This window comes from Pseudochryseolinea flava (genome assembly GCF_003286915.1).
Classification (GTDB): Bacteria; Bacteroidota; Bacteroidia; order Cytophagales; family Cyclobacteriaceae; genus Ohtaekwangia; species Ohtaekwangia flava.
The window spans coordinates 57672-173014 of record NZ_QMFY01000005.1 but is presented as its reverse complement, the minus strand read 5'-3'; the positions used below and the strand labels follow the sequence as shown (position 1 = coordinate 173014).

Genomic DNA, 115343 nt, shown 5'->3' with positions numbered 1-115343 from the left:
ATAGCCGTACGTGTTAATAGCCAACAGCACTTCGTACGTCAACGCGAATAAAATCATTGACCAGCTGATTAAATTCCGCTGGCTGTTCCACCATCGGCACGTGCCCGCAATGCTTGATAAATTTCAGCGACGCATGTGATAAAATGTCATAACTATGAAGCGCATGTTCTGGTGGCGTGAGTTTATCATCAAGCCCCCACACTAATAACGTTGGTGTTCTGTTATGTTGTAGCTGATTCGACAAATCGATGCGCTGCGATGCCCGTAAAAGTGCACCAACAGCAAGCCGTCGCGGAATATTCTGCAGCGTATTGTAAACGCTGTCCACCAACGCCATGGGTACCTGGCGAGGATCAAAGAAAGCTTCCTTTACTAGGCTAGAGACATGTCGCTTGTCGGCAAGCTCAAGGAATGATGGCTCTGGTCGCGGCGCTGCTTTTGCAGCACTATTCATTCCGGAAAGAACAAGTCGACGAACATTTAACGGATTGAAATGATTATACAGCAGGGCAACTTGGGCACCAACACCGTGCGCAACAATGGTTACGTCGGTAAGCCCTCGCCAATAAATAAAATCATGCAGTATTTTCGAGAAGTACTTCAAGCTTAAGTACTCAAACGGCACGTCGTAATATGGCATCAAGGGAATAATAACACGGTGCTCTACCTTTAGAAAATCGATGGAAGATTTCCAAAAATCAGCATGTGTAAAGATGCCGCCAACGAGCACTACTGTCGAACCATTTCCTTCATCAACAAAACGATGTCCGTTGAAATTCTGCGTTGTCATAGCACGGATATTTCTGTAAGTGACCTCACATCATGTGATTTTTTTTCCGAGTAAGAATCTACAATTCGTGCTTGCAGATACCTGACTTTGTCTTGAAGTTTTCCATTGTACGTTCGCGATGCTTCTAGATCTCGTTTTAGTCTTTGAAAAGAAGCTTCTTTTCGTTCGAGTTTATGGCGCAATGTGTTGATCAGATAAATCAAATCGTCATTATTCCATTGCTTGAGATCCGACTGTGATAATTCTAATTGATTGATCGACATAATTATTGAGTTACGATTGTTTTAATAAATGCAAGTACATGATGATTCCCGTCGGGCGTTACGGAACACCCGCGGGAATCGATCTCACTTTTACAGGTTGAGATTGAAAGGGCTTTTTTGAATTCAGAAAGTTTTTGAATACTAGCAGAGATAATCTGCAAGATGAGGCGGCAAGGCTTTTAGCATGATCTATATTTTTAGGTTAATGAGTTTTCAACACAACTGGTGGGCCCATGCTGACGATGCAAACATAGCGATAAAATTTACATTAGCAATAAATCCTATAGATTTAGTATAGTTTAAATTATTTAGGCTGATTATCAGTTCGTTTAAATGAAAAAGCCGATCTCATCGGACCGGCTTTCGTGTTTTTTTTGAGGGTAATTATATACCAAGTTCTACCTGGAAAATTCCAGACCAAAAATCCCATACATAGTCATCTGTTCTGATATCGGTACGATTACTATAGATAACATTTGCTTGGATTTTGAGGCGGTGACCATTCAAGTATTTGGTTACGCCGAACTCACTTTGTTCTACGATTACGTTGGTATCGCGTGAGCCGTAAGCAGAATTGAACGGTGTAGTCTTCGACCAACGTGCTGCAACTTCCCAATTATTTTTAAAGAGATAGCTGCCCTGCGTTAGATATCCTCTGCCCACATATACAAATCGATTTCGTCCTGTCGCATCGGTGGTAATGGGTGTATCGTCGTGTTGAATTCCACGCATCATGTATTCGCCATAAAATGCCCAGCCATTGTATTTGAACAAGATATCGGTTTCGAAAGATTTAAGATTAACAGGCCCGTAAGTGTCGTTTCCCAACGTACCGGCTACACGTTCAGCACGATCGTTTAAGTGATAGGTGGCTGCGATGGATAATTTTGGTTTTGGTTCACGTTCCAGATCTCCTTCCTGGTAGTCATTCGTGCCTGTAAATTTTCCAAAGGGTAAAATTTCAACACGTCCCGAATAGGCGAGTCCATTATAATTACTTCTGTTTGAATTGCGTCCTTCACCCGAAGTAACAGCGCCAAGCAAGTTAAAGTGGCTCGCCGCATACCGTGCAAAAAAACCAAAATCACGATCGATGTTCAGCGTTGCATTCACGATGGATCTATCAGCAAATTGTTGATCTCCGGAAGACACAACGCGTTGCCGGTTACCAGGTAACTTTGTTTGGCCTAATCCGAAACGCCAGTGCTTCGTTGGGCTGTAGTAGACAATTGCATCGCGTACAATGTTGGGACTATTGTTGATCGCCGCGTTGTCTGTTCCCGACCAGTCCATGTCACCACGCGACATCGACAACTGTATGTAGTAGGTCAGTTTCGGATTGTAAACGAAGCCTTCAAATTTGAAACGAAGTCGGCGAACACGCATTTCAAACGTAGAGTCCGACAAGTCCGTACCTGATTTCGAAACAAATGCTGCGCGATTTTGCATTCGAAATTGGAAGTTAAGCGAGAATGTGCTGTCTGCTGTAACAAAGCCGACGCCTTTACCTTTCTTGACAAAGGTTGTAATCGCTGGTTTTTTTTCTTGAGCTGTTGCCGAGAGTGTAATCAGCGCTAATACTGTCGACAAGAAATAAAAACGTAGTGTGTTATTCATAGTGTTCAGGTGTAGTCCGTTCCTTTAATTTCGGCAAAAGAAGTAATAAAATCTTAACGTTAACGTAACGTTTAGTTAACTTAACATAAACATAATAAGTTAACACAAACTTAACACTGGGTGTCTGTTAGAGCAGCATAGGGCCTGCTACCTTTGCAGAAATTTTTGAAACACCCAATAGCAATGAAACTACATTTCAGGTCCTATTTACTTATCGCCTTTACGCTGTTTTTATTGAATTCATGCGGTTCTAAGCAGGCTTCAGAGCAAACCGCAACGTCAGCAATCGCTGGCGAAATTAAAATTGATGGTTCTAGCACAGTATATCCTATCACCGAAGCAGTAGCAGAGGAATTTAGAACAGAGCAACCGAATGTAAAAGTAACGGTTGGAATTTCTGGCACAGGTGGCGGTTTTAAAAAATTTGGCCGTGGCGAAATCGACATCAATGATGCTTCGCGTCCTATCAAGGAAAAAGAAGATTCCGTATGCGCAGCAAACAATATCAAACACATTCAATTGAAAGTTGCGTTCGATGGTCTTGTGGTTGTCGTCAATAAAGAGAATTCTTTTATCGATCACTTCACCGTTGAAGAATTAAAAAAAATCTGGGAACCCGGTGCACAAGGAAAAATCACTAAATGGAATCAAATTCGTTCGTCATGGCCAAATGAAGAATTCCATCTTTACGGACCTGGCACTGCTTCTGGAACATATGATTACTTCACTGAAGCCATCGTTGGAAAAAGTGGCTCAAGTCGCAGTGACTACACAGCCAGTGAAGACGACAACGTGTTGGTGCAAGGTATAACCGGCGATAAAAATGGTATTGGCTTCTTTGGTCTCGCCTATTACGAAGAAAATAAAGACAAACTAAAACTCGTCGGTGTCGATAATGGCAAAGGCTCAGTGATGCCTTCCATCGAAACGGTAAAGAACGGAACATACGCTCCACTTGCACGCCCTGTATTTATTTATGTCTCCGATGCTGCTGTTAAAAAATCCGGTGTCAGCGAGTTTATCGCATTCTATTTAAACAACGCAACAACGCTTGTTCCAGAAGTAGGATACATTCCGTTGAATAACGAAGAATACCAAAACGAGCTTGCTAAGTTTAAAAGCTTTACAACGCCACAATAAACAACGTATTCCTGTCTTTCAACTTCGCCATACATTATAAACACTTTCATGCTTTGAAAAGATCAGGAGAAGTTATCATTGAAAAAGTATTAGCGCTGAGTGGGATCATCACCATTCTCACGACGCTCGGAATTATCTGGGTTTTGATTTCAGAATCTGCCGGATTTTTTGCCGACATCCCACTCACCGACTTTCTCTTCGACACGGAATGGACTCCCCTCTTCGCAGAAAAACATTATGGGATTCTTCCACTATTGTCGGGAACATTCCTCACGACATTGATTGCCATCTCCACCGCGCTTCCCATGGGAATTATTATCGCGGTGTACTTGAGTGAATATGCTGATAAGCGCTTTCGCAGAACGGTAAAACCCATGCTGGAGATCTTGGCTGCCGTTCCAACAGTCGTTTATGGTTTCTTTGCGTTGACTGTCGTTACACCGTTTCTTCAACAATTCATTCCTTCATTGGGGAGCTTCAACGCACTGTCTGCTGGATTGGTGATGGGTATCATGATCATTCCGGTGATTTCGTCACTGAGTGAAGATGCGCTCTACGCCGTACCAAAATCGCTTCGCGAAGCCTCTTATGGTATGGGCGCCACGAAATTTCAGACGTCGTTTAAAGTTGTTGTACCGGCTGCATCGTCTGGAATTTTGGTGTCGGTCATTCTCGGTATTGCGCGTGCCATTGGTGAAACCATGGTCGTTGCAATCGCCGCAGGTCAACAACCTAATTTGACATTAGATCCACGTCAGACGGTTGAAACAATCACGGCTTACATTGTACAAGTAAGCTTGGGCGACGTGCAACACGGATCACTTGAATACAAAACTGTATTCGCTGCCGGAATCACTTTGTTTGTCTTCACCTTCCTATTGAACAACGTAAGTTTCTGGATCAAGAAAAAATATCAAGAGAAGTATGAATAAGATTCAGCGTAATCGATTAGTTGATAGTGGATTTAAGTACGTCGGAATTTTCTGTACTTTCTTCGGTATCGTGATGCTGCTGATTTTCATCGGTAACATTCTTGCCGATGGGTTATCGCGCATTGATTGGGACTTCCTAACGAATTTGCCGTCTCGACGCGCGGCGAAAGCGGGTATACTTACCGCTTGGACGGGGACCGCATGGATACTTGGACTCACGGCCATAATTTCAATACCCCTCGGCGTTGCTGCAGGAATTTATCTTCAAGAGTATGGCAAGAAAAACAGGCTGGCCTACATCATTGAATTAAATATTGCAAACCTAGCGGGTGTCCCCTCAATCATCTACGGATTGCTTGGCTTGGAAATATTTGTTCGTGTACTTCACTTTGGTGGAAGTTTATTGGCTGGCGCATTCACGCTTGCGTTGTTGATTCTGCCCATCATTATTGTTGCTACACGAGAAGCATTAAAGGCCGTTCCGAATTCATTGCGTGAGGCATCGTATGGAATGGGTGCTACAAAATGGCAAACGATATGGGATCAAATTCTACCCGCAGCATCGGGAGGAATTCTTACGGGTATTATTCTTGCCTTATCACGTGCTGTTGGAGAAACAGCGCCGCTCATTGTTATCGGTGCATTGGCTTATGTTCCCTTTGTGCCTACAACACCAATGGATGAATTTACGGTTCTTCCTATTCAAATTTTTAATTGGGTATCACGACCGCAAGCCGATTTCCTGGTGAACGGTGCCGCTGCCATTATTATCCTGCTGATTTTAACCTTTATCATGAATGGTGTCGCTGTATACCTTCGTAACAAATGGCAAAAGAAAATCAGCTGGTAGTATTAAACCAAGTTTATGAAACACATAGAGGCGAAAAATGTAAATGTCTATTATGGTGAGAACCATGTATTGAAAGACATTGACCTCACGATAAAAGAGAATACAGTAACAGCATTTATCGGACCTTCGGGCTGTGGAAAATCTACTTTCCTCAGAACGTTGAACCGCATGAATGACTATATCGACACTTTCCGTAAGAAGGGAAAGATTTTTATCGAGGGGAAAGACATCTACGACAAGAAAGTTCGCGTTGAAGAACTTCGACGTAAAGTGGGGATGGTATTTCAGAAACCTAATCCTTTTCCAAAATCCATTTTCGAAAATGTCGCGTACGGACTAAAGATCCACGGCATCAGCAACAAGATGGAGATCAACGAAACTGTCGAAAAATCCTTGAAGCAAGCTGCGCTGTGGAATGAAGTTAAAGATAAGCTCGACAAGCCCGCACTTTCATTGTCAGGAGGACAGCAACAAAGGCTTTGTATTGCGCGTACGCTAGCTGTAAAACCTTCCATTATTTTGATGGATGAACCGGCTTCTGCGCTCGACCCTATCTCTACGGCTAAAATCGAAGAACTTATTCAAGAGTTAAAAGAAAAATATACGATTGTAATCGTTACACACAACATGCAACAAGCGGCGCGCATCAGCGATCGTACTGCATTCTTCTACATGGGAGAGCTTGTGGAATATGATAAGACATCTGTCTTATTCACGAACCCGAGTAATAAACAAACTGAAAACTACATCACCGGGCGATTCGGTTGATAACCTTAAAACGAAATTGTATGCCAGCAATAGAACCAGAATTACAAGCGCTAAAAGATAATCTTCTCGACATGTTGTCATTGGTAAGAAACCAGATGATAAAATGTAAAGAAGCTATTCGCGACAACGACACTTCGCTCGCAGAAGAAGTAATTGAAGATGAGCGTCGCGTCAATATTCAAGAGCTCGCCATCGATCGCGATTGCGAAAATATCCTCGCGCTCTTCACACCCGTTGCCACTGACTTAAGGCTCGTGCTTGCAACCCTTAAAATCACAAACGATCTTGAACGCATTGGTGACAACGCCAAAAGCCTCGCTAAATTTCTCGTGAACAACAACGACGAAATCGAACGTCAATGGTTGAAGGCTTATCATCTGGAAGACATGCTTGACATTGTGGTCGAGATGTTGAAAGACATGGGTGAAGCACTTCGTACAGAAGACACCAAGCTTGCTAAGAAGACCACCAAGAAAGACGAACAGCTAAACGAGTTCAATAAGAAAGCATTTAAGACCGCTGCTGAACTGATCAAACAATATCCTGATCACTCAAAAAATCTCTTGACGTTATTTTTAGTGGCACGTAATCTCGAACGCGCTGGTGACCTCACAAAAAACATTGCCGAAGAACTTGTGTTTCACATTGAAGCAAAAGTTGTAAAGCACAAGAAGGATCAGAAATAGAAAAAGCGATGAAATATTTCGCAGTGATAACGGATAACAGTTAACAGATAACAGATGACAGTTAACCGATAACAGATAACCACGACGAGTTACCCTTGTTCCGCGACCATCTTCATCCACTTTTTACGCTGGCGTGAGTGGAAGGTATTCCAGATTTGATTGCTACGTTCTTCAAGAAATTCATCCACCTTGAGTTTCATCGCAGTATGATTGGCCGTTGCTTTTTGTTGTGCTACGTCCATGAGCTTTTGATAGTAGGCGTAGTTGATCTCACGAATCTTCACGTACTGATCGTCGCTCAATTTTAGTTGGTCCTTCCAGAAAAGGGGATCGTACTTAATGATAATCTTCTCGTCATTCAGTTGTGCGTACCCTGACAAAGATACCATACACATGAGCACGACAAAATAGAAAGACTTCAAACTCATAGAGACACCATTTGATAGTTAAAACGCAGCAATGACTAAAAAATTTTCCAAAGATAGCGAATCACGACAAACTTACTAAATCATAACGACCAGTCCCTCAATTATGTAGACCATCGTGCACCGTGGATCGCAGCCTAATGACTGTTAATCGATCGTAAAAAATTGGGCCTAATTTTGTTATCGACAGAATAGAAATAACTTTCGCACGAAGAAAAATGCATTACCGTATGAATAAATCGATTGTTCTCATTTTCTGTATGACGATTATCGTCACCTTTTCGCAGGCACAAATCAGTCTTAAAAAGCTAAAGAAAGCTGTAACGGGGGAATCTGTTTCCACAGAAGAAGTAGCCGCTGGCTTGAAAGAAGCGTTGACAAACGGCGTTTCGAAAGGATCGGACCTGGTATCAGCCCTCGACGGATACTACAAAAACCCAGAGATAAAAATCCCTTTTCCGCCAGAAGTAAAACAAGTGGAAACGAAGCTTCGACAAGTTGGTATGGGCAGCGAAGTTGATAAGTTTATCTTGGCACTTAACCGAGGTGCAGAAGACGCGGCGAAAGAGGCCAAGCCGATCTTTGTTTCAGCCATTAAGCAAATGACTATTCAAGACGCGTGGTCGATACTTCGTGGTGAGAAAGATGCCGCAACGCAGTACCTCAAAAAGACAACGACAGCACAACTGACCGAAAAATTTAAACCAATCATCAAACAATCACTCGAAAAAACGAACGCCACAAAATATTACAGCGATTTGGTTAATGCCTATAACAAGCTTCCTTTCGTTCAAAAAGTAAATCCGAATCTCGATGACTATGCTACGCAGAAGGGAATTGACGGACTATTTGTGATGATCGCAAAAGAAGAAAAAGTTATTCGCGAAGATCCCGCCGCCAGAACATCAGATCTTCTGAAGAAAGTATTCTCTCAAAAATAAACACACTTGTATGTCGTGGCCGATGGTTGTGTTGGCCACGACAGCCACAAGGCTCCCCGCGTAACGCTCCTCTCCCTTATCTCAATAGGTACATTAGCGGCTAATTCATAGGACGTGTAATTGATACACTGTGCTAAAATTGCGTGTAAAAAAATTCCTCAATCTGCTGGCATTTCTTTTGGACAATCGATTGAGATGAATGTACTTTTGATCAAACCAAAGACCCGACCATGAAAATGCTCTCCCTCTCAGTGGCATTGTTATCGTGCTGCGCCATTGCACATGCCCAAAAAATCAACGAAGCTGACGTTCCAAAAAATGTTCGTATAGCTTTTTCTAAGTCCTATCCATACGAAAAGAATGTCGTCTGGGAAAAAGATAACGGTTTATATGAAGCAAGCTTCGGACGAAATCGCGCACAATCTGTCGTTCTTCGCTATGATGGATCAATTGAAGAGGTCGCGACCAACATCGACCAACACGAGCTTCCGAAAGCCGTACGCGATGTTCTATCAAAGGGTTATACGGGGTACACCGTCGTTGAAGCGAACAAGATTCAAACTAACGGAAATACATCATACGAAGCTGCCGTTTCTAAGGGGCAAGCTAGTTACGATCTAATTTTTGATAGTACAGGAAAGCTTCTCAAGAAAGTGGATAAGCGCGCGCACCACAACGACGATTATTAGTCGTGTGTGATTCGCAACAGCGCGTCAATCACTTTTTGTAAGTCATCTTTCAATGACAATTCTTTAAGTTGGCCATCACGGTCGAATTTCGATCGTATAAAAGGTACCAAGAGCATGGCATCATCTGAAAGCCTGGCATTGATAGCCGTCAAAATCAATTTCATTGCAGCATGACAATGTTCTCCTTGCGAGGAAGCTGTTATCAAAGCCACTGGCTTCTGTACAAATTCGCCGGAGGAAACCGTCCAATCCAACGCGTTCTTTAACGAGCCCGGTACACCAAATGCGTATTCCGGTGTGCATATTACGATGGCGTCTGCTCCTCTCAGTAACACTCTAAAGTCATCCACTTCTTTATAGTCATTGTCATTGTCGTCGAAGTGCGGTAGGTATCCGACACGATTATAAATTTGAAAGTCGACGTCACCAGGTAGTAACGTCGAAAAAATCTCCAACAATTTATAACTTGACGATGTTGACCGCAGACTTCCTGGAATCGCCACAATTTTTAAATGCTTCTGCTTACTCATGTTGATCTGCAAACGTTGTTTTAATGATAAAGGTTAGGCGCTCCAGTATTTGTTAATCAAACTCGTAACGAGTTGTACTTTCAAAAAAAGGGCACGTTCCGTTAAACGAAGACGTTATTGGAATATGATTTTCGACATTATTTTTACGCCTTAGTTTTTTATTTGATATGATACGACTTCACGTTTTAGCGCTCTCCCTTTTTGTTTCTATTTCGGCTGCAGGCCAAGTGATTACACAAATCGAAAATTATACGGCCAGAAATTACGCTTCACTAGCATCGCTTTATCAAAAGCTACATCAATTTCCCGAGCTGTCGTTGCAAGAAAAAAAGACATCGGCAATCATGGCGCAAGAGCTGAAGCAACTTGGCTTTGAAGTAATCGAAAACATCGGCGGTTATAGCCTTGCTGGTGTGTTCGTGAATGGCGATGGTCCTACCGTGCTCATAAGAACAGATATGGATGCACTCCCGCTAAAAGAAACAACGGGGTTGCCATACGCAAGCCAAGAACATGGTATAAATGCCGCCGGACAAGATGTTTCGATCATGCATGCTTGTGGTCACGACATTCACATGACGGTCTTTATAGGAACAGCCAGAGCACTGGTGGCACATAAAAAAAATTGGCACGGTACGCTGGTGATGGTTGCGCAAGCCTCCGAGGAAAATGGGATGGGCGCTGCACAAATGTTCAAGGGTGGATTGTATGAAAAAATTCCAACACCCGATTATGCACTCGCGCTTCATGACAATGCTACATTGGCTGCTGGAAAAATTGGCTATAACACTGGCGCATTTATGGCAAGTGTGGATATGATGGACATAACGGTTTTTGGTAAAGGTGGACACGGCGCGGCACCACATACCACCGTAGATCCTATTGTACTGAGCGCTCAAATGATCATGGCATTTCAAACCATTGTCAGTCGCGAGATTAATCCACTAGAACCTGCTGTGATTACGGTAGGTTCAATACATGGTGGGACTGTTCATAACATCATCCCTGATCAAGTAAAAATGCAACTTACATTACGGTCGTACTCATCTGCCGTTCGCGAACAAATTCTGACGGCGATCAAGAAAAAATCACATCACTTGGCTGCACTTGCAGGTGTACCCGAAGATAAAATGCCTGCCATCTCCATTGTAGAGCCCACCATTCCCGCCACCATAAACGACAAGGCGCTCACAACCTCGATCGTGAATGTTTTTCAGCAGACTTTTGGAACGGAACTAGTCGAAGAAATTTCGTCAAGCATGGTAGGTGAAGATTTCAGTCGCTTTGCATTACAAGGAAAAGATGTTCCTATCTGTATGTTTTGGCTTGGGGCAGCAGACCCCGAAGAAGTAAAGAGATCAAAAGAAAATGGAACTATACTTCCACAGCTTCACACCGCTAATTTTAAACCGCTTGTCGAGCCAACAATTAAAACTGGTGTAAAAGCGATGTGTGCGGCTGTGCTTCACATTTTCAAAGAAGATCCAAAAGAAAAACATAAATAAAAAAACCAGGATCGCTCCTGGTTTTTCCCAAACTTCCCTTGTTACACTACAATGGGTGATGTTCGTAATAATCATTTTTTAATAATCCTAAACACATGATGGTGTGTTGTACCTTTCAAACGAACAAGATGTAGTCCTGATGAAACACCATTCATGTCTAGTGTGATGTCTTTCTTGTCAAGCATCGACTCCACCTGCAGACTTCTTCCCATACCATCAATCACCTCAACAAGTTCATAGGAACCATCTGTCTTGATGTGAAGTTTATCCGTCACTTCATTCGGATAATATTCTACAGTCTGCGCTTCGGCTACTTCACCCAACGACTCAATACGCATGCGTGCATTCGATCCACTCAACACCAAGCTTCCAAATCCCGCCGTGCTCGCATAGTTGTTAACGCTGCCATTCCATACCGCCTGATGTTCACGCGAACCTCCATTGTCATCATCATCATAACCAATATCAAAGCCTATCGTCGTGCCCGCAGCTGGGGAAGAGATGCCCAGCTGAGACCAAGGAATCGCCATCTCGATACTGTAGCCTCCGGCGATTGATGACCACGCATGTTGTAAACCTGAGATACCAACCTTAGTGAACACCGTGCTCTTGTTATAATTCTTGATGATCTGATTGTCTTGACCATCATAGCTACCTAGCTTATTATTGTTCGCATCGATGTAAATCTCTACTGCGTCATCTTCCCAAGGATCCGATGAGTCACTAAATAAATTCGCATCCAGTACGCGAGCGCCAATGTAAAGATTCGTGTTGTCCCAAAGCACGCCAAAGCTTGCCGTATTGTTCGGTGAGCCTACGGTTGCTTTCGAAAAAACTTTGGTAACATCCCAGCCTGTCTCGTTCAAATTTCCATTCACCGTAACAGATCCTGGTGAGCGATAACATGTGATCGTGCCATTCGGATCGCTGCCCCCTGCTGTGATTGTTATCTTGTTAACATTGAAGTTCGCGTTATCAAAATACAAACGCATAACTTGTGTCCCCGTACTTAGTTGAACACCTGTCTTGATAACACTCGACCATGTCTGCCAAGAGCCAGTCGCGCTCGTTGTCAGCAACCCCGTTTTATCAACACCGTTGAACTCTATATGAAAACTTCCGCCTGACAATGTCGAAGCTGTACGAACATCAATCGTATACGTCCCACTCGTCGCTACACTAACTGTATACTCAAGCCATTCGCCAGTGCTTGTCCAACCAACGTTAAGACCTCCTTCTGAACATGTTTCTGTATCGACACCAAGTGTTGTTCTTCCTTGATTACCACTATTGGTTACATCGCTGTCGTTAAACGCTACACCTTGGCCGCCGTTGTCAAAGTTCTCTGCTTCGATCGTTCCAGGAATACCCCATGCTGTCGGACCTGGATAAGGAGTTTGTGGCGATGGTGAGCTCGTTATTGTGACCGAAGATGTCGCGGTCTTATTGCCATCTTGTGTCGTTACCGTAATCACCGACGTACCTGCTGCATTCGCAGTGACTAGACCACTCGCGTTGACCGTCGCGTTGGCATTACTCGAAGACCATGAAACTGTTTTGTTTGTTGCATTCGACGGAGAAACCGTAGCCGTGAACTGAACAGTTTGACCAACGGTAAGGCTAGACGTTGTCGGCGTTACACTGACACTCGATACTGGCACACTCACTGCTGTCACCGTGATATTACTTGTCGAAGTTTTGCCACCATCTTGCGTAGTGACCGTGATCACTGCGGAGCCATTCGAAACCCCGCTTACTACACCCGTATTGCTCACAGATGCCACTGACGAATTACTTGAACTCCAAGAAACGGTTTGGTTCGTCGCATTTGACGGAGAGACCGTCGCTGTAAGTTGCAATGTGCTGCCTACTCCAACACTTCCTGTCGATGGCGTAACGGTTACGCCCGTCACAAGGACCGGCGGTTGACTTGAACATGTAGTCAAGTAAACACTGCCAAACAAACTTGGATCTGACCAACCCATACTGGTTGATGCGAATGACGCTACTTGTGAATCGCGCGTACCACCATTGTCGTCATCATCAACGGAGATGTCAAAACCGATCTGCTTACCTACTGCTGCGGTCACTCCGATCGTGGACCAAGGAATACGCGCTTCAAGATTATAACCTCCCGTTACGTTCTGCATCGCGAACACTATGCCCGTTGTATTTGTCACTGAGTTTCCCCCAACGCTTACACTGGTGCTATTGTAACGGAAGCCTAATTGAAAATCATTGACATGATCATAGCTTGTTCCTTTACTATTATCGCCGTCGATAAAAACTTCGACCACATCGTCTTCCCACCAAGATGTTCCCGAGTCGTTGAACTTGTTATTGTCTTTTACTTCTACTAGTACATACAAGTTGGTTGCATCGTACATTGCACGCCAACGACTTCCCGAAAAATCTGAGGGCATAGAACCTAACGTGACTTTACTCAGTGTGCCCGCCGGTACATTGTTCCAAACAGCATCTATCGTTTGATCTATCGACGGTGCACTTGATGTAAACCCAATCGCTGGTGAGGTACAAGGTGGGTTCTCGTTGTCGGATATTGATATCGTTGCTGATGTGTTGCCGCCTAAGCTATAACCTGTACCGGCCTGAATTGTTAATATCACAGACTCGGGCCCTTCGAAAGCGCTGTCATCTACAGGCGTGATGGTGACTGTTGCAGAAGGTGCTGATGGTGTCAACGTTACTGATCCGCTGAGCGCCGGACCGTAGTCACCGGAAGATGCTGTGCCACTTAATGTGTAAGGGACAGTGATGTTCGATGACGTCGCGGAGGTACTGATGACGAACGTGCCGACGTTTCCACCTTCGCCAGCAGTAGCGTCCGTTGCCGTGATGTTCACAGCAGGTGTAACTGACACTGAACACGTTCTCGTAAAATTACCATCCGCAGATGTCGCTGTAATCGTAGCTGTTCCCACAGCAACGCCTGTTATGGTTGCCAATCCTGTTCCCGTTCCCGCCACTGTTGCAACACTGCTATTCGACGAAGTCCAGTTGATAGTTTTGTTTGATGCATTACTAGGCGTATATGCAATTGTAAGTTGTGCTGTTTTCCCTTCCGCTATGTTCACCGTTGTTGGCGAAAGCGTAATGCCAGTGAGACCTACGTTTCCCGGAATGATATTCACAATGTAAGACTGATTGTGTTTTTTCAATTCACCAGACTCAAGACGATTGAAACTGATGCCCGTGAAAGTAACGTCACCGTTGGCTTGTGTCAAAATTCCAAAACCGCCCCAATCATCCATGTTGGGTTGATCCGTGTAATAGTCAACGCCAGTGCCATCAATTTTCGTATTGTTAAATGTTAAGTTCGTTGTCGATCCATAAATTTGCACCGCATGCCGTTGCGAGTTAATGATTTGTGTGTTGTTGAACTCCATATCAAAAACGCCTTGCGGTGTAAAGAATTCAATTGCACCACGTTTTTGATCCCACAGATCTTTCGATGTACCACAGCTCACGATGTAGTTATCCGTAAGAACAATTTTTGGTTTACCCGCTTCGAACTTATAGCCTGAAAAATCATTTGTAAAACGAATTGCAGATCCTCCGACACCATCGCGAATTATGTTACGATAGACTTGGTGTCCCCATCCACCAAAGATGGCGATACCACCGGCCCTCCAAGTATTCTCAATGGTATTGTATCTGAAAATGTTATTTGTTTCAACCGGCGCGTTCAAGGCATTGTTCGGCCACATGGCTAAACCATCATCTCCGCTGTTACGAATGCTGCTGTACTCCACGACAGAATTGTTTGTTCCTTGACAGAAGTTCACACCGTCGGCATAGTTGTTTCTAATGCGAGCACGTGTAATAATCAAATCTGTTGTTACATCGATCGGATATGGAGGATCATATCCTGCAATCCAAAATCCGCATTCAAAATGTTCTATCCATACATCGTGAATTCGTGAACCGGTTCCATAAGTACCCATAAATCCTTTATAGATTTTGTAGGGCTCGCCATGTACGTTTGAATATTTTGGATTTGTTTCGCCATAGTGAAAACGATCGTTGTTAGCGGTGTTCAAAGAAAAATCTGAGATCTCCACATTGGAAGCACGTGCAAGAATACCCCCCGTAAATTGAAGATCTGTCGAAAAGAAAATTTCAGTATGCCAAATGCCTGCACCTTGAAACTTTAAATTGTTGTAGTTGAAATCTAACCGATCGCTGAGTAGAAATCTTCCCGCAGGAATGTATACATTTTTGCCTTGCGCTTTTGCTGCATTGAGACAGCTATAAAAAGCGGCAAGGTCATCATTATTATCACTACCATTTGCGCCATAGTCCACCACGGAAAGTGAGTTTGGCGGTGCGCCCAACGGAGTGGGTACTGGTTCAAGTTCAAGAAAGTCTACACCATACGTAAACGCATCGCCATTATCTTTCACCACACGAACTGTTTTTCCTGCCGGCACGGCATTATCTAATTTAAAGTGAACCTCATCGAAACGCATGAAAGTTTTTCCACCGGGTGTTTGAATAGGTTCGTGTTGTCCTGACGGAAAGTATTGATACGCCCAGCGCGAGGTCAGGTTGATCGTTTTTACTTTCACGCCATCAACGAAAAGTGAAAGAGATCCTGTGTTACCAGTACCCGTTGCGTTGTCGGGCATGGTGAAGCGTAAGTTCACACCTTGAAACGATGCCGTTGCAGTCCACTCAACATAAGCTCCGTTTGAACCGAGGCTAACATATTTTTGATTTGTTGCTTCCGATGCAATCAATTCTTGATCGTATGTTGGTGCTGATTGCAATGACGCACCACCACCTGCCGTGCCATTCTCGGATTCATATCGCGTGTATGGCAATTGTGCCCCGCGAGGAATACCATCGGTTTGTCCGAATAGTAATGATTGGTTGATCATCACGACGAGCAGTGTGAGCAAACATGCCCGGGCTCGTGTCAGGAGATCTTGCTCCCGAAAAAAATCAATAAGTAAAGTTGCGCTTTTCATAAGCATCTGGGTTTGGGTTTAGGATTTGATCGCAGAAAAGAAAAAGCTAACGGGACAGCTAGGCGCTAACGATTGCGAATACGGTAACAAAAGAATTACACGCCTACCATCAACCCAATTTGTATAGTCTGAATAAAGGGCAAAACCTGTTTGATAAAAGTTATATCGTTGATAACGATTGCTTTAGAAATCGTTTGCAGAATGAAAATATAGATTTTATAAAGCGGTTTTCTTGACTACATCAAACAGCAATGACACCGGATTTTTCCAGTTTTTTTAGCTCAAAATACCAAGCGTAACAAACTAAAAATATTTCCGCAGCACACTTATGGAATCGATTACATGCGCGCATCCTTCGTGCAAACCTGACCGCCTATGAGAGCATTTTTTACGACACTATTATTATGGATCACCCTCATCACAACGATGGATGCACAGGCGGTGGCTGAACGTATTGTTACAGGAAGACTTGTGGACGACGCAGGGTTGCCATTACCTGGCGTTAACATCGTAATCAAAGGAACGACTATTGGAACAACAACAGATCTTGATGGCAACTATTCAATCACTGCGCCCATCGGATCTACGCTTGTTTTTTCTTTCATCGGAATGACATCACGCGAAGTTGCTGTAACCGCGACAAACTTAAAATCAACACCACCGACGAAAGAGAAAAAGCGCATCGCCAACACGAATCTCCCACGCTGGTCGCCACTACTAATGCAGGACACCATCGCGAAGCCAGAAGAAGGCGTTGCTATACTCTCCGACGAAACACCAGTCTTCTTCTTTGATGAAAAGAATTTTGACCCATCACGCATCGCGCGCATTTCGTCGATCAGCAAAAAACAAACCGCTCGCAAAATAGGAAAGTCAATTCCCACGCATGGATACACGATCAAGATGCGCGACAACGAATACATTGAAAAATCACATCTCACCTACACCATTAACGTAGGAATCGATCGCGCAAATAAACTTCCTTCACTGCAGAACACGTATGCACAAGGGCGCTCAATAGACGGCACGCTCCGTTGGCAAGGCGCATCACAACACGAAATATTTAGTTGGGGTCCATCGATTGCTTCATTGGAATATGATGGAAGCAACTACCCTTTCGACAAAAATGGACAACTTGTAAAAGCAGGTGAAGGCAACGGTATTGCCGCGAAAACAACGGACCCGCTAACATTTTTTAAAACCGGCTATCACAGCGAACATTTCTTAACCTTTTCAACAGGCGGGTTCTTATCGAGTCTTATCACAGCCGAGCTTGGCCGAAATACGACAGCGGGAATCATCGAAAGCAGTCGATATACCCGCACAAACATGTCGCTGCAGGTCAAAAAAATATCTTTCTCTAAAACACTCGACGCAGACTTCAACACAAGTTTTTACAACGCAGATGGAAACTTGATGAATCGCGGTGCCAACCTTACCTCGATTGTCGCTGCAGTCTACAGAACTCCTCCTTCATTCAATAACACCAACAACCTTTCCGTTCGACAAGCATATCACGACGCCGATGCGTATCGACTTGACGGCACCACCACCCGCGCTCATGCCGTGAATATTGTCGACAACCCATTTGCGTTGAATGATGAGTTACCTGATAAAGATGATTCTCGGCGATTTCACAGCGGCGTCACGCTACGGTTTACACCTAATCGCGTGTTCAACATCAAAACAAGCGGCCACTTCGAAAAGCAGTGGAATGAAAATGTATTCGGATTATTGCCTGGACACGCAGGCTACAACGATGGGCGGTTAACTACAAGAGGAGATAAACAAACGGTTTTTTCAGGCATGATCATGCCTACATTCCATCGCTTCAACATTGAACACCTTCAGCTCGACTTTGTTTACCAATTTCGTCATGAAAACCGTGAATTGAAACGACTTGATGCTTTCAACTTGAACACAGCAGACCCTCGGAATCTAACGCTTGCAGAAAATCTCTTTCCGCTCCATACAAATGTTAATCGCAGCACGCATGAACTTCTATTCAACGCCAAATATGAAACCAATGCGTTCACTGCGAAAGTTGGAAATAACGCTTACTTCTCGGGTAGCGCGATTCGCTCCAAGTATCTGAACTTCTTCCCTTCTCTTGGAATTTTATTTATACCAACAGAAATATATGGTGTATACGTAGACCCGATCGATCAAATAAAAATATTCAGCTCGTGGGCACGCACAATTCATGAAGCCTCTTTAGTCGCTACACAGCAAGCTTTTCGTTCCACTAATGTAGATGCGATGGATTACCACCGCTACTACGAGTCAAACGAAGTCTTCTTTCGCGCTGGGCTTGCGCCAGAAATTGAATCAAAGTTTGAGGTCGGGTTTAACGTGAGTGCTTACCCTCTTGATTTAAATGTCACACTGTATCGAAACACAACTAACGACTTCATAGCACCCGTTCTGTCGGGCAATAATTTCACGCTCACGAACGCGTCAAAGATCGTAAATCGTGGAACAAATATTACGCTATCTTATACAACAGATAACTATCGCGAAGTTCGCTTCAACGGAACATTAACATTCTGCAAGTACAACTCGCAGGTAAAAGAAATCTATTCTGAAGCGCCATACATGCCGATTGCAGGCTTCAAACAAATTGCCGGCGTAATTGCAGAAGGACAACCGCTGGGTGCACTTTATGGATCTACTTATTTGAGGAATGAAGACGGAAAACAAATCATAGGTGCAGACGGGTTTCCGCTGGTGGATTGGTCAATGAAAAAAATTGGCAATCCTATTCCCGACTACACGCTTTCGTTACGCCCAGAAGTTAGCTACAAAGATTTCAAGCTCTCGTTATTGTTAGAATATCAGCGCGGCGGCGACCGATGGAATGGTACACAAGCAGCGCTTGACTTTCTCGGACGTTCGAAAACGTCGGCGGATCTGCGCAATACAATTGACTACATTTTTGAAGGGGTGACACTCGATGGTCAACACAACACCACTCCTGTATCATTTTACAATGCCAGTCACACCTTCGAAGAAAACAAATGGGTTCGGTATGGCTTTACAGGCGTCGGCGAAGAATATATTGAAGATGCATCAGCTTTACGCATGACAGAGGTATCGCTCTCTTACCTCGCCGTCAACAAAACAAGCAACCACTTTATCAAACAAGTAACATTAAAGATCGGCGTCCGAAACCTTTTCGTTGCAACACCATACAGCGGCGTCGACCCTTCAACTACCTTATTCGGTTACACAGCAGCCAATGGACTTGACTTATTCAACGTACCGGCTACACGTAGTTTCAACTTTGTCGTAAACGTTAAAATTTAATCGCGATGAAAAAATATTACACCTTCATTCTTGCCATTGGCATAATCGTGATCGCACTCATGAGCTTTAATGTATCGGAAGATCCGATTTTACAAAACCTTAAAAATTCATGGAAGCAATACGCAAATACCTATCCCGAGGAGAAGGTATATCTACAAACCGACAAGCCGTTCTTTAAGCCGGGTGAAACAATTTGGTTTAACACCTTCCTTGTCAACAGTAACACCAATAAACCGTCAACCATTAGCGATGTCGTTTATGTTACATTAAAGGATCCGAAAGGAAATGTGTATGCAACACACGAGCTGTTTGTACAAGACGGAACTTCGCGCGGAGACTTCACGCTGGATACAGGTGCGCCCGGCGGAATCTACACCATCACTGCATACACGCGTTGGATGCAGAACTTTGGAGAAGAAAATTTCTTCAAGAAAAAGGTACAAGTACAACAGGTCATTACGCCACGGCTATTGCTTACGCTAGATTTTGAAAAAGAAGCTTATGGTCGCGGCGACGAAGTGATAGCAGAGCTGAAAACGAGAGATCTACAAAATCGACATACCAAAGACGCATCGATTCACGCAACTGTAAAAATTAATGGACAAGAAATTAACGATATCAGGCTCGTAGTAGGAGACGAAGAAAAAACGAAAATCAAATTCACACTGCCTTCGAACCTTCAAAGCTCAGATGGATTATTACAAGTGTTGGTCGACTACAATGGCCAACAAGAATCCATATCGCGTTCTATCCCAATCGTATTAAATAAAATTTCGCTTTCATTCTATCCGGAAGGTGGCGACGCGGTGGTGGGTACGCTTTCGAAAATTGCCTTTATCGCACGCAATGAATTCAAAAAAGGAGCCGACGTATATGGTGAAATCATTGACGAACAAGGTCTGTCTATTGTCGACTTCCATAGCTTTCACATGGGCATGGGCGCATTTACCTTTACACCTAAACCTGGCAAACGTTATTTCGCGCATGTCTTAAAACCTTCTGGTAACGAGAACGAAAAATTCGAACTTCCTTCGATTAAAACGAATACCTTCTCGTTATCCATCATCAAACGTAAAACAGGCATCACGTGCTCAATCAATTCGCCAAATGAAACCGTTGCTTTCGTTGTTGGAAAAACACACAATGAAATTTACCATGCCGAAAAGATTAGTCTAACAAAAGGACTAAATGAACATGTTATCAATGTCGATAAATTTCCGGCAGGTATTGCAACGTTCACCCTCTTTAACGGTGAAGGATTGGAAGAAGCAGAACGACTTGTGTTTTTGAATTCTCAAAAGACGCTGAACGTTACGATCATGACTGATAAAAAAGACTACATGCCTTCCGAAAAAATCAATTTAAAAGTGAAGACTACAGACGAGCATGGCAAGGGTGTAGCGTCAAAATTATCGCTATCTGTTGTCGACGATCAGCTCATTTCTTTTGCTGACGACAAGCAGGACAACATACTTTCATGGCTTTTGCTTTCATCGGAGCTAAAGGGAGAGATACAAGAACCATCATTTTATTTTAATAGAGAGGAAACAAAAGCCGAAGATGCCCTTGATCTTCTTCTCCTCACACACGGCTGGAGAAGATACAACTGGAAAGATGTCTTAAAAAATGATCGTGCTATTCTTTACGTTCCTGAAAACAATAGCAGCATTTCCGGGACAATTAAAAATGGAGACAAGGCCGGTAGTCAACAAGAAGTTGTCCTCATGGAACTGGGCAATAGGAGGCGGCTTGCAAAAGTTAAAACGACTACAAACGGCCAGTTCTCTTTCAAGAACATTGATGCGTCCACACCGGTTGTGCTACTTACCAAGAAGCCGCAAACCATCCAAGTACTCTCGCGTGGAATTACGGTTCAGCAAGACATGTCGCCCGTGGTTGCAGCAAATGACGATCCGTTAAAGATGAAAGAAATTCGCATCGCCATGAAAGATGATGTTGCAAAACCAGTAATCGAAGATGACGCACAAGAAGCCGGATTCGATCTAAAAATGGACGCAGATGTCGCGTCTTTGAATGAAGTCGTGGTAGTGGGATATGGCATGCAAAACAAAAAAGATCTAACGGGTAGCATTGCCTATATTGAGCGCGAGGAAATTTCACCATTACCGAATTTACAAAACGCGTTGCAAGGACGTGTAGCTGGCGTGGTCGTCACACCAAATGGAACACCTGGACAAGCTGCAAACGTTCGTATACGTGGCTTTAGTTCAGTGAGCGCTTCCGCGCAACCACTATACGTTATTGATAATTACCCAATATCATCAAGCATCAACAGCAACGACAATCCGCTGAACATGATCAATCCCGACGACATTGAGTCCATTTTTGTTCTGCATTCACCGGAAGGCAGCGCACTTTATGGAAGCGCGGGTGCGAATGGTGTGATCGTAATCACGACAAAATCAAGAAGTGCATTTAGTCAAATGAAAAAGCGAAAAGCGATTTACAACAGCATCACACTTGAGCCTCGTAAGTTTACAACCACCCGTGATTTTTTTGTTCCCATAACAACAACGTCGCCGGGAGAACGTAAAAATTTTAACACGACTGTCTATTGGAATAGCGCCATTACAACAGACGTTAACGGAGAAGCCAATGTATCGTTCAACACGAACGAAGCTGCTTCCGCATTTCGCATAACGGCCGAAGGTATCAGCGGAATGGGTTTAATCGGGCGCGCCGAGGAAGTTTATACAACACAGCTCCCCTTTTCTATCGACGTAAAAATTCCGAACTACTTAAGTTTTGAAGACACGCTTCGTCTACCTGTGATGATCAAAAACATTACCACAAAGAATATAGATGGTACGATTAATATCGAAATTCCAAATGAGCTTCGATCGCTTCATGGTAAGACTACATCGTTTAATATCAGCGCCAACCAAACCAAAACAATCTATTTTCCTATTGTAACCACGTCAACAAAAGGACAATTCCCAATCAACATAACGTTGGCGAGCAAAGATTACCACGATAATATCAGCCATACCATCGACGTGCAGCCAAACGGTTTTCCGATGATGGTGAGTTACTCAGGAAAAGACCTGAAGCGAAAACTTCGTTTTGACATCGGCGACATCGAAAAAGGTTCGTTACAAGGAAGCATCAATGTATACACCGACGTGCTAAGCGATCTCTTCTCTGGCGCAGAAGGAATACTCAGAGAACCCCATGGATGCTTTGAGCAAACTTCTGCTAGTACCTATCCCAATATCTTGGCGCTTCAATACATGAAAGAAAGTGGACAGGTAAAACCCGACATCGAACGTAAGGCAATAAAATATATTGGCGACGGCTATAAAAGATTGACGAGTTTCGAGGTAGCTGGCGGCGGCTTTGAGTGGTTCGGAAGTCCACCTGCACACGAAGGACTTACCGCTTATGGACTTATGGAATTCCATGAAATGAAGAAAGTGTTTCCTGATGTGGATGACGATTTGATTCTACGCACAAAAAAATGGTTACTCGACAGGCGTAAGGGTGACGGCACCTTCAAGCAATCCGAAGGGAAGTATGATGAATTCGGCGACGGTGTAGAAGTTATTACGAACGCGTACATCTGCTTTGCACTTTCCGAAACTGGCGTAAACGACATCGCAGCAGAATACAGCCGCAGCTTATCCGAGTGTGTTAAATCAAAAGACCTGTATCGCATGGCGCTTATGGCGAACACAGCATACAATCTTGGTAAGAAAGAAGACTATCAAATGTTAACCGATTACTATTCCAACGCAGTGGCTACGGGCTTTGACAAAATGAATGTTACGAGATCTGTTGTGCGTGGCTATGGTGAATCTTTAAAGATTGAGACCGTCGCATTGTGGTCCATCGCGCTGATGAAGTCCATTCGCTCGAATATGAATTTGATCAATAGCAGTGCACGCTATTTACTTGAACATCGCGAATATGGAATGTTTGGATCAACGCAAGGAACAATCCTTTCTTTAAAAGCATTAACAGCATACGCGCAATACACCCGGACACTCCGCAGCGACGGCGATTTTATTGTAACCGTGAACAACAGCATCGATCGCAAACATTATACGAGCAATACGCGTGAACGAATTACCATGCAGGATTTTAGCCGCAACCTTCGCAGTGGAAGCAACACAGTCGAAATCGCTTTTGAAAAGACAAAGGAACCCCTTCCTTATGCGCTCGATGTAGTATGGAACAGCAAGACACCCGCCAGTAGTACCGATTGCAAAGTGAAACTCAGCACTATTTTATCAAAGAAAAGTCTGAATCGAAACGAGACCGTGAGACTAATGTGTGAACTCGCCAACATCACCAACGAAGGACTTCCAATGACAGTCGCGCTTGTCGCGATTCCTGCGGGCCTTAGTGCTCAGCCCTGGCAACTTAAAGAACTTCAAGAAAAAGGATTGTTTGATTTTTACGAAGTGATCGGCAACAAACTCGCTTTCTATTACAGGGGTTTGACACCACGCGCAAAAATTGATATCAATCTTGATTTAAAAGCGGAAGTACCTGGTACTTATGAAAGCAGCGCAAGTTGTGCTTACTTATACTACGCTGATGAGTTTAAACACTGGGTCAAGGGAACGAGCGTGAGAATAGAATAAAGGCAACGCTTCCAACTCATCGAGAGAAGACATTGGGTGTGAGCATCGCGGTTTGATTAAGTAGCAACATGCCTGGTATCTCATTTTATCAACCAAACGTTGCGCGGTTGCGCAATGGATTCGGAACGATCAAAATGATATCACTATGGCAATTCAAGACAAACCGCTTGACAATAATCTTCACTGGTACAAAGATGCCGTGATTTATGAGTTGCACATCAAGGCATTCCGCGATGGTAATGGCGATGGGATTGGGGATTTCAAGGGACTGATGGAAAAGCTCGACTACTTGCTTGACCTTGGGGTAACGGCTGTTTGGCTTCTCCCCTTCTATCCTTCGCCCTTGCGCGACGACGGTTATGACATTGCTGACTATTACAGCATCAATCCATCGTATGGTGATGTTGAAGACTTCAAAGTATTTCTCCGTGAAGCCCATGCACGCGGGCTAAAAGTGATCACCGAACTCGTTATTAACCACACGTCCGATCAGCATCCGTGGTTCCAACGTGCGCGCTATGCGCCGAAAGATTCACCAGAAAGAAATTATTACGTTTGGACAGACAATCCACGTCAGTATAAGGATGTGCGCATCATCTTCCAAGACTTCGAAGCTTCTAATTGGACGTGGGATCCTGTCGCCAAACAGTACTATTGGCATCGCTTCTTTTTTCACCAACCCGATTTGAATTATGACAACCCGATGGTGCAAGATGAAGTGTTCAAGATTATAGATTACTGGTGTCAAATGGGTGTTGATGGATTCAGGCTTGATGCCGTACCATACTTGTTTGAAAGAGAAGGTACAAATGGCGAAAACCTTCCAGAGACACACGCATTCCTCAAAAAATTAAGAGCTTACGTAGACAAGAATTTTCCGGGAACATTGTTATTAGCCGAAGCTAACATGTGGCCTGAAGATTCGGCTTCTTACTTCGGTGACGGCGACGAATGCCAGATGAACTATCACTTCCCTGTAATGCCACGAATGTTTATGGCATTGCAAACCGAAGATCGTTATCCTATAACAGACATTTTTGATCAAACACCAGCCATACCGAATACTTGTCAATGGGCAATATTCCTTCGTAATCACGACGAGCTCACACTTGAAATGGTTACTGACGAAGAACGCGACTACATGTACAAAGTGTACGTAAAAGATCCGCGCGCAAGAATTAATCTTGGGATTCGTCATCGATTGGCACCGTTGATGGGTAACAACAGAAAAAAAATTGAACTTCTCAATTATCTGCTTTTCTCATTACCCGGTACACCGGTGATCTATTATGGTGACGAAATCGGAATGGGTGATAACGTTTATCTTGGGGATCGAAACGGTGTACGCACGCCGATGCAATGGAGTGCCGATAGAAACGCAGGATTCTCCGAAACAAATCCGCACAAATTGTATCTGCCCGTAATTCTTGATCCACAATACCATTATGAATCGGTAAACGTAGATCTACAATCAGGAAGTACGTCATCACTTCTCTCATGGACTCGGAGGCTCATCAACAAAAGGAAACAGTATAAAGCGATGAGTCGTGGCGACATGAAATTCATTCCCACAGAGAACTCAAAAATATTGGCCTTCACCCGAACGTACGAAGATCAAACTATCTTAGTCGTTACAAATCTTTCGCGATACACACAACCTACAGAACTAGATCTCGACGCATTTCATGGCTATGTTCCAGTCGAGCTTTTCAGTAAGAACAAGTTTCCTTCCGTAAAAGAAGGCAATCCTTATTTCTTTACGATCGGCGCCCATGATTGCCTATGGTTCGAATTGCAAAAAGTAAAACAAGAAACATCGTCTAAGAATGAACTTCCCGCAATACATCTTTCGCGGTGGGAAGCTCTGACGAATAAAGAAAGCATCGATGTACTTGAAGGCGGACTTTTGCTGAACTATATGATGAAACTACGTTGGTTCGGAGGTAAGGGCAGGTCGATTGAAAATATTAAAATTATAAATCACACGAAGATTTCGTTAGAAGAAAATAGCGTATTTCTATTGTTGATCGAAGTAACTTATGAAAGTGGCTTACCGGAAACCTATCAACTCCCGGTAACCTATGCAAAAGATGCACTTGCGGCAAAGCTCGAAGAATTCTGCCCGAAAGCTGTCATTGCCAAAGTTATGATGAATAACACTGAAGGAATTTTATACGACGCAATTTACGGCTTCGATTTCCAAATGGCGATTATCAATAGTATGGCGCATAGGGATACCGTTAACTTTGTTCGATTTGCTGGTAATGATGTTCTTACGAAACATGTGCAAGAACACGAAAAGATCAAACCCAAGGTACTGTCGGGAGAACAAAGCAATACCTCTATTATATATGACAACAAGTTCTTTCTGAAAATATTTAGAAAGGTAGATCCATCGATTAATCCAGACGTAGAGTTGTCCCACTATCTTTCAGAATATGCGCACTTCGAACACATACCGAAGTTTGTAGGAACAATAGAATGGAAAAGTAACCTCGGAAACACCGTATTGGGGATGATGCAAGAGGTGGTGGACAGCAGTAGTGACGCGTGGACGTACATGCTGGATCGTCTTGACGCCTTCAATGAAAAAGTACTCGCGCGAAATGACATTCAACTTCAAACGGAAATTCATGGAACGCTCTTCGAGCCAGTAGATTTTGATGATATCCCGCAGCAAATGAAAGAACTCATTGGAGGCGATGCTGCTGAGTTAGCTCATCTCTTGGGGATTCGCACAGGAGAAATGCATAAGTCGCTAGCAAACGGAATTGATCTCCCGGATTTTCGTCCTGAAGATTATTCCCTGCATTATCAACGTTCACTGTTTGCAGGACTTCAATCTTTAGTGCGCAGCACGTTCCAAAATCAAGTTAGAAACATGCGCAAACTTTCTGACAGCGCGCGTGCAGAAGCCGAAGAGGTGCTTAGTATTAAGAACGATATTCTTGAAAAGCTCAAGAACATTTATAAAAACAAAATCGACGTTTCAAAAATCCGAATTCACGGTGATTACCATTTGGGACAAGTGCTCTTCACAGGGAAGGATTTTGTCATCACAGATTTTGAAGGAGAACCGGCGCGCACGTATAGTGAACGTCGACTGAAACGGTGCGCCCTTCGCGATGTTGCCGGGATGATACGATCATTCCATTATGCCGCCTACGGAAGTCTTTTCTTGGATAATCAGATTCGCGAAGAAGATTTCGGTAAGTTGATGCCGTTTGTTGAACAATGGTATCATTACATGAGCAGCATTTTCATGAATGCCTATCTGGAAGCGGTTGAAGGAACAAATTTAATCCCCAATAACAAACGCGACTTAGAGACGTTGATGACGACGTTCCTGTTGGAAAAAGCCATCTATGAATTGAACTATGAATTAAACAACCGTCCTGATTGGGTGATTATTCCGCTCCGTGGAATTAAAGCGCTGATGAAAAAAGAAACGGAAAAAGAAGTTGATGTTGCCGTCATATAATTAAGAGCCATAGCAGCTGAGTGAATAATATCACTCAGCTGCAGACCTTATTCCGACACAAGCAGCGCAACAGGAAATTTTGAAAATGCTGCAGTTAAAGAGAACTGTCGATCAATGAGTAAATTTTCACCCGTGAGAATGTTTCGCCAGTGGCGTGGTGCGTGATCAGGGAGCATGACCGCCATAGCATCCCACCGATCTAAGAAGCGCACGACATTTAACGCGGCCACAACCAGCACCCATTTTTTTTCATGATGACGCATGTAAGCGATCGCGGAACGCTCACTTCCAAATAACATCAATGGAAGGTAAGCACCGTGAACAAACACATCATTATTTTCCTTTCTAAAATGTAACGTTTTCCAAGTCAAAAACATTTTTTGCAGACCCGTTCCACATTCTTTGTGAAGATATTTCCAAAGGTCTTCTTTATTTTCAAGTTCAAGGTTCGCGATTTGTTGCAGGTAATTTTGACGAATGGAATAATCCACCGCGCGTCGATTATCGGGATCTACAAAGCTCAAATCCCATAGCGTATTACCTTGATAAAAATCTGGAATCCCAGGTGCCGTCATTTTAATCAATGTTTGGCCCAAGGCGTAAACGTTACTGTATTTCGTAATGATTTTCTGAAACGAAATGAAAGAAGAGAGGAACGCTTCGTCGTTCAAGATACGCTGTATAAATTCCGCACATGCATTCTCGTAAGCCTCATTCGGTTTTTCCCAACTTGTATTGACTTTTGCCTCGCGGCCAACTTTCGTCATATAAGCTTTCAATCGCGAAATGAATTCCTCTGTCACTTCAAATGTTTCGGGAAAGCCGCCTACAAGCGACTGAAAAATAAAATAACACTCGTTCACGTCGGGAGCTTCTTTGCCGTCAACAATAATTTGATATTTCTTGGTGAGGGATAACCACTCGGCAACCTTCTGCTGCCATTCTTCAGGAAGTTCGCTGATAATATTTAAGCGAAGTCGCGAATCTTCACCACGCTTAGTATCATGTGTAGCGGTTGCGTTCAAAGACAATGGCGTGAACCTTTGCCGCGCATGCATCTTCTCATGGAATTTTTGAATGGATATTCCCAATGTTGAAGGAGAGTCTCCGACTTCATCGTGCGATAACAATGGACTATAAATATAGAAGGTGGTATCTTCAACACCCTTCGCCGTAAGCGGACCGGTGAACTGCATCATTCTTCTTAAAAATGTTACAATTCTCCTTCGCTCATCAGCATTTTCTGTATCAGACAAGAATAGGGATCGTAAATAGTCAAGTTCGTTCGATACATCACTTACAACACTCGACGCCGCAACAAAAGCTTCCTCTATGTAACGACGGTCATCCAACGCCAATGGCAATGTTTCAGGATAGATCCGATAAACAGGCAGTGACATCATTAAAATACCAAGGGCAGTCTTTATCCGTTCGCGTTTAAAATCCGATTGTAAGTCGAGCAGAAAGAAATGTGAAACAAGGTTATCCCACTCTCCTCCCATGTGCTTCTCTAAAATCAATTGCTTGTTTTGAGAAACCAATTCTCGGTAGGTGCTAATATGCGGAACAAGTGTGTGATAGAAGCCGAGTATTTGGCGTGCACCATGTCGATCGGTAAACAACTGGCTAACATGTGCTAAAAATTCATAACCACTCGTCCCTTCAATATCCCAATGCTGCGGTAGTGCTTCATTTCCTTCTAATATTTTTTCGGCGATGATATAAGCATCGGATCCAAATAATTTACGAAGCTTACCAATATATGCCGTTGGATTATTGAGACCATCAATGTGATCGATTCGAAAGCCCTGAATGATCTTCGCTTCCCAGAGCGTTTTCAAATACTTATGATAATCGTTGAACACATCGTCGCGCTCCATTTGAAGGCAGATCAACGAATTGACCGTAAAGAATCGCCGGTAGTTTATTTCTTGCTCCGAGATCTTCCAAAACTGAAGCCTGTAAAACTGCGTCGCCAGCACGTCCATCAACATACGCGGATTTGAATTTATCCCATCAAGAACTTGCTGCAGTACATCCTTGAATCCAAACCCATCGAAAAAATTGCGCTTATAATTTTCCCAGCCCTCAAGATCTTCGTATGCTGTCGACATCTTAATAAATTCCTTCAGCACCAATCGAATCGTTTGACTAGCATCTGCGTGAATTAACATTTCATAGCCCGGAATAGACAGTGGGTAAAAATTCTCGAAATAATTCACGAACACCCCGTGCTGCGAGAGAACAATTTTAACCTCACCATTGGCCACACAATCATCTAGGATATTGCCAAGAATCGGGATCATTACCTTTCCGGTAAGTGAAGTGGTTTGATGGTGCCAATCGATATCGAAGTATTCGTAATAAGGCGAATCTTCTCTTCTCTCCAGGACATCCATTAAGCGATGATTGTCCGGAGAAAATGCCATGTGATTCGGAACAATATCCTGGATCCAGGCCATCTTTCTGATTTGAAGTTCCGCAGCCAGTTTATATAACTCTGCTTCCGTGCCGATTTCCGGATCAATGCTATGAGGATCCGTTACATCATAGCCGTGCATGCTCCCAGGTGTTGAATGCAAGATCGGTGAAGCATAAATCGTAGAAATTCCGAGCGACTCAAGGTACGGCAAAATCTCCAAGAGATTCTTAAACGTAAAATCCTTATTGAACTGAATACGATACGTTGACGAAGGTATGTGCATAATGTTATCGCTCATAAACTTGTGCCGACCAAGCCTTAACCGCTATAGGCTCATTCGTGTTAACAATTGTAGGATTTTGTTCACTACCAGACCACGATGCGGAATCAAAAATCTTCTTAAGCTGCCGTTCGAGTTGAAGTGGGTGTATCATGTTACGATCACTAAAATTTAAGACAATCAAAATTCTATGACCATCATGATAACGTTCGAACACGATCAGATCTTTTTCCGTTAAATTATGCACCATCAAATCAGATCGCTCACGACTTTTCATCGCTGGGTGAATCTTTCTAAAATTGATGAGGTATTGATAAAGGGAAAACAACGTACGATTAGCCTGCGTTTGAAGATCCCACGAGAGGATACATTGTTCAAAAGTTTCAACAGCTTGTGGATCGGGGACTTCTTCCGTCCATCCAAAATATTTAAATTCTTCGCGTCTCCCCTTCCGAACATTCTCAATTAAAGTTTTGTCTGTATGGCTGATGAAATATTGAAAAGGATTCTGTTCACCATATTCTTCACCCATGAATAACATCGGCACATGTGGCGACAATAAAACCGTTGCGGCGGCAAGTTTTAATTTTTCAAAGTCAACTTGCTTACTGATCCGATCGCCCAACAAACGATTTCCAATTTGATCGTGATTTTGAGAGAACACCACGAACTGTCCATAGGAAGTATCATTCGCCGGTATGCCGAAATATTTTTTCCGATGCTTGGAGTATTCTCCAGTATATACATAAGAGTCGCGCAACGACTTCGTCAAATGTGTTGTATCACCAAAGTCTTCATAGTATCCATTCATTTCACCGGTAAGACGTGCATGCAACGCATGATGGAACTCATCAATCCATTGGCCATCTAAACCGAGGCCACCTTTGGTTTTCGGTCTGATGTAGCGTGGGTTGTTGAGATCAAACTCCGCGATCAACACTTTCTTGCATCCAAGTTTATGATCTAGATCCTTCACGGTATCGGCGAGCTGCTGCACAAAATGTTGCGCGCTAAAATCCCAAATGGCATGTACGGCATCAAGTCGCAGTCCATCAATGTGAAATTCATCTAACCACTGCAATGCGTTTTGTAAATAAAAATGTCTTACGGCATCGCAATGTGCGTCATCAAAATTGATGGCTTTACCCCAAAATGTTTTGTACTTATCGGAGAAGAAAGGGCCGAACGCTTCGAAATAATTTCCTTCGGGCCCTTGATGGTTGTAAACGACATCGAGTATAACCGCGATGTTGCGTTGATGAGCTGCATCGACCAATTGTTTAAGGCCTTCAATTCCGCCGTAGGTATGTTGCACTGCGAAAGGGAAAACTCCATCATAACCCCAGTTGCGTGACCCTGGAAATTGTGCTAGCGGCATGATCTCGATCGTATTGATTCCCAGTTCACTGAGGTAATCCAATTTAGAAACTACACCTTCAAATGTTCCCTGCTTGGTAAACGTTCCTATATGCAGTTCATAAATCACCATTTCTTCCAATGGGATTCCCTTCCATCGTGAATCGTTCCATGAAAAACTTTGTTGCGTGACTACAGACGGACCATGAACACCGTGCTTTTGACAGCGCGAAGCAGGATCGGGCAGGAGCTTATCATCATCGAGAACAAATTGATATTCATCTCCAGGGGCAGCGAAATCGATAGCAGTCTCCCAGAATCCAAATTCATCACGCTTCATGTCGAAGTGACGACCATCCTTAAGAAGTTTAAGCTTTACACTTTTACGCTCGGGAGCCCACGTCCTGAAAGTACACTGACCGTTTTTTTGATACGTCGCACCGAATGCGCCGAATAGATAATTCATGATGCTGGGATTCGTTGTTTCAACTCTGTAAAAAATGAACCGAAACTATTTTTCGGGTTCAACTCGACTTTTAAAAACTTAATGCCGAATTTCATAACCCCGTTGATACCAGGTGACACTTGAGAAGATTAAGTGTAACACACAGCGCACCAGATAACAGGCACAGGTTTTTATTAAGGGGAAAGGAAGGTAGCTATCGCACAGTGGACTCCCCTTCGTTGACATAACCAAAAATTCTTTTTCACCTCGTACATGAAAGTTTTGATGTTCGGATGGGAGTTTCCTCCCTACATTTCCGGTGGCCTTGGTACCGCTTGCCATGGACTCACCCACTCTCTACAGAAACAGGGAGTGAAAGTTCTCTTTGTAGTACCACGACTCTTTGGAAACGAACCCTCCGGTGATATCTCCTTAATTAATGCAAGTGCTGTTGGTATTCCGCGCGACAAGTACACGATCAAATCATCGTACACCACACGACGCAACGAAGCTCAGTCAGTGGAAGGAAATGAAATCACAACGATTGAAGTTGACTCACCACTGATGCCGTATCACGAGGAAACGCCTTATCACGAATCGAGCATACTTCATTGGAATTATAGTTTCCCAAAAACATCGGAAACAGAAAACGAACGCGTCGATGAAAAGTCTAACGAGCTCAACATCAACTTCTCCGGCTCATATGGACCGAACTTGATGAAAGAAGTAGAGCAATATGCAATCGTTGGAACTCAGGTTTCCAAGCAAAATTCTTTCGACGTAATTCACGCGCATGATTGGCTAACTTTCCCAGCGGGAATTGCTGCAAAAGAGACAAGTGGTAAGCCGTTGATCGTACATGTGCACGCAACAGAGTTTGACCGCTCTGGCGAAAATGTAAATCCGCTGATCTATAATATAGAGAAGAAAGGTCTGGACACGGCTGACAGAATCATTGCAGTAAGTCAATGGACAAAAAATATTTTAGTATCACGATATGGTGTGCCGGAAGAAAAAGTAGAAGTAGTTCATAACGGCGTTGTTGCTGAGGAAAAAAAAACTTCGCTCGAAAAAAAATCGCCATTTGGACCGCACGTCGTCACGTTCATGGGGCGCGTCACGTATCAAAAAGGGCCGATCTATTTTGTTGATGCAGCGAAGGAAGTACTAAAAGAATTTCCCAATGCGCATTTTGTGATGGCTGGTTCCGGGGACCTTCTTCCCCAAATGGTAGAACATGTCGCACACTTGCAAATATCTGCCAACTTCCACTTCACAGGCTTCTTAAGAAAAAATGAGATCGATAAAATTTGGGATATGACATCGATCTATGTGATGCCTTCCGTTTCCGAGCCCTTTGGAATCACACCACTTGAAGCGATACAAGGCGGTGTACCCGTTATTCTTTCTAAGCAATCAGGTGTAGCCGAAGTAATGCCGCACGCTATCACCGTAGATTTCTGGAACAAGCGCGCACTTGCAGGCGCTATATGCAGTATGCTTAGGTATGGAAGTTTAATGAAATGTATGCAAGAGAACGGCCAGCAAGAGATCGGCCGACTGAATTGGAATGTTGCTGCTTCAAAAGTAAACCGTGTGTATGATGAAATCACAATCAAAAACAGAAAGAAGTCTCGTGTTGTACTTTCAGGTTCATCAACCAAGAAGGTTGAGCCCGTTGAACTTCTTTGACATCGGTTCGTCCGGAAATTACTTTAATGATGATATGAATGCAGAGATCGTGAAGCGTATCGCACACGACTGCTATATTCCTACGAACGAGATGCTGCTGAAAGTTCTCAAGAAATACCCGCAGCTAAAGATCACCTTCTCGATCTCCGGAATCACCATCGACCAATTCGAAGCATATGCACCCGAAGCACTTTTAAGTTTCAAGCAGCTGGTCGACACTGGATCTGTAGAAATACTATCAGAAACATATTACCATTCGCTGTCGAGTTTAATGATCGGCGACGAGTTTGAATCACAGATCATTAAGCATGCAGAAAAAATATATGAGCATTTCCAAGTTCGTCCGCATGTATTTCGAAACACGGAACTTATGTATGACAATGAGATCGGCAAGCGTATTAGCATGTTGGGTTATCAAGGTGTTATTACAGAAGGTATCGATGCCTTTGCAAATGGTAAGGGCGTGAACCATATCTATCAGCATCCAGAAATTTCGGGGTTAAAAATATTGCTCCGTAACTACCGCTTAAGCGATGATATTGCTTTTCGATTTAAAGATTTCAAAATTACAGCCGACAAGTTCTTATCTTGGCTTAATGAAATGCCAGCCCAAGACGAAATCGTTACGCTGGGTATGGACTATGAAACCTTTGGAGAACATCACAAACAAGATAGTGGCATTCAAAAATTTCTTGAGAAGCTTCTTGTCGCACTGGGGAAACAAACTCAATATCGCGTAATCACGCCCACGGAGGCTGTACGCACCATTGCTGCAACGTCACCCCTATCGGTTTCAGAAACGATTTCATGGGCAGATACGGAACGCGATGTTTCAGCCTGGCTCGGAAACGACATGCAGCGAGACGCTTTCTACACCGTTACCAAGATGGAGCAAGCCATTAAGAATATGGGAGAGCAATCATCTCTCGAACAATGGCGTCATCTATTAACGAGCGATCACTTCTACTACATGTCGACGAAGAAAAATACCGATGGGAAAGTCCATTCGTACTTCAGCCCATATCCATCGCCATACGAAGCGTTTATAAACTTCATGAATGTCATTGCCGACTTTTCAATCCAAGCGAAAAATCATCATGAAGCATCACTCGACAAAGCGCTTGTTACTTCTGAGCAAGATCGACACAAACAATTGGAAGTTGTGCCGACGTGGGCGATGACGGTTGACCAAGATCACTACACACCGTACAGGCATTAATATTTAAACAAACAGCTAAACGACTAAAACGTCTTACTGTTTGTGAATATTAAATCATACCCCGGAAATCCTTATCCCTTAGGTGCAACATGGGATGGGCAAGGAATTAACTTCGCCCTCTTTGCAGATAACGCCACAGGTGTTGAACTGTGTCTATTTACTTCTCAAAAAGATGAAACTGAACTTGTTCGCATTCGCATGAACGAACGAACACATCAAGTTTGGCACATCTACATTCCCGACCTAAAGCCTGGACAACTGTATGGCTATCGCGTGCACGGACCATTTGATCCGCAAAATGGACATCGCTTTAATCCTACAAAACTGTTGATCGATCCTTATGCAAAAGCGATCGCAGGAACAATCGATTGGAACGACTCCCTATTTGGTTACAAAATTCCCGATGACGAACAAGACTTATCATATAGTGAAATTGATAGCGCTGCGTTCATCCCTAAAAGTGTAGTCGTCGATCCATCATTCGATTGGGGTGACGACAAACCACTTGATATTCCTTATCATAAATCAATCATCTATGAAGCGCATGTTAAGGGATTAACAAAACTTAACAACAACATTCCTGAAGAGATAAGAGGCACATACGCAGGTATCGCGCATCCATCAACCATTAACTATCTGAAAGAATTAGGTGTCACGGCGATTGAATTGATGCCTGTCCATCACTTTGTTGTAGACAGACATCTTAAAGAAAAAGGTCTGACAAATTATTGGGGCTACAACACCATTGGATTCTTTGCGCCCGATGCGCGATATGCAAGCAACGGCGTTACGGGAGAACAAGTGAATGATTTCAAAAATATGGTGAAAGAACTTCACAAAGCCGGTATCGAAGTAATTCTCGATGTGGTATACAACCATACCGGTGAAGGAAATCAAATGGGGCCAACGTTAAGTTTTCGCGGTGTCGACAATGCATCATACTATCGACTAACAGAAGACAAGCGATACTACATGGACTATACTGGAACGGGGAACACATTGAATGCGAACCTTCCACACGTATTGCGTTTGATGATGGACAGCCTCCGCTATTGGGTAACCGATATGCACATCGACGGATTTAGATTTGATCTTGCGGCAACACTTGCGCGTGAACTTCACGAAGTAAATCGTCTCAGTGCATTCTTCGACATCATCCACCAAGATCCAATAATATCACAAGTAAAATTAATCGCAGAGCCGTGGGACATCGGAGAAGGTGGTTACCAAGTTGGAAAATTTCCGCCGGAGTGGGCAGAGTGGAATGGAAAGTATCGCGATTGCATTCGTGACTATTGGCGTGGTGCGGACAGTATGCTAGGGGAATTCGCGGAACGCTTTACAGGAAGTTCCGATCTATACCAAAGTGATTTTCGCAGACCTACCGCCAGTATAAATTTCATTACAGCGCATGATGGGTTTACGCTTCACGACTTGGTGTCGTACAACGAAAAACATAATGAAGCTAACGGCGAAAATAATCAAGACGGAGAAAGTCACAACCGTTCCTGGAATTGTGGTGCAGAAGGACCAACAGATGATGAAGAGATTAACAACCTCCGATATCAACAGAAGTGCAACATGCTCACAACGCTTTTCCTTTCGCAAGGCGTACCCATGTTAGTAGCAGGTGATGAACTAGGAAGAACACAGCAAGGTAACAACAATGCCTATTGCCAGGACAACGAGATCAGCTGGATTCATTGGGACAACGCCGACCAAACTTTACTACAATTCACCAAGGACCTGATACATTTTAGAAAAAAACATCCAGCCTTCTGCAGACGACGTTGGTTTCAGGGACAACCCATTAAGGGAATTGGTATTGAAGATATCGCATGGTTTCTTCCAGATGGTTCAGAAATGACAGATGAACATTGGAAGAATGATTTAGCAAAATCATTAGCGGTATACATGAATGGTCGTGGACTACATTCGGTGGGACCAAAAGGTGAACCCATCATCGACGACAGCTTCTATGTAATTTTTAATGCTTGGCATAAAGGTCTGCAGTATAAGTTACCAGAAACAAAATATGGAAAAGAGTGGACTATCGTACTTGACACCAGTGAAGGGAGTTTTAAAAAACACAAGAAGGTTTACCATGCTGGCGAAATGATCCGTGTAAAAGGAAGATCAATCACTTTGCTAACACATTCACTTGTCCAAAATCCCCCAACGCGAGAACAACAAAATAATGCATAGTGTAAGCAAGCAACAGCCATTTATCAAGCAACGTGGTGCCGGTATATTACTTCACATCACGTCGCTACCCTCTGCATTCGGCATCGGCGATGTGGGGCCAGCGGCAAGATCTTTCGCCGATTTCCTCGTCGATAGCAAACAAAAATATTGGCAGGTACTTCCACTTAATCCAACATCTTCTGTTTCCGGTCATTCGCCCTACAGCTCAGCATCGAGTATGGCATCGAATGCGTTATTGATCAGCCCAGAAGATTTGATGTCGCAGGGGCTGTTGACAAAAAGTGATCTAAAGAAAATTGAAATTGCAGCAACGGATCGTGTGAACTTTAACGCCGTAACCAAAAACAAAGCAAGTTTACTAAAAGAAGCATTTAAAGTTTTTGAGAGCAGCGGCGAAGAAAAGAAACGTTTCGAGGAATTTTGTAAAGCAGAAAATCAATGGCTTCACGACTATGCGGTATTCATGCTACTAAAATCCGCGCATGATCAAAAAGCCTGGAATGAATGGCCTGCGGGATTTAGAAATCGCGACGAAAAAAAGATTGCCTCGTTTATCGACGAGCATCAGTTCGAATACCGTTTTACGCAATGGCAGCAATTCGTTTTTCAACAACAATGGAAATCGCTTCGCGAGTATTGTAACACAAGAAATATAAAACTCTTTGGCGACTTACCGTTTTACGTCAGTCACGATTCCGTTGACGTGTGGAAGTCTCCCGAAATTTTTAGTCTCGACAAAAAGGGAAGCATGTACACATCTGCAGGTGTGCCGCCAGACTATTTCAATGACGACGGTCAGCATTGGGGCATGCCTGTTTATCGGTGGGACGTGATGAGAAAAAATCACTACGCCTGGTGGATGCAGCGACTTCACCGAAATCTTGCATACTTTGATCTTTTGAGACTCGATCATTTCAGAGCTTTCGCTGACTACTGGGAAGTTCCCGCAAAAGAGAAAACCGCGAAGAAAGGAAAATGGAAACCAGGTCCAGGCGCATCGTTCTTTCAAGCGGCGAAAGAAGAATTCGATACCCTTCCTTTTGTCGCAGAAGATCTCGGCGACATCAACCAACCTGTGTACGATCTGCGCGACGAATTTCAACTACCAGGAATGTTAGTGCTTCAATTCGCTTTCGGAGACAACATGGCAACGTCCGATTACATTCCCCACCGTCATGTTCCAAACAGTATTGTCTACACAGGAACACATGATAACAACACCACGGTAGGGTGGCTGCGCAAAGATGCTGACCGTAAAACATTAAAGAGACTAATTGACTATGCACAGCGCGACGTTCACGAGGACAACGTGCATGATGTGCTCACACAAATGGCGTACAGCTCTGTTTCTAACACAGTAATTATTCCGTGGCAGGATATTGTTGGACTTAATGAAAAATCACGGATGAATACACCTGCATCGGTCAAAAATAATTGGTCATGGCGAATGACTGAAAAGATGTATACGAAATCGATTGCCAATAAACTTGCACGGTGGGTCGATGTCTATGGTAGATAAAAAAGAAACACAGCGCTTCGTATAGTGAAACACCCTCTGATTACTTGCGAAGACACTGTGTTTAAATACTATAGTAACTCAGCGTCTTATGATCTTCTTCACAACAGTCCGACCATCTTGCGACACAAATTTGAACAGGTACGTGCCTGATGAAAGTCCCTCGAAGGATCGTTGAATTTGTCCATGATAAAACTTCTTCCCGACTACATCCATAATTTCAAGTTCATGCCATCGCGACCCCGCTTCAATTTGAATGCTAGACGATGATGGGTTTGGATAAATTTTCAAGTCTCCTAAAACATCAGTTTCCTCCGACAATATATTGGGGTCCTTAAAATCTAACCAATTGAGTTTGAATCCTGCACTTTTATATTTCAACCGTAGTGTATGCTCCCCCGCGGTGAGCGGTACAATCGCTGGAAATTCATCCCAGGTTTGGTAGCTGCCTGTACTGGTGAATGTAATTGTAGCAAGAACATTACTACCCTCCATAATTTCAATAGAACCAGCATTAATACCAGCAATGCGCGCATAGGTTTGATAATTATTATCTTCTGGAACATCAATTTTATACTCCGTCCAATCATTGGCTGAAATATCTGAAACGTTAATAACACCAGTTTGATCATTCGTCAATTCTAACTTCACACCACTCATATCACTATAATTTTCAGTTTGCAAAATCCCAGGTATGTTAGAATAAACTGTTGGATCATGTACGGGTGTATTCACATAAATTTCACCAAGCGCTGTGAGTGAAGCGCTGGATTGCGACAAGATGCCGATGAAGGGCGATTTATTTTCGAATCTCCCAGTAAACCAAGCATAACGAAACACATCAGGATCGCTTTCTAAGTAATTAATCGCGTTGAACATAAAGTTCTTTTGTTGTTCTAGCGTAACAGTACCTTCCCATGCGGCAAACTCCGTCAGCCAAATAGGCCTGTCATATTTCTTAAATTCACCGACATACCATTTCAGCGCATTCACATCGTTCATATAGCAATGAATCGCGATGTGATCAACACGGCAGTCAGGACACGCTGCAAAAAAATCATCGAGATACTTAAACGGATCATTGTATGTTGTTCCGTTTTCAGAAACACAATTTCCACAATAGTTCACCGCAGGACCTACAATTTCCAAGTTATATTCATCTGCGATAGCTTCAATTTCTGGCCACTTTGCCGCGGCTTCTGTCGGCGTCATGTTAGCCTGATCTTTAAAATTCGGCTCGTTAAATCCAAGTATATATTTCACCTTGGGATGATTGGCGATAAACGTGCGCATGGCCTCCTTGTTGAATGCACCATTCCAAGCCATGGGAATAAAATCCATGTCATACGTCTCATGAGAATTGAGCACCGAAGTTTTAGGTTGATGATGCCAGTTGTAAATCCAACTAACACCCGGCGCAAGTGCTTCAAGATCCAATGCGCTGTATTCGCCGTAACTCAGTCCGCGCTTTTCGCTTCGCCCCTGACCTAGTACTGCACTGGTCGTCAACGCGAATAAAATCAAAGAAAAATATTTCATAGAATTCATTTACAAAATTAAAACAACTATGATCCCCATGCCACATCATGTATGATTTGACATGAGAGACCATAGTTTTAACCTAGTTTAACCCATCTTTAAACTATTCACATCATTACTTTTTGTTCATGCGGATAATCGTCAATTTTTGGCCATCGTGAACTTGAAGCAAATAGGCTCCTGGCTTTAACTCACGCGTACTTATGACGCCTCCGCTAAGAACTGCAGACAACACTTCCTTGCCCGTGATATCGCTCACCGTGACCAATGTTCCATCCGCAACGCCAACTAAATTAAATTGATCTTCTGCTGGATTAGGGAATCCGATGATAATATCGCCTTCGCTTATCGTAGCCATACGTGCTCCTGCATTTGAAAAATTCATCCAGTTCAAATTGAAACCACCATTTACAACGTATACCCTAAGCGTAGTAATACCCGCCGTGAGCACTACATTTTGTGAAGGTATAGTGATCCATTGTTGTCCACCACCAGTGTTTGGAATGTTGATTGTTGCAAGCACCGTGGAACCATTTCGCAATTGAAGCTGTGCGTTGGTAGCCCAACCCGCCACGCGAAACTGAAGGCCATAGCTACCCGTCGCTTGAACATTGACTGTATAGTCAATCCAATCACCAGCGTCGATATACCCGATATTTTCACCTCCACCAGTGTCCGTCGTCGTCTCTTTCGCAATACCATTCATTGACACGTAACGTTCAGCTTCAATTTTCCCTGGGATGCTTTCGCCTGTGCCTCCCATCGTTACCGTGACGTTCACTGGCGATGATGTAGTGTTTGCTTGGAGATTATCGAAAGCCTTGGCCGTGATTTCGTAATTACCTATTGCTGACGGCGTCCACGAAGCTGCGTAAGGTGATGAAGTATCAGTAGAAAGCAAATTTCCATTCACATAGAATTCAACCTTCGCTACGCTTCCGTCAACATCAGTCGCTGATGCGTTTAGTGCTACTGCGCTTAGGCCTACAATGGATGCATTATTCGTCGGTGCCGTTAACGAAACCGACGGAGAAACATTTCCACTTAATGTTGTAAAATTCATCCAATTGAAGTTGAACCCACCGGTAACAAAATGTACGCGCAGCTGTTGGTTACCAGCGGTTAGTGGGATAGATACAGCATTCGTAGTTGACCAGACTTGACCTCCCCCTGTGTTTGGAACATTGACGGTAGCCAACACTGCCGCTCCTGATCTCAACTGGAGTTGCGCAGCAGCATTCCATCCGGCCACTCTAAACGTGACTGCGTAATTACCAGTAGCCTGTACGTTAACATTGAAGTCCATCCAATCCCCGCCATCGATGTAGCCGATATTTTGTCCACCTCCAGCATCCGTTGTTCCTTCTGTAGCAATGCCGTTCATCGTAGCATAACTCTCGGCTTCTACCTTACCAGGAATAGTCAAACCACCACTTACCGAAACTACAACATTGGTGGTTGTCGATGTTGTGTTACCATTGAGGTTGTCATAAGCCCGCGCCGTCAATGCATAACTTCCCGCCGACAATGGTGTCCATACCGCAGCATAAGGTGATGATGTATCTGTTGATTGTAATATTCCATTCACAAAAAATTCAACTTTAGAAATGGTACCATCGCTATCACCAGCATTTGCATTGATGGTAACCGGATTCAACCCAACGAAAGATGCATTGTTTGTTGGTGATGTAATAACCACTGTAGGCAATTGATTACCGACAACGCCTGTTCCAAACACTTGAAATTCATACAGCGCATATCCGTACCCACTGTTACGGGCAGTGCCAAACATTCGTATATATCGACCAGGTGTTTCCGTGAACGTAATCGCATCAGTCCCGCCATCACCTGTTGTTGTGCTGAACACTGTTTGCCAACTTACATTATCAGATGAAACTTGGATCTCATAATTCTTTGCTGAAGCAATGCCTTCCCAAATTAAATTGACGCGATTCAGTTTGTAAGCTGCTTTCAAATCAACGGAAATCCAATGCGGATCAGTCCAATTACTTGACCAACGCGTGGCCATATCGACATCGACAGCAAAACTTGACAACGTACCTTCTCCTTCAGATGATGATGCCTTTGCTATTTTATAGGCAGCGAGATTGACTTCAGCAAAAGGTTTTACCGTCACAAAAGCTGTATCTGCAACTGTACCATTTCTACCGAATACCATAAACTCTCCAAGTTGTGTCGCTGTATAAACACCTGATGAAGTAATGCTACCGCCGCCTGACGTGGTCCACGTCAATGCTCCAGTGAATGGAACGCCAAATTGATTTTCTCCATTGAACGTAAACTGCTGCGACGAACCTACAGGCATTTCGATTCGCTTCGTTATTTTCGATAACGGCAGAATATCTACCTTCATCAACTTCGCGACCTCCTCAACAACTACGGTTGCACTTGCAACGAGATTACTTTGTTTTGCAACAATCGTAAATGAAGGTTGTAAATATACACCCCCACCGTTTGGTGTGTAAAGCCCACTGGCTGTCACTGCGCCTTTACCAATCACTGACCATTGCGGATTTACTGACATTACATTTCCAAACTGATCATAACCTCTCGCCGTAAATTGTTGCGTTACGTTATCTTTCATTTGAATGGTCTCCGGTGTGATCATCAATGTTGATAGCACGGCGCCGCCAGTTTTTTGTGGCATCCCGTAGACTTCCATTTCATGTAAACTGACGCCCCATTCCGTAGCGCGTTTTGTGACATGCAATTTCACATAGCGTCCCGTACCTGTGATTGAAATTTCTTCTTTGCCACCAAAACCATTCGGCTGATTGTACACGGTGGTGAATGAATTATTATCGTTCGACAATTGAATACTATAAATTTTTCCATAGGCAGCTTCCCATGTCAGTACTACTTTTTCAATATCGAAAATACCGCCGAGATCAACCGTAATCCATTGTGGTTCCGCCCAAGCTGTTTCCCAACGTGATTCAAAATTTCCATCCGTAAGATTTGCTGCTGGATTAACATCGCTTTGTGAAGACACGTCGACGATGGGCTTTGATAGCGCAATATTTGAAAGTGGATAACTCACGTGAATTGAAACAGATTTATTCACACTTCCCGAAGAGGCTCTCAACGTAAATGGACCTCCTGGCGTTGTTGGTGTAAATAGGCCAGCCGCGTTTATTGATCCTCCGCCAGTCACAGTCCACGTTGGTGTTATCGCAAAAGGATCACCGTACTGATCTGAACCCGTCGCAGCGAACTGATACGTTTTACCGATATCAGCGCGCGCAACGGTTGGGGTAATGTTAATTATTGTCAGCACCGGTGCCGGACCAACACGCAATGAAAATGTTCCCGTTATTGAACCTGATTTTGCAGAAACGAGGTACGTTCCGTTTGTTGCGCCAGCCGTAAATAATCCATTGGCATTGATCGAACCGCCGCCGGAAACACTCCACGTTACAGTGGTATTTATTTTTGATTCATATTGATCAAACCCTTGTTGCGTCATTTGAAGTGTTTGACCTGATGATACGGTAAGCTTGGGTGCTGAAATTTTTATCGATGAAAGCGCAGCATCCAAACGGTGAGCAATCAACTTTTTTGGTGGTGCTACAAACGAAGCATATTGCACACCATCGCGATAAACTTTGCACACTTGTTCAGTAGCCAGTGGGTTGTACACAACAACTGTGGTGCGGTTCAATCGTGGGTTGAAATAAACCGTGCTTGAAGGAAGGTTGGTATGCTGATTCCACTGAATCTCGCCGAGTGTGCGATGTGAATGCATGAACCAATAAGAAAACGTATTGTTGTCTGATGCCTTTGCTGTTGCCTTTCCTTGCGTCCATAGTCTATCATAAACCGAGGCTGCACTATCGGGATCAAACACTTGCAAATACGAAAGTGTGATGGCGCCGATATCGGGTGTAGCACCAAGGTCGCTCTCCCATCCGCCAACCGTTTTTGTATTCCACATCGTACTATAATCCCACCGCGCAAATTCTTGATCTTCGTACATGTATTTCAGGAATGGACTCATTGGCAGCCATTGAATAGAATGCATCCAAAAATTATCGCCACTGAAATATGTCCACCATCCAATACCATTCGATGTCAAATTGCTGTTATACGGTTTGTCGTACTTGGTATAGTCATAATTGCCTTGACCACCATTTGCAGGGATGTGTGATCTATCGAACCAATACTCTGCCACACCTTGTGCCTCTTGAACGTATCCAAATATTGCCGCGTCACGAAGTGGCTTATCATTGGTAACTACGCCAAGCATGTACATGGCTCCCCAAGCTTGCATGCCTTCTGAAGACGACTCCTCTCCGTTGCCGTTGAAGTCACCCATGCCGCCAGAGTACGAATGCCCAGCCCAAGGATCCATACTTCTAAAAAATGGAAAACGTTTATCACTTCGGTTGTAATTCGCATAATCTAGCACCTGCATTTTCACGAAGTCCTTATACTTCAGCATGAAGTCGTCATCGTACATAAAAAGGATTGACGCTGCGTAAATATGGTAGGCATAACAGAATGCATGATCTTGCAACACATCAATACCAGGCAAATGGTTGTCGCGCGTATTATGTCCGAGGAAAGAACCCCAGTTCGTATACCAAGAAAAATAGTGTGAGTTCTCTCCGGGTGTATACGTGTACCAATCTGTTAAAGCTTCTTTTAATCTTCCTTTGAAAATATTAAACGCTTCGGTGTTGCCTGTTTGCGCAGCGAGTTGCATGTAGCGTGCATAATTCAGAAGATCTTTTCCACCCCAGTATGTATCAGTACCATAACCCGTTTTACTTTTGTAATTATTAATGAGTTCATTCACAATTGCCGGATTGTATGGATTCTTAATTCCGCTCATTACTTCCGGCACAGGATAACCTGGAAGCAGACCATTAAAAGGATACGTGATTACAAATTTATTTCCAATGGCCATTTTCAACTTGCCACGAGGCGTTGCATATTCCAATCCGTTAAAACTGAAATTTCGCGTTGTCTTTTTATACGCGTGAGGAAGCCACCCTTGTATGAATTGATTTTGAGCTTGTCCTCTTAAATTTTCTGGAACGAGTTCCCACGTGATATCCATTTTCGCGGCTTCTTCATTGTACACCCAATTCACTTTGCTATCGCGTGGAATAGTATATGCGTAGGTATTAAAGAAAGGAAGGTCCGCAGCTTTTGTCATCGTCCCGACAATGAGATATCCGTTGGTAGATGGAAAAGTTACCGTGATCGTTCTACCGCTTTGTGTAAAGGTGGTATTCGGAGGCGCAAAAATTCCGTAGTGATCACCGTTGAAGTTTATACCAAAGTGATCAGTCGTCACCGGAAATGTTAAAGGACTACCGTCATCTTTAAAAAAAGAAGCGGCGTCTAGGGATATCGTTGGCGAAAGCTTGGTGCACTCAATCCATGTGAACGGTAACCCGTGGCCGATCGTGACTGCCATTTGTTTTGAGGCATCAGATTGATCTTTCATGATCCAATCGAGCGTATACACGCCCCACCTTCTCGCAAGTGCGCTTTCCGGTGCGAAGTCTAATCCGCCAATGGTGAGTCTACTTGCCGATTGCAATGTTCTACCATCGGCAGACCACGTTTTTGGAAATTCAACATAAAGCCCATAGTTCTCAGCGTTTACCATACCTGGGTACGCCCAGAGGTTGTCAGAGTACTGTGTGGTAATAAGTGTCGTCCACCAATCTGTTGATGGGATTGCACGCGTTGTGGTATCAACAACGTACAATTTTCTATTCACCATTTTTTGAGTGAGATCACCCCACGCATCGGTTCCAGTGTAGTATGGTTTTTCGGCTTCGTGAAGTGGTGGATAAGCGGCGTAAGATCCGGCGCCTAACGAAATCGGGTTTTGGCTATATACAGGTGTACAAAAGATTGCGAGCCACAACCCTATGAGTAGCGCAATGCTGGCACTTGGCCGACATGCCCTTTGATCATTTGTTATCATAGGTTTTGGTTTAACTGTCTTGCGACAGTTGGGTTAATTGATTTGGTTATTAGCAGATTTCGGGCTCGCAACCTGTCGACAATATGCAACCGGTTGTGACAGTACTCAAAAAAATGGCTACGGTATGATTACGGGGCTCACAAAAAAGATGTGAATCTGACGCAGATTGAGAGGATGTCGCAAAAATGTGATTACGGAAATTCAACTTTCGTCGACGGCTGATTTTGAAGACCGGGCGCATGTCCCGAAATCGTTTACGGAAATTTTGGGTGCCCGTACTCATCCCGTACCGTAGTTTTTTGCAAGCTCTGCAAACGTTTCCAATTTCAACTTCGGTCTCGCAAGCCCAAACAGATAGAAATAAACTTAAACCAGTAACCATGAAAACCATGTCGCACAACAGGTTTTACGGGAGATTACTACCTACCCCCGGAAGACTGATTTTTACACTCTTACTCTTTGTTATTATACAAGTTGAAAGTCTTGCGCAATGCGAATCACTCGTTTGGCAAGATGAATTTAACAACAGCGCACTCGATCAATCCAAATGGGATATTGAAGTTGGTGGTGGTGGCTGGGGTACCGGGCAGCTTGATTATGCCACAGCGCGTCCCGAAAACATCAGAATCGAAAATGGAAAACTCGTACTTGAAATTCGTAAAGAAAATTACGAAGGACATCAGTACACCTCGGGGCGTATTCGCACATACAAAAAAGTAGATTTTCAATATGGTCGCATTGAAGCAAGATTAAAAGGCGTGTATAGCCAAGGAAATGGTTTTGCTTTTTGGCTACTCGGTTCTGATTTCGAAAGTGTATGGTGGCCAAAGTGTGGTGAGGTCGATATATTCGAGAACACCGGAAAATATCCCGGAAAAAATATCGGCACGTCGCATTATCAAGAATCATGGGGCCATGCTTGGAATCAAGGATCGTACACCCTTCCTAACAACGCGCGGTGGGCCGATGATTTTCACACTGCTGCAATTGAATGGAGTCCTACTTATATAAAGTACTTCATTGATGGGAACCTCTACCACACTTTTGACATCAGTAATCCAATCAACGGTTACAAACCTTTCAATCGTCCTTTCTTCATTATTCTTAGCGTGGGTATGGGCGGGTCATATTCTGGTCCCCCGGATGCAACAACCGTTTCTCCCATGAAAGCAGAGATTGAATACATCCGCGTTTACAAGGGAACTTACAGTACGTTCATCACCGGTGACGATAAAATTTATAAAGGTGAAATTTCAAAAGACTACAGTGTTAACGTTGCATCCGCCGGACACACATTCAATTGGACAGTACCAGCAGGTGCTACGATCGCAGCGGGTCAAGGCACAAATAAAGTAACGGTCAATTGGGGACAATCTGGCGGAGATGTTAGCGTGTCCGTTGGCTCAAGCTGCGGAACCAACAGCTACAAAATTCCGGTAACAGCGGAAGAGCCTTTCGTTGCCGATAAAGTTTATGAAAATTTTGAAGTACCGGCTTCGCTCACATACGGCGCAATGTCGGGCACGTTGACAAAAGATGTTGCAAATCCGAATACAACCAACACGGTTAACACATCAGCCAAGGTTGGTCGATATACTCGCAATGCGACACAGCAGTACGACTATATGACGCTTACAGGATTGAACTCTCAACCCAATGGAGAATTGGTTTATGGAAGGCGTAAAATTCTTTTGGATGTCTATACCGATGCCCCTGTTGGAACGAAAGTGTCTCTGAATTTGGAAAACGGAAATGTATCAACAGGAACGAATTATCCTTCCGGGCGATATGCAATCTTTGACGCTGTCACAACGCGGCAAAATACTTGGGAAACACTCGAATTTAATTACACGAGTTCTCCCGACGTATATGGTAGCGCTGCGGAAGTAAATCAATGGATACTCCTCTTTGCACCGGTTACCAATACAGGATACACATTTCACTACGACAATTTACGAACAGGCTATCCAGGAGGTTTCCCCGCAACAGTGTACAACGATGTACTGCAGAACTACGATGGCACTGCGAAGTTGACGAAAGATTTTTCGAACGGCGTCTATACAGTTCAGGCCAATCCATCGGTTACCGCACCAAACAATAGCCCAACCGTTGCAAAGTACGTACGTGACGCCGATAGTTCTTATGATGCGTTAGTATTCAAGACAGATGCGATCGTTGACGCATACAATTTCAAAAAAGGAAATTATAAAGTGATGATGGACGTGTTCACCGATGCCCCTATCGGTACACGACTGTCGATGAATTTCGAAGTAAGCGCTTTTGCACTTCCAGACAACTGGCCCGCCGGACGTCACAGTAACTACGAAGCCGTAACGACGAAACAAAATCAGTGGGAAACTGTCACGTTCTATATCTCTGCTACACCTGATAAAGGCGCGTCAGATGCTGCCATTGACAAAATTGTATTTCTATTCAATCCTGTCACCAACACGTCTAACACTTACTATATCGACAACGTGCGAATTGCTTCTGCTGTACCCAAAGATAATTATGTACTCTCCACTGTTTGGGAAGATTATGACGCCAACAGAAAGCTAACATTAAAAACAACAACGGGAACATATTCACCAGCCATCAATACACCGTCACCGGGTGGCGTGAATACTTCGCCTGAGGCAGCAACCTATGTTCGAAACGCAACGCAACAATGGGATCTTCTTGTGTTTAACAAATCAACAGCAGTAGTTGATGGAAAAAAATTAAAAGAAAGAAAGCAAAAAATCGCGATGGATATCTACACCGACGCACCCGCAGGAACAGAAATTTCCATTGGGTTTGACGCGAGTACATTGGCATTGCCGGATAATTATCCAACTGGAAGACACAGCAATTACCAAGCATTTACAAAAGCGCAAAACAGTTGGCACACCGTTTACTTCACCTATGCAGCGTCGCCAGATCCAAGTACGCCCGATAATTTGATTGACAACGTAGCGTTGCTTTTTGCACCCGGAAAATTAACAGGCAACACATTTCACATCGACAACATTCGTGTATTTGATGTCATCCCCGAAACAAATCCTTTGGCGTCAATTACGGTTACACCACAGGGAAATACAATTTCCGTTGGACAGACCTTGCAATTTACTGCAGTCGGAAAAGATGCGAATGGTAATACGGTGAGCATTACGCCAACGTGGAGCGTGAGCAGCGGCGGAACGATATCACAAGCAGGTTTATTCACCGCGAGCGGATCAGGTGTAACTACCGTGACTGCTACTTCCGGAAATATTTCTGGTACGTCAACCGTTACAATTTCTGGTGTCTCTGGATCATCAATCCCCGGTAGAATTGAAGCAGAATCTTACGCGACAATGAATGGCGTAGCGAAAGAAAATACATCGGACGTTGGCGGCGGACAAAACATCGGATACATCGATGGCGGCGATTGGATGGACTATAGTGTCAACGTACAGGCTACGGGTAATTACGCTGTAACATTTAGAGTTGCAGGATGGAATGCTTCAGCTCAAGTTCAATTACGGTCAGGAGCAACTGTACTTGCTACAGTGAACGTTCCCAATACAGGCGGCGGGCAAGTTTGGGCAACAACAAGTGCTGCTACTATACCATTGTCGGCGGGCAATCAAACACTTCGCGTACAGGTGATCAACGGCGGATTCAATTATAACTGGATGGAATTTTCACAAGCAGGCGGAAATATCTCCCCGAGCGTGTCAATTACGACGCCATCTAACAATGCGGTTCTAACCGGTTTGGGCACCGTGACAATTGCCGCGAACGCCACCGACAGTGATGGTACGGTATCGAGAGTTGAATTTTTGGTCAACGGAAATTTACTTTCAACAGATACATCGTCTCCATTTACGGCGACGTGGACGCCAACTGCTGCAGGTACATATACACTTACCGCAAGAGCATTTGACAATCTCAATGCGAACACAACTTCGTCGCCTATTAATGTTACAGTCACAACGGGGGGTGTAGGCGCAAACATTCCGGGTAAAATCGAAGCGGAGAACTACGCAACAATGAGTGGCGTCGCGAAGGAAAATACAGCTGATGCAGGTGGAGGTCAAAATGTTGGATACATCGACAGCGGTGATTGGATGGATTTCCCGGTCATCGTTCAAAACGCAGGAACATATGCCGTGACTTTCCGACTCGCAGGATGGAACACCACTGCACAATTGCAATTGCGTAATGGTGCTACGGTGCTGGCCACGGTTAATGTTCCGAATACAGGCGGTGGACAAAACTGGTCCACAACGACAGCACAAAATGTAACACTGCCATCAGGTAACATCACGCTTCGCGTACACGTCGTAACCGGTGGCTTCAACTTCAATTGGATAAACTTTGCGGCACCAGGTGCACGCATTGGTTTGGAAGAAGCAGTCGTTGAAACGAATTTGTATCCCAATCCATCGAGAAACATTGTAACGATTAGCGGTATTGAAGAATATCCTGCGAAGATTACCATCGTCAATCAACAAGGAGGTGTGCTTTTCGACAAGATTATCAACAGCGAGAAAGAAGCAAATTTCGATCTCACAGAATATCCAATTGGCACGTATTACATCACTGTAAAAAACAAAAAAGTATCTCGAACAGAACGAATCATTAAAGATTAGTAGAACATCCGTAAAAAACTGGCGGCTGATAACGGTCGTCAGTTTTTATTTTATTATACACCAGAATCAGCATCACTAGTACCGGATTTTTTCCAATATTAGTAGTGCGTTTGCTAACGCCAAACGGATGCTACGAGCCTACACCATCCTCACGCTATTGTTATTGTATTCGAGGTCTGTTTTTGCACAGCCTTCTGAATTTTCCTTTGATCACATCGGCATCGACAAAGGCTTATCAAATTTAACAGTCACCTCCATTTTTCAAGACAACAAAGGCTTCATGTGGTTTGGAACCTTTAATGGTCTGAATCGCTACGACGGATATGAGATAAAAAATTATTTTCACAATCCTAAAGACTCGACATCACTCAGCGATAATCGCGTGACAGTTGTTTTTGAAGACAGTCATAAAAACTTATGGATTGGAACTAATGTTGGCGGGCTTAACCTATACGATCGGCAACAAGATAACTTTCGTCGTTTCACAAAAGAGTCATCAAAAAACTTTTGGATCAGCAGCAACCGCATCGAAACCATTTTTCAAGATTCACAAGGCAGCCTTTGGATCGGAACAAACGAAGGTCTTAATCGCTTCAACTACAAAACGGAAAGATTCGAAGCATTCCATAAAAAAGACGGCGATCCTTCTTCGCTCAACAGCAATCAAATTTATTCCATCATTGAAGATCAAAACAAAGATCTGATTATTCTCACCAACGCTCCTGAACTCAATCGCTACAGCGAACGCCCAAACGGGTTCGTTCATTTCACTGTTAGTACCAACGACAAAGTATCGCTCAACACCGCAAGGCTACTATATCGCGATCGCGAAAACAACATTTGGACCGGTACACTCGACCATGGATTGATCAAGCAAAACAAAAATGGAATTCGTAGATATGAACATCAGCCAACGGAAGCAAGAAGCCTCAGTCACAATCTCATTCGTTCCATTTTACAAGACGATAAAGGAAATGTTTACATCGGTACGGACGGTGGTGGCTTAAATATCTACAATCCACTAACAGATGACTTCACCGTTATAAAGTCAAATTCAGAAAACAAAAATAGTTTAAGCAGCAACGCAATTTACTCACTCTATCAAGATAAGGCTGGCACCGTTTGGATTGGAACATTTGGCGGCGGACTTGATATCTACAACCGGTTCAAAGAAAAATTCAATCATCACACGGTTCAACCTAATAACAAGAATAGCCTTAGCCACAAATCCGTGTTGGCCTTGTTGGAAGATCAAAAAGGACAAACGTGGATCGGTACCGACGGTGGCGGACTAAACATGTTTGATAAACGTACTGGCAACTTCAAACACTTTCGACATGACCCTAAAAATCCCAAGAGCATTTCGTCGGATGTTGTTAAATCCCTTCACGAAGATAAGCGGGGAAACATTTGGATCGGCACCTACTTGGGCGGACTAAATCGATATGATCCACTCAACAATAATTTTGAACGAATCCTTGCAAACGATCATGGTATCATGAATATTATATGGGACATCTATGAAGATAGCCACAACAACATTTGGCTCAGTACGCTTGGTCATGGACTAACGATGTACGATCCAAATAAAAATAGTTTCAGACATTTCCAGCCTTTTGCATCTGGAGAGGGTTCCCTCGGCGACTATAATGTGATCGCAATTCTAGAAGATAGTGAAGGCAACCTATGGATAGGGACCGAAGATCATGGCGTTAATCTGTTCCACTATGAAACAGGAAAATTTAGTTACTTAAGAAACGCAGTCGACGACACAACATCTTTAAGTAGTGATCACGCTTGGGTAATCTTCGAAGATTCTCACAATCAGATCTGGATCGGTACAGCTGGCGGCGGCTTAAATCTGTACCATCGCGAGCAGATGAATTTCACGCATTACACAAAAGCGGATGGATTACCGAGTGATATTATCAGCGGTATTCTCGAAGACAAAGACGGAAACTTGTGGATCACGACGGGAAAAGGAATGAGCAAATTTAATCCGCAGAAAAAAACGTTTAAGAACTTCGACCTGAAAGATGGCCTTCAGTCAAATGATTTTAACATCAACGCGGTGTGTGCTTCGCGCAGTGGCGACCTTTATGTTGGTGGCGCCAACGGATTCAATGTATTCAACCCGTCAAGGCTTCGCGACAACCCGTATGTGCCACCGGTAGCAATTACGGATTTTCAAATCTTCAATAAGCCTTTAAAGATTGGTGGTGAAGACGCAATTCTGACGAAGCAAATTTCAGAAACTAACCACATTGAAATATCCTATGAGGCATCCGTTATCTCATTTCGGTTTGCCGCACTCAATTTTATATCACCAGAAAAAAATCAGTATGCCTATTGGATGGATGGCTTCGAAAAAGATTGGAACTATGTAGGCACGAAACGGGAGGTAACATACACGAATCTCGACCCTGGAGAATACACTTTCCACGTCAAAGCGTCTAATAACGATGGCATCTGGAACGATGAAGGCATAGCCCTCACGTTGGTGATTACACCACCGTGGTGGGAGACGCTTTGGTTCAAGAGCGCACTGTTTATTTTCGTTGTTAGCGGCATGGTCGCCATTTACAAAATGCGCACCGTTGCCATTCGAAACTCGATGCGCCTTGAAAAAGAACGAGAACTTAAAGTGAAAGAAGCAGAAATTCGCGAAGAGCGGCTACGCCATGAAAAGCATGTTGTCGAACTCAGCAAAAGCAAACTCGAATCGGAAGTACATTTCAAAAATGCCGAGCTTGCATCATCGGTCATGAATGTGGTGAAACAGAACGAAACACTGCTCAAAATCAAAGAAGATATTTCTTTCACATTGAGAACAAATTCACCTGAAGAGCTTGAAAAGAATTTAAAACGAATTATTAAGCTAATCGAGCAAGAAGTTAAGCCCGATCAAAACTGGACGCAGTTTGAGCAGTTGTTCAATCAAATACACGAAAACTTTTTACAACGACTGAAAGAACGCTTTCCAGAACTTACTAACAGAGATCTAAAACTATGCGCATACTTAAGAATGAATTTGAACAGCAAGGAGATTGCACCGCTGTTGAGTTTGTCGGTGCGCGGCGTTGAAGATCTTCGATATCGGGTTCGTAAAAAAATGGAGTTGGATACGGAGATCAATCTTTCTGATTACATCCTTGGCTTATGATATGTAATGCATGACACTAGTGTGGCAATCGCTCGCGAATCAAGCCATACACCCACGTGCCGATGATGGCGCTTAACAACGTGACCCCTACTGCAAAAGCACCCGTTCCAATTTGAGCAAACAACGGTCCTGGGCATGCACCAGTAAGTGCCCAGCCACATCCGAAAAGGAGTCCCCCGAATATATTTCCATTGCTGAACTTTCTCTTTGAAAACGTAACCTCTTCACCCTGTATCGTTTTTACGTTGAACTTTTTAATGATCCATACAGAGAGTACACCAACAGCAACTGCCGATCCAATTACGCCATACATGTGGAATGACTGAAACCTAAACATCTCCTGAATGCGAAACCAGGAAACAACCTCAGACTTCACCAGTAGGATTCCGAATAAAATACCAACGATTAGATAAACAATTCCCGGCTGTTTTTTTTCTTGAACGTTAGCGTTCACATCAAGAGACTTAACCTCGTAATCTACATTGTTGTTTATAGTGATCATTTTGTTTTTCATAGTTGAAGCAGCAAGGGTAAAATAAAATTAGCAACGAAAATACCGCCTAGCATAAAGCAACACGTGGCGACGAGGGAAGGCCATTGAAGTGTTGATAATCCCATGATACTATGACCCGAAGTACAACCACCTGCGTATCGCGTTCCAAAGCCAACAAAAAAACCGCCGACAATCATCAATACAAAACCTTTGATTGTCACGAGCGACTGAATATTAAATAACTCTTGCGGAACCAAATTCGAATAATCGGTGACGCCATAAGATGTCAACTCCTTTTGTAAACGTGGATCTACGACCACGCTACCAGAAGACATGAGAAGTTGGCTAGCAATCATGCCGCCAATAAATATTCCACCAACCAGAAATAAATTCCAAGATTCTTTTCTCCAATCGTACTTGAAAAAAGTGATATCCGCAGGAATGCATGCCGCGCAGATGTGCCGAAGTGACGACGAAATTCCAAATGATTTATTTCCAGCAAGTAATAATAGCGGAACCATCAGACCAATTAATGGGCCTGCAACATACCACGGCCATGGTTGTAAGATACTATCCATACGTTTGATGTGATTTAAATGTCGTATTCGCGGAGGGTGGTTGTGCAAAATTACGCAGGAGGATCGAGAAAAAAACGAACTGATAAATATTCTCCGTTATTACGGTAAGAAATTTAAAAAACGAAAAAGCGCACCCATTAGAGCGCGCTTTGCTTAGAATGTAAAGTAGTTCACAGCGAACAAGTCACGAGGAGGACTAATTTCGCTTCCAGTCTTCTATTTGTTTTTTGAGCGCATCAACTGCTTTGGCGGTAGCTTCCTCAAAAGATTTGGCTTGCTTTGACGCGAACAAATCATTTCCGGGAATAACAACACGAATCTCTGAGATTTTATTTTCCTTGTTATCAGACTTATCGATTTTTAGCAACACACGACTCTCAATGATTCTATCGCTGAACAAAGCCAATTTTTCTACTTTTTCATTCACGAAGTCGGTGAGCTCTGGCTGCGCTTTAAAGTCAGGTGTTTGAATGATGATTTTCATAGTGCTTAAGATTATACGTGAAATATAACGGAAGGCGTGTACTTTATGCCAGAAACGCAGCTAATTTTTCACCCTTAAATGTTAAATTTTTATCTACATTTGGGCGGTAATTTATTGAACCCCGATACATGAGAAAATTCTTGCTCGTGGTCCCCTTCTTTTTATTGGGATCATTCCTTGCTGTTGCACAGGGCGATTTCAGGCCCGGCTACTACATCACACTTCAGCATGACTCCGTTTCAGCGCTAATCGATTATCGGTCGAACAAGGCATCTTCAAAAAAGGTGACCTACAAACAGACTTCGAAATCAAAAGCAAAGCGATTCTTCCCAGGCGAAATTCTTGCTTACGGCTTTGACAACGGTCGTCGTTTCATTAGCAAGAAAATTCGGATTGAAAAAGGTGAACCTGAAAAACTAATTTTCATCGAGCAGCTAGTTGCCGGTAAGCTTAGTTTACTTGTCTATCACGGCACATACTTTGCGGAAAAAGATTCTATTTATAAGTTAACGAAAGACATACAAGACGCGATTAAAACTCGATCGGGAGCAAGTGCAATTGTTACCCGTAAGCCCTACATCGGACTTCTCAATTATCTAATGCACGACTGCGGACTATCTGCCGATGGCGCGCGATATGAAAGACGAAAAATGATTGACTTGGTAAGCAGCTACAACCGATGCAAAGATGCAACACATGTAGTATACAATACTGACTTACAGAACATCAAGTTTAGCTGGCAACTCTTTGCAGGCATTGACAACTCCAAGCTTATTCCCGAAAACGGTGAAATTGATTTCCAAAAAAGCTCGACAGCTTTATATGGGTTAGGCTTCGACGTTTCGTCACCTAGGTTGTTCGATCGTCTCTTCTTTACCGTCGAGGCCCAGTATTCGGAGAAAGATTACCTCGGATACTATCAAGAAGGTGTTTCACAAATAAGTCGTTACGATATATTTCTTGATGCCAAGGCTTTGCGAATTGCAACCGGTGTGAAATATAATTTTTCAAACGACGCCCAAACACCGTACATAAAATTTGGTTGCTCATATGCAGTCGTTTCCGATGCTAACATTAAATTCCTCAGAGAACACGAATTTCCGAAGGGCGTAGTCAGCACATCATCATCTTCGCTGTCACTAAAAGAAAAGAATCAGACTGCACTATGGGCAAGCGTTGGTTTCACCCAGCATGTATATGGTCGCTACAAAGGATTTGTTGAAGTTAGAATTGAAAGACCATCGGGCTTCACGAAGAATTTCACCGACCTTGAGTTTGCATCTATTACCAACGTTAGTTTCCTCCTCGGCGTTAGATTTTAACACCATGAAAAAATATTATTTTATAATTGCCATATTCTTATTCTCAACGTGCACTGAAGAAGAACCAACTTCCCGCGACTACCCGCGTGTGAGAACATCACTTGTTACATCTGTTACCAGCGCTGGTGCAACCGTAGAAGGTACAATCACCACGGCACCTGCAGCAATCGAAGATCACGGATTTGTTTACGGCGAAACACAATATCCGACAATCACATCACACGAAGTAATTTCACTCGGATCCAAGGCGGGTGTGGGAAAATTTTCTGCCACGATCGAAAAAAGCCTTGTCGAAAAAGTTACTTACTATGTAAGAGCCTACGCGAAATCTAGTTCCTATATTGTGTACGGCGATCAAGTTGAATTCATGAGTTTGGGTACCACTAAACCAACCTTAATATCGATCGCGCCAACCCAAGCACAGTGGGGAGACACCATCACTTTGACAGGGACAAATTTTACGAAAAACAGTAAATTTCTAACGTCAATCGGAGACATCGATGTTCGCTCCATCTTCGTATCCAACGATCAAGTGAAGCTCATCATTCCCCATACCGTTGTTTCCGTGGTCAATGACGTTTCGATAAACTTCGTCGGAAACTCTGCTACACTCAACGGTGCCCTCACGATTAAGAAGCCGATCATCAGTTCGATTACCCCCACTGCAGGAAAGGTAAATACGGAAGTAATAATTTCTGGTAGCGGATTCAATCTTAATACTGAAGTTTTCTTCGCTGATAGAAAAGCGACAGTCAAAAGTATTAGTCGCCAAGCGATAAAATGTACAGTTCCTACTGGTGCACCCAATGGTATGACTAAAGTTACATTAAAGGCAGGTGCGGAGACGCTTTGGGTCGATACAGACTTTACAATGATGTCGCCCGTAATTACTCAGATAACACCACTTACCGGTACATACAATGACCAGATCACAATAAAAGGCCAAAATTTCAGCGGTATTCAGAGTGAAAATGTTGTTACTGTTGATGGGCAAGTTGCCGAAATTATTTCATCGTCTACCACAGAAATTCGAGCGCGCATTCCATATGGTATTTCTCAAACACCAGCGATGATTGATGTTACCGTTGCAAACATCGAAACAAGAAGATATACTAGTGGATTCGTGCTCACGCGTCCATCGATTACTTCAGTAACACCCACACGGATTGGTACAAATTCGGAAGCAACAATTACTGGAACTGGATTCGACATATACGGTGGAAATATTGTAACACTCGACGGCGAACCGGTATTTCATTCTTACAATATGGGCACGGCCATTCGCTTTACAACTTCAGCCTTTATGCGCAAGCACGAGATGGAGCTAAACGTTATCACCGCAGGACAAGCATCGACTAATACAAAAACGGTTACATCACCTTGGATTACACTACACGATGGTACGAATGCTCGAATAAGCAACAACATTATCTTCCAACACAATAACGAAATTTACGCTGGCCTTGGACGACAAACCTACTATGGAGAATACTCCAATGAAATGTGGAAATTCAATCCTACGACGGGATGGACAAAACTTGGCACTTTCCCTGGTGGGGAACGTAGTCATGCATTTGCGTTCACATTAGGGGACAAAGCGTATATTGGCGGCGGGCAAAGTGATCTAAGTACATTCAATGATTTGTGGGAATTCGATCTTGTTTCTCACGTTTGGACAAAGTTGAATGACGTGCTCCCTGGAGACCACCTTTGGAGTGCCGCAGCTATCACCCATAATGGTAAGGCCTATCTATTTTTCTACAATAGATTTTACGAGTACGATCCTCTTAATGACTCTTGGACACCGCTAAGCTATGCTCCAAACATGTATTCCATGGATGCGCCACCTATTTTTGTTCACGCAAATGAAATCTACGCTGCAGCCGAAGGAAGTTTGTGGGTCTATAATATTGCTGCTGACAATTGGACACAAAAAAACAATTCGATGCCCACGTCGCTTTCCTATGGCGCAAAAGTATTTTCCTTGAACGGAGCTATTTATTTCGAAGACGGGCAAGACGATACAGATGAAAGCATTACTTGGAAGTACGATCCGGTGACAAATAAATTCTCCACTTTTACCACTAGAATACCGATCTTCACTTATGAGCAATCGTATATCTCGATGAATAATAAAGGATATCTTATCGGCGGGCGTCAAGACTACTGGGGCAATGCAACCTCTGTTGTATATGAGTTCGATCCAAATTATTAGAGCGCAAGAACGCGACATATTATGGGCTGCTTCAATACATTATCTTTGAAGCAGCCTTGATTTTTTTGATTTGATAATCCTCGAAGCCCTATTTCACAATTCATTAACAAACTCAGAACACAACATTGCGTTTCTTTATCAAAAAAGAAATCATGCGCATAACACTCCTTCTCTTATTGGTTGTTTCCAATCTTGCCGCTCAAAAAACTCCCGAAATCTTTCAGCCAGGCTTAATCTCTAACGGCGGTGTTTTCGGATTTACCTTGTCACCCGATGGGAAAGAAGCATTTTGGGTACAGTCCAATGGTGGACGAGATACGCTGATCATCATGCATTCGATGAACGTCAAAGGCAAATGGCAACAACCTACGCCAGCATCATTCTCGGGCAACGCGGGCGTGTGGAAAGACATTGATCCCGTATTCTCTCCCGATGGCAAAACAATTCTGTTTCAATCCAACAGGCCTGTTGAAGGGAAACCCGATCGAACATTTTTCGACATCTGGATATCGAAGCGTGAGAAGAACGGATGGAGTAAGGCAATCCATCTGGGAAACGTGATCAACACCGATGCCTCCGAATCATTTGCATCGATGACGAAAAGCGGTAACATCTACTTCATGAAAGACAATCCAGACGGCAAAGGATCATCTGACATCTGGGTTTCTAAATTCGAAAACAACCAGTACAAAGATGCCGTGAATCTGGGCGCGCCAGTGAACACCACGTTCCGTGAGTCGAACCCATTTGTGTCTCCTAACGAAGACTACATCATCTATTTTTCAAGTGACAGCACTGGACTGGGCGACGTTGACTTATTCATCAGCTTCAAGCATGGAGATCAATGGAGTAAACCGAAATCTCTCGGCTCCCCCATCAATGGTAAACTTGGTGAGTTCTGTCCTTTCTATCATGAGCGTCAAAAGAAACTCTATTTCTGTCGCACCGTGACACATGCGAATGGTCGACGAACGGAAGACATTTTTGTTGTCGATTTCGATCCGGCGATCTTTCGAAACTAACTCATTACTTCAAGCTGATTGCTATCAGATACCATGAAGCGTGTGGCAGCCATTGTTCTGCCCAACGCCAGTCGTCGTCTTTGCCTGTCTTTAAATAGCTGAGGTCCCAATCAATACCGTCTTCGTCATCATAACCACCCGTGATGCCGTTGCAAATTCCACCGGGTGCATTGGTGTATTGGTATGTTCCGAAAAACATGTAGGCAATATTATTTCGACCTGTGCCGTGTAGCATCGATGCATCATAAGGGTTTAAGCCGAGAATCCAGTTCAATTGATTCCACGCATAGCCATTGAGTTGCTTTTGAAAAGCGATGTCGTCTTTGAATAAGGGCATCGCCATTCTTGCTGCCGTGGCGAGTGAAGCTAATCGCGCATTCTCACCTTGCCACCATGGAGATGCTTCAGTATCGTGCGGAAAGAAAAAATTAGTACGCTTAACGCCGCCTTTGTTTTGAACAAGTTGCCTTGCATAGCCAAAGGGATTATTAACCTCTTTGGTTACATTTAATTCGAACGTCAACGATCGTTTGATCACCGTCAATAGCGCATTTCGTTCATCGTCGCTTGCAATGGACAAATAGTTGGTCAAGGCCACAACCGGAAGTCCTGCATCTGACGCATGAAAAAATGGGCGATCTCCATCATCTGCGCGCCAATAATCCTTGTGCGTACCGGAGGTGACCAAACGCGTGGATAACTTCTTCGCGCGAACGGCTGCCGATATCCTATAACTAGGCTTACCCGTTGCTTGATAAAGTGCTGTTGCCGCCAGTAACGCGCAATAATCATCGACGATATTTTCTTTTCTATCATTACAATACGCGACGTTATTCTTTTCTAAAAAAGCAAACGCTTCCTCGGCAACACGAAGGTATTCAGCATTCGAAAATTCACCGGAAACTTTATACGCACTCGCCATCGCCAACGACGCAATTGCCATACCTCCTCCTGCACGATAACTCACTTCATACGTCGCTTGACTTTGCACATTTTGCACGCCGCCAGGATTGAAATTGTCTTTTGTTTCATCGGTTTTGATCGCATAGCCTTTATTATCCTTGCTAATCAATCGGTCTTCAGGGCGTTTCTCTGGACCTGGGCATGACACGGATCGATAAAAAGATCCTTTGGGATTTTTTACCCGAACGAGATAGTCCGCGCCAAACATCGCTTCATCGAGGATTTTTCTTTTGTATTGTTTGAAAGCGACATCATTGCGGGCATCTAGAGCAGCATACGTCTTCAGTAAACTCCATACGGTGAGTGAAATTTGCTGCGGATTAAAGTATGTTGAAAACGACAAATGAGATAGGTGCTTTCCGTAATCGCCAGTCGCATCAAACCATCCACCATGTGCATCGATCGTAGTTTTTGTATCTTCAAGTTTAACGTGATGATCCGCTTTGTCCAGCAATCCCGAAGAGCGTTGTCCTTTGAAATAATACACGACATTCGATAACGTATTTCTTTCCAAGATTTCTTTTTGGATTTGGAATGGAAAGGAACGAATGATCCCCTTTGTTGTCGAGCATTCTAAAACGTATACCCCCTCCGTTGTAACGTCGTCGAAATCAACCGTCCAAAAGTGCCAATCTTTCCACTTGGTAACGTTCCCAGTCTTCACTGGCACACCGGAAAAAATTTCCTTGTTTGAAGTATAGTCGATCACGCGAAACGAATTCACCTGATCGTCAGCAGTACCTTGCACCACGGCGTGCTTCGGTCCAAACTTATCATATCCTAAGTGATTTGTAATGACACGCGGCAATTGTGCATAAATGCCTGTGTGTATCAGAAAAAGCAGTAAAGAGAGGAAGGTTTTGTATTTGCTCATAGGGTAAATTCAACGATTACGTTAAGATCCAAATTCTTGAACGTTGGCGTTGAATTTATCCTACAACAACAAACAATATGATGATGCGCGGACGTTTTTTGGTGTGTACTTAGCACGCATTAATAAGGATCATGCGTTAGTCATCCACGCAAATATTTTTATTTCTGCAATACGAATCGATAATATCGGCGTGAGCCATCTTTTAGCGTGAGATAGAAGCGTGATCCTACGACGCCAGCAAACTCAGAAAAAAGCTTTTGCCATTTGGGGGGAATAAGTTGTTTGATGCGTGTGGTTTTTGCCTCATCTTCTTCCTCGATTGAGCGAATAACATTATCACTGATATCTTCCTCCTCCAACAATCGTAGTCCGCTTCTACCGATCTGTTGTTGAAAGACAGGCATATTATTGTCGCTGCGAAAATCGACCATGAGCAAATAGCCACCAGGCTTGAGCACACGCTTTACTTCTTGAAGAAATTTCTCAGGCAAACCGTAGGCATGGCAAGACTCGACATTCATCACCACATCAACACTATTATCGGCTACAGGAATTGATTCAGCACTGCCTTGAATAAATTTGAGATTGGGCACTACATGTAAACGATTGGCAAGGTCAACAGCATTTTGTGCGAGGTCCATACCCACATAACTAGCTGGTTGAAAATAGGAAGCGAGGTGTTTCGCTCCACCACCGCGACCGCTTCCAACTTCAAGGACTTGTTTTCCTTTAAGTTCTTTTTTTAATGCGAGGTAATGATACATCTGCAACGGGAGGCGTTGCTTCGTCTGATGATCGGCGGGCAGGTTAAGCGGCGGCTCACTGTTGTTGGGCACATAGCCGTAGTTCATAAACTGCCAATCTTCCGCTGGAACGTGCTTCGCTAACAGCTCGTACGTTATTTTTGCGTTGAGTCGTTTGAACCAAGCAAAACGTTTCAGCAAGAACATAAGTCTTCTAAGCATAGATGTGGTTTAAGGTGTCGCAAGATAATGTTATTCGGCAAACTACAAGTGATGGTCATCCGGCATCACTAAACTTCTTCCCTTGAAGGTCTACTGTCCCACATGATTTGTTCTCGATCACGCATATGGCTACCAATCTAATGCCCGATGCACGACTAAGATGGTGTCTGCCATTCGAAAAGCCGGATGATAGTTTTTTCTCGCTTCAAAAATTTTCACTACCTCCAACACAATTTTCCTTCAACTGGCACGATAATGGTTTATGATGTTTTTTTGGAGCACAGCGTTGTAGAAATTTTTGTGTGTTAAGATTAGCTCCCAAGTCATTGCTGCTATAGCATGTGGTCGCCGAGATTTTCAGCGAGACCGATTAATCTGATGAGGGGATGGGTAGTTGACGTTCGTAGATTGGCGCATGCACGTTAAAGTCGTACCTAAACCTTTTGAACCTCATGATCATACAACGCTCCGGTACATCAACCATTGTTTACCTTTCAGCACTTATCCAAACTATTAAATCCCGGCGAGAATCTTTGGGAACGGGTGGTTCAAGCGGCAAAGGGTCATATCAAGAAGTTATTTCAAGTAATCAACATACAATCAAGATAGGCTAAAGATTTTTCGGGAACCCCAACTTACCGAATTTGGCGAGGGCAGCGGTTGTGTTATGAACTCTATGAGTTTGCTGCTCTCCCTTAATTTTTACAAATGGTTAAACTTGGTCAGTTGTATTTTCTATATTGGTAAAGCAATCAGACCCCAGACTTGAAAATATTCATTCTTTTATTCTTTCTGCTTTTCCAAACTGTGCTTGTTACTGCTCAAGAAACCCTTATTGGTAAATGGACAGCACACTCCGTTATTTTTCGGAACGCCGAAATTGAACTGAACAAGAAGGAAAAAATCATCTTTAAAAAAGACAGCACTTATATCAGGCGATACAGTCTTTACAAGAGCAAAGCAGATACCTCGAATCATGTACTTTTTTCGACGACGTTCTTCAACGGTAAAACCACCACCGTTGTGAAAGATATGAACGGCAACGTTGTGAAACCAAGATCCATAAAAGAGTCGGGAAAATTCAACGTCGACCTCACTACGAAGACAATCATTTTCACCAAGAAGGACCAGTCCTATAGAAAAAATTACAAATTAGACCGCCGCACACTACTGCTTGAAGAATCTACTGACGGTATTCTCAAAACTACAGAAACAGTCTACTTGCTAAAACTTCGGAAACGCCGCTGATGCGCGGCAGCATTTTTTAGCGTCCCATTTACCATGAAAAAATACGCCGTTATCATTGTATTGCTCTTGCTAGATTTTGCGCTTGCTACTCCACTGTATGCCCAATCGAAAGCAGCATTAAAATCAAAAATATCTAGTATCGTAAAATCGATTGACGCCGACATTGGTGTTTCGATGTTCCATGTCGAGAAAAAAGACACACTCTCATTACAGGGAACCAAACATTATCCGATGCAGAGTATCTATAAATTTCACCTGGCGCTGGCTATTCTTGAGCAAGTTGACAAAGGAAATATCAAGCTTGAGAAAAAGGTAAGAATATACCCTGATCAATATTTTAAGACACATAGTCCGATCATCAAAACATATCCTGAAGGCAATATTGATCTTTCTGTTACCCAATTGTTAGAATATACGATTATCGAAAGCGATAATTTGGGATGCGACCTGTTGTTTGATTTGATTGGTGGACCTGAGAAAGTGAATCATTTCATTCACACCTTGCGCATAAAGGACGTTTCTATTCTGAACACAGAGCGCGAAATGCATGTAACGCCAGATCTTCAATTTCAGAATTGGACAACTCCCATTGCCATGAGCACGCTATTGAGAGAATTCTATCTTCGAAAAGTTCTTCAGGCTACAACACACGACTTTTTGTGGACTACCCTTTCGAAAACCAGTGTAGGCCCGCGCCGAATAAAAGGCCTGTTACCCAGCGGGACGGTTGTCGCGCACCGAACCGGAACAGGCGATAGGGATGCCGATGGTTTTTGGACCGCGGTGAATAATGCTGGAATCATTGTTCTTCCCAATGGCGACCATGTCGTCCTTAGCGTTTTTGTAACGCATCTTCGGGGAGAAATTAAAGATGGCGAAAGTGCCATTGCAGAAATTGCAAAAGCCGTGTATGATCACTACGCGCGTTGATGTTGCGATGACCATTAAAAGCATATTAAATCGTATGCTTACACATTGACTTTTTAAATAAGTCGTTGAATTTTAAATGGGCAAATTATTAGATTTGTCGATTGACACCGGGCCGTTGTTCCTCTCCAGCTGGCCAACTTACATCTACCATACGCGCCATGAAAGGAATCAAACGATTATTTATTTTCATTTCCATCACGCTAAGTGCGTGCACATTTTCTGATAAGCCGTCAGATTTTGATTACGGCGCGATTGAAAACAATCAATACAAAAACAAGTTTTTCGATTTTACGCTCGATGTTCCTAGCGCTTGGAAAGTTCAATCGAAAGCTCAAACGCAAGAACAGGCAGCGCAAGCAGCGGAAACCACAAGTGAATTGTTGGATCAGCCTGTGGCCACAGAAGACATTGCAAATGCTACGCTGCTAAATGTTCGAAAATACGACTCTGGTGCCCTAGTGGCATTTAATCCAAACCTGATTGTCGTAACTGAAAATGTCGCCAATGCTGCAAACATTAAAAGTGGTCAAGATTATTTGTCGACTGTAAAAACGCTACTCTCTAAATCTGGTCATTCTTACAATCACATTGACGAGACGTTGACAGAAGTTAAACTTGGAAGTATTCCCTTTCATGTACTCAATACAACACAGTCGTCGATGGGAATCGAAATTAATCAGCGTTACTACGCCGCGGTCATCAATGGTTTCAGCTTGACATTCATTATATCGTATCGCACACGAGATCAACTAGAAGAGCTTGATACGGTGATGAAAACCGTAAAGTTTGGCGATCAGAATTTACAGCATTGATTGTTCAGTACTCACAGCGAGTCGCGCGAAACTAAATCGAAGACAGCTTGTTCCATCGGATTTGGTTGCGCATAGAAAGATGTTGCAGGTGTTTTGATACGACCGTTGTAAAATTCGATCATCTCAATGTGATCACTGAATACGAGGTTGACGCGCTTTAGTGGTACATCACCCATTTTAATCATGATCTCTCCCGAATCTGGCAGTTGAAATAGCAATGCCATCATCTTTTTTACCTCGACGGAATCCTTCATTTCATGCGTGCGCGCTGGAATAGTATCGGACAGTTTCGTGTAGTCGTCGATGATGACGCGATCAGGCGTAGTCATCTGAAATGTTGAAGCATACCTCGAAGGCATGTCCTTCAGTTCCACAGGTTTCGGATTATTACATTGCGTTAAGAACACAAGCAGAAACACACATACGATCACACGCTGCACCATATTCATCCGTTTTTTCTTAAGGTAATTTTGCGACAAGTCTTTCCGGAAGCGATTTTAAGACAAAATAGATAATCTTCCATTTCCAACCTGGAACAATAATGAGGACATTCCCGGCATTTACAATAGCTTCGGCGACAAAGGCCGGCTCCAGCATCAATGATTCGGTAAGCTGTAGCCCTGCGGTAAGTTTACTTCGGATATACCCTGAAACAATCGCGTTTACTTGAATGTTCCGATCAAAAAGAAATTGTCTTAAACCTGCCAGATATTGCGTAAATGCGGCCTTCGTGCTGCCATACACAAAGTTGCTTTTACGACCACGCACGCCAGACAGCGATGAAAGTCCAATGATTCGCTCTAAATTGGTGTTATGCTTATCCATGGCGACGATGTTCAAAATCGAAACGGCACCTGCATACAATACATTGATCATTTGGTAGGTGCCATCCCAACTTACCAAGGCTTCTTCATTAGTCACTTGAAATCCGGCGGCATACAACACGATGTTGGGTTTTACCGGGAGCGCATCGTAGAACGCTTGATGTGTATGAAAAGCGACCGCATCGAAATAGCGAATGTCGACCATCGTTGGATCCGAAACACGGTCATCTACAAAAGTTTTAAGGTGCGCAGTACTTCGCGAAGCGGCAACAACGTGATAACCCTTATCGACATATAAACGCAATGCTTCCTTTGCTACATCAGAATTTGCACCGAGTATCAGTACAGATTTCTCCACAGTTCCTTTGATCATTTTATCTACCTCACGAGTTTATCACGCATCTCACGCCACGTGATAAGTTGGATGTTATTTGTTTCCAGCAACTTCTTACACACGTCGCTTGTGAAAAAATCAAAATCCGCTTGTCTCCATGCTGATCCCCAATCTGGATGATCGATCGTAACGGCCTTCATTTCATCATTATCGTACGCGGTGTGAATTAAGATAGTACTCACACCGGGTTGCAAGTTATTCAAAAGGTTTGTGTAGTATTTGGACATTCCTTTCGCGTAGTCATAAGTTGCCGCCGTGTAAATGTCGTCGATCACCACATCTTTTTCAGTCAACATTTTCTTTATACCACTCGATTCATATGCATCAACAATCTGCTGCGTGATCATCACGGGAATTTTAAATTCATGACCGAGTTTAATGTATATCTTTACATATTCAGCATCTCTGAAAATCATTCCCATATGGCTATCGAGGTGCGTTGGATCGACGCCGAATTGAATGGCTCTTTTAATTTGTGCGCGCAGTTCTTTTTCTACATCTTCGACCTTGGCCACCTTTGATAGATCGACCGAGCCATCCGTTAAGAATCCTTTATCGGTTGTCAAACTTTTAACTTCTTGGTGAAGTACAGGTCCCCATTTGTAATGTTTCCATTCACTCGTTAACACAAGATGTACACCAAGGTCAAGCTCAGGATGTGAGACGGCGTAGGCCGCTATTTCGGGAAACCAAGGACAAGGCACCATGATGCTACCGGAATTAACCACGCCTTTTTCCATCGCATAAATAGTTGCCGCATTTTCGGTCTGTGCTACGCCAATGTCGTCGGCATGTATAATCAGCAGTTTGGTTTCTTTAGGATATCCCAGTCGTTCTTGGAGTGTTTTCATTTGCGAAAAAATTGGAGTCTGGCACAACACCAATGCAAAAATCATTAATGCTCTCATAGCCGTAAAATTTGTTCGGAAGGTACAATTTCAGCTGTAAAGTTGAAAGGCGCGTGACGTGTGCACACGCTATAAGAGACACGTCAAAAGCCGCCGATGACATACTTGAGAGCGGGAATAAGCATGGTTAGCGCTTTATCATAAAAGGCAAATGCCATTGTAGAATTGTGGCGATATTGGGTTTGATTTTGTAGAGTTTTTCCACATTTAGAACGTACAACCTACGCGTGACGGGCGAATAGGCCACTGGCAAATTTTTTGGATAAGGATTCGATGTTATTGACTTAAACGACCTCTTTCAGCTATTGAGTTGTCTTCACCCCTATGCCCTGAAGGGGAACTCGGTTTGCGGGCTGACCCTTTAGGGAATGAAAGGGTTGGGGTGAGTCAATGACAGTGAATAACGATTGATAAACAAATTGTACACGTCGTATGAAATCAAGAAAAATTTTAGCGGCTACGCTCGAAGAAATTGGCGAAGAATTGTCGCATCTCCGAATGAAAAAAGGCTATGACACCGTGCTAAATTTTGCCTTAGAACACAAACTACCGCCCAATCAATATTGGAAAATTGAAAATGGTAAGGCGAACATTACCATAAAAACACTATTGAAACTATTGAGTATACATCGCGTTTCCTTAGAAGAATTCTTTTGTTCTTTTAAGGCAAAATAGTCGCAACTGTTGTATCCGGCCGGAATTGTTGATTTTCCCAACGCCCGCTGGCATCAAGTTTTACTTTCACGAATCGACTTATCGAACAAACCGAACGTATTGCCATGACCATAGAAGTATCCATATCCACGAGCTCATCGATTGCCGGACTAACCAGTAATGACAGTACTTTCACCGATGGATTCCATCTGCATTTTATCGCCAAAGATGATCAATGTAGAAAATTGTGGACGATTTCTGACACCAACGAAAATGGCGACCTCGCACGATACACGTCGATCCAGCACGCGCTGCTCGCAGCTGCTGAAAAAATGAAATTGTATCGCACGTCGATTCAAGAATGAATTACAATCTTGCTTTAATCTATATATCGAAAGGCGGCCTGAAAAGTCGCTTTTTTTTTATCCTAGAAAATGTAGCCTCAATGTATCGTATGGCATTTCCACCTCCAGGTAAACAGGCGAGTCGTTGATACTATGGTAATTTAATTCGATAATACTCTTCCTCGTGTTTTGCGGACTCGGAAATACACGTCCGATACTTTCAATATTGATAAGCTCTGTTTTTGTTTCTTCTTCTTCTGTGACTGTTACTTCGATAAATTTTGCCATGGTTGATCATCGTTGATGAATTGCAAAATTAGAAACTCTAGCGTATCAATCTAAAGCGGATGAAAAGATCGAAGGTAACAGTTAACGATTCATGATTAACGTGTAGTAAGCTGTCCGGATAACGATTCACGTTTAACGCTTAACGATTAACGATTAACGATTCACGATGGCTGTTTGATGTTGACTTTCAGCCAAAAGAATCCAATCAACCCGGCGATCACAGAAAAAATCATCACGGCGATCTTTGCTTGGTCAATCAATACCGAATCAGAGAAAGCCAGTAGGCTAATGAAGATAGACATGGTGAATCCAATTCCACCTAGAAAGCCGGCACCGATAATGTGCTTCCAGGTGAGACTTTGCGATAGCTTCCCTACGTTTGTCTTCACGGCAATCCAAGTAAATCCGATGATGCCAAGAGGCTTGCCGATTAAGAGGCCGATCATAATTCCCACACCAATCGTGTTTCCTAATTGGACGTAAAAGGTGCTACTGATGGGTATTGCTGTATTGGCAATGGCAAAAATCGGAAGAATAATAAAGGCAACGGACTTGTGTAGTAAATGATGAAGCTTAGCTGAAGGCGTGCCCTCATCACCATTGCCGAATGGAATGGCGAAAGCCAACAGAACGCCGGTAATGGTTGCATGTACACCGGAATGAATCATACAATACCACATGACAACGCCTAGGCTAAGGTACGGCCACATACGATGTACTTTCAATCGATTTAAGACGAGGAGCACGACAAAGATGCCTATGGCTAACGAGAGGTAGAGCCAGCTAATTTGTTGTGTATAGAAAATGGCGATGAGTAAAATTGCCCCGAGGTCATCGATTACTGCGAGGGCTGTGAGAAAAATTTTGAGCGCAAGCGGAACGCGTTTACCCAACAGCGACAATACACCGAGCGCAAAAGCAATGTCCGTGGCCATGGGAATACCAATGCCACGCGAAAACTCAGAATGACGATTTACAAAAAAATAGCATGCTGCAGGAACGATCATGCCCCCCAGTGCTGCGACGATTGGCAAGGATGCCTTTTTAAAGTTTGATAACTCACCGATGTAAACTTCCCGTTCCAGTTCGAGGCCAATCAACAAGAAGAAGATGGTCATCAAACCATCGTTGATCCAATGGGTGAGTGTGTGCTCACCGATTGGCGTATTCCAGACGTCGATGTAACTTTCGGAAATATTCGCCAATAGAAGCGAGATGATTGTGCAGAAGATCAACACCACCCCTCCTGATCGATCGCTCTCGAAGAATTCTTTAAACCCTATTGACTGTTTGAATGAAAGCATGCCGCAAGATAAAATTACTTTCTTATGGCAGCGTCGGATTATAAAATGGTTTTTCCTGGATTCGCGTTTTTCTTATTCCCCCAACGTTTTCTTCCCCGATTACCATTACCGTTTCCTTTCGGTCGATGTTTTGCATGATCGTTGTTAGCCTTGGGCTGCGATGGTGTATGCTTTACAGCAAGCTCTGGTGTTACACCTCCCTGAAAAGGATGCTCACCCACAACTTCGATATCTTTCTTAATGGTTTTAATGATATCTCTCAGGTATTCTTTTTCCTCCTGATCACAGAAAGATAATGCAGATCCGTTTGCACCGGCGCGTCCCGTTCTGCCGATACGGTGAACGTAAGTCTCCGGTACATTGGGAAGTTCGTAGTTGATCACGAATGAAAGGTCGTCTACATCGATACCGCGCGCAGCGATATCCGTAGCAACCAATACGGTGAGCGATTTATTTTTAAAATTCGCCAACGCTTTCTGACGTGCTTGTTGTGATTTGTCGCCGTGAATGGCTGCCGCGCTGATGCCGCCTTTGTTCAACGTCATGGCTACACGATCCGCACCGCGTTTGGTACGTGTAAATACCAACACGTTTTGCATTTGCTGCTCGCGAATAACGTGCTGTAACAATCCACGTTTATTATTCTTTTCGACGAAATAAACGGATTGATTGATGGTAGTCGCTGTCGAGGATACCGGTGTTACTTTTATTTCAACAGGATCTTTCAAGATGCTCATGGCAAGGTCTTGAATTTCCGGAGGCATCGTTGCCGAAAAAAGTAGCGTCTGTCGCGATGTGGGTGTAAGCTTTACAATTTTTCGAAGGTCATTGATAAATCCCATGTCGAACATGCGATCTGCTTCGTCGAGCACGAGGATCTCGATTTTATTGAGCTTCACGATGCCTTGATTCACAAGATCCAACAACCTTCCGGGCGTGGCGATGATGATGTCGACACCACGTCGTAATTGTTGCACTTGATGGTGCTGCGAAACACCCCCGAAAATCACGGCGTGTTCAAGTCGGAGGTATTTGCTGTAAGCCTTAATATTTTCTCCAATTTGCAAAGCAAGTTCGCGGGTTGGCGCTAGTACGAGAGCTTTAACAAAAGGTTGAGAAGCGCGTTGATGAAGGCGCTCTAACATAGGCAACGAAAACGCGGCAGTCTTTCCTGTTCCGGTTTGTGCGCAGCCAAGCAGATCACGCTGTGATAAAACAACCGGAATTGCTTGTTGCTGAATGGGTGTAGGCGTAATGTATTCTTGGTCTTGAAGGGCACGAAGAATTGCTGGCGATAAATTAAATTGCTGAAATGACATGTAATTTGTTTAAAAAAAGCGATCTGGTGTAGGTATCCTATTTGAGAAATTCGAGCAGATCGCGGATTCGGATTGAACAGCTGCCTGTTGAGCGTATTTCAAGTGCCAAAGATAACATTTTTGGAGGGTTAATAAAATCTCTCACAAAACAGGCTATTGTTTGTTAGGTTCTCAACACGAAAACGTTTTAAAAAATTCATTCATGAAAGTAGGCGCGATGGGTTTGTTTAATTGAAGCAATCGCGATTTCGAAACTATATTTGAATTAGTTTTGCGCCCTATGAACTTTGATGCCCTGCGTAAAGATCTTGAAGGAGATCTTTTTACAGACGAGACTACCCGTAGACTTTATGCTACTGATGCTTCTGCATATCGTGAGATGCCACAAGCCGTAGCGATTCCAAAATCCGAAAATGACCTTGTCAAGCTCATTCAGTTTGCAAGCAAAAATAAAACATCGATTATCCCGAGAACGGCGGGAACATCATTAGCAGGACAGGTCGTTGGTGCTGGGATAGTTGTTGACATCTCGAAGCACTTCAACAAAATCATCGAAGTGAATGTTGAAGAGCGCTGGGCCATCGTTCAACCCGGCATCGTGCGTGATGATCTGAACCAACATCTGAAATCTTACGGATTCTTTTTCGCGCCAGAGACATCTACCGCGAATCGCGCCATGATTGGTGGGATGATCGGAAACAACTCTTGCGGCTCGAACTCTGTTGTTTTCGGGAGTACGCGAGAGCATTTGCTTGAAGTTAACGCACTTCTATCAGACGGAAATAAAGTTTGGTTCGGCCCTACTACCAAGGAAGCGTTTAAACAAAAAACGAACGGCGATACACTAGAACATCAATTGTATCAACATATCGATCGCATTCTGTCGGATGAAGAAAATATCAAAGAGATCGAAAAAGAATTTCCGAAAGCATCGATCGAAAGAAGAAATACGGGTTACGCAATCGACATGCTTGCTCGGATGCAACCATTCAACGCAAGCGGAGGACCTTTCAATTTCTGTGGACTGATTGCAGGATCAGAAGGAACGCTTGCTGTGGTGACCACGGCCAAGATCAAGTTGACGCCGATTGATCCGCCGCATAAAAAATTAGTTTGCATTCATTGTCAGAGTATCGATGAATCGCTGCGTGCAAATTTAGTAGCGCTTCAGCATAATCCATCGGCTGTCGAGTTGATGGACCACTACGTATTTGAGGCCACAAAGCGAAATCGCGGTCAGCAAGAAAATAGATTTTTTATTGAAGGTGATCCGCAGGCGATCATGGTTGCTGAGCTTACACGCGATTCAGAAGCACAAGCGCAAGCCGACGCGGAAGCGCTGATTGCTGATCTCAAGCAAAAGCAATTGGGATACTCATATCCGATTGTGAGTGGCGACAATATTAAAAAAGTATGGAACCTTCGTAAAGCAGGTTTAGGATTGCTGTCCAATGTACCCGGCGATGAAAAGCCAGTACCCGTAATTGAAGACACTGCGGTGGATGTTAATGATCTGCCGGCTTACATCGCGGAATTTGGCGAGATCTTAAAGAAGCATGATTTGTACAGCGTACATTATGCCCATGCAGGTTCCGGAGAGCTCCACCTGCGCCCGATCATCGATCTAAAAAAAGCAGAAGGTATTAAGCTGTTCAGAACGATTGCTGAAGAGATTGCTACGCTAGTAAAAAAATACAACGGGTCCTTATCAGGTGAGCACGGCGACGGTCGTCTTCGCGGAGAATTCATTCCGCAGATGATTGGTGAACACAACTACAAATTGATCAAAGAGCTGAAAGCCGTGTGGGATCCACAAAACATTTTCAACCCAGGGAAGATTGTTGATACACCACCGATGGATACATTCCTGCGTTATGAAAAAGATCAGGAAACAAAAACGTTCGATACGGTACTAGACTTTTCATCTACGCTGGGCATTCTGCGTTCGGCAGAGCAATGTAATGGCTCCGGCGATTGTCGTAAGACAGAATTGAGTGGTGGCACGATGTGTCCGAGCTATATGGCCACACGTCATGAAAAAGATACTACGCGGGCGCGGGCGAATATTTTACGGGAGATGATCACGCACTCCGACAAAGTAAATCCATTTGCACAAGATGAGATCAAGGAAGTAATGGATCTTTGTTTGAGTTGCAAAGGATGTAAATCAGAATGTCCGTCGAATGTCGATATGGGTAAGCTGAAGCAGGAATGGCAATATCAATATTACAAAGAGAAGGGTGTTCCTTTCCGTTCTCGCCTGATTGGAAATTTCGCACTCGGCATGAAACTCGCATCACTCATGCCATGGGGATACAACTTTGTGTTCAAAAACAAAACCCTGGGTAACGCTGCTAAATCGTTGATCGGTTTTGCGCGCGATAGGAGCATGCCATCAATCTCGAAGACAACTTGGAGAAAATGGTTTTTAAAAGAATTCAAACCAACAGTTAACACGCCTGCGAAAACTGTATATCTCTTCATTGATGAATTACTAAACTACAATGAAGCAGAAATCGGAATCACGACGGTCAAGCTTCTCGACAAACTTGGTTATACCATTCGATTTGTGGAGCACGAAGAATCTGGTAGGAGTTTCTTATCGAAAGGGCTTCTCGAACAAGCGCAGCAGTTTGCGCGAAAAAATGTAGCGATCTATAAAGATCTCATTACTGCAGAAACACCGTTGATTGGAATTGAACCTTCGGCAATTCTTACCTTCCGCGATGAGTATCCGGATTTACTTCGCGGTGAAGAGAAAGACGCAGCATACCGCATCGGTGCACATACCTTTATGATTGAAGAGTTTTTGGCTAGAGAACTCGATCTGGGAAGAATCGATCTGAGTTTATTCCAAGAACAAAAACTAACGATCAAGCTTCACGGCCATTGTCAACAAAAGGCATTGTCATCTCTTGTGCCCGTGAAAAAAATCCTCACCCGCATGGGAAGCAATGAAGTGCACATGATTCCATCGGGATGTTGTGGTATGGCGGGATCATTTGGTTATGAAAAAGAACATTTCGATCTCTCCATGCAAATCGGTGAGCTTGTACTTTTTCCAACCGTGAGAAAGCAGCCTGAGAATGTAGTCATCGCAGCGGCTGGAACAAGTTGTCGTCACCAGATTAAAGACGGCACAGGAAGGAAAGCGTTGCACCCAGTTGATATTCTCTGGAAGGCGATGAAGTAGCGTGTCGTAGCACTTAGTTGGATTGATATTTTACACCATCCCAGCGGTATGTTATCGGATCAACAGGTGCCTCCTCAATGGCGTCGTTGCCGTCATACGATTCCTCATCTTTCGTAACGGAAACGTTCACCGTCGTGTGAAGTGATATGTCGTACAAGCCATTAGATTTTGAATCCAACACCTTGATTTCGGTTACACTACTTCGCTCACTATAATCACCATGCTCATCGCTTGAAAATTGATAGTCTTCTAATGTCATTTCAAGAACGCTTGTCAATTTGCTTTTCACAAAAACATAAAGCGATGCATCATCTTTTCGGAAACCATAGTCGCCGGCGCCTTCTTCGGACGATTTAAAGTGAATCAGCACCGCTGCGTTATCGTCGGTAATTTTGATTTCTTCACCTTCAATACTTCCAGAAACAAGCCCTTGACTTTCTACATCGCCGAGTGATACAAAGTCTCGGAATACCTGTTCTTCCCCTACCTTCTTGAATACAACCAGCATACAGTGCACAGTTGCATATTGAATTCCTTCACGTCCACCTACGTATTCACCCTCTCCGCTTTGAATTAACGCAACAGAAAGCTGCGCGGATTCTCCTTCTTCCACGGACACTAGATTTTCCGTAATGAATGTGATGTCGATTAATTCGCCTGCTACAAATTTCTTTTCCACCAGAGCCTTAAAGAACGTTTCATTATCCTTGAATAACAATCCCTCAGGGAGTTGCTCACTATCGACAATTGTGGTTAACGAATCATCCGCTTTTACGAGCACGGAATCAAAAACCATATCACTTCCGGTTTGTCGAATCGAGCATGCAGAAAGCGAGACCAATGTCAATAACATTAGTCGTTCACAAAGACTTTTGAATGGTGAAATCAAGGGAAAGGATTTTACTATGAAGATAATCGATTACGCATTTACATAAACATGAATGCGCATATTTTATCACAAAGGCTTTTTCCAATACACTGCGCCGTTTTTTGCATTCACAGAAATCACCCAACTGCCTATCGTGATAATTATCCTTTCATTCAACTTGTAGTGAATACCAACACGTGCGTTTCCATCGTCCGCGTCTGCACCGATAAGATCGTTTTGCTTCAACTCCCACAATTTATTCAGCTCCAGATCAACCGCAGTAAATATCGCGTTTTTTTTCCCTAACGTTTCGAAATGCCGCACGATAATCACATCATCAGATTCATCAAAAAAGACAATTCTGGGCAATAAAAATGTTTCTTGATAGGCCTTCGATTGCCCCTTTCGATCGACGGTCATGCGACCTATTTCGCCGTTTTCGTCTTTGAAATAATAGTAATCGCCATTCTCCAATACTGCAGTTGTTTCGTAGCGATGATGAGAGCGCCGAGGATGGTCGCCGGGAATTAGTTTTTCTTCCGATAGGTCGTAATGATTGCGCTTGCCATCCATCGCCGTGATCGCCAGCAATGCAGTATCATGTTCATCGATTGTCACGTAGCTCAACTGACTAATTCCTGAAGACAACTCAGGATATTTTTCAAAACCAGATTCTTTAGACCATAATTTCTCCTCATCGCCTGTAAAGATGTTGTAGCCAGTAACACCTTGCGGTTCAGCGATCGCAATCAAATGGTCCGTCATGCAAATAATCTGAGCGTACGACTGCACTTGGCGCACGAGTCGGTTTCCAGTTTTTAAGTCGAGCACATACAGTCGATAGAGCGTTGTTGTGCCACCATCGCCATCTCCTACCTCGTGCGTTTCAATTAAAGCAAGTTGTTTTCCATTTGATGCAACATCGATAAAATCGACTGCTCTCCCATACGGACCGCGTGTGAGATAGATCAGCGAAAAAAGGAATGCTATAGAAAATAGGCTTGGCAAAATGTAATTCATCCAAGGCGTACGAAACGGTTTGTAGACCGTGAATGTAATAGCCACAGCGATCAGTACAGCGAGGTATGAGAAGAACATCCAGGTCGACGAAACGACCGTATCAATTATTGATGTAAAGTCAGAAAAAACGAGGTACATGGCTGCTGAATTGGCAAAAGATATGACATTACAGCGTCTAAATTAAAAAGTTCCCGCATCAAAAATTAATTAACCTTCAAGAATACGCCTTTTTGTCTTGCCCCGAGATTGGTATTCTATTTGGCGGAGGATTCACACAGGAGATTAAAATAATGAAAAAGCACTTTAAGAATTTAGTAACCTCCGTTGATGTATTGAATACTTTGAACGGTGGCACCAGCGAGCCTCAGTTACAACTTCATAAAAAATCGGAAGGCCATGAAATGAAAGTTCGTGTACCGGGTATGGACAAAGAATCACTGCAAGTGGAAATTCATAATAACGAGCTATCGATCTTCTATCATATCACGATCGATAGCAATGGGAAAGCCGTTCATATGCCACTCGTCGTGTACAGTAAACCGATACCTTACTTTATTTCTGCAGAGTCTATCACGGCTACTTACGATGAAAGTCATTTGATTGTGGATATGCCATTCAACGAGAAAGCAAGTGGATACCACAGAAAAGTTGTCGGATAAAATTCATTCACAGGATAGTAGAAGCGCTGCTATCCTGTGAAAAATCTAGCGCTAAGACCGCATGACGCGCTGATAAATACCGAGCATCTTATTTAACTCACCTGCTAACGTGATTGGAAGTTGATCTGAGCTTATGGCAACATCACCCGGGCTGAAATTTCTTCCGATAGAAAATGTACTGAATCGAAAATCGTCTTGCTGCGTAAAGGCATGTAATGCTTTTTCATCTTTAAAGCTCCCAACATCGATTCTTTTCCCGACGATATCAATCCAATACGGAGATCCAAGTGCCACGATATCCTTGTAGATTACAGCTCTGAATGATTCGTCAGTCATCTGCTGATGAAAGAAAGGTCTGTCGATACCCTCCATTCCAGCCACACCCACAACTAAACGTACTGCGAGTTCTCTTTGACGAAGGGCGATTTGCAACTGCGCGAACTCGTCCTGAGACGCATGAAGAGAAAATTTTTTCATCTCCGCTTCACGTCGACCATACGATAGGTAAATTTCCTTTACAGGCTTTTCATATTGAGGTGTAATCGTGCTTACGCTATCGCCTACCGTAGAAATTTTCATCAGCGAAACATCACGTTTGATAAGCTCGTGCACTTGCAAAAGCTTCTCACGCAATTGCTCGCGTTCTGTTTGGAATATCGGTGATATTGATGATGCTTTTTCGTTGCTTAATACCAGGTAATCTTCTTTCTTAAAAAACTGGTTTCTAAACTTGAACTGATCCCAATTGAATGCGCGCGACGCGATGGCCAATGCTTCCTCCTTATCTCTACGCGATGCGATTAGACGTTTCATCAACGTTGGATATATCAAATCATATTCCTTGATAATCTCTTCGGTAATTGGTTCGCCAAATTCGAAGTAGCCAACAAACCACGATTTTAAGTTTTCGATCTCTTTTACATCCGCGACTTTATAAAATACTTCTTCGTGATCTTTCAAACCTTCGAATGTAAGACTACCTGACCCGATATATGCGACCGTTTTCCGGAAGGGAAGTTGAATGATAAACGTGTTTGCATGCAATGGGTTCTTCGTATAAATGCGTAGGGAAATACGATCCGTAAAGTGTTTCCAAATGCGCCATAGCACCTTGGGTGAAGTCACTTCATCAAGACCTGTAACGAGTTCGACTTTGCATTTTGTGGGTAGACGACTTGCAATGAAATCGAAGCCTTCGTCAGATAGCCCTGCCGTTACAATCTGACAGAATTCTGCCTGCAACAATATTTTTTCGTTAATGAGCGGAACCGCTAGTTTCTTTATCAACATACGCGCTACGAGTTATGCTTTTTTCAAAAACATAGTCTTCAAGACAATGGTGGATTTATCAACCCTACCTTCAATTTCCCCTTCATCATCTGTGAGGCGAATATTCTTGACCATTGTACCGCGTTTAATCACGGACGACGAACCACGCACCTTAAGATCTTTAATCACTGTAACAGCGTCTCCTTCGTTCAAGGGCGTGCCGTTGCTATCTTTTACGTTCATGCATTCTGATTTAGGGTACAAGTATAGGCATTCGTTGCGAATCGATGGTTGTCGGCCTCATCTAATGCGCTTTTCATCAAGGAAACATTGCCAGTGGTCATATAAATTTTACCGCTACGGCGTGATAACGTTCATTTACATAACAAAACGATCACCAAAAATAAAATCCTATGAAAACACAGCCATGGTCGCAATCACTCGTCAAAGTCTTTACTTTCCTTTCGTTGCTGATGTGCTCTTCTATCATCCCTGCCTACGCTGGTGGTGAGTATTATGAAGTTTACCTAAATGATAAGCTGATTCTTCAACAAGGTGTTACGGGGAAGACGATTCAGTTGAAGAACATTCCCATTGAAAATGCAAATGCCAATGACCGCATTACGATTATTTACAAACGATGTCACGATGAAAATGCGACAGGTCGAAAGCTTACGGTACGCGATGAAGCTGGAAACATTTTGAAAGAATGGAAATTTCCAGACCGTACGGATGAACGTAACGCGATGACAATCCTTGTGAAAGATCTGGTAGCGCTCAACAAAAAGGGGGCCACACTGAACGTTGCGTACTCGTCTGAACAATTGACGGAAGGCAGGACGTTGGTAGCACTATCCTTCCCTGACAGAAAAAAGGGAAATTTTTAATCTTTATTTGTCCACCACCGAAAATAGGTTAGTCGAAAAGAAAATTGTTTTCATGATCTTTGGTGACAATCCATTTACCGATGAAAACGCGACTAGCCTATTTTCTTGTTGTACTATTCGTCTCACAAGCCGTTGCTGCACAAAGCAAACAATCTCCGAAGGTAATCGCATTCTTTACCGCTAAGCACGATAAAGCGCACATCAGTTTTGTAAAAGAAGCCAATGATTGGTTTCCCTCCATTGCGAAGGAACATGGTTTTCAGTACGACACAACATCTAATTGGAAGAATCTCAATGATGATTTCCTAAAAAATTACAAGGCCATAATTTTTCTAGACACGCGTCCGGAAGATAAATTACAACGAGAAGCTTTTCAGCGGTACATAGAACGTGGTGGTGGATGGATGGGCTTTCATTTCGCCGCATTCGCTTTAACACCCTCTACCTACAATCAAGATTGGGATTGGTATCACAATACATTTCTCGGAAGTGGTCAATATGCCCGAAACACCTGGAGACCAACTTCGGCAACTCTTCGCGTTGAAAACAGAAAACATCCCGCAACAAAAAAACTTTCAAGTACAATTACTGCGTCACCCAATGAATGGTATGCGTGGGAAAAAGATCTTAGAGAAAATCGCGACATCACGATTTTGCTTTCTGTCGATCCCAAAAGTTTTCCGTTGGGTACAGGACCAAAAGCGCATGAGATCTGGCACGAAGGATATTTTCCTGTGGTCTGGACTAACAAGCGATTCAAGATGATTTACATCAACATGGGTCACAACGACATGGACTATGGGGGAACTAACCAAGCGTTGTCATCATCGTTTGGAAGCGCTGAACAAAACACATTGATCATCGAAAGCGTGCTTTGGTTGATTAGCAAGAAGTTTTGATTTATCAGTGCCCGGAGAAAGGTTTTTCATATCGGCCGAAAAACAGGATCGCACGTTACTCTTATCAACTTTGTGAATGTTCTAATGAAGTGCGTCTAATTAGGTCATGCATCATCTCTTCTTACTTCTTTTTGCTTCCCCAAATAGAAAAGTAACAAAAGAAAAACGGGGAACTTAAACATGCTGCCCATCGCACATGCCGGGGCTCGCCCGCGTTTAAGGTGGGCCACCGCGCGCACGCTCTATTAAATTTTAGAGACAGCTCTCTTTTTACTATGATAAACAGCAAGAAGCGTTGATACGAAGACCTAGCTGTTGACCATAAACATCGCTGTCGGAATAAACCGCTTCATCATTTCGTCTTTCAGAGATTCCTCGATATCGAGACTGTGAACGGCTTGCGACATACATTGAAGCCATGCGACTGCATCTTCTTCAGCGATAGCATGAGGCATGTGACGCGCGCGCATTCGAGGGTGGCCATACTGTTGTGAATAAAGATCAGGTCCACCAAAGAATTGTGTTAAGAACAAACGCTGCTTTTCTTTTATCAATGCCTTATCGGTTTTGAACAAGCGAGAAATCTGTGGATGACTGAAGACTAGATCGTAGAAACGATCGACCATCAAGCGCAGATTATCTTCTCCCAGGCGATCGTATGTAGTAAGTTCCATAGAGCAAAAATACGGATTGCAACACCACGATTCGTACGCCATCGCACAAACATCCCTCCGTACATCACGCTCTATTGAAACTTCTATTTTAAAGTGAGTCATTTTTAACGCAATCGATTTAACGACACTAATTCGTTATCACAAACGATTGCGGAGATAAAATTTCAAACGTTTGCTGAATATGCTACTTTTATCTTGCCGGTAGCCAATCCCCTCGATATTTCACAACCTAAACCAACTGATACGCGTGAAGTGTATGCAGAAAAATGTAGCCATACCGTTGACGAACATCGTTGCCTTCTTGCTGTTCTTGATAGCATTCCAAGCATCAGCACAGCTCACGATCATTGTGGACAAGGTACCGGAACACACGCCGCCTCACGACACGTTATTTCTCGCGGGCACAATAAACGATTGGAGTCCTGGGAAAGACGCCTATCAATTTCTAAAACAGAAAAACGGAACGTACACCATCACGCTGCCGCAGACGCCGAAGAAAATAGATTTCAAAGTGACACGCGGTTCATGGGCAACCGTTGAGGGCGACATCAATGGCAATAAGACGGGTGATCGAAATCACGTGAACGAAACACAAACGCCAGATTCTTTAACAATACAAATATTAAGCTGGGAAGACCAGGCGCTCCTATACCACTGGAGTATCGTTGTCGAAGACATTCCTGCGAACACCCCATTTGACGCATCGTTATACATTGCTGGGAGTTTTAACAACTGGAAAGAGAACGACGCGAACTTCAAACTTGTGCGTCTTGACAATGGTACTTATGGCATTAACATTCGTAAAACAACGGACTCGCTATGGTTCAAATTTAATCGCGGAAGTTGGTCGTCGGTAGAAGCGCGTTACAACGGGAGAACCCTGTATAATCGCCACGCTGTTTGGAACAAAGGCGCTACCGTAAAAAACATCACATGCAGCATAGAAGGATGGGAAGATCTTACGAATGGCACAAACCTACTCTACTCTTTTATACTCTTAGCAAGTGCGTTTCAAGCGATCATCCTCATCGTTTCTATCGCAGGAATGAAAGATCGACATCGTGAACTTGGTTGGCTATTCACGGGACTGCTGGGTATTACATGCCTCGTGCTTTTCGCGCGCACAGCAACATACAACAGGACTTTGTTCAATTGGGCGCCGAAAGTACTTCTGCTTTCCGACTTCGTGTATTTTCTTTATGCACCGATGTTTTTTGCAGTGATCAAAAGTTTGTCTGGCATCAGCAACAGGTCAAGGTATTTGAAATGGATTTTCTTGATTCCCATGCTTCTCCAGTTTGCTTTCTATGTTCCGTTGCTCATACAACCACGGGACATCTTTATCAATTCAATTATCGATCAAAAATATTTTTGGTTATTCAACGCTACGGAGCTGATCGGTTTAGTGTACAACATCATCTGCTGGATTTTTTGTGCACGTCTTTTGAACGAACACTACTTCAGGCCAGGGAAACTCTACGGGAGACCAAACTCGTTCGCTTATGTAACCGCGCTATTTGTGCATAGTGGCCTTTGTCTCCTACTCTGGTTCTGTACACACGTCGTTTATATTTCCGGGAAAATTTTTCACGCTGATCTACGCATTTTCCATGAGGTCAATGTCGATATCTTTTGGGTTGTATTTGCGCTTTCCACGTCGATGCATGCAGTGTTAATCATGCGATACCCGATGCTTTTCCGGATTGTAAAAGAAGACGAAGAAAAACAGAAATCGGCGACAGTGGTAAAAGACAATATCGACACATTAAAAAATTCGCTTGCGCACATGATGCGGAAAGATAAGCCGTTTCTCAACGCAAAGCTTACGTTGCAAGAACTTGCGGACCAGATGCATACCAACGTTCATACTTTATCGCGCATCATTAATGAAGGCTATCAGAAGAATTTTTTCGATTTCATCAATGAATATCGGATCGAAGAATTCAAAAAGTTGGTCGCCAGTGATCAATACAAACATTATACATTTTTGGCCTTAGCGATGGAAGTTGGTTTTAGTTCGAAGACTACGTTTAATCGCTCCTTTAAGAAAACAACGGGTAAAACGCCGCGGGAATTTTTTAACGTTGCCGAAACGCAACTTGAAAGCATCTCCTGAGCGCACGTTATCGTTGCCATATTTGTGTGCTTGCATCAAAGCCTCCACGGCAATCATTTATTAAACTGATCGATTTGCATCTCCCGTGTACTGCGGCTATTCCTCAGGAAGGTTCATTTTTTCTATCCAGCATTCTAGTTTAATCACGTGTAACGAGGATCGCATCATATCGCGGACCAAGGCATTAAAACGTTTACCGTCAGTACATTCAAAAAAGTAGCACGTGTCATTTTATCAGATGACACATGAAATTGAATTGATTCCAGCGATCACTTTATAACGTGGAGCGAATACCATTCATTCCCCTTAGATCTTTAGCACATCGTAATAAGACGCGATCAATTACCAAAGCCAAAATTTTTTAACACACTAAACCCTTCAGGGATTGCAGCTGGTTTGCTATCCCACAACCTAAACCAGATCTATGAAAACAAAATCACAACCAATTTTTTGTTTGTGTTTCGGGATCATGTTGTTACTACAAACGCATGGTCTACGCGCACAAACAGACTTTCGAAAAGAAACGATCTACTTCCTTATAACGACGAGGTTTTTCGACGGAGATCCATCCAACAACAGACCCAATGAATGGTGTTCTTACGGTACCAATAGTCCGTCCATCACCGATCCAAATGATGTTACGTGGCGCGGTGATTTCAAGGGGCTCATTCAAAAACTAGATTACATCAAAGATTTAGGGTTCACAGCAATTTGGATCACACCGATCGTTCAAAATCGAGGACCGTTAGATTATCACGGATATCATGCCTGGGATTTCACCAAGGTAGATCCACGACTCGAATCGCCTGGCGCTACATTTCAGGATCTTATCAATGAAGTTCACGCGCGCGGAATGAAGATCGTATTGGATGTCGTTACAAATCATTCGGGACGATTCGGCATCAAGAACAAAGCAGAACTTAAGTACAATACAGATCCAACGAAAGCGTGGTATGCGCCAGACAATGCGTCCTGGGAATATGACGGACTTACGCCAAACCCACAAGATGGAAAAATTTGGAGTCGCGCCAACATTGCCAAACTTCCGGCGCCATATAATTCAAACCTCGCCAACTTCAATTGGCCATGTACAGAATCATTTGTAAGCACTTCCGATCCAAATTGGTTTCATCACTCAGGAAATGGATTTGCGCAAGGTTGGGATGATATTGTTAATCTTTACGATCGCGCACTGGCTGGCGACTGTCCCGACCTCAACACCAGTAGCCAATTTGTTCGAGACTATTTGGTAGCGGCATATACTACATTCATCAACATGGGTGTTGACGGATTTCGTTGGGATACGATGAAGCATATGAGCAAAGAAGATGCGTTATATTTTCTTGACAAATTCAAAGCAGCGAATCCGAATTTGTTTGTGTTTGGTGAAGTTGCCCAGAAGCGACACGAGCTTCACACCGTAGAGGAAATCAATCCGCATTGGTACACGTGGCGCGGTGCTGTAGGATCATCGGCGAATTCGGGTATGGCGGTACTTGACTTTTATGCTGAGGCTACTTTTCACAATGTATTTCAAGACGGTGGCAATCTTTCTGGCGTAACAGCAGCAGCACGTTACGATCATTTGTATAGTGACCCATCTACATTACTCACGTGGCTCGACAATCACGACTTCGGTCCTAACAACGATTGGAACCAACGCTTCGGAGGGAGCGCCGAAAACCTTGCGGCGTGTATGAATTTTATGTTCACATGGCGCGGCATTCCAGTGGTATACTATGGCACCGAGGTTCAATTCAAAAAAGGTGCATACGCCGACATTCACGATGCCGCAGGAATAAGTCAATCGCTCGATCTTACAGGGCGTGCATACTATGGCAACGAATTTTCGAATGCGCCGAATCACAAAATTTATCAACACATCAAGAAGCTTAACGCCATGCGTAAAGCGATTCCGGCGTTACAAAATGGCACATGGTCGTGGGGAGGAACTTCAAACGGAAATGGTGTAGGTTATGTACGCAAGTCTGGTATTAGTGAAGTCGCTGTGGGGCTTGCTAAAGATGGCGTAGTAACGTTCAATTTTTCAGGACTGACAAATGGAACCTACCGTGATGCTGTGACCGGAAATGCCATCGCAGTTAGTAATGGTAATTTAAGTTTCACTGTTCAGCCTTCGTCGGCGGGAGTTTACGTGTTGAACGGTCCTGGTATCATTGGCGGAAATGGTGTTGGTTTTTTTCAACCAGGGAGTGGCAATCCCAACAATCCATTGGTGAGTATGAGTCCCGCGGGTGGTAACTATGAAAATCCATTACAAGTGACACTTGCCGCGAGCGGACAAAATACACCGATCAAAATTTACTACACGACCAACGGCAGCGCACCCACTACATCGAGTACATTATATTCGACACCATTTACTGTAACAACGAGTACAACAGTAAAAGCAATCGCGATCGATGCACAGAATTTACAATCCGCCGTTGCTAGTAATGCGTACACCATTGGCCCTATCACCGGTTTGAAAGTATATTTCAAGAAGCCCGCGTCATGGACAGGCCCGCTCAAGGTATATTATTGGAACACATCGCCAGCAGGTGCAATAAGTAGCACGACTTGGCCAGGCGTTGACATGACCTATGATCAAGCAAGTGGATGGCACACTTTCACATTCCCGAATGTTACCAGCACGAATTTGATCTTTAACGACACTGGATCTACCACGAACAAAACAGTAGACCTTTCGCGGAATACCAATGGCTGGTACAAAGGTGGAGCGTGGTATGATAGCAATCCTGAAGCGACCAATACACCTCCCGTTGTGAATGTATCGCCAGCAGGTCCATATTCAGGAAACAGTGCCGTGAGTATTACGATAACAGCAACAGATAATAGTGAAACAGCGCCGACGATCTATTACACGTTAGACGGCACGACGCCTACTAGCAATTCAACGCAGGCAGTAGGCTCTACATCGTTGAACATCATTTCAACAACAACCTTGAAAGTATTTGCAGTCGACAACCAAAGCCTTGCATCGAACATTCAAACACACCAATACACCATCGGAACATACAATGGATTTACAGTCTACTTCCGAAAACCTTCCGCTTGGAGCACCACTGTTAAAATTCATTATTGGAATGCATCGCCATCAGGCTCGGTCACGGCAACAACTTGGCCCGGTGTGGATATGATTCCAGACGGAACCGGAGGTTGGTACAAATTCACATTTCCTGCAACAATGACCAGGACTAATTTAATATTCAACAGCAATGGTTCTACAAGTTTAAAAACGGTCGATCTATCGAGAGATAAAAATGGTTGGTTTGCCGATGGCGTATGGTATGATACCGATCCACGCCTTGGTTTGAGGATTCACTTGAAGACAACTTGGTCAGCACCGAAGATTCATTACTGGAATGTAATGCCTGCAGGAACAGCCTCGACAACCTGGCCAGGAGCAACGATGACGTTGGAAGGAAACGGATGGTACGAATACACCATCCCGAATGCAGCATGTACCAATATTGTATTTAGTAATAACGGATCATCACAAACCGGCGATCTATCGCGATGTGGTGAAGGATGGTATAATAGTGGAACATGGTCATCGTCTGCAGGTGCGCGTAGCAGTACATCAAAAATTATAAACACCGAATTGAATCGTAGTGAAAGTTATCCTAACCCAGCCGATGATCGTGTGTTGATATCTTTCCATCTCCCGTCACAAACGCACATCAATTTAACGGTGTACAATGAACGTGGAGAAATCGTAGCGACACCCGTGAATGAACGCCTCGAGTCAGGTTCACACATCGTAGAATTAAAAACGAAACAATTGCCTAGTGGTTTGTACATCTACAGACTACGCGGACGTGACATCATGACGACGCAAAAAATTATTATCGCCCACTAGCCCACCGTTTTGTTTTTGGTTTTTTAGAATAGATCGAGTGCTCTTAAAGGGCACTCTTTCTTTTTTTACTGCACAACTTCCGCTCCACGAACGGAGACCTCCATATGCTGTGTATCTCTAAAGATGTCAAAAAGTTTTTTAGAGAATGTCAACTTTTCACCGTTTCCGATCTTACCATCGATTTTAATAGTGATGGTTTTACTTTTTCCTTTCAGATTAGAATAGGTTACCGCCAAGTCGATGTTTGTATATTCGGCCAAAGATGCAGTGTTCAAAATATTGCCTTCAACAACAGATTGATTGATCGCATTCTTGCGCCATGAAAACTTTACGTTAAGAAACTTTTGAGGTTGAGATTTTTCAAGCTCATAATGCGGATTCCGAACTTTACGCCAGATGGAAAAATCGCCATCAACTTTTTTCTTCGGCATCACTACATTGTTCACCAGTGAAATTATTTCCTGAGCAGCAACCTCTTCTCCTTTTTTCTGACCTGAAGGCAACAAGAGAACTTTTCCTTTTTCAACGGACAATGTTAATGTAGAAGAATCTTCTTGCACATTAAACGCGGTTCCGAGTACTTCGATAGATGCATCTTCAGTAGTAACTACAAACTTGTGCAGGCTGTCATGACGCACATCAAAATAGCCTTCACCTTTAAGGTGTACCTTTCTGTGTTCCTGATCGAAGTCATCGGCATACACCAAGGAGCTATTGACATTCAACCACACGCGTGTGCTATCAGGGAGATATACGGTAGCTACGTGATCGCCGCTGGCAATGATAATATCGTCTTTGAGATTGAGTACGATGAGTCCGTAAATAGCTACAGCGAGGAGGGCGATCGCTGCGGCGACTTTCATCCACAGGTTGTCGTGGAAGAACGAACGTGAAACCATTTTTTGTTCAAGCCGCTGCCATTCATTTTCTGTATCTACATCCGCAAGTTGAATTCGCTTGCCCGAATTTTTCCATAAGATTTGTGACTCGCGGAAAAGCAGTTCATTTTCCTTCGATGCTTTAATCCAAGCTTCAAAATTCATTTTCTCATCAGCAGACATTTCTCCCGCGAGATATGCTGCTACTACATGCCAATTTGGTTTCTCGGCGCTCATTTATTTAATCCCGTATATTGGTATAGCACGTTGGTCGTGCGTTCCCCCCAAAGGCCTTTAATTTTTTTTACAGTATTGTCCATAGCACGAAAGCGATAAGCAACGCGATTACTAAAAGGTTGGGCGTTAGAAAAGGTTTGAGGTCTTGTCGCAGCTTTTCCAAGGCTATTCCCATTTGGTTTTCGACGGTTTTGAGTGATAATTCGAGCACATCGGCAATTTGCTGGTACTTTAATCCCTCGTGTCGACTCAACAAATAGATAGTCTTACATTTCGGTGGTAATCGATCGATGGCTTCTCTTACATTAACTTCCAATTCGGTGTAGCTAATATCGTCGCGGTGTTCGCTTGCCGTGAGCGTATCGATTACAGGGTCGTCGTCGATTCGAACAATTTTCTTTTGAAAGCGAATGGCATTCATTGCGGTGTGTACTGTCGCACGAAAGAGATAGTGATGAATCTGTTCACCGAAATGGAGTTCATCTTTATTTTTCCAGAGTTTCAAAAAAACCTCTTGTACAACATCTTTGGCCAGATCCTTGTCACGAAGCAGGTTGTAAGCAAGATTGACGAGTTGGCGGTGATAATTTTTGAATAAAGCCTCAAAATCTTGCTTGCCGTTTTTCTGCATAGTACCGGTAAATATTCTAAAAAATGACGATTTACAGAAAATAGATTTGGAATGTTAGAAAATATCAGAATTTCTGTCATCGGCTTAGGGGTAAATAGCAGGTAAAGTGCTTTAATAATAGACGAAGACACTTTATTAGACATGAAATTGTTAAGAAGAAGGACAAAGATCGCGGTATCCTTTGTGTTGATTTTGCTGCTAGCATTGACAGCGTGCTCAAAAAAAACAGTGATTGTTCCGGCCAAGAAAACGCCACCTCCTGGCCAAATAAAAAAGCAGACGGCGCCGGGTCAAATTAAGAAAACGACTGGAAGTAAATCGGCAAAACCGTACGCTCCGGGTCAACAGAAAAAAAAGAAGACGAAATAAATTAGGATTAACTTGTTAGCTTCCTAAACCTAAAAAAAGTGATATGACTGTAGCGGCTAAGAAAACCATTTATGATAATGCCAAACAACATTTCCTTGGCAACTTTCCCGAAAATCTCCCGATCGAGCAAGCGTATGTGCACATCGGTATGTACCTGGGATGGGTTATCGATATGGACCTCTATTCAGAATATTTCGAAGACGAAGCATCGAATCAAATTTTCCGTTTTAAGCGTCGCGAAATTTCGTGCACGATTCTAAGCGAAATTTGGGAAGGATATCTTGATCATCAATTTTTCAACAAGCCTGGTAACATGTTTACGTATTACTATTACGCAGGTGGACTCTATCATGCAGATTACAATCAAATACTAGTACAATCTTTGCCGAGTATATATCACGTGAGTGACACGTGGGACAACTATGAGAAGTTGAAGCAACGTATGGGCATGCGCTGGCAAGATTGGAACAACCTTGTTGGCAATCGACAGTAGGTCGACTAACAAACAAACCGATAGCAATTAACGATAGCAAAACAACGATAGATAATGACCGACGCAAAAACCACCAACTTGTTAGTAACCATGATCGACGATGAGGAAGTCGTACACTTCATCTTCCAAACGATCGCAAAAAAAATCGGCGGTATCGACACTGCCGTATACGGCGACGCGATGACCGTATTAAAATTGATCGAAGAAAACAAATTCGAAACCGACCTCATTCTTCTCGACATCAACATGCCCTACATGAGTGGCTGGGATTTTCTTGATGCCCTTGAACCGATGAACCTTGATACGCCGATCGTGATTGTGAGTAGTTCACGCGACCGAAAAGATGTTGAAAAATCCAAACAGTATAAAGCTGTAAAAGGCTTTTATGCAAAGCCCCTATCATTTCATAACCTCCGCGAAATCATTGATGCTGCACTCATCAACAATAATTGATAAAAGCGTAGGGCAACGATAACGTTCGCCCTACCTTCAACCTGCTCCTAATTCTTCTTCGCCATTTTTGTTTCCGATTGCACCGGTTTTTCTACTTTATCCTCCTCTACTATTTGAACAGTCGTTGAATCTGCAGGTACTTCTTCAAACTGCATCACGCGACTAAACATCTTGCCGTTCACTTTGCTGAGCTTTTCATTGTGTTTGATTTTTTCCTGCTTATACTTCTTCTTTTTCACCTTTGAAGTATCCTGAACAACAAACGACACGGGTTGTGCGTCAGTGTCTTCATAAATGCGCACATAATCCTTATCAGCAGCTTCGTTGGTATGCGGCACTAGCCAGAAGGCAACAATGCAAGTACAAATAGCTGCAAGCATTGCGATTTTACTAAGCGGTTTCATAACGTTTTACTTTTAATTGTTTTGATTGAATGAATAATATGACGATCTCCGCGAAGAGCAGATTAAAAACAATTCCGAGCCATTGCGAGATAGCGTAGTTCGTTTCATACGACACACTGAGAACAAAGAAAATCACATGAAACAATCGAAAGGACAACACCACGGCAACCATCGCATATGAGCGAATCATGTTTTCAAAATGGAGCGCTTTGTCGCGTTGACGGATTGATCTATATCCAACATAAGAATAGTAACCGACGAGAAAATCTTGGACAACAAAACCGACTTGCGTGACGAGCCCGCCCTTAGCATAAAGGGCTAGGTACAATCCCGTTGGACAAACAAATATCAAGGTTATCCATACGTAAAGTTTTCCAACGTATTGGTGTATCCCAATTCCGTTTCGAAAAAATCTTTTAGCAAACAAGAAGAGTGGCGTCAACAGGCAAACCGTTCCGGTGATCAGGTGCACATACAAAGAGATGTGCCAGAGCACGTCTCTTTTCGCCACAACCTTTTCAATCACAAGGCCATAATCACCACCATGTGTGAAATATAACATGGCATTGTGCGCCAAGAGAACAGACAAAAATGCAACTGGAGTCCAGAACGCCAACGCTACCAAGACAGGAAATAATTTTGCTGCTCTCATGATCCGAAAGTACATGTGGATCAATGAGGAGAACAGCGCCTCTTAGCGAAGGGGTTGTTTGAGTTAGTGAAATTGAATGTTGAAGAAGGGAACGCCTATTCGATTGATAATAACGCCGTCGCTAGACCTTCAGAAAAAGCTCCCACGGCCGATTTGTTTTTTAACTTCACGGATATCGTTGCACGCCCATTGTATGCTTGCACGAGTCGCGCGCCATCCGATGTTCCCAAATTATCGATTAACGTACCATCGCCAGCAAGGCTAAAACGAATCCAGTTCGATGCATCCAAACACTGGATATTATTTTTATCCAACACCGTCACTTCAACTGTAGCGAGATTTTCATTTCTTTCAACAATCTTCATCGACAACTTCGCCGGCTGTTGCCATTGTTCTGTTTGGTACATAAAGCTCAACTCATCACGCACGATGTCTTTACCTTTTCTTCCTACCACCAAAAGCGTGTTCTTCCCTTTCACAAACACAGAAGACCAGCGTAAACCTGCTGCAGGAAAATCTTGACTGCTGCGTTTCTTTTTACCTAAACTTTTTCCGTTTAACCACAGCTCCACTTCGTCGCAGTTGGAATACACCTTCATCATTTTCTCTTCGTTTTCATCACCCCAACGCACGGGCCATGAGTGGCCATAAATGTGAACCATCGGCTTGGTTGCCCAATATGATTGAAAAACATAGTAAGATTCCTTCTTCTCAAAGTCTCTTTGCACAACACCTTTTTGATTTACGTAAGGAACAGGATTATCAGGACGAACCGGCGTTGAAAAATCTTTGAAGGGCCAATAGGCAGTTCCCGTCAACCATGGCATCGTCTCTTGTTCTTTTAAGTGCCAATCAATCAAATTGCAGATGTATGATTCACTCCAATCACCATCTTTCGATACGCGTGCAGATCCACCGAAAAGGGACGCATCGCCAGAACGTTCATCCGTTCCTTTTCCTGTAACAATCTTATTCAAAGCACGATCAGGACTTTCGGAATGTCTTCCGGCATGACTATCGCCGCCCCACTCAACGTGTAGAAAATGTTTTACCTTTTTATATTCTGCAAGAGAAGATTCTTTGTACTCTGTATAAATTCCACGATACCACCCGGCCCAAATTGAAGGTGAGTAAACATCGACGATATCTTTACAAAAATCGCAACGACGAATAGCGGTCTTGCGCGTGGGATCTAATGTATGAGAAAGGTCATTTAATATTTTCATGAATGCCCTGATCGCCTCCTTGTCGAATACAGAAAAATCTCCCGGCCAATCGTTCTCGTTTCCAAGTCCCCAGATAATAATTGACGGATGGTTATAGTGTTGTTCAATCATATTTGTCAGCATTCGCTTGGCCTGCTCCTGATAGATTTCGCCACCCAATCCGCCGCGGCACCATGGAATCTCCTCCCACACGAGAATACCAAGGCTATCGCAAAGGTCGAGTATCGTTCGCGACTGTTGATAGTGCCCGAGCCTGATAAAGTTTACGCCCATCTCCTTCATCATGATCATTTCTTGCCGCATCATAGCGTCCGTCATCGCCGCAGCTGTTAAGGCATGATCTTCATGTCGATGTGTACCTCTTAATAAAAGTCGTTGTCCATTTAACTTGAACGGTCCTTGTTCGACAAATTCAAAACTTCTAAAACCAAATGTTTGCGCTACTTCTGACTTAATATCATCAACGTTTAGCACAATTTGTAGTGTATAGCGTAGCGGCTTATCGGTTGACCACAGCATTGGAGACTTGATTGTGAAATCACCAAGATGTATTCTATCATTCTTTAAATTAGAAAGCGTCTGGATTTTATCGAGCACCTTTTTTCCGCCGGGGTCTAAAACAGTTATCGTAACTTGCGCTTTGTTAATCGTGGACGAGTGATGGATGATTCCCTCCACTTTTATTCTGCCGATTTTTCCTTCGACAGACGGTGTGATGAAAATAGACTCCGCAGCAACGGCTGGTTTGTACACTAAATTCAGATATCTGTAAATACCGCCGTAAACATTGAAATCAGAAAGGCTCGATGGAATCATCTCGAGGTCGCGACTATTATCTGTGCGAATAGAAATTGGTACCTCGCCCTTAAATTGTTTCTCATATACCTCAAGTTTCTTAAAAGCTGCAACTGCATCGGTGATGTCCGCAGTCCATTCATCATAGCCACCAACATGTTCCGCTACTTTTGTTGTGTAGACGTAAACCGATGTTTTCTGACCAGCACCTTCGAAATGTAAAATCGTTCTACCATCGCGATAGGGATTATCGATTTTAATCTGGGTGCGGTACCAAGCCGGTCCTTGATAGTAGTTCACATCAGGGTCTACAGCATCCATTGCATTGTAGCAGTGTGGTAAATTTACTTTCGTCCATAAGGGAACGCTTTCAGGATTACCTTTTCCAACAGGTCTAACCGACTCCCAAATTCCGCCGAGGTCACTTCTCAAAAATTCCCATCCGCTATTGAGCCGCGAATGCATCTGTCCATTGACTTCATGACGCGTTACAAGCGCTCCGATCGCGATTAAGATATACAGCGTTTTCCGTTTCAAATTCATTTCTACTTTTGGTCAATCCACAAGAGTGGGTGTCGAATAGGTAAATTTCTTATTACTTCGTGTTCAGTTGGGGCGTGATCAAGTTGTTTCCATAGCGAAAACCATTTCTTGTTACCGAATTGGTTCGCGCCAAATATCAATAACGGTTGGGCTACTGGCCATTCTTCCCAGTACATCACGTCTTTTGCGTAGGGCCACATTATTTTATTTTCTAAAAAAGGATACAAAAAATCAATAGCCTTGTTGATAGAACGGCCGTCACTCATGTGATAGGCCCATAAATTATCGGCTGGTGTTGATAGCACCTGACACACCATCGTCATTGCATCAAGATTAAAAATAGAATAGCCATAAGGCTTGGTACGTTTCAACTCCAATGGAAAACTACCATCCGCAGACATCTGTTCAGGTATAAGAACGTTCTTATACCGTGAGCGACAGAAGTTCAAGGTAGTCGTATCATTAACGAGTTTTGCAAAAGAAGCGACTTGCATTACCCAACATGTGCCATGATTATTTTTAGCATTCATCTCTTCGATTCCGTTTGTCGAAGTTTTTAGCCAATGCAGGTATGCACGAAACCAGGCAAGAATTTTTTCTTTTGAGGGTGCATCGATTAAATCACGTTCAAACAAAATCAACAGCGACTGTGCAACTTCCATCAGGTGGATCGTATCGATAATGCCGATACCCCTTCCTGTGACACGCCCTTTGATGGCTTGTGCGAAATTAAGATGAGGTTCCATGTAGGTAACAGAATCAACAAACCATGCACGAACGTGATTTCTAACCGGGACAAGATATTTTTGATCGTTTGTGATGAGATAGGCCGAAACCAATGTACCCACGATTTGACTGAAACGAATCATGGCATGACGATGCGCTATGAAATTATTGGGGTTGCTCAAGCCATCACGCTGAATGTATGGACCGTTTGGATTTGCCGGATCAGGCCACCAATAATCACCTTCTGAAAAAAAGCAATGCGCATTACCCGCGCTGCGTGGCGAACGTTCCGCCGTCACTGTAATCGGTGCTTCGTTCATGGCTATTGCTGCGTGTTGCAAAACATCTTTTCGCAGAACACTGCTCACCTCCTCAAAGGAAACTTGCTGTGCCAGAAGTTCAAGTTGATTCGCGCACGACATGATCAACACAACCGTGAGACAAAGAACAATTCGGTTCATGGGTTAATTCTGGACGCTGACTTTAACAGGAGCTTGCAAACGTTTTGAAAATTCTGCCAGATGTTTATCCCAGCTCTCCTTGGATGTTATCTTACCAGCTTTCTGCCAGGCAAAACCTGGATAGTAGGTAAGCACGCCGTTATGTTTTGCAGTGACGTAGATGTGACTTAGATCTTTTTTCTCGGTGCGAAAATCTTGTGATCGCAAAATGCTTGCGGGATCAATCACGACTGCGGTTCCCAGTGATGAATCATCAATTGTCTCCCAATAACGAAAGCAACCTGTTGTGGAATCAAGCTTTGCTTCACCTTTCTTATCATGCAACGTGATGCCTACTGTAAAATTTAATGAGCTATCCGTTTGCAAATGTGCTTCCACTTTGCAGAACTGTTGACCACGATCGATCGTGATTATTTTTCGTTCTTCCACGCCTACACCATTTGCAGACCATGGCGCATATGTCAATTCAAACACCGTACGCAAGGGACCATTCGTTATCACTCTATGAGACGTAAAATTCTTCGAAACAAAAAGTGAGTCACCGGCTAAGAAGCCAAGTCCACCGCAGCCACGACTCGCTCCCACGTGGTATGGATCGTAACCTTCACCGTCATCTTTGTGATATGTTCCACCTGCTACATACTTTGCATACCACTTGTCGATGATTGGATAGTTAACGCGTTTGAGCCAGCAATCTATTCCGCTTGAAAGGGTGCCACCTTTCTCGTTCGCATCGACGAGGCGCTGTGCTTCCGGGCCATACGTTCTGAATGCCACGAGATCATTTTCCCATGCAAAGTCATCGATACGTTCTGGTACGAGACGTCCGAATGTACCATCTTCGACACTTTGTTTTCCTTCTGACTCCACCACGACGAAACTGCGCGACGATTTTCCGGTAAAGGCTACGTCAAGGAGCAGTACGTCATCAGCATCAGCGCCATTTGCTTCAACAAGCTGCATGGGTACCACTTCTCCATTTTCATCTTCGATGTGAAAAAAATCTGATATTTTTTTGGAGACATCTTTTAGGGGAATGGAGACAACTTCCCTACGTGCGAAGTCAAGTTCGTTGGTAACGATAATCTTTTTGCCTTTCGAACAAGCGCTCAGAAGGATAATGGCGACGATTGTGATGATTGTATTTTTCATAGGTGCATTTTACAATAGAAGCGGCTGATCCGAAAATCAGCCGCTAACTAACTCATAATAAACCCAAGACTCTACTTTTTTGACGCTAACTTTTCATACCGCATCATTCCTTCGATGAAATAATAATCTGCATAGATCAGTGGCACGTCAATTTCTGATTTCGCAGGTTTGTGGCCTACGCTATGTTTTAAGATAAAATTCGCGTTGGTTCCCAATTCTGCGCGGTAGGCAGCGGTACCCAAACTTGTCAATATTTTCTCCGCAGCCTGAAGATATTTCTTACCATTGGGAACGTATTGACTTAATTCCAACATTCCGCTTGCTGCGATCGCGGCAGCAGAGGCGTCACGTTCTTCATTCGGAATATTGGGTGCATTGAAATCCCAATAAGGCACCATATCCTTTGGTAGATTTTTATGACTGAGAAAATAGTCGGCAATTTTTACGGCTTGATCTAAATACTTTTTGTCTTTGGTTTCCCGATAGGTTGCCGTGTAGCCGTACAATCCCCATGCTTGGCCGCGAGCCCATGCGCTTTCATCCGCATACCCTTGCGCTGTTACGCGTGCTAGAACCTTTCCCGTGAGCGTGTCATAGTCTACAACGTGGTAGCTACTGTAATCCGCACGAAAGTGATTCTTCAAGGTCGTATTCGCATGTGTTACGGCTATCTTATAGAATGATGAATCACCCGTCACTTTGGTTGCCCAAAACAAAAATTCCAAGTTCATCATGTTGTCGATGATCACCGGAAATTGCCACTTGCCATGATCCCACGATTTAATACAGCCTGTAATTGGACTGAAGCGAGTAGATAAAGAACGTGCACCTTCAATGAGGATCTCCTTGTAGCGGGGATCTTGTGTGAGTCGGTATCCATTGCCGAATGAATTGTACAGCATGAATCCTAAGTCGTGTGTGTGCGTGTTGTGCTTCTCTTTCTCTAAACCCGCTGTCCATTTACGTGCGGCGTTCTCCCATTTTTTATCTTTTGTATAGTCGTAGAGATACCAAAGATTTCCCGAATAGAAACCACTGGTCCAATCGCGCGATGGTACGCCTTTCATCGAGCCATCTTGTTTGGTGGTGCGCGGAAAAGCTAACGTATCATTAAAGATCTCCAAACCCTTTCCGATCTGCGCTTGTGCGAACGCAAGATTCGATTTGGTATTGAGTTTCGATTTCAACGTGAACGCCAGCACCACGGCAGCGGCAACCAGTATAATGAATAGTTTCTTCAACATAATAATTCGTTAATACACTAATTTAATTATTCACAGATCTTAATAACCGTCATTCTGTGGATTCAATTTGTTATTGAGATCGATTTCAATCTGAGGCACAGGAAAGACATTATGAAAATCGCGCACTTTATCTTTTCCCGCCGCTGTCATCGTAGTTACTAGTCGTCCTGTGCGAACGAGATCATACCAGCGATGTCCTTCGAAGCAAAGCTCAAGGCGACGTTCACTCAGAATAGCTTCGCGGAGCTCGTCTTGGGTAAGATTTTCAAGCGGCGCAAGCCCTGCACGTGTTCTGATCGCATTAACGGCGTCGTAGATTTCTTGTGTTGGACCTGTATCTTCGTTGGCTGCCTCTGCAAAGTTCAACAGCACTTCAGCGTAACGCATGTACGGATAGTTATTATCCGATTGGTATGCTGCTGTTGCATCTACGTCCACCCACTTGTTGCAATACCATTTGTTATCTGTTCCCTTTGTAAAAAAGTAAGGAAGACGCTTGTCGGTTGGATCAAATGCGGCGTATAGCTCAGGCGTTGGTTGAAATGATCCAAACCCGCGACCTGCAACTTTGTTATTTTCCTGCGCAAAGAATGCGATCAAATTACTTCCTTGTCCTGAAGGGCCGCTAACAAATTGTGCATCCCAAATAGATTCCTTACCATACTCATTGTTCACGTCGAATACATCTTTGTAATCGGCCCATAGCCCATAGCCAAATTCAGCCGCCATTACTTCTTTCGCTTTGTCGGCAGCAAGCTTGTATTGATGACGCGTAAGGTAGACGAGTGACAAGTAAGCTTTCGCTGCGCCTTTTGTTGCTCTACCACGGTCGGCGTTGGTATAGCTCAACGGAAGCACCGCTTCAGCATCGGTAAAGTCCTTGAGTATTTGTGTATACACGTCATCAACTGAAGAACGTTCCGGATACACGATATCATCGAGTGTATTCACTTCCGTTAACACAACGGGCACTTTTCCGAATAGCCTAACCAAGTTGAAGTAGTAGAACGCGCGTAGAAATTTAGCCTCTCCAACAAGCCTTGCTTTCAATTCTTCGTCCACACTGGGGATTGGCGGTATGCGTGTAATGGCTACGTTGCAACGCGTAATACCGCGGTAGTAATTTTGCCATGCCTCACGCAGAATCACATTTTGAGAGGTGTGCTGATAATTATCCAACTGCACACGATCGTTGTTGTTGGGCAGCGGAAACATATCATCCGTGGTAATGTCTCCCAGAATTACATAGTTACGATTTGTGTCACCGTTTGTTCTGTTGACAGCGTAGCAGGAGGTGACAGCTGATATCGCATCACCCTTTGTTTTATAAAAATTTTCCGGAGAAATGAACGATGCCGGATCTTCATCTAATATGTCGCATGACGAAAAACAGATCATCGTGGAGAGCACTAGATATTTAATATGCTTTTTCATGATTTCACTTTTAAGGGTTGACTAAAATCCAAGGTTAACACCAAACATCACTGACTTCGCCGCCGGATAACTTCCGTAGTCCGTTCCTTGGCTCAACGTTTCCTGACCATAGCGACTTACTTCTGGGTCATAGCCAGAGTAGTCGGTAATGGTAATTTGATTTTGCGCGCTCACATACACTTTCGCGGTGTTGATTTTGAAGCGCGACAATACTGCCGATGGAAAATTATATGCGAGTTGAATGTTCTTCATCCTGATGTATGAGCCATCTTCGATCTGACGACTTGTAACTTGATAAGGCGTTCCTTCAGATTTAGCACGCGGAATTGTATTGCTTGGATTTGTTTTCGTCCAACGATCCAACACATCTCTTGATTGATTACTCACACCTGTCATCGACTCTAATTCAAAACGATTCAAGTTGAATATGCTATTACCATGAACACCCTGGAAAAATACCGTCAACTCAAAGCCTTTATAGGTGAAGGTGTTATTAAATCCGAACGTGAACTTTGGTTGTGCATAACCGAGAATTTTTCTATCGCTTGCATTGATTACGCCATCTGGATTGTGGTCAATGTAGCGACGATCACCAGGCTTCGCATTCTTTTGTGCAGATGCGGCAACCTCTTCGGCCGTCTGGAATATTCCATCTGATTCAAGTCCGTAGAATACACCGATTTGTTCACCGATGCGAAGAATTCCAGAGTTGGATAATTGTAAGTGACCACTCGCACCGCCTGCAGGAATATCTGCGGTAAATTGTCCAAGGTTCAAGATTTTGTTTTTGTTTGTCGCGAAGTTAAAGTTCGACGTCCACTGAAAATCGCCATCGAAGTTTACCGTATTCAAGCCAATCTCGAAACCTTTGTTTTCCACTTCTCCAAGATTCTGCAATGAATTGGTATATCCTGTAGTGATCGGCAAGGGAACGCTATACAATAGATCAGATGTTTTCTTGTGATAATAATCCGCCGTGAGCACTACACGGTTTGTGAACAACCCAATGTCGATACCCACATCAAATTGTCCAGTAGTCTCCCACTTCAGATCAGGATTCGAAATTCGGTTTGGTCCATAGCCAATCAACAGCGTGTTTCCAAAACTATAATTGAATGCAGCCAAAGCCCCCAAAGATTGAAACGTACCGATTTCCTGATTACCCGAAAATCCATAGCTGACACGAAGTTTCAAATCACTTACTTGCGGCACATTCTCCATGAACGATTCTTTAGAAACTCGCCATGCGAGTGATCCCGAAGGGAAAAAGCTATTCTTGTTCCCTTGCCCAAACTTAGACGATCCGTCTACGCGTCCGGTGATCGTCGCGAGATATTTACCATCGTAATCATAGTTCACGCGACCGATATAGGAGCGCAATCCCCATTGCCACACATTCGAACCACTCGTATTTGTTGTTTGCGCCGCGCCGAGGTTATTATCTTGTAAAATGTCGTTACCGAAATTCTGCGCACTTGCGCGCACATCATCAAAGTTGGCCTTTTGAATTGTATAACCAGCAAGCACATTGAAGTGATGCTTCTCGCTCACCGCGAATTGATAGTTGAGGGTATTTTCATTCAAGAGGTCAATGTATTGCGACGAATAAATGGCGCCGACACCGCCCGACTGAGATCCCGCATAGGTACTATTCGGTGAATAATTTCTGTTCTTGCTTAAATTCATGTTTGTCCCTAAGAGAACTTTGAACGTAAGGCCCTTCACGATTTCATATTCCGCCGTAAGATTTCCAAGAATACGCGTTGCTGTAGTTTTATCTACACGATCATTGGCCAGCGCCACAGGATTATTAATCTTAATCGCTCCGAGACGATTCTCCAGGGTGTAGGTTCCATCAGGGTTACGCACTGGAACTGTTGGCGAAAAATTCAGCGCGCCATACACGACACCAGCTCCTGATCCACCGTCGCCATCAGTAGCCACACCGTTGGTTACGGTGCGAGAAAGTGTGAGGCTATTGCCAAACTTCAGTTTTGAATTAATCTTGCGATCGAGGTTGATGCGAAGTGATGAACGATTATAGTCCGAATTGATAACAATACCTTTCTGATCGAAAATGTTTCCAGAAACGGCGTACTGCATTTTATCATCGCCACCGGAAAGGGTTAACTGATAACTTTGCATTGGCGCCGTGCGAAAAATTTCATCTTGCCAATCTGTCCCTTTTCCAAGCTGAGCAATCTGTTCCTCGGTGAATGCCGGGGCTTTTGGAAAACCTGGCTTGCCAACATTATCTTCATTCACGTTTGCAATACCTTCGTTAATTAAGGTTGCCAATTCAGTGGCATTGAGCAGATCTAATTTCTTTCTTACTTTCTGTACACCGTAATATCCTTCGAAGTCGATATTCATGCGACCTTCTTTGCCACGTTTTGTTGTGATGATCACAACACCATTGGCACCGCGTGAACCATAAATTGCCGTAGCCGACGCATCCTTCAAGATGTCGATCGTTTCAATATCATTCGGATTCAAATTAGGGCCAGCTTCGTTGTATAAAGGATATCCATCAATAACATACAAAGGCTCGTTACCGGCTTGCAATGATCCACCACCTCTGATGCGGATAGAAACACCGCCACCTGGAGCATTCGACGATTGTCTTACCTGCACACCCGGTGCGCGTCCTTGAAGTGCTTGCGACAAAGAGAGCAGTGGTTGAGATTTAATTTCTTTTGTAGACACCGACGCCACTGATCCGGTAAGATCGCTTTTCTTTTGCGTTCCGTAACCGACGACGACAACTTCATCTAATTGCGAAATGTCTGCTTCCATGCCGACGTCGATCGAGCTTTGATTGTTAACTGCAACTTCTGTATTGCGCATACCAATGAACGTAAACACCAACACGCTTTGTGGCGGAGCAGCAATCACATACTTACCATTCGTATCAGAAACGGTTCCGGTGGAAGTACCTTTTACAAGTACATATACGCCGGGCAATGGAGATCCGTCGGAAGTGACGGTTCCGGAAACAGTGATGTCCTGTGCATTTACCATCACAGGAATCATGAGTACCAAGAGTAAGAAAGCTTCGCGCAGAAGCGATCGCCTCGGTTTTTGTAAAACGTTAGACATAATGCGGATAGGTTATGGGTTAAACTTCTTAACACGACACACGATTGGGTTAAGATCGCGCACGGACATCGTCATTGCGATTAGCTCGGCGATGTATCTATAGGACGTAATGGTATTTTCCCTCCCTGACAACGATTGAGGAAAAGGTGCAAAAAAGTTTAGCTTTTCCGCAACGAAGATTTTCGGATCACTAGCTCGGGCATCAAGACCACTTTTTTAGGAATGAATTTTTCAGTACCCGACAACTTCGTTTCCTCAAGAAAAATATCGGATGCGATATTCCCCATACGCTTGCAATGCTGATCAACAGACGTTAATGGCGGATCACTAAACATGGTAAAGGGTTCGTTGCTAAATCCGATGATAGCAATCTGTTGTGGTATGTTGATGTTATTTTCTTTACATACTTGCAACGCGCCCATGGCACCTAAATCACTCGACGAAAAAATTCCATCAGGTATTTCTTGCAACGTCAATAATTTCTCCATGCTTCTTCTTCCGTCGAGCAACTGCATGTCGCTTTCGATCACATAGTCGGGAACAAATGGAATATTATAATCTTGCAAAGCTGCTTTATAGCCACGCAACCGTTCACGATAAATCGAAATCTTCTGCACGTTTGTAAAGTGTGCTATTCTTCTACACCCTTGCTGAATGAGGTGTACAACGGCTTTATACGCACCTTGATAGTCGTCGATAACCACGTGACTAATTTCCAGTTGATCATTGTAACGATCAAACAGTACCAGCGGAATACCTTCGTCTATTACTTTATTGAAGTGACTAAAGTCGAGTGTATTTTTTGAAAGCGACGCAATAATACCATCAACACGCGAGTTCATGAGTGCTTGCACAGCCGCAGCCTCTTTCTTCGGGTCTTCGTACGTCTGGCAAATCATCACTTGATAATTTGCATGGTTAGCAATTTCTTCAATTCCCCTTACAATGGAGCCAAAAAAATTACGATCAGCAACAGGAATAATAACACCGAGAATATTACTCTTACCACTGCGAAGTGCAGCTGCCAAATTATGCGGTCGATAACGAAGCTCTTTAGCGATGCGTGTGACGGCAAGTTTTGTGTCGTCGCTAATGCGCGGGTGATCATTCAACGCTCGCGACACTGTCGACGCTGTGATGTTCAATTCTTTTGCTATGTCGTGGATGGTAGCTTTCTTCCTGTTCATACACATCGTTTTTCGGTACACATCCTTATAAGCTACTTTAGTGAAAGCATCATGGCAATGCCGCGTTCCAAACCCCTCAGTTCGGCGAGTCCGCGCAACCTACCTATAGCGGAATAACCAGGATTTGTTTTCTTCTGTAAATCATCCAACATTTGATGACCGTGGTCAGGGCGAAACGGTATCGGCATTTCACGCTTCTGTTGCATTTCAATTAAGTTCTTCATCACCGCCGGCATGTCTGCATCACCTTCGAGGTGATCTGCTTCGAAGAAATTTCCCAGGTCATCACGTTTTGTATTCCGTAGATGAACGAAATTGATACGATGTCCTAATCTTTTCACCATTCCAGGTAAATCATTATCAGCACGAACGCCATACGATCCTGTACAGAAACAAATTCCGTTAAAGGGCGAATCATACGCATTAATAAGTTCGAGCGCATCTGCTTCTGTGCTCACCACGCGCGGCAATCCCAAAATTGAGAATGGCGGATCATCGGGATGAATTGCAAGACGAACGCCAACAGACGCTGCCACCGGTGCTACTTGTTGGATGAAGTAGTAAAGGTTGCTGCGTAATTTTTTATCATCAATGCCGCTGTAGCTATCCAACGCCTGTTGAAATTGTTCAAGTGTATATCCTTCCTCCGCTCCGGGAAGGCCAGCGATGATATTTCGTTGAAGTTGTTGCAGTTGTTCTGGCGTTGCTTCACTTAAATATTTCTTCGCGCGTGTAAGAATCTCCTCCGCGTAATCCGCAGCTGCATTTTTTCGTTTTAAGATAAACACATCAAATGCCGCAAACGCAATGGCATCATAGCGAAGTGCCCTCGATCCATCGGCAACGGTATACGCGAGATCCGTACGCGTCCAGTCTAAGATCGGCATGAAGTTGTAACAAACTGTTGTGATGCCTACGGTAGCGAGGTTTCGAATGCTCTGTTGATAGTTGTTTATGTATCGTTTAAAACCTGGAGCTTGTTTCTTAATATCTTCATGAACGGGAATACTCTCAACAACAGACCACGTCAGCCCGGCGCTTTCAATTTCTATTTTTCTCTTTTCAATTTCCGCCACTTCCCACACTTCACCATTTGATATATGATGCAGTGCTGTTACCACGCCAGTAGCACCCGCTTGACGAACATCACTCAAACGCACAGGATCTTTTGGGCCGAACCATCGCCAAGTTTGTTCCATCATCTTCATGCTACTGTACATTTGATGTCACGACTTGTTCTAGCGTAGGCCTTCATCTTTAAGGCGCTTGGTAATTCGTTCGAAACCGTTTTTGAACGGCACTTGCGCTTGGCGTTGATCATGTTTTTCTAATAAGAAGCGGAAAAATTCGAATTCCGATTTTAGCTCGGGGTGGTCGATAAAGATTTGTTCAATGCGGCGTCGATCCTCGGGAGAAGCTTCGCCCGCGAGGTAGCGCGCGATCAATGCGTAGATTTCCGTAGGATGAGATTTGACTGCCACATCTAGAAGACGGGAAAAGGCCGCGTTACCCCTACAAGTCTATGGGTTCAAATGTTAAGATCGCTCAGAGCAGGGTTGGTTTGACGAGGTTACGTAGCTGCTTTAGTGCTCGGCCCATTTGCGTATCCACCGTTTTTATACTGATCTGAAGGAGCTCTGCAATCTCTTTATACATGAGTCCCTGGTCGCGGCTTAGCAGGAAAATCGTACGACATTGGGTCGGAAGCGTGGCAATCGCGACCTCAATCGAGTGGTTGAGTTCTTGAAAAACGAGGTCTTCGTCGGCAACCGATTGCTTACATGGAACGTCGGCGGCGGTTTCCAATTCCAAGCTTTTTTCGCTCTTCATTTTTCGGATAGAATCCAGCGATCGGTTTCTTACGGCGGTGTTTAAATAGGCATTAAAAGATGCGCTGATCAGAATTTTTTTCCGGTTTGCCCAAAGCGTACAAAAAACATCGTCAACGATTTCTTCGGCTAATTCGCGGCTTTTTAACATGCGCGATGACAGTGAGCAGAGGTGTTGATAAGTTCGGTTGTAGATCTTTTCGAAGGCATGATAGTCGTCGCTGTGAACTACGGAAGCGAACAACTCATCGAGAGATGCCGGCTCTTGTGCACGTGTTTCAGGCGCACAAAAATTTTGGGAAAGTTGTGCTGAAGGAGTCTGAATTTGTGTTATCATGCGCAATCGATTGTCCTTATTTTTATACGATTGTAGCAAGAAAAACCGCTTAAGAATTGCATTTATGAAAATATTTTATAGAGACCGTTCCCGGGATCGGTCCCAACCGAACCGCAAACCTTCGAACCTTATCATTTTTACTGCATGAGCTCCAGTTCTGTCACCATAAAAGATATCGCCAAAATGCTTGGCATATCTAAGTCGACGGTGTCGCGCGCGCTTTCCGAACATACCGATGTCAACGCTGAAACACGACAACGTGTAATCGAAGTAGCACGCAAATTGAACTATGCCCCCAACACCATCGCGCTCAATCTTAAACAACAACGCACTAATATTATCGGCGTCATTATACCGGAAACGGTCAATCGATTTTTCGCAAAAGCTATTGGCGGAATTCAGCGTATTGCAAACCTCGCTGGGTATAATGTGATGATTTGTCAATCCGATGAATCATCTACAACTGAAAAGAATAATTTGCAATCTCTGATCGCAGCACATGTCGACGGCGTTATCATTTCCGTATCCAGTGAAACAGATCACACCGACCACTTCGATGCGTTGTTACAGCGAAATATTCCGGTAGTATTTTTTGATCGCATCAGCGAATCGCTGCAAACATCTCAAGTTGTTACAGACAATTATGAAATTGCCTTCGAAGGCACCGAGCACTTAATCGCGCAAGGGCGAAATAAAATCGCTATTGTTGCAGGTCCACTCAATTTATATGTCAGCAAGCATCGCTTCCAAGGATATGCTGATGCCTTGAAGAAACATAACCTCCCCTTGCGAGATGAATACATCATCCATTCCAATTTCCATAACAGTGATATCGAGGCTTACACAAAACAATTGATCAATCTTCCTGAACGTCCTGACGCTGTTTTTGCGATCAACGACTACGCGGCGATTGAGATGATGTATCATTTTAAGAAGCACGGTATCAGAATCCCTGAAGACATCGCGATGCTTGGATTCAACAATGAGAATATTTGCAAGTTTGTAGAACCGCCTTTGAGTAGTATCGAACTTTCTTCCTACGATTTAGGAACCACAGCTGCCGAATTGCTTCTGAGGCAAATCAAAGGCTCTAGAGAACTTGAAAAAAAATTAGTCAAGAGTAAACTTGTTATTCGAGAAAGTACAGCCGGCAAAAAATCGTAACATTAAAAAGGTGGATGAATTTTTCATTCGATCCACCTTTCATACCTGTCACCGCACGTTAGCTGCTGATTCTGTTAAACCACAAGTTATCGTAATAGATGTAGCTATCTATCGAGGACTTCCAATAATCTTGGCTACCACCGCGGAAAGTATGGAACCAAAGATTTCTGATAAGTCGTTTGCCATCGTTGGTTGTCCAACGGATATCTTGATCGAGAACTACTGTACCATTGATTACAATTTGTACGTGGCCATTGGTGCTGCTTCCGGTGTTACTCTTCGCATACATGTGCACTTTGTACCATTGACCTTTGTTGATTGATCCACTTGACGGATAACTGCGACCGAACGTATCGCCGAACTGTCCGGGTTGATCTCGATAGTACACATAAGGTTGAAAGAAAACTCTTGAACCTGTATTGTACCACATGATACGAAGGCTACCACCGTTACCATCCCATCCTGGATCGCCGCCGGCATTCCCGTCGCCAATCCCGAATCCGAATCCTACTTTACCACCACGACTCCAATCGAACTGACTATGGTAACGAACATCAAAATCGAGTTCATATGCAGAGCCATCCGATACGTCGACATTTGCAATAACACCACCTGCACCAGACAGCGCATTTTTCAAGAGCGTAATACGGCATGACCCACTTGAGATGTACGCACGACTGTCATTCCATCCGCCTACATTACCAAAATCTGCAGCCGCAGATCCAGAAGCGTAGGTTCCATTTCCGTAGTTGTTCCAGTTCACAGTACGGGATGAATAAATAGCACGCGGTGTAGCGGCATCACCGTCAGCGACAACTTGTGGTTCGACTACATCCTCCTTACAAGAGAATACGGTGAACGCCATCAGCATCATCGAGATTTTGAGCAACGCGAAGCGCGGCGTCTTCGACATTCCAATTTTCCAATTGTACTTCATAGTTTAAGGGTTAAGTAATTATTGATTGGTTTAGTGTGTGCGTTTACGGCCTGGCGCGCGACGACAGCAGTGCATTTTCTTCTCCTACTTTTAATCGTTCCTCCACAAAAGCAATCCGCGCCAAAAGGTCAGGATGTTTCGGATTGAGATCCTTTGCTTTGGCCAATGCTTGTGCGGCCTTTTGTAGATCTTGTTGTATCAGCTGTGCTTCCGCAATGTTGAGGTATACGTTTGGTGAATCCGGAAAATGCTCCAAGCAAAATTCGAATACGCGAATAGCATCTGCTGGCCTGTTAAGCCGATAAAGCAAATTCACCCCCGGCTGACTTAGTTCCTCCTCGGAAATCGCATAGACGTCCCGTTGTGTTTCGATGATCTCATACCAGGCGAATGCGCTATCGAGTGATCCGGTGGCAGCCACCGTCTTGCTAAATTGAATGCTCACAGGAATCTTAACTTGTAGTAGCAACCTATTTAAGGTCAAGTTCAGAATTGCTTGATTCACAAAGTTTGCCTCGAAGTCTCCGCTTATATTGCTTATGGTTATCACGCCTACACGTTCTTCGGGTAGGATAGTGAGATTGCTCGTGAAGCCATATGCATTTTCGCCTTTCGAAAAAAAAGTCTTTTCCTCAGCGTGTTCTATCTCCCACCCCATACCGGTGAAATGATTGGCGTCAATTTGATAAGCCCGCTTGAAAAATTCGCGGATGCTTTTCTCTTGTAAGAATTGCTTTTTTTCAAGGACACCGTTGTTGAGGATCATTTTCAACCAGCGGCTGATGTCATGCAAGGTTGTATGTAAACCACGACTGCCAGCGTGCTCTCTACTATACGGATACATATCCGATTGCTTGAGGTCGTAAGAAAGCCAATTTGAAATGTGAAAAGGTTGCGCCAGTTTGTGTGATGATAGATCGCGAACCGAGAAAGACGAATGTTTCATCCCCAAGGGTATCAATACATTTTTTCGCGCATACGATTCAAAGGAATCACCTGTTACTTTCGCTACGAGGTCTGCAAGGATGTCGTAGTTGTATGGCGAGCGCTTGATTTTTGTGCCGAAGGGAAAATCCGGTTGCTGATGTTCAATACTACGCGTAGTTGTTTCGAGCGCATGATCATCATAAGATGGGGGATCAAAAATCACGTCATGATGGGGAATGCCAGACGCATGCGTCAACATATGGCGAATGGTAACCCCGCGATAAGTGTTGCCGCCGAGTTTGAAATACGGAAGGTGTTTTATAATGGGATCATCAAGAGAAATTTTATCCGCATCTACCAACCGTAAAATCGTAGTGGCGACCAATAGTTCGGAGATATTTCCGCTATAAAAGACAGTAGTATCGGTGAACGAAGTGCGTTTATTATCGGCGACACCTTCGTAAAAGAAATTTACACCTTGTGCATCGACGAGCGCTACAGCCAACCCTGGAATTGGATAGGTGTGATGAATCTTGTTCACGAACGAATGAATATCATGCTTTTGTGAAGTCGATATTTCAACAACACGGTTGTTGGGGTTTTCACAACATGTCAATAAAAATCCGCATACAAACACAACGGTAGTCCTAGTGAAAACACAAACGATTGCGTTTAAGGGGTTAAAAAAAATGGAGCGAATCCATTTCAAATCAAGCGGTGTGTGCGATCGAAAATAATGATCTGTCATGTGTTTGAGATTTTCTTCATTCAGTCCTTCAACATCACATGCACTGAAATAAGCAGTGCGTCGGCAGCACAATACATTCCGTGTATGATGATGACGCAGAACATTTTTTTAACCCCTACATTTTTTTTATGAAACATTTCCGGTCTCGTTCCCAATTCCAGGTCACCTTATTTTTTGGCAATCTTTTTCTTTAAGGAAGATCGGATTGGCGATCATTTCATAACTTTAATGACACGCCTTCATGAAAACACCAATACACCTTCTTGTTACCGTATCGATACTTCTGCTCATGAAGCTTGAATGCTACGCACAGGCGTCGACAACAACGGACAGGCTATCGGTAAAGATTGCGACGGGCTTTGGAGATGAGCGATTGCATTGGACTATCGCCGGAAATTCTCAGGGGAAGAATCCAAACATTCTTTCTGAATTGCATTGGAAAAACGTTCGTGGCCCGTTATTGGATATCGGTGTATCGGCAAAAATCAAACAACGATTTCTATTGAAGTTGTCGACCAAATACCAGAAAACAGTTTCGGGCACCGTTACCGACACCGACTACCAGGGAGACGATCGTACAAACCAATCTTTTTTTTTCAAGGCAAACGCTGATAACGGATTTATCTTCGCTTTCGATGCGCAAATAGGATATCATTTCAATATCAGTGATCGAATTTCGCTCGCGCCCTTGGTGGGATTTACACGCGATCAGGCGGATCTCAAATTGCTTGATGATGAATCATTCGGCGATCAAAAACTCAATAGCAGCTATGAAACTATTTGGAAGGGCATGATCGTATCGCTGGTCACAAGATTTGCAATCTCCGATCGTTTCGAAATCGCACCGATCTTCAGCTACAGACAACTTCGTTACAATGCTGTGGCCGATTGGAATTTAATAGATGAGTTTCAACATCCCACTAGCTTCAAGCATTACGCAAAAGGATTTGGCATCAGAAGTGTGCTGGAGGTTAGCTATGACATATCAAGAAACGTTTGTCTTTTGCTTCAACCGCAGTATGAATTTTCCGAAACCGGCCACGGAACCGACACCGTATTTTTTAAAAATGGACAAATTGAAAATACGCGGTTAAATGGCGTTGATCGTAAATCTTTCAGCATATTGATTGGCACGACGATCAACTTTTAGCACACCCCAAAAAGTTGTTTGCATCTTTCAACTTTAAACTTCCCATGTAGCTTTGCACCATGAAACGAATTTCACGCAACGGCATCTACTTTTGGCACTTTAACAACTTGGCTCAAGAAACAGCCATTGATCATTTTGTGAGTGATCGTCAAAGCGGAGAAAAAGAACTTACCCTTAGTTTTGGTAGCTCGCCCGACAAAGAAGAAATAAAACATAATCGTAAGCTAGTTGCCGAAGCGATGGGAATTACGCCTGATAAGCTCGTGCTTCCTTCGCAAGTTCACCTCACGCGCATTGTACATGTTACGCATGATACGTCCAAAGAATCGCTACTCGATACAGATGCACTCATCAGCAATGAAAAAGGAATTTGTATTGCTGTGATGTCAGCCGATTGTGTTCCTATCCTGCTTTACGACAAGTGCAACCATGCTGTAGGTGCTGTGCATTCAGGTTGGCGTGGCACGGTAGCAGGGATTTTGGCCAAGACATTAGCGAAGATGAATGAAACGTTTGGCACACGTGGCGAAGATATCGTGGCGGGGATTGGCCCTTCGGTGAGTCAGGAATCATATGAAGTGGGCGGCGAAGTAATTGCGGAAGTCGAGCGCGCTTTTGGAAATGATAGTGGCTTGATGATTAAAAAGCCGAATGACAAGGCGCAACTGGATTTATGGCAAGCGAATAAAATCCAATTGCGTGACTTTGGCGTGCCCGACGATCAGATAGAAATTTCGGACCTATGCACGGTTAAGAACAATCAACATTTCTTTTCTGCCAGAAAAGGTGACGCTGGCAGATTTGCCGCGGGCATTATGCTTCGTTGACTAAGCCTCGATTTTCCGAACCTCCGTTTTTGAAAGCGTGTCATGAAGTCCACCGCTTTTATTAAAAAACGACAATTGCTCCAAGGGAATTAGCCGTGCGAAAGTGCGTTTCATCACTGCTGTCTCATCCGGTACAGTACCATCCACCATCTGTACGCGTAGGTTCAGTAATATTTTTCCAGGCGTGAAGAAGAAGATGCGTTCAAAGAAAAAGTAAAACACAACCAAGAGGAACAATAGTAAAAGCCGTCCAATAATTCCTGACGATTCGAAGCGCAACGCGAGGACTATGTTCACAAACAAAACCAAGTCAATGGCATAGCCAACGAAACGAGTCCAAAGAGAAGGTGCAGACGTTGTGACTTTAGTAGGGGTATTTTTTAAGATGAGGAGCACGATAAACGCTGCACCTCCAACGATCAACAGGCTAATAAAGGACATGATTACCAGAATTCCTTCGGAACCTTGTCTGTCGAATAATATCCGCAGCACTTGTGTTGTTGCCATGAGAAGTTTAAACGCCAGGATGCACGCGGCGAGAAAGGCAATCAACTTCAATCCTCTTTCCTTGATTAGATACCAGATACCAAGTCCGATGAATAGCGGCATGAGTATGAGTTGGTCGGTGGGAAACATCAGTCCATAGTCGCCTAGCGGAACGCGACCGATGAATGGCAGATCAACCCGGAAAGGTCGGAAGAAGGTAAGGTAAGGGAAATAAACAGGCTCTAGTCCGAGAATTTCATGCATCATGAAGGGGTCTGATGCAATGAGCGCAAAGTACAACAATGTGAAAAAGAAGCAGACAATGGGAATGATCGTTCTGCGATGTTCAAAAAGTATTCGAGGTTCCATACTTCTAAAGTACAAAAAGCCCGTGATACGAGGGAGAGCTTTTAGTGGCTGATGATCGCGGTGAGGGGATAAAAAAATAAACCCAACCAAAGGTCGGGTTTATTTTTTGTGCGTAATGCGCAAGGATTACTTCACGTGCTTGTTCACGATTTTAGCAAGCTCGAACATAGTGATTTGATCTTTGCCACCGAAAACTAGTTTAAGTTTCGCATCAGCGTTGATCGCTCTTCTGTTTTTCTTGTCTTGAAGACCATTCTTTTTGATATAATCCCAGATCTTTTTAATGATTTGAGTTCTTGGAAGGCCTTTGCTACCTACAACTGCTGCGAGTGCTGGGCTAGGAGTAAGCGGAGCCATGAACGCTGCGTTCGGCTTTCTTTTTTTCTTAGGGGCAGCTGCTTTCTTTTTAGCTACCTTCTTAGCCGCTTTCTTAGCTACCTTCTTAACGGCCTTTTTCGCCGTTTTCTTAGCTGCTTTTTTTGCAGCTTTCTTCGCTGTTTTTGCCATAGCGTTTTTTAGAATTTAGTGGTTTAATAATCCTCTTCGGATCTTAAGCTTAAGCTTTCTTCTTCTTAGCAGCTTTCTTAGCAGTTTTCTTAGCTGCCTTCTTTGCTACTTTCTTAGTTGCTTTCTTAGCTGTTTTTTTCTTTGCTGCTTTCTTAGCAGATTTTTTCGCTGTTTTTGCCATAGCGTTTTTAATTTAAATGGTTAATAATTTTGTTTTAGTCTAGGTCTCTCCTGCTTTTCGATACTCATTGTCGGCTCTCCAACCTTCAACTTTCCCTACGTTCGCATACCTAAACCGTCTTAAATGTAGAGTGTCATTTTGAATTATCCTAATCTTCTGTTTTTCATAGGAGAACTCGACACACTTCTTGTCTAAAAAAAATGTTGCCAACATCGACGCATAAAGGGCTTGCAATCACGCGGCACACATCCTACATCATTGAAGTTATCCACATTTTCTCCTATGAAAAAATGCGTTTTCCCTAGGGAAAACCGTGTTTTTTATTGCTAAAAGTAATTCATGAAGAATTTACACCTACATCATTTCTCCTATGAGAACATGCATGTATCATCTCGCATCGCGTTCACTTTCATAGGGAAAAATCACCAAAAAAAATTTTCAAATGCGCTTGCTTCCGCGTGACTTTTTTTGAAAAGTTACACGCTTAACGCTGATAAATGAACGTCGATCGTACTTCATGATGATAACACGACACGCATCAACCGACAACTATCCCCGCAAAATTCGTGGCGCATATTGCTTCCTGATAAGCCACTCGGCAAGAAGCAAATTCGGAATCCAACCGAGCCATGCAACGATCATGTAAAGCGTCATGGGTGGTGGATGAAGTATCATCACCAGAACAAACTTCCAGGCGCGGAGCGTTAATGCGGATAATGTGAGTGCAAAACTCCTGATCATCCATTCACCGTGGGAGACGAAATCACGATCGCGAATCGCCAACCATGCTTTCGCCGTTGTCCATAGCCAAAAGAAACTCAATGTCACAAAAGCAAGCTGCGATGTCCATCCACCATTGGCATAAAAAGCCATGATCAACCCGGCTGGTCCTGAGATGAACAACAAAATCACGACATACATCTTCCCCACGAGCTTGTGAACCGCGCTGTACCGCTTCTTCAATGGCGAAAAGAATTGTGTAAAACCAGCTATCAACAAAAAGATGCTACTGAAAACATGCACGAAAAACGCCGTACGCCAACCATCATTGTCGATTACCGCGCGTTTGATCTGAAGAAAACGCACATCACGCTCGAGCGAAAGATATGGAAGGGTGATCCGCAACATGAGGAAACTGAAGAACAGAAGCGTCACCAACGCTAAAAATTTAGTTACCTTTAATGTATTCCTCCTTACCATTACACCCAAAGTTAATCGTTATATGAAAATCAGAACCTTCGCCCCGGCCTTTCTTATCGCTGCCCTTTTCTTCAGTTGTACATCCAAAGAAAAAACAGGTAGCACGGCCACGCCTGTCGATAGTAGTACCAGTGCGGCCACACCCGAAATGCGAGCTGTAAAGATCGACGCTCGGAAGATCGGGCCCGAAAAGTCCGAAGAGCAAATACAAATTGAAAATGCCATCGAGAAGTTGGAGGCGAATAAGAACAACCCCGTGGTAGGTTACTGGGTGGGCGCGTTCGGGAAAAACAAAATCAATATTGCCATTGCCGAGATTCAGGATAACAAAGCACTTGGCTATACCGTGTGCGCCGGAAACTTCAGACCCATTACAGGTTCCGTTAAAAACAATAGCGACTCAGTCTACACTTTTACCATGGACGAACCTGGCACGGATCAATACGACGGTCATTTCGAATTTACGATACGCACCAGCAGCAACCAGATGAAGGGCACATGGAGCCCTTTCAAGAAAGGGGCGGCCTCAGCGAAAACATTTGTCCTTCACAAAACCGACTTTGTCTATTCCACCGACCATGGCATTTTTGAGATTGCTTCACAAAGAGTTCTTGAAGAAAGTGACGTGTATGACCTCGCACTGGAAGAACTCGCGCTGATGCGTAATGAAATCTATGCCCGACATGGCTATTCCTTTAAAGACAAAGAAATGCGCGCCTACTTCGATACAACAGCATGGTATGTACCCATGGGAATCGATATTCGGGATAATTTAACCGACGTTGAAGTGCAGAACATTGACCTGATTTACGTTTACGAAAAATATCAAGAAGAGCACTACGACGACTATGGACGGTAATCGACGGTCTCCTCGACGCAACTACGCTTTTACTTTGCTCTCCACCAGGTTGAGCATTTTCAAGGTAGCTGTGATGGCCGCAGCCTGCTGATCGGATTCGAAGCCGCGGGTTTTGAATACCCACTCATCGAGTTCCCATGTGATGATTGTCTCTACGAACGCATCGGTTCTTCCTCCTGGAGGAATCGATATTTCATAGTCCGTTAACTGTGGTAGTTTTTTACCGAGTTGGTCATAAATGGATTTGACCGCTTGCATGAACGCATCATACTGACCATCGCCGGTCGACGTCGCCTCATAAACCTTACCATCGATTTCAATGCTAAGCGTCGACACCGGTTTTAAGTTGTAGACGTGACTTGAATAGTAATTTCTGATCTTGATCTTTTCCGCAACGGCTTCTCTGCCCAGCACGTCGGAAATAATATAAGGAAGATCTTCTGTCGAAATATTTTCCTTTTTGTCGCCAAGCTCAACAACACGCTGTGTT

84 protein-coding genes (1 of these 84 only partly in view) are annotated in these 115343 nt (G+C 43.6%); 37 read left to right on the top strand and 47 right to left on the bottom strand.

The annotated features are described in order from the left end of the window. Positions 1 to 13: 13 nt before the first annotated feature. The 3 genes from DQQ10_RS11935 to DQQ10_RS11925 all read right to left on the bottom strand — a co-directional run bounded on the left by DQQ10_RS11935 (position 14) and on the right by DQQ10_RS11925 (position 2670). The gene (locus DQQ10_RS11935; protein ID WP_112747102.1) at positions 14 to 790 is read right to left on the bottom strand and encodes an alpha/beta fold hydrolase; all 777 of its coding nucleotides are present in this window, start codon (positions 788 to 790) and stop codon (positions 14 to 16) included. After that, positions 787 to 1053, bottom strand: coding sequence for a hypothetical protein (locus DQQ10_RS11930; RefSeq protein ID WP_112747101.1), 267 nt, complete (start codon positions 1051 to 1053; stop codon positions 787 to 789). The genes DQQ10_RS11935 and DQQ10_RS11930 overlap by 4 nt, the downstream gene beginning before the upstream one ends. 384 nt (positions 1054 to 1437) lie before the next feature. Then, on the bottom strand, positions 1438 to 2670 hold the full coding sequence (locus tag DQQ10_RS11925) for a porin (RefSeq protein WP_112747100.1): 1233 nt from the start codon (positions 2668 to 2670) through the stop codon (positions 1438 to 1440). 183 nt (positions 2671 to 2853) lie between these two features. Here DQQ10_RS11925 and DQQ10_RS11920 point away from each other — a divergent pair, with 183 nt between their 5' ends. Genes DQQ10_RS11920 through phoU form a run of 5 tightly spaced genes read left to right on the top strand, consistent with a single transcriptional unit; the run spans position 2854 to position 7046 of the window. Further along, on the top strand, positions 2854 to 3810 hold the full coding sequence (locus tag DQQ10_RS11920; RefSeq protein WP_112747099.1) for a PstS family phosphate ABC transporter substrate-binding protein: 957 nt from the start codon (positions 2854 to 2856) through the stop codon (positions 3808 to 3810). Between the two features lie 53 nt (positions 3811 to 3863). Continuing rightward, on the top strand, positions 3864 to 4742 hold the full coding sequence (gene pstC / locus DQQ10_RS11915) for a phosphate ABC transporter permease subunit PstC (RefSeq protein WP_112747098.1): 879 nt from the start codon (positions 3864 to 3866) through the stop codon (positions 4740 to 4742). After that, a complete protein-coding gene (gene pstA, locus DQQ10_RS11910; protein WP_112747097.1) occupies positions 4735 to 5592 on the top strand; it encodes a phosphate ABC transporter permease PstA in 858 nt (285 codons plus the stop codon). The genes pstC and pstA overlap by 8 nt, the downstream gene beginning before the upstream one ends. Positions 5593 to 5607: 15 nt before the next feature. Beyond that, a complete protein-coding gene (gene pstB, locus DQQ10_RS11905; RefSeq protein WP_112747096.1) occupies positions 5608 to 6360 on the top strand; it encodes a phosphate ABC transporter ATP-binding protein PstB in 753 nt (250 codons plus the stop codon). Positions 6361 to 6380: 20 nt separating this feature from the next. Further along, positions 6381 to 7046: a phosphate signaling complex protein PhoU gene (phoU, locus tag DQQ10_RS11900; protein ID WP_112747095.1), complete on the top strand. Its 666-nt coding sequence runs from the start codon at positions 6381 to 6383 to the stop codon at positions 7044 to 7046. Positions 7047 to 7135: 89 nt separating this feature from the next. Here the strand turns inward: phoU and DQQ10_RS11895 are convergent, their stop codons facing one another. Continuing rightward, a complete protein-coding gene (locus tag DQQ10_RS11895; protein ID WP_133259627.1) occupies positions 7136 to 7474 on the bottom strand; it encodes a hypothetical protein in 339 nt (112 codons plus the stop codon). A gap of 227 nt (positions 7475 to 7701) precedes the next feature. Between DQQ10_RS11895 and DQQ10_RS11890 the strand changes: the two genes are divergently transcribed. Both DQQ10_RS11890 and DQQ10_RS11885 read left to right on the top strand, forming a co-directional pair. Further along, on the top strand, positions 7702 to 8412 hold the full coding sequence (locus DQQ10_RS11890) for a DUF4197 domain-containing protein (protein WP_245970384.1): 711 nt from the start codon (positions 7702 to 7704) through the stop codon (positions 8410 to 8412). 230 nt (positions 8413 to 8642) lie between these two features. After that, positions 8643 to 9101, top strand: coding sequence for a PepSY-like domain-containing protein (locus DQQ10_RS11885; protein WP_112747092.1), 459 nt, complete (start codon positions 8643 to 8645; stop codon positions 9099 to 9101). Here DQQ10_RS11885 and DQQ10_RS11880 read toward each other — a convergent pair. Further along, positions 9098 to 9631, bottom strand: coding sequence for an NADPH-dependent FMN reductase (locus DQQ10_RS11880; protein WP_112747091.1), 534 nt, complete (start codon positions 9629 to 9631; stop codon positions 9098 to 9100). The two genes, DQQ10_RS11885 and DQQ10_RS11880, sit on opposite strands and share 4 nt — an antisense overlap. A 167-nt stretch (positions 9632 to 9798) precedes the next feature. On the opposite strand from DQQ10_RS11880, the gene DQQ10_RS11875 reads away from it, so the two are divergent. Further along, complete coding sequence (locus DQQ10_RS11875) at positions 9799 to 11136, top strand: amidohydrolase (protein ID WP_112747090.1); 1338 nt, start codon at positions 9799 to 9801, stop codon at positions 11134 to 11136. A 71-nt stretch (positions 11137 to 11207) separates the two neighbouring features. Here DQQ10_RS11875 and DQQ10_RS28100 read toward each other — a convergent pair whose 3' ends face one another. Continuing rightward, entirely contained in the window at positions 11208 to 16127 is a 4920-nt protein-coding gene (locus tag DQQ10_RS28100; protein WP_221409718.1) for a sugar-binding protein, read from the bottom strand. Between the two features lie 375 nt (positions 16128 to 16502). Between DQQ10_RS28100 and DQQ10_RS11855 the strand changes: the two genes are divergently transcribed. The 3 genes from DQQ10_RS11855 to treS all read left to right on the top strand — a co-directional run bounded on the left by DQQ10_RS11855 (position 16503) and on the right by treS (position 27521). Then, positions 16503 to 19433, top strand: coding sequence for a carboxypeptidase-like regulatory domain-containing protein (locus DQQ10_RS11855; RefSeq protein ID WP_112747089.1), 2931 nt, complete (start codon positions 16503 to 16505; stop codon positions 19431 to 19433). A 5-nt stretch (positions 19434 to 19438) separates the two neighbouring features. After that, on the top strand, positions 19439 to 24040 hold the full coding sequence (locus tag DQQ10_RS11850) for a TonB-dependent receptor plug domain-containing protein (protein ID WP_112747088.1): 4602 nt from the start codon (positions 19439 to 19441) through the stop codon (positions 24038 to 24040). A gap of 145 nt (positions 24041 to 24185) precedes the next feature. Next, the gene (gene treS, locus DQQ10_RS11845; protein WP_112747087.1) at positions 24186 to 27521 is read left to right on the top strand and encodes a maltose alpha-D-glucosyltransferase; all 3336 of its coding nucleotides are present in this window, start codon (positions 24186 to 24188) and stop codon (positions 27519 to 27521) included. A 47-nt stretch (positions 27522 to 27568) separates the two neighbouring features. Here treS and treY read toward each other — a convergent pair whose 3' ends face one another. Next, positions 27569 to 30241 (bottom strand): malto-oligosyltrehalose synthase, encoded by a 2673-nt coding sequence (gene treY, locus DQQ10_RS11840; protein WP_112747086.1) that lies wholly within the window; start codon positions 30239 to 30241, stop codon positions 27569 to 27571. After that, positions 30231 to 32045 carry a malto-oligosyltrehalose trehalohydrolase gene (gene treZ / locus DQQ10_RS11835; RefSeq protein WP_112747085.1) on the bottom strand — a complete coding sequence of 605 codons (1815 nt, stop codon included), beginning with the start codon at positions 32043 to 32045 and terminating at the stop codon, positions 30231 to 30233. The genes treY and treZ overlap by 11 nt, the downstream gene beginning before the upstream one ends. Before the next feature lie 252 nt (positions 32046 to 32297). Here treZ and DQQ10_RS11830 point away from each other — a divergent pair, with 252 nt between their 5' ends. From DQQ10_RS11830 to malQ, 4 genes are read left to right on the top strand one after another with little or no spacing between them, the layout of a single operon-like run. After that, complete coding sequence (locus tag DQQ10_RS11830) at positions 32298 to 33716, top strand: glycosyltransferase (protein WP_112747084.1); 1419 nt, start codon at positions 32298 to 32300, stop codon at positions 33714 to 33716. After that, positions 33625 to 34935: a glycoside hydrolase family 57 protein gene (locus tag DQQ10_RS11825; protein WP_112747083.1), complete on the top strand. Its 1311-nt coding sequence runs from the start codon at positions 33625 to 33627 to the stop codon at positions 34933 to 34935. Before DQQ10_RS11830 ends, DQQ10_RS11825 begins: the two co-directional genes overlap by 92 nt. 42 nt (positions 34936 to 34977) lie before the next feature. Beyond that, on the top strand, positions 34978 to 37140 hold the full coding sequence (gene glgX / locus DQQ10_RS11820; RefSeq protein WP_112747082.1) for a glycogen debranching protein GlgX: 2163 nt from the start codon (positions 34978 to 34980) through the stop codon (positions 37138 to 37140). Next, positions 37133 to 38659, top strand: a complete 1527-nt coding sequence (malQ, locus tag DQQ10_RS11815) for a 4-alpha-glucanotransferase (protein WP_112747081.1) — start codon at positions 37133 to 37135, stop codon at positions 38657 to 38659. The genes glgX and malQ overlap by 8 nt, the downstream gene beginning before the upstream one ends. 78 nt (positions 38660 to 38737) lie before the next feature. Here the strand turns inward: malQ and DQQ10_RS11810 are convergent, their stop codons facing one another. Together DQQ10_RS11810 and DQQ10_RS11805 are read right to left on the bottom strand one after the other, a co-directional pair. Next, positions 38738 to 40195 (bottom strand): glycosyl hydrolase, encoded by a 1458-nt coding sequence (locus DQQ10_RS11810; RefSeq protein WP_165823908.1) that lies wholly within the window; start codon positions 40193 to 40195, stop codon positions 38738 to 38740. Between the two features lie 115 nt (positions 40196 to 40310). Next, positions 40311 to 46160 (bottom strand): carbohydrate-binding protein, encoded by a 5850-nt coding sequence (locus tag DQQ10_RS11805; RefSeq protein ID WP_112747079.1) that lies wholly within the window; start codon positions 46158 to 46160, stop codon positions 40311 to 40313. Positions 46161 to 46540: 380 nt separating this feature from the next. On the opposite strand from DQQ10_RS11805, the gene DQQ10_RS11800 reads away from it, so the two are divergent. Together DQQ10_RS11800 and DQQ10_RS11795 are read left to right on the top strand one after the other, a co-directional pair. Further along, a complete protein-coding gene (locus DQQ10_RS11800; protein WP_165823907.1) occupies positions 46541 to 50776 on the top strand; it encodes a carbohydrate-binding protein in 4236 nt (1411 codons plus the stop codon). A 127-nt stretch (positions 50777 to 50903) separates the two neighbouring features. Then, on the top strand, positions 50904 to 53939 hold the full coding sequence (locus DQQ10_RS11795) for a ligand-binding sensor domain-containing protein (protein ID WP_112747077.1): 3036 nt from the start codon (positions 50904 to 50906) through the stop codon (positions 53937 to 53939). A gap of 16 nt (positions 53940 to 53955) precedes the next feature. On the opposite strand, the gene DQQ10_RS11790 is transcribed toward DQQ10_RS11795, so the two are convergent. The 3 genes from DQQ10_RS11790 to DQQ10_RS11780 all read right to left on the bottom strand — a co-directional run bounded on the left by DQQ10_RS11790 (position 53956) and on the right by DQQ10_RS11780 (position 55494). Beyond that, a complete protein-coding gene (locus tag DQQ10_RS11790; protein ID WP_245970382.1) occupies positions 53956 to 54453 on the bottom strand; it encodes a DUF6691 family protein in 498 nt (165 codons plus the stop codon). Further along, a complete protein-coding gene (locus DQQ10_RS11785) occupies positions 54450 to 55010 on the bottom strand; it encodes a YeeE/YedE family protein (protein ID WP_112747076.1) in 561 nt (186 codons plus the stop codon). Before DQQ10_RS11785 ends, DQQ10_RS11790 begins: the two co-directional genes overlap by 4 nt. A 196-nt stretch (positions 55011 to 55206) precedes the next feature. Continuing rightward, entirely contained in the window at positions 55207 to 55494 is a 288-nt protein-coding gene (locus DQQ10_RS11780) for an HPF/RaiA family ribosome-associated protein (protein WP_112747075.1), read from the bottom strand. Positions 55495 to 55622: 128 nt separating this feature from the next. Between DQQ10_RS11780 and DQQ10_RS27935 the strand changes: the two genes are divergently transcribed. The 3 genes from DQQ10_RS27935 (at position 55623) to DQQ10_RS11770 (ending at position 60053) form a co-directional block, all read left to right on the top strand. After that, positions 55623 to 56816, top strand: a complete 1194-nt coding sequence (locus tag DQQ10_RS27935) for a hypothetical protein (protein ID WP_165823906.1) — start codon at positions 55623 to 55625, stop codon at positions 56814 to 56816. A 4-nt stretch (positions 56817 to 56820) separates the two neighbouring features. Next, complete coding sequence (locus tag DQQ10_RS11775) at positions 56821 to 59031, top strand: IPT/TIG domain-containing protein (RefSeq protein ID WP_165823905.1); 2211 nt, start codon at positions 56821 to 56823, stop codon at positions 59029 to 59031. Between the two features lie 152 nt (positions 59032 to 59183). After that, positions 59184 to 60053, top strand: a complete 870-nt coding sequence (locus DQQ10_RS11770) for a TolB family protein (RefSeq protein WP_133259625.1) — start codon at positions 59184 to 59186, stop codon at positions 60051 to 60053. A gap of 4 nt (positions 60054 to 60057) precedes the next feature. Here the strand turns inward: DQQ10_RS11770 and DQQ10_RS11765 are convergent, their stop codons facing one another. Continuing rightward, positions 60058 to 61890 (bottom strand): glycoside hydrolase family 9 protein, encoded by a 1833-nt coding sequence (locus DQQ10_RS11765; protein ID WP_112747072.1) that lies wholly within the window; start codon positions 61888 to 61890, stop codon positions 60058 to 60060. Positions 61891 to 62048: 158 nt separating this feature from the next. Then, a complete protein-coding gene (locus DQQ10_RS11760) occupies positions 62049 to 62855 on the bottom strand; it encodes a class I SAM-dependent methyltransferase (protein ID WP_112747071.1) in 807 nt (268 codons plus the stop codon). Between the two features lie 765 nt (positions 62856 to 63620). Between DQQ10_RS11760 and DQQ10_RS11755 the strand changes: the two genes are divergently transcribed. The 3 genes from DQQ10_RS11755 to DQQ10_RS11745 all read left to right on the top strand — a co-directional run bounded on the left by DQQ10_RS11755 (position 63621) and on the right by DQQ10_RS11745 (position 65845). After that, positions 63621 to 64103, top strand: a complete 483-nt coding sequence (locus DQQ10_RS11755) for a hypothetical protein (protein ID WP_112747070.1) — start codon at positions 63621 to 63623, stop codon at positions 64101 to 64103. A gap of 33 nt (positions 64104 to 64136) precedes the next feature. Continuing rightward, the gene (gene bla / locus DQQ10_RS11750; RefSeq protein ID WP_112747069.1) at positions 64137 to 65033 is read left to right on the top strand and encodes a class A beta-lactamase, subclass A2; all 897 of its coding nucleotides are present in this window, start codon (positions 64137 to 64139) and stop codon (positions 65031 to 65033) included. A gap of 158 nt (positions 65034 to 65191) precedes the next feature. Next, positions 65192 to 65845: a hypothetical protein gene (locus tag DQQ10_RS11745; protein WP_112747068.1), complete on the top strand. Its 654-nt coding sequence runs from the start codon at positions 65192 to 65194 to the stop codon at positions 65843 to 65845. Positions 65846 to 65856: 11 nt separating this feature from the next. Here the strand turns inward: DQQ10_RS11745 and DQQ10_RS11740 are convergent, their stop codons facing one another. The 3 genes from DQQ10_RS11740 to DQQ10_RS11730 are packed head-to-tail and all read right to left on the bottom strand — an operon-like array spanning position 65857 to position 67914. Continuing rightward, positions 65857 to 66294 carry a hypothetical protein gene (locus tag DQQ10_RS11740; RefSeq protein ID WP_133259624.1) on the bottom strand — a complete coding sequence of 146 codons (438 nt, stop codon included), beginning with the start codon at positions 66292 to 66294 and terminating at the stop codon, positions 65857 to 65859. A gap of 10 nt (positions 66295 to 66304) precedes the next feature. Beyond that, positions 66305 to 67027 carry an SDR family NAD(P)-dependent oxidoreductase gene (locus DQQ10_RS11735; RefSeq protein ID WP_221409717.1) on the bottom strand — a complete coding sequence of 241 codons (723 nt, stop codon included), beginning with the start codon at positions 67025 to 67027 and terminating at the stop codon, positions 66305 to 66307. Between the two features lie 20 nt (positions 67028 to 67047). Continuing rightward, on the bottom strand, positions 67048 to 67914 hold the full coding sequence (locus DQQ10_RS11730) for a polysaccharide deacetylase family protein (protein WP_245970381.1): 867 nt from the start codon (positions 67912 to 67914) through the stop codon (positions 67048 to 67050). A 489-nt stretch (positions 67915 to 68403) separates the two neighbouring features. On the opposite strand from DQQ10_RS11730, the gene DQQ10_RS11725 reads away from it, so the two are divergent. After that, positions 68404 to 68646: a helix-turn-helix domain-containing protein gene (locus tag DQQ10_RS11725; RefSeq protein WP_112747064.1), complete on the top strand. Its 243-nt coding sequence runs from the start codon at positions 68404 to 68406 to the stop codon at positions 68644 to 68646. A gap of 104 nt (positions 68647 to 68750) precedes the next feature. Further along, positions 68751 to 68990, top strand: coding sequence for a hypothetical protein (locus tag DQQ10_RS11720; RefSeq protein ID WP_112747063.1), 240 nt, complete (start codon positions 68751 to 68753; stop codon positions 68988 to 68990). A 57-nt stretch (positions 68991 to 69047) separates the two neighbouring features. Here DQQ10_RS11720 and DQQ10_RS11715 read toward each other — a convergent pair whose 3' ends face one another. From DQQ10_RS11715 to DQQ10_RS11705, 3 genes are all read right to left on the bottom strand, one after another. After that, complete coding sequence (locus DQQ10_RS11715) at positions 69048 to 69257, bottom strand: hypothetical protein (protein WP_112747062.1); 210 nt, start codon at positions 69255 to 69257, stop codon at positions 69048 to 69050. Positions 69258 to 69418: 161 nt separating this feature from the next. Beyond that, positions 69419 to 70561, bottom strand: coding sequence for a Na+/H+ antiporter NhaA (gene nhaA, locus DQQ10_RS11710; protein WP_112747061.1), 1143 nt, complete (start codon positions 70559 to 70561; stop codon positions 69419 to 69421). A gap of 38 nt (positions 70562 to 70599) precedes the next feature. Then, complete coding sequence (locus tag DQQ10_RS11705) at positions 70600 to 71880, bottom strand: DEAD/DEAH box helicase (protein WP_112747060.1); 1281 nt, start codon at positions 71878 to 71880, stop codon at positions 70600 to 70602. 280 nt (positions 71881 to 72160) lie between these two features. On the opposite strand from DQQ10_RS11705, the gene DQQ10_RS11700 reads away from it, so the two are divergent. Continuing rightward, positions 72161 to 75073 carry an FAD-binding and (Fe-S)-binding domain-containing protein gene (locus DQQ10_RS11700; protein WP_112747059.1) on the top strand — a complete coding sequence of 971 codons (2913 nt, stop codon included), beginning with the start codon at positions 72161 to 72163 and terminating at the stop codon, positions 75071 to 75073. Positions 75074 to 75086: 13 nt separating this feature from the next. On the opposite strand, the gene DQQ10_RS11695 is transcribed toward DQQ10_RS11700, so the two are convergent. Both DQQ10_RS11695 and DQQ10_RS11690 read right to left on the bottom strand, forming a co-directional pair. Further along, on the bottom strand, positions 75087 to 75869 hold the full coding sequence (locus DQQ10_RS11695) for a hypothetical protein (protein ID WP_133259623.1): 783 nt from the start codon (positions 75867 to 75869) through the stop codon (positions 75087 to 75089). 159 nt (positions 75870 to 76028) lie between these two features. After that, positions 76029 to 77099, bottom strand: a complete 1071-nt coding sequence (locus tag DQQ10_RS11690; RefSeq protein WP_112747057.1) for a hypothetical protein — start codon at positions 77097 to 77099, stop codon at positions 76029 to 76031. Between the two features lie 152 nt (positions 77100 to 77251). Here DQQ10_RS11690 and DQQ10_RS11685 point away from each other — a divergent pair, with 152 nt between their 5' ends. Continuing rightward, on the top strand, positions 77252 to 77620 hold the full coding sequence (locus DQQ10_RS11685; RefSeq protein WP_112747056.1) for an Hsp20 family protein: 369 nt from the start codon (positions 77252 to 77254) through the stop codon (positions 77618 to 77620). Positions 77621 to 77671: 51 nt separating this feature from the next. On the opposite strand, the gene DQQ10_RS11680 is transcribed toward DQQ10_RS11685, so the two are convergent. Then, positions 77672 to 78910 carry a phospholipase D-like domain-containing protein gene (locus DQQ10_RS11680; protein ID WP_112747055.1) on the bottom strand — a complete coding sequence of 413 codons (1239 nt, stop codon included), beginning with the start codon at positions 78908 to 78910 and terminating at the stop codon, positions 77672 to 77674. Positions 78911 to 78922: 12 nt separating this feature from the next. Continuing rightward, the gene (locus tag DQQ10_RS11675) at positions 78923 to 79132 is read right to left on the bottom strand and encodes an alkylphosphonate utilization protein (protein WP_112747054.1); all 210 of its coding nucleotides are present in this window, start codon (positions 79130 to 79132) and stop codon (positions 78923 to 78925) included. Between the two features lie 170 nt (positions 79133 to 79302). On the opposite strand from DQQ10_RS11675, the gene DQQ10_RS11670 reads away from it, so the two are divergent. Together DQQ10_RS11670 and DQQ10_RS11665 are read left to right on the top strand one after the other, a co-directional pair. Continuing rightward, entirely contained in the window at positions 79303 to 79776 is a 474-nt protein-coding gene (locus DQQ10_RS11670) for a hypothetical protein (RefSeq protein ID WP_112747053.1), read from the top strand. An 80-nt stretch (positions 79777 to 79856) separates the two neighbouring features. Continuing rightward, positions 79857 to 80675, top strand: coding sequence for a ThuA domain-containing protein (locus tag DQQ10_RS11665; RefSeq protein ID WP_112747052.1), 819 nt, complete (start codon positions 79857 to 79859; stop codon positions 80673 to 80675). Between the two features lie 308 nt (positions 80676 to 80983). On the opposite strand, the gene DQQ10_RS11660 is transcribed toward DQQ10_RS11665, so the two are convergent. Further along, positions 80984 to 81349, bottom strand: coding sequence for a globin domain-containing protein (locus tag DQQ10_RS11660; protein ID WP_112747051.1), 366 nt, complete (start codon positions 81347 to 81349; stop codon positions 80984 to 80986). A 256-nt stretch (positions 81350 to 81605) separates the two neighbouring features. Between DQQ10_RS11660 and DQQ10_RS11655 the strand changes: the two genes are divergently transcribed. Then, positions 81606 to 83465, top strand: a complete 1860-nt coding sequence (locus DQQ10_RS11655; RefSeq protein WP_112747050.1) for a helix-turn-helix domain-containing protein — start codon at positions 81606 to 81608, stop codon at positions 83463 to 83465. 424 nt (positions 83466 to 83889) lie between these two features. Further along, a complete protein-coding gene (locus tag DQQ10_RS11650; protein WP_112747049.1) occupies positions 83890 to 87348 on the top strand; it encodes a starch-binding protein in 3459 nt (1152 codons plus the stop codon). A gap of 65 nt (positions 87349 to 87413) precedes the next feature. Here the strand turns inward: DQQ10_RS11650 and DQQ10_RS11645 are convergent, their stop codons facing one another. Together DQQ10_RS11645 and DQQ10_RS11640 are read right to left on the bottom strand one after the other, a co-directional pair. After that, positions 87414 to 88463, bottom strand: a complete 1050-nt coding sequence (locus DQQ10_RS11645) for a FecR family protein (protein WP_112747048.1) — start codon at positions 88461 to 88463, stop codon at positions 87414 to 87416. Between the two features lie 67 nt (positions 88464 to 88530). Continuing rightward, complete coding sequence (locus tag DQQ10_RS11640; RefSeq protein ID WP_112747047.1) at positions 88531 to 89094, bottom strand: RNA polymerase sigma-70 factor; 564 nt, start codon at positions 89092 to 89094, stop codon at positions 88531 to 88533. A 412-nt stretch (positions 89095 to 89506) separates the two neighbouring features. Here DQQ10_RS11640 and DQQ10_RS11630 point away from each other — a divergent pair, with 412 nt between their 5' ends. Further along, positions 89507 to 89956 (top strand): DUF7832 domain-containing protein, encoded by a 450-nt coding sequence (locus tag DQQ10_RS11630; protein ID WP_112747045.1) that lies wholly within the window; start codon positions 89507 to 89509, stop codon positions 89954 to 89956. A gap of 54 nt (positions 89957 to 90010) precedes the next feature. Next, positions 90011 to 90409 (top strand): response regulator, encoded by a 399-nt coding sequence (locus DQQ10_RS11625; RefSeq protein WP_112747044.1) that lies wholly within the window; start codon positions 90011 to 90013, stop codon positions 90407 to 90409. A 47-nt stretch (positions 90410 to 90456) separates the two neighbouring features. Here the strand turns inward: DQQ10_RS11625 and DQQ10_RS11620 are convergent, their stop codons facing one another. The 12 genes from DQQ10_RS11620 to DQQ10_RS11565 form a co-directional block, all read right to left on the bottom strand. Continuing rightward, positions 90457 to 90813 carry a hypothetical protein gene (locus DQQ10_RS11620; RefSeq protein WP_112747043.1) on the bottom strand — a complete coding sequence of 119 codons (357 nt, stop codon included), beginning with the start codon at positions 90811 to 90813 and terminating at the stop codon, positions 90457 to 90459. Beyond that, positions 90800 to 91465, bottom strand: a complete 666-nt coding sequence (locus DQQ10_RS11615; protein WP_165823904.1) for a DUF2306 domain-containing protein — start codon at positions 91463 to 91465, stop codon at positions 90800 to 90802. Before DQQ10_RS11615 ends, DQQ10_RS11620 begins: the two co-directional genes overlap by 14 nt. 95 nt (positions 91466 to 91560) lie before the next feature. Next, positions 91561 to 94029, bottom strand: coding sequence for a glycoside hydrolase family 2 TIM barrel-domain containing protein (locus DQQ10_RS11610; protein ID WP_112747041.1), 2469 nt, complete (start codon positions 94027 to 94029; stop codon positions 91561 to 91563). Positions 94030 to 94031: 2 nt separating this feature from the next. Continuing rightward, positions 94032 to 95216 carry an alginate lyase family protein gene (locus DQQ10_RS11605; RefSeq protein ID WP_112747040.1) on the bottom strand — a complete coding sequence of 395 codons (1185 nt, stop codon included), beginning with the start codon at positions 95214 to 95216 and terminating at the stop codon, positions 94032 to 94034. Positions 95217 to 95219: 3 nt separating this feature from the next. Then, positions 95220 to 96368, bottom strand: coding sequence for a DUF4861 family protein (locus tag DQQ10_RS11600; protein ID WP_112747039.1), 1149 nt, complete (start codon positions 96366 to 96368; stop codon positions 95220 to 95222). Positions 96369 to 96439: 71 nt separating this feature from the next. Then, on the bottom strand, positions 96440 to 97612 hold the full coding sequence (locus tag DQQ10_RS11595; protein WP_112747038.1) for a glycoside hydrolase family 88 protein: 1173 nt from the start codon (positions 97610 to 97612) through the stop codon (positions 96440 to 96442). A 39-nt stretch (positions 97613 to 97651) separates the two neighbouring features. Further along, positions 97652 to 99046, bottom strand: coding sequence for a RagB/SusD family nutrient uptake outer membrane protein (locus DQQ10_RS11590; RefSeq protein ID WP_112747037.1), 1395 nt, complete (start codon positions 99044 to 99046; stop codon positions 97652 to 97654). A 21-nt stretch (positions 99047 to 99067) separates the two neighbouring features. Beyond that, the gene (locus DQQ10_RS11585) at positions 99068 to 102145 is read right to left on the bottom strand and encodes a SusC/RagA family TonB-linked outer membrane protein (protein WP_112747036.1); all 3078 of its coding nucleotides are present in this window, start codon (positions 102143 to 102145) and stop codon (positions 99068 to 99070) included. Between the two features lie 158 nt (positions 102146 to 102303). Continuing rightward, positions 102304 to 103332, bottom strand: a complete 1029-nt coding sequence (locus tag DQQ10_RS11580; protein ID WP_112747035.1) for a LacI family DNA-binding transcriptional regulator — start codon at positions 103330 to 103332, stop codon at positions 102304 to 102306. A 32-nt stretch (positions 103333 to 103364) separates the two neighbouring features. Further along, positions 103365 to 104534, bottom strand: a complete 1170-nt coding sequence (gene uxuA / locus DQQ10_RS11575) for a mannonate dehydratase (protein WP_221409722.1) — start codon at positions 104532 to 104534, stop codon at positions 103365 to 103367. 36 nt (positions 104535 to 104570) lie between these two features. Beyond that, complete coding sequence (locus tag DQQ10_RS11570) at positions 104571 to 104813, bottom strand: anti-sigma factor (RefSeq protein ID WP_112747033.1); 243 nt, start codon at positions 104811 to 104813, stop codon at positions 104571 to 104573. A gap of 64 nt (positions 104814 to 104877) precedes the next feature. Further along, positions 104878 to 105498, bottom strand: coding sequence for an RNA polymerase sigma-70 factor (locus tag DQQ10_RS11565; protein ID WP_112747032.1), 621 nt, complete (start codon positions 105496 to 105498; stop codon positions 104878 to 104880). Between the two features lie 144 nt (positions 105499 to 105642). Here DQQ10_RS11565 and DQQ10_RS11560 point away from each other — a divergent pair, with 144 nt between their 5' ends. Continuing rightward, the gene (locus DQQ10_RS11560) at positions 105643 to 106662 is read left to right on the top strand and encodes a LacI family DNA-binding transcriptional regulator (protein WP_112747031.1); all 1020 of its coding nucleotides are present in this window, start codon (positions 105643 to 105645) and stop codon (positions 106660 to 106662) included. A 58-nt stretch (positions 106663 to 106720) separates the two neighbouring features. On the opposite strand, the gene DQQ10_RS11555 is transcribed toward DQQ10_RS11560, so the two are convergent. After that, complete coding sequence (locus DQQ10_RS11555; RefSeq protein WP_112747030.1) at positions 106721 to 107599, bottom strand: polysaccharide lyase; 879 nt, start codon at positions 107597 to 107599, stop codon at positions 106721 to 106723. A gap of 43 nt (positions 107600 to 107642) precedes the next feature. Next, complete coding sequence (locus DQQ10_RS11550) at positions 107643 to 109067, bottom strand: serine hydrolase (RefSeq protein WP_165823903.1); 1425 nt, start codon at positions 109065 to 109067, stop codon at positions 107643 to 107645. A 448-nt stretch (positions 109068 to 109515) separates the two neighbouring features. Here DQQ10_RS11550 and DQQ10_RS11545 point away from each other — a divergent pair, with 448 nt between their 5' ends. Continuing rightward, positions 109516 to 110424 (top strand): hypothetical protein, encoded by a 909-nt coding sequence (locus DQQ10_RS11545; protein WP_112747028.1) that lies wholly within the window; start codon positions 109516 to 109518, stop codon positions 110422 to 110424. A gap of 59 nt (positions 110425 to 110483) precedes the next feature. Further along, a complete protein-coding gene (gene pgeF, locus DQQ10_RS11540) occupies positions 110484 to 111251 on the top strand; it encodes a peptidoglycan editing factor PgeF (protein WP_112747027.1) in 768 nt (255 codons plus the stop codon). Here pgeF and DQQ10_RS11535 read toward each other — a convergent pair whose 3' ends face one another. The 4 genes from DQQ10_RS11535 to DQQ10_RS11525 all read right to left on the bottom strand — a co-directional run bounded on the left by DQQ10_RS11535 (position 111252) and on the right by DQQ10_RS11525 (position 113994). Further along, on the bottom strand, positions 111252 to 112106 hold the full coding sequence (locus DQQ10_RS11535; RefSeq protein ID WP_112747026.1) for an RDD family protein: 855 nt from the start codon (positions 112104 to 112106) through the stop codon (positions 111252 to 111254). Between the two features lie 126 nt (positions 112107 to 112232). Continuing rightward, positions 112233 to 112613, bottom strand: coding sequence for an SWIB/MDM2 domain-containing protein (locus DQQ10_RS11530; RefSeq protein WP_185147030.1), 381 nt, complete (start codon positions 112611 to 112613; stop codon positions 112233 to 112235). 49 nt (positions 112614 to 112662) lie between these two features. Continuing rightward, positions 112663 to 112794 (bottom strand): hypothetical protein, encoded by a 132-nt coding sequence (locus tag DQQ10_RS28310; RefSeq protein ID WP_262511768.1) that lies wholly within the window; start codon positions 112792 to 112794, stop codon positions 112663 to 112665. Positions 112795 to 113343: 549 nt separating this feature from the next. Then, entirely contained in the window at positions 113344 to 113994 is a 651-nt protein-coding gene (locus tag DQQ10_RS11525; protein WP_112747275.1) for a DUF2306 domain-containing protein, read from the bottom strand. 22 nt (positions 113995 to 114016) lie between these two features. On the opposite strand from DQQ10_RS11525, the gene DQQ10_RS11520 reads away from it, so the two are divergent. Beyond that, positions 114017 to 114853: a YARHG domain-containing protein gene (locus DQQ10_RS11520; protein ID WP_165823902.1), complete on the top strand. Its 837-nt coding sequence runs from the start codon at positions 114017 to 114019 to the stop codon at positions 114851 to 114853. Positions 114854 to 114874: 21 nt separating this feature from the next. Here the strand turns inward: DQQ10_RS11520 and DQQ10_RS11515 are convergent, their stop codons facing one another. Beyond that, positions 114875 to 115343, bottom strand: partial view of an alpha-isopropylmalate synthase regulatory domain-containing protein gene (locus DQQ10_RS11515; protein WP_317047936.1) — the 3' portion only. Its footprint extends 1070 nt past the window's final position; 469 of the gene's 1539 nt are visible here — the last part of the coding sequence; its start codon lies off the right edge, out of view; it ends in the stop codon at positions 114875 to 114877.

Bases quoted from the DNA above. Each gene is read 5' to 3' on its own strand.
- DQQ10_RS11935 (WP_112747102.1), bottom strand. From the start codon at position 790: ATGACAACGCAGAATTTCAACGGACATCGTTTTGTTGATGAAGGAAAT.
- DQQ10_RS11930 (WP_112747101.1), bottom strand. From the start codon at position 1,053: ATGTCGATCAATCAATTAGAATTATCACAGTCGGATCTCAAGCAATGG.
- DQQ10_RS11925 (WP_112747100.1), bottom strand. From the start codon at position 2,670: ATGAATAACACACTACGTTTTTATTTCTTGTCGACAGTATTAGCGCTG.
- DQQ10_RS11920 (WP_112747099.1), top strand. From the start codon at position 2,854: ATGAAACTACATTTCAGGTCCTATTTACTTATCGCCTTTACGCTGTTT.
- pstA (WP_112747097.1), top strand. From the start codon at position 4,735: ATGAATAAGATTCAGCGTAATCGATTAGTTGATAGTGGATTTAAGTAC.
- pstB (WP_112747096.1), top strand. From the start codon at position 5,608: ATGAAACACATAGAGGCGAAAAATGTAAATGTCTATTATGGTGAGAAC.
- phoU (WP_112747095.1), top strand. From the start codon at position 6,381: ATGCCAGCAATAGAACCAGAATTACAAGCGCTAAAAGATAATCTTCTC.
- DQQ10_RS11895 (WP_133259627.1), bottom strand. From the start codon at position 7,474: ATGAGTTTGAAGTCTTTCTATTTTGTCGTGCTCATGTGTATGGTATCT.
- DQQ10_RS11890 (WP_245970384.1), top strand. From the start codon at position 7,702: ATGAATAAATCGATTGTTCTCATTTTCTGTATGACGATTATCGTCACC.
- DQQ10_RS11885 (WP_112747092.1), top strand. From the start codon at position 8,643: ATGAAAATGCTCTCCCTCTCAGTGGCATTGTTATCGTGCTGCGCCATT.
- DQQ10_RS11880 (WP_112747091.1), bottom strand. From the start codon at position 9,631: ATGAGTAAGCAGAAGCATTTAAAAATTGTGGCGATTCCAGGAAGTCTG.
- DQQ10_RS11875 (WP_112747090.1), top strand. From the start codon at position 9,799: ATGATACGACTTCACGTTTTAGCGCTCTCCCTTTTTGTTTCTATTTCG.
- DQQ10_RS28100 (WP_221409718.1), bottom strand. From the start codon at position 16,127: ATGAAAAGCGCAACTTTACTTATTGATTTTTTTCGGGAGCAAGATCTC.
- DQQ10_RS11855 (WP_112747089.1), top strand. From the start codon at position 16,503: ATGAGAGCATTTTTTACGACACTATTATTATGGATCACCCTCATCACA.
- DQQ10_RS11850 (WP_112747088.1), top strand. From the start codon at position 19,439: ATGAAAAAATATTACACCTTCATTCTTGCCATTGGCATAATCGTGATC.
- treS (WP_112747087.1), top strand. From the start codon at position 24,186: ATGGCAATTCAAGACAAACCGCTTGACAATAATCTTCACTGGTACAAA.
- treY (WP_112747086.1), bottom strand. From the start codon at position 30,241: ATGAGCGATAACATTATGCACATACCTTCGTCAACGTATCGTATTCAG.
- treZ (WP_112747085.1), bottom strand. From the start codon at position 32,045: ATGAATTATCTATTCGGCGCATTCGGTGCGACGTATCAAAAAAACGGT.
- DQQ10_RS11830 (WP_112747084.1), top strand. From the start codon at position 32,298: ATGAAAGTTTTGATGTTCGGATGGGAGTTTCCTCCCTACATTTCCGGT.
- DQQ10_RS11825 (WP_112747083.1), top strand. From the start codon at position 33,625: ATGATGAAATCACAATCAAAAACAGAAAGAAGTCTCGTGTTGTACTTT.
- malQ (WP_112747081.1), top strand. From the start codon at position 37,133: ATGCATAGTGTAAGCAAGCAACAGCCATTTATCAAGCAACGTGGTGCC.
- DQQ10_RS11810 (WP_165823908.1), bottom strand. From the start codon at position 40,195: ATGAAATATTTTTCTTTGATTTTATTCGCGTTGACGACCAGTGCAGTA.
- DQQ10_RS11805 (WP_112747079.1), bottom strand. From the start codon at position 46,160: ATGATAACAAATGATCAAAGGGCATGTCGGCCAAGTGCCAGCATTGCG.
- DQQ10_RS11800 (WP_165823907.1), top strand. From the start codon at position 46,541: ATGAAAACCATGTCGCACAACAGGTTTTACGGGAGATTACTACCTACC.
- DQQ10_RS11795 (WP_112747077.1), top strand. From the start codon at position 50,904: ATGCTACGAGCCTACACCATCCTCACGCTATTGTTATTGTATTCGAGG.
- DQQ10_RS11790 (WP_245970382.1), bottom strand. From the start codon at position 54,453: ATGAAAAACAAAATGATCACTATAAACAACAATGTAGATTACGAGGTT.
- DQQ10_RS11785 (WP_112747076.1), bottom strand. From the start codon at position 55,010: ATGGATAGTATCTTACAACCATGGCCGTGGTATGTTGCAGGCCCATTA.
- DQQ10_RS11780 (WP_112747075.1), bottom strand. From the start codon at position 55,494: ATGAAAATCATCATTCAAACACCTGACTTTAAAGCGCAGCCAGAGCTC.
- DQQ10_RS27935 (WP_165823906.1), top strand. From the start codon at position 55,623: ATGAGAAAATTCTTGCTCGTGGTCCCCTTCTTTTTATTGGGATCATTC.
- DQQ10_RS11775 (WP_165823905.1), top strand. From the start codon at position 56,821: ATGAAAAAATATTATTTTATAATTGCCATATTCTTATTCTCAACGTGC.
- DQQ10_RS11770 (WP_133259625.1), top strand. From the start codon at position 59,184: ATGCGCATAACACTCCTTCTCTTATTGGTTGTTTCCAATCTTGCCGCT.
- DQQ10_RS11765 (WP_112747072.1), bottom strand. From the start codon at position 61,890: ATGAGCAAATACAAAACCTTCCTCTCTTTACTGCTTTTTCTGATACAC.
- DQQ10_RS11760 (WP_112747071.1), bottom strand. From the start codon at position 62,855: ATGCTTAGAAGACTTATGTTCTTGCTGAAACGTTTTGCTTGGTTCAAA.
- bla (WP_112747069.1), top strand. From the start codon at position 64,137: ATGAAAAAATACGCCGTTATCATTGTATTGCTCTTGCTAGATTTTGCG.
- DQQ10_RS11745 (WP_112747068.1), top strand. From the start codon at position 65,192: ATGAAAGGAATCAAACGATTATTTATTTTCATTTCCATCACGCTAAGT.
- DQQ10_RS11740 (WP_133259624.1), bottom strand. From the start codon at position 66,294: ATGAATATGGTGCAGCGTGTGATCGTATGTGTGTTTCTGCTTGTGTTC.
- DQQ10_RS11730 (WP_245970381.1), bottom strand. From the start codon at position 67,914: ATGAAAACACTCCAAGAACGACTGGGATATCCTAAAGAAACCAAACTG.
- DQQ10_RS11725 (WP_112747064.1), top strand. From the start codon at position 68,404: ATGAAATCAAGAAAAATTTTAGCGGCTACGCTCGAAGAAATTGGCGAA.
- DQQ10_RS11720 (WP_112747063.1), top strand. From the start codon at position 68,751: ATGACCATAGAAGTATCCATATCCACGAGCTCATCGATTGCCGGACTA.
- DQQ10_RS11715 (WP_112747062.1), bottom strand. From the start codon at position 69,257: ATGGCAAAATTTATCGAAGTAACAGTCACAGAAGAAGAAGAAACAAAA.
- nhaA (WP_112747061.1), bottom strand. From the start codon at position 70,561: ATGCTTTCATTCAAACAGTCAATAGGGTTTAAAGAATTCTTCGAGAGC.
- DQQ10_RS11705 (WP_112747060.1), bottom strand. From the start codon at position 71,880: ATGTCATTTCAGCAATTTAATTTATCGCCAGCAATTCTTCGTGCCCTT.
- DQQ10_RS11700 (WP_112747059.1), top strand. From the start codon at position 72,161: ATGAACTTTGATGCCCTGCGTAAAGATCTTGAAGGAGATCTTTTTACA.
- DQQ10_RS11695 (WP_133259623.1), bottom strand. From the start codon at position 75,869: ATGGTTTTTGATTCCGTGCTCGTAAAAGCGGATGATTCGTTAACCACA.
- DQQ10_RS11690 (WP_112747057.1), bottom strand. From the start codon at position 77,099: ATGTACCTCGTTTTTTCTGACTTTACATCAATAATTGATACGGTCGTT.
- DQQ10_RS11685 (WP_112747056.1), top strand. From the start codon at position 77,252: ATGAAAAAGCACTTTAAGAATTTAGTAACCTCCGTTGATGTATTGAAT.
- DQQ10_RS11680 (WP_112747055.1), bottom strand. From the start codon at position 78,910: ATGTTGATAAAGAAACTAGCGGTTCCGCTCATTAACGAAAAAATATTG.
- DQQ10_RS11675 (WP_112747054.1), bottom strand. From the start codon at position 79,132: ATGAACGTAAAAGATAGCAACGGCACGCCCTTGAACGAAGGAGACGCT.
- DQQ10_RS11670 (WP_112747053.1), top strand. From the start codon at position 79,303: ATGAAAACACAGCCATGGTCGCAATCACTCGTCAAAGTCTTTACTTTC.
- DQQ10_RS11665 (WP_112747052.1), top strand. From the start codon at position 79,857: ATGAAAACGCGACTAGCCTATTTTCTTGTTGTACTATTCGTCTCACAA.
- DQQ10_RS11660 (WP_112747051.1), bottom strand. From the start codon at position 81,349: ATGGAACTTACTACATACGATCGCCTGGGAGAAGATAATCTGCGCTTG.
- DQQ10_RS11655 (WP_112747050.1), top strand. From the start codon at position 81,606: ATGCAGAAAAATGTAGCCATACCGTTGACGAACATCGTTGCCTTCTTG.
- DQQ10_RS11650 (WP_112747049.1), top strand. From the start codon at position 83,890: ATGAAAACAAAATCACAACCAATTTTTTGTTTGTGTTTCGGGATCATG.
- DQQ10_RS11645 (WP_112747048.1), bottom strand. From the start codon at position 88,463: ATGAGCGCCGAGAAACCAAATTGGCATGTAGTAGCAGCATATCTCGCG.
- DQQ10_RS11640 (WP_112747047.1), bottom strand. From the start codon at position 89,094: ATGCAGAAAAACGGCAAGCAAGATTTTGAGGCTTTATTCAAAAATTAT.
- DQQ10_RS11630 (WP_112747045.1), top strand. From the start codon at position 89,507: ATGACTGTAGCGGCTAAGAAAACCATTTATGATAATGCCAAACAACAT.
- DQQ10_RS11625 (WP_112747044.1), top strand. From the start codon at position 90,011: ATGACCGACGCAAAAACCACCAACTTGTTAGTAACCATGATCGACGAT.
- DQQ10_RS11620 (WP_112747043.1), bottom strand. From the start codon at position 90,813: ATGAAACCGCTTAGTAAAATCGCAATGCTTGCAGCTATTTGTACTTGC.
- DQQ10_RS11615 (WP_165823904.1), bottom strand. From the start codon at position 91,465: ATGAGAGCAGCAAAATTATTTCCTGTCTTGGTAGCGTTGGCGTTCTGG.
- DQQ10_RS11610 (WP_112747041.1), bottom strand. From the start codon at position 94,029: ATGAATTTGAAACGGAAAACGCTGTATATCTTAATCGCGATCGGAGCG.
- DQQ10_RS11605 (WP_112747040.1), bottom strand. From the start codon at position 95,216: ATGAACCGAATTGTTCTTTGTCTCACGGTTGTGTTGATCATGTCGTGC.
- DQQ10_RS11600 (WP_112747039.1), bottom strand. From the start codon at position 96,368: ATGAAAAATACAATCATCACAATCGTCGCCATTATCCTTCTGAGCGCT.
- DQQ10_RS11595 (WP_112747038.1), bottom strand. From the start codon at position 97,612: ATGTTGAAGAAACTATTCATTATACTGGTTGCCGCTGCCGTGGTGCTG.
- DQQ10_RS11590 (WP_112747037.1), bottom strand. From the start codon at position 99,046: ATGAAAAAGCATATTAAATATCTAGTGCTCTCCACGATGATCTGTTTT.
- DQQ10_RS11585 (WP_112747036.1), bottom strand. From the start codon at position 102,145: ATGTCTAACGTTTTACAAAAACCGAGGCGATCGCTTCTGCGCGAAGCT.
- DQQ10_RS11580 (WP_112747035.1), bottom strand. From the start codon at position 103,332: ATGAACAGGAAGAAAGCTACCATCCACGACATAGCAAAAGAATTGAAC.
- uxuA (WP_221409722.1), bottom strand. From the start codon at position 104,534: ATGATGGAACAAACTTGGCGATGGTTCGGCCCAAAAGATCCTGTGCGT.
- DQQ10_RS11565 (WP_112747032.1), bottom strand. From the start codon at position 105,498: ATGATAACACAAATTCAGACTCCTTCAGCACAACTTTCCCAAAATTTT.
- DQQ10_RS11560 (WP_112747031.1), top strand. From the start codon at position 105,643: ATGAGCTCCAGTTCTGTCACCATAAAAGATATCGCCAAAATGCTTGGC.
- DQQ10_RS11555 (WP_112747030.1), bottom strand. From the start codon at position 107,599: ATGAAGTACAATTGGAAAATTGGAATGTCGAAGACGCCGCGCTTCGCG.
- DQQ10_RS11545 (WP_112747028.1), top strand. From the start codon at position 109,516: ATGAAAACACCAATACACCTTCTTGTTACCGTATCGATACTTCTGCTC.
- pgeF (WP_112747027.1), top strand. From the start codon at position 110,484: ATGAAACGAATTTCACGCAACGGCATCTACTTTTGGCACTTTAACAAC.
- DQQ10_RS11535 (WP_112747026.1), bottom strand. From the start codon at position 112,106: ATGGAACCTCGAATACTTTTTGAACATCGCAGAACGATCATTCCCATT.
- DQQ10_RS11530 (WP_185147030.1), bottom strand. From the start codon at position 112,613: ATGGCAAAAACAGCGAAGAAAGCTGCAAAAAAAGCAGCTAAGAAAACG.
- DQQ10_RS28310 (WP_262511768.1), bottom strand. From the start codon at position 112,794: ATGGCAAAAACAGCGAAAAAATCTGCTAAGAAAGCAGCAAAGAAAAAA.
- DQQ10_RS11525 (WP_112747275.1), bottom strand. From the start codon at position 113,994: ATGGTAAGGAGGAATACATTAAAGGTAACTAAATTTTTAGCGTTGGTG.
- DQQ10_RS11520 (WP_165823902.1), top strand. From the start codon at position 114,017: ATGAAAATCAGAACCTTCGCCCCGGCCTTTCTTATCGCTGCCCTTTTC.